General features: G+C 48.1%; 87 protein-coding genes (1 of these 87 cut by a window edge). 52 read left to right on the top strand and 35 right to left on the bottom strand.

The features are described 5' to 3' along the window. Window positions 1-55 precede the first annotated feature (55 nt). Entirely contained in the window at window positions 56-1,474 is a 1,419-nt protein-coding gene (locus tag GmarT_RS17050; RefSeq protein ID WP_002645193.1) for a tetratricopeptide repeat protein, read from the top strand. A 276-nt stretch (window positions 1,475-1,750) separates the two neighbouring features. Beyond that, the gene (rpsT, locus tag GmarT_RS17045; protein WP_002645194.1) at window positions 1,751-2,023 is read left to right on the top strand and encodes a 30S ribosomal protein S20; all 273 of its coding nucleotides are present in this window, start codon (window positions 1,751-1,753) and stop codon (window positions 2,021-2,023) included. 79 nt (window positions 2,024-2,102) lie between these two features. On the opposite strand, the gene GmarT_RS17040 is transcribed toward rpsT, so the two are convergent. Then, window positions 2,103-2,912 carry an SDR family NAD(P)-dependent oxidoreductase gene (locus GmarT_RS17040; protein ID WP_002645195.1) on the bottom strand — a complete coding sequence of 270 codons (810 nt, stop codon included), beginning with the start codon at window positions 2,910-2,912 and terminating at the stop codon, window positions 2,103-2,105. A gap of 142 nt (window positions 2,913-3,054) precedes the next feature. Between GmarT_RS17040 and GmarT_RS17035 the strand changes: the two genes are divergently transcribed. The 9 genes from GmarT_RS17035 to GmarT_RS16995 all read left to right on the top strand — a co-directional run bounded on the left by GmarT_RS17035 (window position 3,055) and on the right by GmarT_RS16995 (window position 12,569). Then, window positions 3,055-3,876 carry a sugar phosphate isomerase/epimerase family protein gene (locus tag GmarT_RS17035; protein WP_002645196.1) on the top strand — a complete coding sequence of 274 codons (822 nt, stop codon included), beginning with the start codon at window positions 3,055-3,057 and terminating at the stop codon, window positions 3,874-3,876. 163 nt (window positions 3,877-4,039) lie between these two features. Further along, the gene (locus GmarT_RS17030; RefSeq protein ID WP_002645197.1) at window positions 4,040-5,299 is read left to right on the top strand and encodes a sulfate adenylyltransferase; all 1,260 of its coding nucleotides are present in this window, start codon (window positions 4,040-4,042) and stop codon (window positions 5,297-5,299) included. A gap of 322 nt (window positions 5,300-5,621) precedes the next feature. After that, complete coding sequence (locus tag GmarT_RS17025) at window positions 5,622-6,158, top strand: sigma-70 family RNA polymerase sigma factor (RefSeq protein WP_044236931.1); 537 nt, start codon at window positions 5,622-5,624, stop codon at window positions 6,156-6,158. Continuing rightward, the gene (locus GmarT_RS17020; RefSeq protein WP_002645199.1) at window positions 6,155-7,498 is read left to right on the top strand and encodes a FecR domain-containing protein; all 1,344 of its coding nucleotides are present in this window, start codon (window positions 6,155-6,157) and stop codon (window positions 7,496-7,498) included. Before GmarT_RS17025 ends, GmarT_RS17020 begins: the two co-directional genes overlap by 4 nt. A gap of 102 nt (window positions 7,499-7,600) precedes the next feature. Continuing rightward, window positions 7,601-8,557 carry a DUF1559 domain-containing protein gene (locus GmarT_RS17015; protein WP_002645200.1) on the top strand — a complete coding sequence of 319 codons (957 nt, stop codon included), beginning with the start codon at window positions 7,601-7,603 and terminating at the stop codon, window positions 8,555-8,557. Window positions 8,558-9,075: 518 nt separating this feature from the next. Further along, a complete protein-coding gene (locus tag GmarT_RS17010; RefSeq protein ID WP_149303003.1) occupies window positions 9,076-9,360 on the top strand; it encodes a hypothetical protein in 285 nt (94 codons plus the stop codon). Between the two features lie 170 nt (window positions 9,361-9,530). After that, window positions 9,531-9,848: a hypothetical protein gene (locus tag GmarT_RS17005; RefSeq protein WP_044236933.1), complete on the top strand. Its 318-nt coding sequence runs from the start codon at window positions 9,531-9,533 to the stop codon at window positions 9,846-9,848. A gap of 54 nt (window positions 9,849-9,902) precedes the next feature. Then, window positions 9,903-11,225: a Gfo/Idh/MocA family protein gene (locus GmarT_RS17000; RefSeq protein ID WP_002645203.1), complete on the top strand. Its 1,323-nt coding sequence runs from the start codon at window positions 9,903-9,905 to the stop codon at window positions 11,223-11,225. A 93-nt stretch (window positions 11,226-11,318) separates the two neighbouring features. After that, window positions 11,319-12,569, top strand: a complete 1,251-nt coding sequence (locus tag GmarT_RS16995) for a DUF6807 domain-containing protein (RefSeq protein ID WP_002645204.1) — start codon at window positions 11,319-11,321, stop codon at window positions 12,567-12,569. A 60-nt stretch (window positions 12,570-12,629) separates the two neighbouring features. On the opposite strand, the gene GmarT_RS16990 is transcribed toward GmarT_RS16995, so the two are convergent. Next, entirely contained in the window at window positions 12,630-13,382 is a 753-nt protein-coding gene (locus GmarT_RS16990; protein WP_044236936.1) for a hypothetical protein, read from the bottom strand. Between the two features lie 169 nt (window positions 13,383-13,551). Then, window positions 13,552-14,856, bottom strand: coding sequence for a hypothetical protein (locus GmarT_RS16985; protein WP_002645205.1), 1,305 nt, complete (start codon window positions 14,854-14,856; stop codon window positions 13,552-13,554). A 659-nt stretch (window positions 14,857-15,515) separates the two neighbouring features. On the opposite strand from GmarT_RS16985, the gene GmarT_RS16980 reads away from it, so the two are divergent. The 3 genes from GmarT_RS16980 to GmarT_RS16970 all read left to right on the top strand — a co-directional run bounded on the left by GmarT_RS16980 (window position 15,516) and on the right by GmarT_RS16970 (window position 18,550). Continuing rightward, entirely contained in the window at window positions 15,516-17,099 is a 1,584-nt protein-coding gene (locus GmarT_RS16980) for a hypothetical protein (protein ID WP_149303001.1), read from the top strand. A 354-nt stretch (window positions 17,100-17,453) separates the two neighbouring features. Next, window positions 17,454-17,738 (top strand): hypothetical protein, encoded by a 285-nt coding sequence (locus GmarT_RS16975; RefSeq protein ID WP_044236938.1) that lies wholly within the window; start codon window positions 17,454-17,456, stop codon window positions 17,736-17,738. A gap of 260 nt (window positions 17,739-17,998) precedes the next feature. Beyond that, the gene (locus tag GmarT_RS16970) at window positions 17,999-18,550 is read left to right on the top strand and encodes an RNA polymerase sigma factor (protein WP_002645207.1); all 552 of its coding nucleotides are present in this window, start codon (window positions 17,999-18,001) and stop codon (window positions 18,548-18,550) included. Window positions 18,551-18,640: 90 nt separating this feature from the next. Here the strand turns inward: GmarT_RS16970 and GmarT_RS16965 are convergent, their stop codons facing one another. The 4 genes from GmarT_RS16965 to kdsB form a co-directional block, all read right to left on the bottom strand. Beyond that, window positions 18,641-19,216, bottom strand: coding sequence for a Maf family protein (locus tag GmarT_RS16965; protein ID WP_002645208.1), 576 nt, complete (start codon window positions 19,214-19,216; stop codon window positions 18,641-18,643). 50 nt (window positions 19,217-19,266) lie between these two features. Beyond that, window positions 19,267-20,199 (bottom strand): tRNA pseudouridine(55) synthase TruB, encoded by a 933-nt coding sequence (gene truB / locus GmarT_RS16960; protein ID WP_002645209.1) that lies wholly within the window; start codon window positions 20,197-20,199, stop codon window positions 19,267-19,269. 58 nt (window positions 20,200-20,257) lie between these two features. Next, window positions 20,258-21,880 (bottom strand): CTP synthase, encoded by a 1,623-nt coding sequence (gene pyrG, locus GmarT_RS16955; protein ID WP_044236983.1) that lies wholly within the window; start codon window positions 21,878-21,880, stop codon window positions 20,258-20,260. 222 nt (window positions 21,881-22,102) lie between these two features. Further along, window positions 22,103-22,855 (bottom strand): 3-deoxy-manno-octulosonate cytidylyltransferase, encoded by a 753-nt coding sequence (gene kdsB / locus GmarT_RS16950; RefSeq protein ID WP_002645211.1) that lies wholly within the window; start codon window positions 22,853-22,855, stop codon window positions 22,103-22,105. Window positions 22,856-23,089: 234 nt separating this feature from the next. On the opposite strand from kdsB, the gene GmarT_RS16945 reads away from it, so the two are divergent. Beyond that, entirely contained in the window at window positions 23,090-23,584 is a 495-nt protein-coding gene (locus GmarT_RS16945) for a DUF420 domain-containing protein (protein ID WP_002645212.1), read from the top strand. Window positions 23,585-23,599: 15 nt separating this feature from the next. On the opposite strand, the gene GmarT_RS16940 is transcribed toward GmarT_RS16945, so the two are convergent. The 3 genes from GmarT_RS16940 to GmarT_RS16930 all read right to left on the bottom strand — a co-directional run bounded on the left by GmarT_RS16940 (window position 23,600) and on the right by GmarT_RS16930 (window position 26,150). Next, window positions 23,600-24,028, bottom strand: a complete 429-nt coding sequence (locus GmarT_RS16940; protein WP_002645213.1) for a response regulator transcription factor — start codon at window positions 24,026-24,028, stop codon at window positions 23,600-23,602. Window positions 24,029-24,210: 182 nt separating this feature from the next. Then, complete coding sequence (locus tag GmarT_RS16935) at window positions 24,211-24,894, bottom strand: phosphoribosylanthranilate isomerase (protein WP_002645214.1); 684 nt, start codon at window positions 24,892-24,894, stop codon at window positions 24,211-24,213. Window positions 24,895-24,968: 74 nt separating this feature from the next. After that, a complete protein-coding gene (locus GmarT_RS16930; protein WP_002645215.1) occupies window positions 24,969-26,150 on the bottom strand; it encodes a lactonase family protein in 1,182 nt (393 codons plus the stop codon). A 178-nt stretch (window positions 26,151-26,328) separates the two neighbouring features. Between GmarT_RS16930 and GmarT_RS16925 the strand changes: the two genes are divergently transcribed. The 6 genes from GmarT_RS16925 to GmarT_RS16900 all read left to right on the top strand — a co-directional run bounded on the left by GmarT_RS16925 (window position 26,329) and on the right by GmarT_RS16900 (window position 31,857). Then, window positions 26,329-27,693 (top strand): AAA family ATPase, encoded by a 1,365-nt coding sequence (locus tag GmarT_RS16925; RefSeq protein WP_002645216.1) that lies wholly within the window; start codon window positions 26,329-26,331, stop codon window positions 27,691-27,693. Continuing rightward, entirely contained in the window at window positions 27,683-28,630 is a 948-nt protein-coding gene (locus GmarT_RS16920; protein ID WP_002645217.1) for a metallophosphoesterase family protein, read from the top strand. Before GmarT_RS16925 ends, GmarT_RS16920 begins: the two co-directional genes overlap by 11 nt. Further along, a complete protein-coding gene (locus GmarT_RS16915; RefSeq protein WP_002645218.1) occupies window positions 28,620-28,925 on the top strand; it encodes a hypothetical protein in 306 nt (101 codons plus the stop codon). The genes GmarT_RS16920 and GmarT_RS16915 overlap by 11 nt, the downstream gene beginning before the upstream one ends. A 29-nt stretch (window positions 28,926-28,954) precedes the next feature. Beyond that, window positions 28,955-29,668, top strand: coding sequence for a P-loop NTPase family protein (locus GmarT_RS16910; RefSeq protein WP_002645219.1), 714 nt, complete (start codon window positions 28,955-28,957; stop codon window positions 29,666-29,668). A gap of 26 nt (window positions 29,669-29,694) precedes the next feature. Further along, window positions 29,695-31,095, top strand: a complete 1,401-nt coding sequence (locus GmarT_RS16905) for a POT family MFS transporter (RefSeq protein WP_002645220.1) — start codon at window positions 29,695-29,697, stop codon at window positions 31,093-31,095. A gap of 132 nt (window positions 31,096-31,227) precedes the next feature. Beyond that, window positions 31,228-31,857, top strand: a complete 630-nt coding sequence (locus tag GmarT_RS16900) for a hypothetical protein (RefSeq protein ID WP_002645221.1) — start codon at window positions 31,228-31,230, stop codon at window positions 31,855-31,857. Window positions 31,858-31,951: 94 nt separating this feature from the next. On the opposite strand, the gene GmarT_RS16895 is transcribed toward GmarT_RS16900, so the two are convergent. Next, window positions 31,952-33,979: an RND family efflux transporter gene (locus GmarT_RS16895; RefSeq protein ID WP_002645222.1), complete on the bottom strand. Its 2,028-nt coding sequence runs from the start codon at window positions 33,977-33,979 to the stop codon at window positions 31,952-31,954. A 674-nt stretch (window positions 33,980-34,653) separates the two neighbouring features. Between GmarT_RS16895 and GmarT_RS16890 the strand changes: the two genes are divergently transcribed. From GmarT_RS16890 to GmarT_RS16880, 3 genes are all read left to right on the top strand, one after another. After that, window positions 34,654-35,601 (top strand): efflux RND transporter periplasmic adaptor subunit, encoded by a 948-nt coding sequence (locus GmarT_RS16890; RefSeq protein WP_081459421.1) that lies wholly within the window; start codon window positions 34,654-34,656, stop codon window positions 35,599-35,601. A gap of 64 nt (window positions 35,602-35,665) precedes the next feature. Beyond that, window positions 35,666-37,888 (top strand): biotin/lipoyl-binding protein, encoded by a 2,223-nt coding sequence (locus GmarT_RS16885; protein ID WP_002645224.1) that lies wholly within the window; start codon window positions 35,666-35,668, stop codon window positions 37,886-37,888. 54 nt (window positions 37,889-37,942) lie between these two features. Next, window positions 37,943-39,298: a sulfotransferase family protein gene (locus GmarT_RS16880; protein WP_002645225.1), complete on the top strand. Its 1,356-nt coding sequence runs from the start codon at window positions 37,943-37,945 to the stop codon at window positions 39,296-39,298. A 17-nt stretch (window positions 39,299-39,315) separates the two neighbouring features. On the opposite strand, the gene GmarT_RS16875 is transcribed toward GmarT_RS16880, so the two are convergent. After that, on the bottom strand, window positions 39,316-40,632 hold the full coding sequence (locus GmarT_RS16875; RefSeq protein WP_002645226.1) for a HEAT repeat domain-containing protein: 1,317 nt from the start codon (window positions 40,630-40,632) through the stop codon (window positions 39,316-39,318). A gap of 599 nt (window positions 40,633-41,231) precedes the next feature. Here GmarT_RS16875 and GmarT_RS16870 point away from each other — a divergent pair. Together GmarT_RS16870 and purH are read left to right on the top strand one after the other, a co-directional pair. Then, complete coding sequence (locus tag GmarT_RS16870) at window positions 41,232-42,440, top strand: outer membrane protein assembly factor BamB family protein (RefSeq protein ID WP_187782299.1); 1,209 nt, start codon at window positions 41,232-41,234, stop codon at window positions 42,438-42,440. A gap of 204 nt (window positions 42,441-42,644) precedes the next feature. Further along, window positions 42,645-44,228 (top strand): bifunctional phosphoribosylaminoimidazolecarboxamide formyltransferase/IMP cyclohydrolase, encoded by a 1,584-nt coding sequence (purH, locus tag GmarT_RS16865; RefSeq protein WP_002645229.1) that lies wholly within the window; start codon window positions 42,645-42,647, stop codon window positions 44,226-44,228. Between the two features lie 83 nt (window positions 44,229-44,311). Here the strand turns inward: purH and GmarT_RS16860 are convergent, their stop codons facing one another. The 4 genes from GmarT_RS16860 to rhaB form a co-directional block, all read right to left on the bottom strand. Beyond that, a complete protein-coding gene (locus GmarT_RS16860; RefSeq protein WP_002645230.1) occupies window positions 44,312-45,895 on the bottom strand; it encodes an arylsulfatase in 1,584 nt (527 codons plus the stop codon). 310 nt (window positions 45,896-46,205) lie between these two features. Beyond that, complete coding sequence (locus tag GmarT_RS16855) at window positions 46,206-47,648, bottom strand: porin (protein ID WP_002645232.1); 1,443 nt, start codon at window positions 47,646-47,648, stop codon at window positions 46,206-46,208. A gap of 409 nt (window positions 47,649-48,057) precedes the next feature. Next, the gene (ftsY, locus tag GmarT_RS16850; protein WP_002645233.1) at window positions 48,058-49,005 is read right to left on the bottom strand and encodes a signal recognition particle-docking protein FtsY; all 948 of its coding nucleotides are present in this window, start codon (window positions 49,003-49,005) and stop codon (window positions 48,058-48,060) included. 119 nt (window positions 49,006-49,124) lie between these two features. Further along, a complete protein-coding gene (rhaB, locus tag GmarT_RS16845) occupies window positions 49,125-50,648 on the bottom strand; it encodes a rhamnulokinase (protein ID WP_230682479.1) in 1,524 nt (507 codons plus the stop codon). Between the two features lie 305 nt (window positions 50,649-50,953). Here rhaB and GmarT_RS16840 point away from each other — a divergent pair, with 305 nt between their 5' ends. The 3 genes from GmarT_RS16840 (at window position 50,954) to GmarT_RS16830 (ending at window position 54,196) form a co-directional block, all read left to right on the top strand. Next, window positions 50,954-51,901: a nucleoside hydrolase gene (locus GmarT_RS16840; protein WP_157158919.1), complete on the top strand. Its 948-nt coding sequence runs from the start codon at window positions 50,954-50,956 to the stop codon at window positions 51,899-51,901. A 39-nt stretch (window positions 51,902-51,940) separates the two neighbouring features. Beyond that, complete coding sequence (locus GmarT_RS16835; protein ID WP_002645236.1) at window positions 51,941-52,498, top strand: TMEM43 family protein; 558 nt, start codon at window positions 51,941-51,943, stop codon at window positions 52,496-52,498. Window positions 52,499-52,843: 345 nt separating this feature from the next. Continuing rightward, the gene (locus tag GmarT_RS16830; RefSeq protein ID WP_157158920.1) at window positions 52,844-54,196 is read left to right on the top strand and encodes a BBP7 family outer membrane beta-barrel protein; all 1,353 of its coding nucleotides are present in this window, start codon (window positions 52,844-52,846) and stop codon (window positions 54,194-54,196) included. 117 nt (window positions 54,197-54,313) lie between these two features. Here the strand turns inward: GmarT_RS16830 and GmarT_RS16825 are convergent, their stop codons facing one another. The 4 genes from GmarT_RS16825 to GmarT_RS16810 form a co-directional block, all read right to left on the bottom strand. Further along, window positions 54,314-55,792 (bottom strand): DUF1501 domain-containing protein, encoded by a 1,479-nt coding sequence (locus GmarT_RS16825; protein ID WP_002645238.1) that lies wholly within the window; start codon window positions 55,790-55,792, stop codon window positions 54,314-54,316. Window positions 55,793-55,853: 61 nt separating this feature from the next. Then, complete coding sequence (locus tag GmarT_RS16820; RefSeq protein WP_002645239.1) at window positions 55,854-58,964, bottom strand: PSD1 and planctomycete cytochrome C domain-containing protein; 3,111 nt, start codon at window positions 58,962-58,964, stop codon at window positions 55,854-55,856. Window positions 58,965-59,237: 273 nt separating this feature from the next. Then, complete coding sequence (locus GmarT_RS16815) at window positions 59,238-60,176, bottom strand: PIG-L deacetylase family protein (protein WP_002645240.1); 939 nt, start codon at window positions 60,174-60,176, stop codon at window positions 59,238-59,240. Between the two features lie 153 nt (window positions 60,177-60,329). Continuing rightward, window positions 60,330-61,211 carry a hypothetical protein gene (locus GmarT_RS16810; RefSeq protein ID WP_052301231.1) on the bottom strand — a complete coding sequence of 294 codons (882 nt, stop codon included), beginning with the start codon at window positions 61,209-61,211 and terminating at the stop codon, window positions 60,330-60,332. 396 nt (window positions 61,212-61,607) lie between these two features. Between GmarT_RS16810 and GmarT_RS16805 the strand changes: the two genes are divergently transcribed. Both GmarT_RS16805 and eno read left to right on the top strand, forming a co-directional pair. Beyond that, window positions 61,608-62,654, top strand: a complete 1,047-nt coding sequence (locus GmarT_RS16805; protein ID WP_002645242.1) for a phosphotransferase family protein — start codon at window positions 61,608-61,610, stop codon at window positions 62,652-62,654. Window positions 62,655-62,764: 110 nt separating this feature from the next. Next, a complete protein-coding gene (gene eno, locus GmarT_RS16800; RefSeq protein ID WP_002645244.1) occupies window positions 62,765-64,135 on the top strand; it encodes a phosphopyruvate hydratase in 1,371 nt (456 codons plus the stop codon). Between the two features lie 80 nt (window positions 64,136-64,215). On the opposite strand, the gene GmarT_RS16795 is transcribed toward eno, so the two are convergent. Together GmarT_RS16795 and GmarT_RS16790 are read right to left on the bottom strand one after the other, a co-directional pair. Next, window positions 64,216-65,151 (bottom strand): hypothetical protein, encoded by a 936-nt coding sequence (locus tag GmarT_RS16795; RefSeq protein ID WP_149302997.1) that lies wholly within the window; start codon window positions 65,149-65,151, stop codon window positions 64,216-64,218. A gap of 180 nt (window positions 65,152-65,331) precedes the next feature. Next, window positions 65,332-67,524 (bottom strand): serine/threonine-protein kinase, encoded by a 2,193-nt coding sequence (locus GmarT_RS16790; RefSeq protein ID WP_002645245.1) that lies wholly within the window; start codon window positions 67,522-67,524, stop codon window positions 65,332-65,334. A gap of 242 nt (window positions 67,525-67,766) precedes the next feature. On the opposite strand from GmarT_RS16790, the gene GmarT_RS16785 reads away from it, so the two are divergent. Beyond that, entirely contained in the window at window positions 67,767-68,390 is a 624-nt protein-coding gene (locus GmarT_RS16785; protein ID WP_002645246.1) for an RNA polymerase sigma factor, read from the top strand. Between the two features lie 26 nt (window positions 68,391-68,416). Here the strand turns inward: GmarT_RS16785 and GmarT_RS16780 are convergent, their stop codons facing one another. From GmarT_RS16780 to GmarT_RS16770, 3 genes are all read right to left on the bottom strand, one after another. Beyond that, a complete protein-coding gene (locus tag GmarT_RS16780; RefSeq protein WP_002645247.1) occupies window positions 68,417-69,487 on the bottom strand; it encodes an LOG family protein in 1,071 nt (356 codons plus the stop codon). A 58-nt stretch (window positions 69,488-69,545) separates the two neighbouring features. After that, on the bottom strand, window positions 69,546-69,911 hold the full coding sequence (locus tag GmarT_RS16775) for an STAS domain-containing protein (RefSeq protein ID WP_002645248.1): 366 nt from the start codon (window positions 69,909-69,911) through the stop codon (window positions 69,546-69,548). Window positions 69,912-70,032: 121 nt separating this feature from the next. Beyond that, on the bottom strand, window positions 70,033-72,744 hold the full coding sequence (locus tag GmarT_RS16770; protein WP_002645249.1) for a HEAT repeat domain-containing protein: 2,712 nt from the start codon (window positions 72,742-72,744) through the stop codon (window positions 70,033-70,035). A gap of 447 nt (window positions 72,745-73,191) precedes the next feature. On the opposite strand from GmarT_RS16770, the gene GmarT_RS16765 reads away from it, so the two are divergent. Continuing rightward, window positions 73,192-73,998, top strand: coding sequence for a carboxylesterase family protein (locus GmarT_RS16765; RefSeq protein ID WP_002645251.1), 807 nt, complete (start codon window positions 73,192-73,194; stop codon window positions 73,996-73,998). 14 nt (window positions 73,999-74,012) lie between these two features. On the opposite strand, the gene GmarT_RS16760 is transcribed toward GmarT_RS16765, so the two are convergent. From GmarT_RS16760 to GmarT_RS16750, 3 genes are all read right to left on the bottom strand, one after another. Next, complete coding sequence (locus GmarT_RS16760; RefSeq protein ID WP_002645252.1) at window positions 74,013-74,939, bottom strand: ABC transporter ATP-binding protein; 927 nt, start codon at window positions 74,937-74,939, stop codon at window positions 74,013-74,015. Then, window positions 74,936-77,245 carry a DUF4350 domain-containing protein gene (locus GmarT_RS16755; RefSeq protein ID WP_002645253.1) on the bottom strand — a complete coding sequence of 770 codons (2,310 nt, stop codon included), beginning with the start codon at window positions 77,243-77,245 and terminating at the stop codon, window positions 74,936-74,938. The genes GmarT_RS16760 and GmarT_RS16755 overlap by 4 nt, the downstream gene beginning before the upstream one ends. A gap of 204 nt (window positions 77,246-77,449) precedes the next feature. Further along, window positions 77,450-78,190 carry an alpha/beta hydrolase gene (locus tag GmarT_RS16750; RefSeq protein WP_002645254.1) on the bottom strand — a complete coding sequence of 247 codons (741 nt, stop codon included), beginning with the start codon at window positions 78,188-78,190 and terminating at the stop codon, window positions 77,450-77,452. A gap of 365 nt (window positions 78,191-78,555) precedes the next feature. Here GmarT_RS16750 and GmarT_RS16745 point away from each other — a divergent pair, with 365 nt between their 5' ends. Together GmarT_RS16745 and GmarT_RS16740 are read left to right on the top strand one after the other, a co-directional pair. Continuing rightward, a complete protein-coding gene (locus GmarT_RS16745) occupies window positions 78,556-79,332 on the top strand; it encodes a hypothetical protein (RefSeq protein ID WP_002645255.1) in 777 nt (258 codons plus the stop codon). Window positions 79,333-79,449: 117 nt separating this feature from the next. Further along, window positions 79,450-79,899, top strand: coding sequence for a YiiD C-terminal domain-containing protein (locus tag GmarT_RS16740; RefSeq protein WP_044236998.1), 450 nt, complete (start codon window positions 79,450-79,452; stop codon window positions 79,897-79,899). Window positions 79,900-79,917: 18 nt separating this feature from the next. On the opposite strand, the gene GmarT_RS16735 is transcribed toward GmarT_RS16740, so the two are convergent. Then, on the bottom strand, window positions 79,918-83,430 hold the full coding sequence (locus tag GmarT_RS16735; RefSeq protein ID WP_149302991.1) for a mechanosensitive ion channel domain-containing protein: 3,513 nt from the start codon (window positions 83,428-83,430) through the stop codon (window positions 79,918-79,920). A gap of 416 nt (window positions 83,431-83,846) precedes the next feature. On the opposite strand from GmarT_RS16735, the gene GmarT_RS16730 reads away from it, so the two are divergent. From GmarT_RS16730 to GmarT_RS16720, 3 genes are all read left to right on the top strand, one after another. Then, window positions 83,847-84,347, top strand: coding sequence for a hypothetical protein (locus GmarT_RS16730; protein ID WP_149302990.1), 501 nt, complete (start codon window positions 83,847-83,849; stop codon window positions 84,345-84,347). Between the two features lie 123 nt (window positions 84,348-84,470). Next, window positions 84,471-85,928 (top strand): efflux RND transporter periplasmic adaptor subunit, encoded by a 1,458-nt coding sequence (locus GmarT_RS16725; protein ID WP_002645259.1) that lies wholly within the window; start codon window positions 84,471-84,473, stop codon window positions 85,926-85,928. A gap of 54 nt (window positions 85,929-85,982) precedes the next feature. Next, window positions 85,983-89,096 carry an efflux RND transporter permease subunit gene (locus GmarT_RS16720; RefSeq protein WP_002645260.1) on the top strand — a complete coding sequence of 1,038 codons (3,114 nt, stop codon included), beginning with the start codon at window positions 85,983-85,985 and terminating at the stop codon, window positions 89,094-89,096. 118 nt (window positions 89,097-89,214) lie between these two features. Here GmarT_RS16720 and GmarT_RS16715 read toward each other — a convergent pair whose 3' ends face one another. The 3 genes from GmarT_RS16715 to GmarT_RS16705 all read right to left on the bottom strand — a co-directional run bounded on the left by GmarT_RS16715 (window position 89,215) and on the right by GmarT_RS16705 (window position 91,172). Continuing rightward, window positions 89,215-89,910, bottom strand: coding sequence for a response regulator transcription factor (locus tag GmarT_RS16715; protein WP_002645261.1), 696 nt, complete (start codon window positions 89,908-89,910; stop codon window positions 89,215-89,217). 700 nt (window positions 89,911-90,610) lie between these two features. Beyond that, on the bottom strand, window positions 90,611-90,901 hold the full coding sequence (locus tag GmarT_RS16710; RefSeq protein WP_002645264.1) for a hypothetical protein: 291 nt from the start codon (window positions 90,899-90,901) through the stop codon (window positions 90,611-90,613). Between the two features lie 88 nt (window positions 90,902-90,989). Then, on the bottom strand, window positions 90,990-91,172 hold the full coding sequence (locus GmarT_RS16705) for a hypothetical protein (RefSeq protein ID WP_002645265.1): 183 nt from the start codon (window positions 91,170-91,172) through the stop codon (window positions 90,990-90,992). 367 nt (window positions 91,173-91,539) lie between these two features. On the opposite strand from GmarT_RS16705, the gene GmarT_RS16700 reads away from it, so the two are divergent. From GmarT_RS16700 to GmarT_RS16680, 5 genes are all read left to right on the top strand, one after another. Further along, a complete protein-coding gene (locus GmarT_RS16700) occupies window positions 91,540-92,304 on the top strand; it encodes an IclR family transcriptional regulator (protein WP_002645266.1) in 765 nt (254 codons plus the stop codon). Next, window positions 92,301-95,261, top strand: coding sequence for a PSD1 and planctomycete cytochrome C domain-containing protein (locus GmarT_RS16695; protein ID WP_002645267.1), 2,961 nt, complete (start codon window positions 92,301-92,303; stop codon window positions 95,259-95,261). Before GmarT_RS16700 ends, GmarT_RS16695 begins: the two co-directional genes overlap by 4 nt. Window positions 95,262-95,276: 15 nt before the next feature. Then, window positions 95,277-96,692, top strand: coding sequence for a DUF1501 domain-containing protein (locus tag GmarT_RS16690; protein WP_002645268.1), 1,416 nt, complete (start codon window positions 95,277-95,279; stop codon window positions 96,690-96,692). 149 nt (window positions 96,693-96,841) lie between these two features. Beyond that, window positions 96,842-99,118, top strand: a complete 2,277-nt coding sequence (eutB, locus tag GmarT_RS16685) for an ethanolamine ammonia-lyase subunit EutB (protein WP_002645269.1) — start codon at window positions 96,842-96,844, stop codon at window positions 99,116-99,118. Between the two features lie 196 nt (window positions 99,119-99,314). Continuing rightward, window positions 99,315-100,046, top strand: a complete 732-nt coding sequence (locus GmarT_RS16680; RefSeq protein WP_002645270.1) for a class I SAM-dependent methyltransferase — start codon at window positions 99,315-99,317, stop codon at window positions 100,044-100,046. A 7-nt stretch (window positions 100,047-100,053) separates the two neighbouring features. Here GmarT_RS16680 and GmarT_RS16675 read toward each other — a convergent pair whose 3' ends face one another. Continuing rightward, window positions 100,054-100,866 carry a pentapeptide repeat-containing protein gene (locus GmarT_RS16675; protein WP_002645271.1) on the bottom strand — a complete coding sequence of 271 codons (813 nt, stop codon included), beginning with the start codon at window positions 100,864-100,866 and terminating at the stop codon, window positions 100,054-100,056. 231 nt (window positions 100,867-101,097) lie between these two features. After that, entirely contained in the window at window positions 101,098-102,090 is a 993-nt protein-coding gene (locus tag GmarT_RS16670) for a S1/P1 nuclease (RefSeq protein ID WP_002645272.1), read from the bottom strand. Between the two features lie 1,201 nt (window positions 102,091-103,291). Between GmarT_RS16670 and GmarT_RS16665 the strand changes: the two genes are divergently transcribed. Further along, window positions 103,292-104,362, top strand: coding sequence for a DUF4419 domain-containing protein (locus GmarT_RS16665; protein ID WP_157158921.1), 1,071 nt, complete (start codon window positions 103,292-103,294; stop codon window positions 104,360-104,362). Between the two features lie 220 nt (window positions 104,363-104,582). Next, complete coding sequence (locus GmarT_RS16660) at window positions 104,583-105,107, top strand: hypothetical protein (RefSeq protein WP_002645275.1); 525 nt, start codon at window positions 104,583-104,585, stop codon at window positions 105,105-105,107. Window positions 105,108-105,608: 501 nt separating this feature from the next. Here the strand turns inward: GmarT_RS16660 and GmarT_RS16655 are convergent. Further along, on the bottom strand, window positions 105,609-107,573 hold the full coding sequence (locus GmarT_RS16655) for an ATP-binding protein (RefSeq protein ID WP_002645276.1): 1,965 nt from the start codon (window positions 107,571-107,573) through the stop codon (window positions 105,609-105,611). Window positions 107,574-107,975: 402 nt separating this feature from the next. Between GmarT_RS16655 and GmarT_RS16650 the strand changes: the two genes are divergently transcribed. From GmarT_RS16650 to GmarT_RS16620, 7 genes are all read left to right on the top strand, one after another. Next, window positions 107,976-108,479: a response regulator gene (locus GmarT_RS16650; protein ID WP_002645277.1), complete on the top strand. Its 504-nt coding sequence runs from the start codon at window positions 107,976-107,978 to the stop codon at window positions 108,477-108,479. Continuing rightward, the gene (locus GmarT_RS16645; RefSeq protein WP_002645278.1) at window positions 108,472-110,061 is read left to right on the top strand and encodes an ATP-binding response regulator; all 1,590 of its coding nucleotides are present in this window, start codon (window positions 108,472-108,474) and stop codon (window positions 110,059-110,061) included. Before GmarT_RS16650 ends, GmarT_RS16645 begins: the two co-directional genes overlap by 8 nt. Window positions 110,062-110,177: 116 nt before the next feature. After that, the gene (locus GmarT_RS16640; protein ID WP_002645279.1) at window positions 110,178-110,615 is read left to right on the top strand and encodes a response regulator; all 438 of its coding nucleotides are present in this window, start codon (window positions 110,178-110,180) and stop codon (window positions 110,613-110,615) included. Next, entirely contained in the window at window positions 110,608-111,624 is a 1,017-nt protein-coding gene (locus GmarT_RS16635; protein WP_002645280.1) for a response regulator, read from the top strand. The genes GmarT_RS16640 and GmarT_RS16635 overlap by 8 nt, the downstream gene beginning before the upstream one ends. Window positions 111,625-111,738: 114 nt before the next feature. After that, window positions 111,739-113,037 (top strand): ABC transporter substrate-binding protein, encoded by a 1,299-nt coding sequence (locus GmarT_RS16630; RefSeq protein ID WP_002645281.1) that lies wholly within the window; start codon window positions 111,739-111,741, stop codon window positions 113,035-113,037. Between the two features lie 63 nt (window positions 113,038-113,100). Next, window positions 113,101-114,963 (top strand): ATP-binding protein, encoded by a 1,863-nt coding sequence (locus GmarT_RS16625; RefSeq protein ID WP_081459426.1) that lies wholly within the window; start codon window positions 113,101-113,103, stop codon window positions 114,961-114,963. Between the two features lie 48 nt (window positions 114,964-115,011). After that, window positions 115,012-115,343, top strand: the 5' portion of a protein-coding gene (locus GmarT_RS16620; protein ID WP_002645283.1) for a response regulator. 106 nt of this gene lie beyond the right edge of the window; 332 of the gene's 438 nt are visible here — the first part of the coding sequence; it begins with the start codon at window positions 115,012-115,014; the stop codon falls past the right edge of the window.

Below are 115,343 nucleotides of genomic sequence, written 5' to 3'. Positions count from 1 at the left end.
GTGTCATTGCACTCATTATTTTGATTTGAGAATCTGGTTAACAGCGGAAGAGCAAATGACATCGGACAGAAATAAAAAGATCGCTGCAGACTGCTGGAGACGGGGCAACGAGGCCCTCTCGAAAGAGAACTGGGATTATTCCATCGAGATGTTCACGACCGCCGTGAAGCTGGAGCCGGAAGCACTCTTGTATCGACAGACGAAGCGGGGGGCCGAGCGTAAAAAGTATGGTGATAATCAGTCCGGCTCAAAAATGGGGATGTTGAAACTGGCTGGTCTGAAAACGAAAATCAAAAATTCCCGACGCAAGAAAGACTGGGCAGCCGTGGATCAACTGGCGGAAGAAGGTTTGTCGCTGAATCCCTGGGACCCGGGATTGAATGCCGATATGGCGGAAGCCTGTGCTAACCTGGGTTACGAAGATGCTGCCATCTTTGGATACAAGAATGCGCTTGAAAATGATAAGGCCAATAAAGGGTATTATACCGAACTGGGGGAACTGCTCGAAGAAAAAGGGGAGTTCAAGTCGGCCCGGGAATGCTGGGAAATGGCGTTCAAACTGGATCCGATGGATGGCGTTGCCCGGTCTAAAGTGACCTCGCTGATGGCGACCGAGACCCGGGTTCGAGGCGGCTATGAAGGCGCAGAGAAATCGAGTGGGGTCAAGAAACAATCTGCCTACGACGAAGGCCGCGCCACCCGCGAGCAACGACAGCAGGCCCAAAAAGGGAATGCGGCAGATGGGCCCGGACAGTCCCAGGAAGCGGACCTGCAACGCGCCATCCGCAAAGAGCCCGAAAATAAAGACCATTATCTCCGGCTGGCCGATTTCTATCGTCGGGAGGGGAAGCTGCTTGAATCCAAAACGCATTACGAGAAGGCATACGAGCTATCCGGGAAAGATTCTAACATCGGCGAACAGATCGAAGATATTCAACTGGAACTGTTACGCGATAAACTCACGGCTGCGAAAGATGTCTTTAATCGTGATCGTGAAGATGCAGAGGCAAAGAAACAGGTCACTTTGATCAGCAAGGCACTGATCAAAAGGGAAATCGAAATCTTTACCAGGCGCGTTGAACGTTATCCTGCGGACATGAGAATCAAGTATGAGCTGGCACAGCGATTTATTCGATTGAAGAAATGGTCGCCCGCGATCTCATTACTGCAACAGTCGGTGAAAGATTCCCGCATCAGTTCCGATGCGCTCGTCGCATTAGGGAAGTGTTTCTACGCCGATGGCAAAAAAGAACTTGCCAAGCGGCAGTTTGAAAAAGCACTTCCGAAACTCTCCGTCGATGAAAAACCCGAGATTTTCAAGGAAGCGCACTACCTCCTGGGACGGCTGTATCAGGAATCCGGTCAAAAAGTACAGGCGGACGATCATTACAGTGAAATTCTTGCCGTGGATTATGAGTATAAAGACGCACGTCAGCGGTTAGAAGATGATGGCACAGGGGAAAGTGATGGATGATCGGGCGGGGGTGTCCCCGTCTGAACCAGATCAGGAGCCCGGGCTGGATGTTCAGGTTGATCGCAGGGTTTCTGGATGAGTGATTCTCGTTCGTATCGCTGGTATTCTCGAAATTCCTGACAAAAGCTGGTATTAGCAGCTCAAAATAGCTGGAATATCGATCGGGAGGTTGTTAAACTCCTCAATCTGCCTGAGATCTTCATGTGGCGACTGTCTTCATAGACGTGAGCCAGTTTGTATCGTAAACAGTTACTCAGAAAATACTTAAGTCGAAACATGCCAAACACAAAAAGTGCCAAAAGAGCGTTACGAAAAAGTGATGTCCGTCGTCTTCGTAACCGTTCCACCCGTTCGGAATTACGATCCGCTGTCAAAAATGCCCGTGCCGCAATCTCAGGTGATGACGCACAGGCTGCTGCCCAGGCTCTGCAGGCTGCTGCCAAGCAGATCGATCAGGCTGCTGCGAAAGGTATCATTCACAAGAATGCTGCTGCCCGTACCAAGTCACGCCTGGCAAAATCAGCTAATCAGAACAAATCTGCTGAGTAGTCAGCAGATTTAGAATCTGGCCCTTCGTATGCTGGTTCGTTTATTGCGAATCGATTTGCGAGGGGCTTTATTTTTTGGATCACCAGTGCATGACAAACCCACCATCTACATTAATGGTTTGGCCTGTTACCTGGGCTGCCCGATCGGAACTGAGAAAGACGATCATGTCAGCAATGTCTTCTGGTGTCTGCCAGCGTTGAAGTGGTACGAGTTGTCTGATCTTTTCTCCTGCCCAGTCCGCATATGATTTCTGATTTTCGGGAGCCTGACGATCATTCCAGGCTTGCCAGACCGATTGATTGAGTGGCGTCTGCACCATGCCGGGGCAGACCGAGTTCACGCGAATCCCCAGCGGTGCCAGATCTTTTGCGAGACATTGCGCAAAATTGATGTTGGCTGCTTTGGAAGCACTGTAGGGGGGATCTGTCTGGGAGCCAATCTGTCCGGCGATGGAACTGATAAATATCATACTCCCCGCTCCAGCTTTCTGCATGACGGGAGCCACGGCGTGTGCGACGTGAACCATACCCTGCATATTGACTTCAAAAACACGTGGCCAGTCTGCGGGTGTCAGGTTCGTGAAGGGAAACCCAAACTTACCGGAACCGATGGCAGCGGCATGTACCAGGTGCGTTAGCTTGCAGGCATGGTTTAATGTCTGCTCTGTGATTTTCTGAACTGCCGAAAAATCAGTGATATCAACCTGAAAGCCAGTCACGCTCTCTCCCGTTTCTTCGCTCAGTTGTCGTGCGATTTCAGAAACCTGGTCAGACTGATCCCAGAGAATGATTTGCGCGCCTTCCGCTGCGAATGCGCGGGCCGTCGCCAGACCGATGCCGCTGGCCCCGCCGGTAATGACGACAGAGGCTCCCGTTAAATTCAGATCCATGAGTAATCAGCCTGTTCAGAATTGGGGTTCAAGCGAAGAGTTGAATGCTCATTCTGATCAATGACTTTTCCCTCTGCAAGCGGGCTGTTATCTTAATATGACATGAAATCGATTAAGATTGAAACGGAATGAGAGGCAGACTATGAAACTGGGGATGATTAATTCCGCCTGGGCGCAGGCAGGTCGCGATACCGCCTGGGGGCTTCAGAAAACAAAAGAGATCGGTTTTGATTGCGTCGATATCTTTATCGACCCGTTAGATGCGGAAATTCGAGAACGAAAACTGGTCAAAGATACCTGTGACCGCCTCGAACTGCCGATTGTCTCTGTCTGCTGTGTCGCCGTGGGATTGATCGACTTTAATCCGAGCGTCCAGCGTTTTCATCTGCAGCGCGTCAAAGCGTATCTGGATCTGTGCTATGAATACGAAGCGCAGAATCTGTTGCTGGTACTTGGTGAGTACATCTGGAACCGCGAAGTCATACCTCCTGAAGAGCAGTGGCAGCTTGGTGTCAATCAATGTCGGGAACTGGCGGACTACGGTGACGCACTGGGGCTGCAAATCGCTCTGGAACTGGAGCCCTTTCCCCTTTCGCTTTTGAATAGCGTGGATACGATGGTACGTTTTGTAGATGAAGTCGATCATCCAGCTTTGAAAGCCAATATCGACGTTTCGCACCTCCTGTTAGTGAATGTGGAGCCAGTGGAGCTCCGGGAACTGCAGAATAAGGCGATTCATGTCCATATTTCGGACTGCGACGGCAAAGTCCACGGCGATCTGCCTCCTGGCCGGGGAGTGGTCCCGTTTGAACCTTACCTGAATGAGATACGGGATTTACACATTCCCGGAGCCATCTCGCTGGAACTGGAATATTCTCCCGAACCAGACAAAATTGAGGAATGGGTGCGAGAAGCTTACACGGCGACTGATTTATTGATGAAGCAGGCTGGTTTAAGAGGTTGAATACAGCGAGAATCCTGCTGAAACAAGAGAGTTTTTTGAATTCGGTGAATCCGCGTGTCTGTTGCTTGAAGTTTTCTCTGCGTTTCCCTAATTTCGCAACTGGAAACGCCCAACGGTTGGCGTTGCTTCTGGAACCTTTTTGTAAATATTGAGAATTCAAACAATGGCCGATCTTATTGCCCCTCATGGAGGTTTGAGCGAACCTGTCTGTTGTACAGTGCCTGCTGGCGAAATTGACAGCTTCAAAGCTGAAGCAGCAGGACTTCCCCAGGTCCCTGTTTCTGCGGCTGATTTGTCAACCGTATATCGTCTGGGCGATGGTACGCTCAGCCCTCTGACCGGGCCGATGAATGGAGACGTTTTTAATCGCGTTCTGGATGAAGCCTGCATCGAAGTCAACGGCAAGCAGTACGCCTGGACCATTCCACTTTCCCTGCCCGTGACGTCAGAACTCGCAGCCACACTGTCAAGCGGACAGAAAGTTGCTTTGACCAATCCAGAGGGAGAGATTGTCGCCACCCTGGATATTACGGATGTATTCGAATGGGATAAGCCCAAGTACATCAAGAGTGTGTATCAGACTGAGCGTACCGATCATCCCGGTGCTGCCATGGTTCTGGAAGGGGACGCTGATAAGACCCACCTGATTGGTGGAGAAATTCGTGTTCTGCCTCAGCCCAAAAACAGCTCTTTCGGAAAATACGTTCTCACTCCTCGTGAAGTCCGTGCCCTGATTGCTGAAAAAGGGTGGGATGCCGTCGTCGCATTTCAGACACGTAACCCACTGCATCGTGCCCACGAATATGCACTCGTTTACGGCCTGGAATCATTGTTGAAAGCGGGCAAAAATGCCGGCGCTGTGCTGAATCCGCTGATCGGTGAAACCAAGAGCGATGACGTCAGTGCTGAAATCCGCATGGAAACTTATGAAAAGCTGATCGAAAATCGCGAACTCGGCGAAGGCGACAGTGATCCTGAACTCTGGGGACCTCGCGACGATACGCCTCCCGATCGTGTTTTACTGCTCGGCCTGGATATCAAAATGTTTTATGGCGGACCCAAAGAAGCGGTCATGCACGGCATTTACCGTCAGAACATGGGCTACACCAACATTGTCATCGGTCGTAAGCACGCTGATGCACCCTACGCAGATGGTACAGCCATCTGGGGTGACTTCGACGCCCAGGAAATCTTCAACAACCTGGCTGGTGAACTGCTGATTGAACCGGTCAATGTTGGGTTTGCTGCCTATTATGAATCACTGGGCCGCGTTGACCTGATGGAAAACCATTCTGAAGAAAAACCGGTTTTCATCTCTGGTAAACAGGTTCGTGCAACTCTGCAGGAAGGCGAAATGGTCGATCCTCGCATCATGCGGGAAAGTACTTCCAAGATTCTGGCTGAAGCGATGAAAGCTTCCTGATTCGCTGCCAGGTGAATGAAATAATTTGTGAAAGGCAGACAGGTATATGACCTGTCTGCCTTTTTTCATTAACGGTCAGATAGACTGTGTCCAGTTTTACTGTAGCGTCTCCAGGGCTGTTTGGCCCGGGTATATCAGATTGGGTGACGCTCTACCAAAATGTGATGCGCTTTAGAAACCGTGATTCACAGGACGCCCTGCTTCTCTTCTGGTAAAACATCTTATTTTGTTGATTTTTTAATAATCTTCAAAATAGTGCGTAAAAAAATGTGGATTTGATTCCTCTATAAATCAGGAAGCTTAACTTCATCGAAAGCGACTTATGTCTACTGATATGGATATTCAATCAGATGCTGCTCAGCTGCTGTTGCAATATAAGGCACCATTATATGCCTATATTCATGCCAGTGTGCGCAACCGTTCTGACGCTGATGACATTTTTCAGGAAGTGTCAGTTGCGGTGGTCGAATCATTTTCCAAGCTGGAGGCAGAATCCGGTTTTTTTCCCTGGGCGCGTGAAATCGCGTTTCGTCGCGTTCTCGCGTATTACCGAAATTATGAGCGGGAAAAACCTGTGAACCCGCAGTTGATTGCTGTTCTTGCGGAAGCAGCAGAGCGGGTGGAGCAGAAGCAACCTGTTTCAACCAGGCGAGAGAAGTTATTGGAATGTCTGGATCGTCTGCCCGAGGTGAGCCGAACACTGATTGCACGGTGTTATGACAATTCGGGTGAAAGCCTGGGAGCGATTGCTGCCCAGTCTGGTCTCAAGGTGACTGCTTTCTATGCCAGGGTTCATCGCATTCGCGCCATCCTGAGAGACTGCATTGCGCAACGACTCCTGGAGGAATCTGTCGAATGATTCAGCTAAACGATGACCGGCTGTTACAGGAGTATCTCGACAGGTCGCTGTCGCCGGAGGAGCTCCAGGTTTTCGAGGAACGGCTCTGTAATGAACCTGAACTGGCGGAACGTTTAATCAAATTTGCCAGCGATGATCTGGTTCTGGCTGAGTGGGGAGCTGCCTTGGAACGAGCGCAGACGGACCCCGATCAGCATACTGCACTTTCAGGATCGGAACCGGTCTTTATCAAAAGTAAGAGCATGGTCACCGCTGCTGTCGTCTCTTCCGTTTGCAGCTTATTTCTTTTGCTGGGAGGGTATTTTCTTTACCAGTCTTTCTCGAATATTCCCCTGGTTACGACTTCCAAAGGGGTTGTTTTCAGTTCTGGTGAACCGGTGGAAAATCATATCAAACAGACTCTCAATGAGGGATCTGCCGAGTTGCATTTTCCCACGGGCGCGAAGGTTCTTATTTCTGCACCGGCTTCGTATGAAGTGACGGGTAATAATTCGATGCATTTACAGCAGGGGAGTTTTATTGCTAACGTTCCCCAGTCCGGAATCGGATTTCAGGTGGACACGCCTCATGGTCGAGTGATTGACCTGGGAACTTTGTTTTCAGTGCAGACCGTCGAAAAACTTGACACGCGGATTCAGGTTTACCGGGGGAAAGTGATTGCCTCTTTGATGAATCGAGCGGGAGGGATTCAGTCGAGTAAACAGGTCTCAGAACATCATTCTGCTACGATCGACTCTGTTAAAAATGAAATCGCGGAAGCGCCTGATACTCTCTCTCTCGCTGAAAAGTGTGGCATACTTCATTATTCTGATTCAGTGGTTTTGCAGGAGAAGATGCCTGATGCACTGGCCACGGGGAAATATCAGGTCTTCGAACATGATGGCCTCGCTTTTGTATTTCCGGAACGGATGCAGGTCTCATTGAAAAGTGGATTGAGCCTCGTGACGAATCCATCTGAAACCAAACCGGTGCAAAGATCTGGCATTATATCCGCGGGGACGAAGGTGGACTGCTACCGGGTCTATTATGATCCTGCTGAAAAGGAAGGAACCTTTATTCCGGTGCAGGGAGAAATACACTTTGATCGGCCCATACTGGGCGTCATCCTGGATAAAACATATCTCACCCAGACCGATCGTTTGTTTCATCCGCTCTGTCTGGAAGATTCAAATCGTGTATTCGTTCACCAGGGAACTGAAACTGACACAGGGGGTAAAGACCCTAAAGCCCGGTATGACGAAGTCATGATCTTGCCCGATCGGCGAACACTTTCCTTCATGTTGCTCTCAGGCGAACGTTTCGTTGATGAATTTCGCGTGATCGTTCAATCCTCCAACTAAGCCCCACAGACTGAACTCCCCTGGTCGATGAGACAAATCGCTCTATTGACTTCCTACTGTTTTTAATTCCCGTGTTCAAAATTCTATATGAAGAGAGAAATTATGGTATTTCAACAGCGAGTACGAAAGGGTTTTACATTAATTGAGTTGCTGGTCGTCATTGCCATTATTGCAATCCTGATTGCGTTATTATTGCCCGCGGTCCAGCAGGCCCGAGAAGCTGCCCGACGAAGTACCTGCAAGAATAATTTGAAACAGCTGGGAATTGCATTGCATAATTATCACGATTCACATCGAGTTTTTCCTTTTGCGACCGTTTGCGGCGTTAATACCGCTGCCCACACAGGACAGAATCATGCGCGTCAGTCCTGGTTTCATATGGTCTTGCCTTATGTCGACCAGGCACCATTGTACGATAAATTGAAAGACGGTTTTCAAACAGGTACTGTCAGTGACTTTGCATCTCATCCGCAACGCTCAGTCAAAGTACCGGTTTTTATGTGTCCTTCCGATCCCAACAGTGGCAAAATCGGTAGCCAGCAGAGTACGTTTTATTCAAATTATTTACTCTGCTCCGGATCGACGACACAGGGGGCAGATGGAACGTTTCCGAAATTAAACGGGATGTTCTTTTATGTGTCAAGCATCAGGATGAGGGATGTGACCGATGGCACTTCCAATACAATCGCCGCGGGCGAAATCAATCTGGTTCCCGATGTCGCAGGAGGCAGTTCCGTTGCAGACTGTCTGACGATTGGTGACCTCCGCGGCAGGATCTGGGGGACAAAATATGTGGGAGGCGGGACGTTTACTACGTTGCAGGGCCCGAATTCTTCGGTGCCTGATACCGTGACCTATGGTTACCACAGAGATTACGCACCCATCAGTACCACCTGCTCCAGTGGTGACAATGCCGTTTATGCACGCAGCCGACATACTGGTGGCGCACATTTTCTCCTGGCAGACGGTGCGGTGCGGTTCATTTCCGACAATGTCGATACAGCTACGTTTCGTCATCTGGGGACTCGAGCAGGGGGAGAAGTTCTGGGAGAATTTTAGACCTGGTTTTACCTGTTCAGTGATTCGGTATTTCTATCTGCATCGGATCAGGTCACTTTTTTTATAATTCTTTATCAAACGTGTCATGAGACATTAGCACCAGCACTGTCGGGCAAGCCGACAGTGGCACACACACATACACATACACACACGTCTGATTTAGCAGGACACATTGCAATCAATATAAAGGTTTCCGTGTGCCACGGACCGGCTTGTCCGGCCGTGTCGAATGAGTATGGTGAGTCCGGTTCCAGATTGTCCGTGGCAACTGCAACCTCCTGCTCGCTGCGCTCGGCCCGAATTGTATTTGGGCTTACCCTGGCTTCAGGGGGGCTGCTTCTTTGGGCACCGTTGGACAAGCCAACTTTGCCACCCGGGGCGTGTGAGGACATTGAGCTTTTGTCGATTTTGAAGGACCTACTTATGTTTGATGCGTTGTTTGATTTCTGTATTCCGTCGCATGAGGGAGTATTTTCGGAAAGGGCATATGGGGGTCAAGAGGAGATGAATCAGAAACTGTGGCGATACAGGTTGATACCGGCGCGATGCCGGGCGTTACCGGGGCGTTACCGGGACGAAGTGTTGCGAAGTGTGGCGACCCGCAGGCATACATCACGAACGGGTGTCGTTTCAGGCAGTGCAAATCTGGAAAAAACAGGCTCATTTGCGGTGAAGATTTTGAACAACTGGCCGGTGTTTCAGTGCACTGTAAACTGGTCACGCGCGCGACACAGTTAAACGCTTATCTTGTTTCGATGCAGGATGAAGTCAAGTCGAATTTAATCAGTTACCGTATTCACTGATTCTGAGATTTTATTATTTGTGAAGAAGTGTTTGGGCCAAATTTTCATTACTGATCGAGGTGTCAGCCATTTTTAACTCTAGAATCAATGCATGTTGTTATCTGTTATTGTTACTTCTGAATCTGTCGGTTATCACAGGCTGTGGATCGCAGGGGAACAGTGGACCGGAAATGGTTGAAGTGAAAGGGACTGTTTCACTGGACGGGAATAGCATTCCGGTCGGCGATATTATTTTTGAGCCCGCCGATGGGGCAGGGCCGGCAGCAGCCGGACAGATCCGGGAGGGGAAATTTGATGTGCAGTGTCCTGTCGGTACAAAAAAAGTAATCATCTCCGCGGCTAGAAAGACCGGTAAAAAAGGGAAAGAGTTCGGTGAGGATATTATGGAATCCTACATACCTGCGAAATACAACACGGAGAGCGAACTACAGGAAAATGTCAGCCAGGATTCTGAAAACGAATTTCATTTTGTCCTGAAATCGATGTAGAATAGAAGATCAACCCGATCCTCAGATCTGAATATAATGAGAGGCCTTAAATCAATGTCATTTGATTCCAAAATCACGCGTCGAAAAATGTTACGAGATTCGGTACTGGGAAGTGCCGGGCTCTGGCTCGGGGGGAGTTCCCTGGCGGCAGAAAGTAAATCAGCCAATGAGAAACTCAACATTGCCTGTATTGGTCTGGGGAACCAGGGGAATGCGAATCTGGGTCTGGTTTCCAGTCAGAACATTGTCGGCCTGTGTGATGTCGATTCAGCGCGCACGGCGAAATATGCAGCAAAATATCCCAAAGCAAAAACCTATGCCGATTTTCGTGTCATGCTGGATCAGCTTGATAAAGAGATTGATGCGGTGGTCGTGACCACCCCTAATCATTCGCATGCGACCATTGCCATTGATGCGATGCGTCGTGGCAAACACTGCTATTGTGAAAAACCCCTGGCTCATTCCATCCATGAAGTCCGTGAGATGCAACGCGTGGCGAAAGAACAAAAAGTCGTCACGCAGATGGGAACTCAGAATCACGCAGGAGATAATTACCGCCGGACTGTCGAACTGATCCAGTCAGGCGCGATTGGCGATGTCAAACAGGTGCATGTCTGGTTTGGAAAACCTGGTGGCTGGCGACGATACCAGCGTGTCGTTGATCGTCCCACGAGTCCACAGCCGATTCCTGAAACTTTGAACTGGGATTTATGGGTCGGTCCGGCTCCCATGCAGAATTTTCACCCCTGTTATCATCCACACGACTGGCACTACTGGTGGGATTTCGGCAACGGAACCCTGGGTAATATGGGTTGCCACTATATGGATCTGATCTTCTGGTCTCTCAACCTGCAGTATCCCACAACAGTGGAAACAAAAGGACCAGAGTTGCATCCCGATTCCACTCCCTTCTGGCTTGACTGTCACTGGCAGTTCCCTGCACGAGGCTCGATGCCTCCGGTAGAAGTGATCTGGTCTCATGGCCGTAATACTCCCCAGGCTGTTCTCGACCTGGGGGGCCCTGATTGGGCAGCCGGGATTCTGTTTGTCGGCGAATCGGGGATGCTTGCTGCGGATTACAATAAGCGGATCTTAATGCCTGAGGAAAAATATGTCGGCTTCAAGCCACCCGAAAAAACGATTCCAGATGCGATTGGCAATCATCGCATGGAATGGTATGAAGCCTGTAAAGGGAACGGCAAGACATTGTGCCATTTTGATTATGCCGCCCCTCTGACCGAAACGATTCTACTGGGAAATCTGGCCTTTCGAGTTGGCAAAAAAGTGGAATGGGATGCAGAAGCCATGCAGGTCGTGAATGCTCCCGAAGCAGCCAAATATCTACAACGCGAATACCGCTCAGGGTGGACTCTCTAGAACGCATCACATTTAACCATAGCGTTTGTAAATCTAATATACTCGGTCCAAATGGGCCTGGAGACGCTACAGAAAAACTGGATACAGACTAATATGAAAATTCGAACAATCAATCAGGCATTGGTTTTTAACCTGACAACCCTGGTGGCGATTTTAATGGGAGGGCTCGCCGTTTCAGAAGCGGGCCCCGGCGTATATCTGGAAGTGGCTGCAGGTAATCAGGCACGTCAAAACTGTGTGGTCAGCATGCCTGTACCTGACATGTTTAAGAATCAGAAACATCTGACACTGTTTCGTCTGGATAAGAAGCAGGAAATCCCTGTTCAGATCGGACAGGCAGGAGAGCAGAAAGAACTGGTCTGGATTATGCGGGACTTACTACCCGCGGGCGCGACCAGAAAATACCAGCTCCTGACTGGCGGGACTGGCAGTCAGCAGAAAGAGCAGGTCACCGTAATTGATGATGGCGAACATTTGAATGTCAAAGTCGCTGAGAAACCGGTGCTGACCTACAACCATGCGATTGTGAAAGCACCCAAACGGGATGAATCCTACTACGACAAAAGCGGTTACATTCATCCCCTCTATACGCCTTCGGGAAAAGTGATCTCTGATGATTTCAATCCCGATCATCCGCATCAGCATGGCATCATGTTGTCGTGGCGTAAAATCCTGTTTGAAGGTCGCGAGAATAATGGCTGGGATCAAAAATCGCAGCTGGGAAAAGTGGAGCACAATCAGGTCAATTCCTTTTCCGGAGGTCCGGTTTTTGGATCCTTTACGACAACGATCGATCATATTGATCTGACAAAAAAATCTGGTCCCGTGACGATGCTCAAAGAGGTCTGGCAGGTGCGGGTGTATGCGCTGGATGAGCAGTTTCTGTTCGATATCAGGTCAAACCAGAAATGTGCGACTGACCAGCCGGTCACGATCGATAAGATCCATTATGGAGGCATGACAGTCCGTGGTCATGCAGACTGGCATGGAGCGGATGCTTACAACTATCTGACCAGCGAAGGAAAGGATAAGCTGACAGGCAATCAGTCGCGGCCGTCGTGGGTCGAGATGTATGGCCGGTTGGGAGACGAGACAGCGGGGATCGCCATTCTGAATCATCCGGGAAATTTCCGGTTTCCACAGCCTGTCAGGCTGCATCCGACGATGCCTTACTTCTGTTTTGCTGTTGCCTCTCTGGATCCATTTATCATTGAACCGGGGAAATCGTTTGTTTCACGCTATCGCTATTACGTGCACGATGGCAAGCCAAATGCGGAACAGGATCAACGTTTATGGGAAGACTACGCTCATCCTCCCCAGGTCAAAATTATCTCGGCACCGTGACTCTGAAACAGAAACGACTCGATCCAATTGATCGAGTCGTGGTATTGAAGTCTGTTCTGCTTATTCTGAGTCTGTCGCAGGCTGCTTTTCCGGTTCCGGTTTCGTTTCACCTGGAGGCGCCTGTTCCGTAGCAGGTTCTTTCTCGGCTGCGGGCGCCATTGCCGGGATTTTGATGGATTCAATTATGCTGACAATTTCTTCTTCATTGTAGTTTTCACTGGAGATCTGTATTAACAGGAAGGCCGCTCCCTGGTTACCAGGGAAGACTCCTGTAACCTGATGGAATTCTTTCCCGCTTTTGTCAGTCCCTACCGCAAAGTTGAATTTAATTTTCTCGCCATCGATATCGAATTCGCGAACTTCATCTTTGGTAATATCGAGCTTTCGCTGATTCTGATTTGACCGCTGCATGCTGTCACGAAATTCTTTATCCATATCAATCATGCCATCATCGGGAATTCCCATACTTATGAGATAAAGCTCTCCAGGCTGGGGGTGATACACGTAAATGGCCATACGCATGTTGATGAATTTCAGGGACATGGCTGCCTGCGGTACAAAGGAATCGGGAATCGAGATGTCAGTGATCTCGTCCTGAATCTTTTTGATTTCCCCTTTATTCTGAGTCCACTCAATCCCTGCGTTCCGGGCAGCCCAATAAACACCACCACAGCAAAGCAGCATGCACAGACCACCAATGCCTAACAGAATTAACAGGACCTTTACGCCCGTACTCATCCCCTGCTTTGGCTGAGCAGAAGACTCTGGGAGAAAGTCATCATTTTCTTCTGAATAAAAATTGTCATCAGACATGGCAGTAATGCCTCTTTCGAAGTATCAGGTCGATTTGATTGGTGTTTGCAGAATCCAGTTGTCTGGCGTTCGGGAGACGAAATCCGCTGCAGTATTTACAGGGAAAGTCTATACGGAATGCGGTAGAGAAACGAGCGTAATCTAAAACCGGATCATAAAAATATGAGAATTATGACCAGTCCGAATCCTCTCCCGCGGCATTCTGGCGTTCTGCTTCACGCCATTGTTTCTGCAGTTTTCGGCGTTCCCGTTTGCTCAAGCCTTTGAGCTGTTCCGGGTCGTGAGACTGATCGACACGAATATTCTTTTGTGCCGGCTTGTTTTTTTTCCGAGAAACCGTTTTAGCAGCAGGGGGCTGCGACTTTGTTTCAGCAGGTTCAGGGGCCTTAGGCTTTTCAGGAACCGAAGCCACCTCCTTCGGAGCTGGGGCTGATTCAATTTCTTTCGACTTTGCAGGAGCTTTTACCGAACTCTGTTTTTCTTCGGACTCTGTTTCAAGTCGAGTCTGTTCTGCTGCTTCCTGTTCTAATCTGGCTGTTTCCTGCTGTTTTTTACGAAGGAGCGCTTTCGCCACTCGTTTAGCTTTTCGTCTGATGCGGCGACGACGCAGGTACTCGCCTCCGAATTTTGTGAGCCGTGAAGGAACCTTTTCCGGTAAGTCAACGGACTGGTACAGCAGGTGGTGTGTATGCAGCAGCAGGCTCGTGAAGAAACACCAGTGTGCGAATAACAGCAAACCGGAGCCAATCAAATGGTGATAGGCGGCTCCCGGAATCAGGTTATCGGTGAATTGAAATGTTAAACAGGCAACGTATGAAGCGACTGAGATGATTGTCATGTTCAACCCTGCCCGATCGCCACGTAATTCGAGATACGTCATTAAGGCAACGCTGAAACCCAGAATGAGTGTTGGTACCATCCAGGCTAACAGCTGGGTATGAGGTCCCCAGTCAAACAACTTTAATTCGATGACGGTATCGACCCAGACCTGATGGAGATTGGTCGTGGTGCATAAAGCAAACAGAAACAATCCACTGGCAACCCATTTCCAGAGACGGTATCTGCCTGAAAAGTCATGCAGGCTCAGAGTCCGCAAGGCTGCAATCAATAATGCCAGTTGTCCTGAAACCAAAAGAAGTGCGCCACTTAGAACATGTGATAGTGGACTGGTTTTCAATGACAGGTAACCGGCCAGGGCGGACTCGGGTCTGGTCAATTCCGGTCGATAAAGATCAGCCGCAATTAACGAGGCAAAACAGAAGAGCACTGGAAGATAATAGACAGACAATTTCCAGCGTCGGGGGAAAATGATTGTCCGTAAAGGAAACTGTCCAGCCGCGAAACGATGGGTTCGGGCGATATTCTGAGAGACAGTATCCTCGTTTGAATCTTCTAGAGACTCGGAAGATTCCGACGCCAGTCTGCGACGTCGGCGTTCATCCATGGAACGAGAGCCGGCAAATCCAGTAGACATTGATTCTCTTTGTGATCCTTCAACGAGATCTTTGTCGTTTATATGAGATTACTGTAGAGAAGTTGGGAAATTCAAGCTTGAGTGGGCCACGATCCTCGGGCGAACACTCACTGATTTCATCAACCTGAAAAAAGAAAGACACTTCTTTCATCGGAAGAAAACAATCTCAGACAAGAGAGTCGGTTTTGAATTGGATTCTGATTTAAAGGTTCAGTTTGCTGTATGGGATTTATATTTTTTAATTGATACGGTTTGTCTGACGATCAATCTTCACTTAGGCCACCCATGGCTCCCAAATTAAATCGGCCACATTTTATGTGATCTCTTTTGTGTATAAACAATGATGCCAGAAAAGTAGTTAACTGCTGTTTTTTAAATGGTTTAAGAATAGTTGTGGTTTATCGGCCCGGTTTAGTGCGCACGCCGATTTACAAAGTATATAATAGGCCATCACAGTGCCATCCGATGCAATTATTAATAAATGGAGTTTTACTATTATGTTCGTTAACTGGAAGAACCTGCTGATTCTCAGTTTGCTTCTTTTTTCTTGTAGAGGTGTTTCCGGGGCTGAGTTTTCACAAACAGCGATATCGTCAAATGCGGGGATTGTCATACGCCTCAAGCAACCTGGAGAAACACAGCAGAAGCTGACATCTATCATGAATCAGGTAGACGAATCTCTGAGTACGATTTTGGGAGCAAATCTACGGACGTTTCTGGGGCGTTCTATTTCCAACCCCACTCTGGCAGGTGTCGACAATACACGTGACATGTGTGTGGGAGTTTTTCTCAGTCAGACGAAACGGCCCGGGTTGCTCTATGTAATTCCTGTTTCTGATGAAGCAGCTTTCAAAGCTGGCCTCGGTGAAAACTATAAGAGTGTGGTTCAGGAGAAATGGATCATCTATAGCGAAGATCAGATGCTTATTGATCAGGCACTGGAAGTCATTAAAGATTCAAATCAGAATTTCCAGGCTCTGATGAGCGCGGAAGCGAAAGAGATGTTTGCGACAGGAGATTTCTCCGTGTATGTCAATTCGGAGAAACTGGTCACGATCTATCAGCCTCAACTGAAGTTGGCCGGTCAGCAGTTCCAGCAGGCTCTGACTCAGCTTTCGGAATCAGTAAAGACATCACCTGGTGTGAATACAGCACCGATTTTATCCATGTATTCAGCGCTAGGCAAAGGAGCGCTGCAGGCGGTTCAGGACTCCCACAGTTACACAACTGCACTTACGGTTGAACAGGGAGGGCTCAGACTGGACAGCCTGTTTGAAGTCAAACCAGACTCACAGACAGATCAGTTATTTCAAAAAAATCCACCTAAACAATTTGATCTGCTGGGTAAATTTCCTGCCGATCAACTGGCTTATTTTGCAGGTGCCGGGAATACGGATGCCCTGATTACCTGGGGAATGAATTTTACGGCGCAGATGTTTGATGAAACCACTGAGAATCAGGAGGCTCGTCAGAAGTTTGACTCGATTGTGAAAGCGATTCGCAGTTTGAAATTTGGGAGTTATTATTTCTCATTCGAATTAGGCAGACTGTCGGAAGGTGTGTTGAATGCCTACACGGTTTCAGAAGTATCTCCGTCTGGTGAAATGCGAAAATATACCCGTCAGATGATGGCCATGCTGAAAAATATGTCACTCCCCGGCGTCAAACAGGAAATCAAGTATACTCCTGACGCTGAAAAAATCGGCGATGAAACAGTAGACTTGACTGTCATCAAACAGGAGGTTGATCCTGAGTCTGATCCGCTGCGGATTCAGAAACGAATGCTGGAAATTCTGTACGGAGCAGAGGGAATTACGAATCGTATGGCTTACCCAGAAGGAAAAGTACTGCAGGCAATGGGGGGAACGGCTTCGATGGGAAAATTACTGATGGCTCTGAATGCCCCATCCGATTCGAGACAGATTGCACAAAATCAACCTGCTTTCAAATCGGCTCTAAGTAAAGGTTTGGAGCGGTCCAATCTGCTGGCCTTGATCGATGTGCCAATGATCCTGACAAAAATCATTGACATATTGGCCGATCTTCAACATCAGAAAGCACTTTTTCCAACAGATCTGAAGGAAAAACAGGGGATTGAAGTATCTTACCTGACTTTCAGCCTGGCGACAGGTCAGCAGTTTCTCAGGACCAAAACCTATGTTCCGGTTCAGAATTTGAAAAGCGGCTTCAAACTATTTACTGTTTACTCAGCCAGAAGAGAGAAAATCCAACCTGCGAACTGAAAAAAGCGTGAAAACAGTTATGAGAAAATAACCAGCATCTTAGTAGTGATAAGTTGTTGATATCAAAAGGGATGTGCGAAGATGCGATGGTCAGGATTCACTAACGAATGGTGGAGAAATGAACATTTTTGCAAATCTTCTCTTGAAAGATTCGACATTTTACCGAAAACTGTCAAAAATACGCGAACCATAATCAGACAGACTCTGTCTAATTGGCGTAGGAGAATTCCTGATTTATGAGTTGGGGATAATCTGTAATTTATTTGTGAACGGAATTGTTCCGTTTTTCCTTTCGAGGTAGTAACCTCGCTTTTTTAGTCTCTTTCTCTGCGGTTTAACGCAGGAGGTGCACTGATGATTTTCAATAAACAGAATCGTCGTTTCGTCGTCAAAGCAATTAACAACAGCGCGTTTGTCAAAGCAGCTGTCGTGAAAGCCATCGATGTCGTCTGTGCCGCCCTCCGTCTGGATTCGTTAAACCCTCTAAGTGGAGAACGATTGTCGGAATCCGGTGGTATGCCGGGGACCCCCCCGATGGGTTGGCATTGTTGTCAACATCAACCATCAATGCATTCGCTATATCAAAGATATACGCGGATAACGGGTACCCAAACCACTGTGACCGGAACTGCTTCGTAGGCAGTCTCCCATTCCCTGCTTTTCAGCAGAAAATCGTTTTCTCAAAGTGGTTGGTTTAACTCAAGCCGAGTTGAACTGACTGTGCCATTTCGATGGCGAGAGCAACTCACCGGGTGTCTGTCCTGCTGGTTAAAAGAACGCATTCTTTTTCCTGCAATCGACTGACCCTGATGCTGTTCTATTCTCGCTGCGAATCTGCATTCCACTTTGATACGCCTTGGATAAAAGTCCTTTTTCAGGGACAGAGAAGAGATAGTACAATGGAAGATCAGAACTTAGTTGAATTAGTTACTGCTGCTCAGAACGGGGATCGTGAAGCTTTTGGTTCACTGGTGGTTCAGTTTGAATCAACTGTATTTGCGATCGTCATGAAGCGATTACGGAACCATGCAGAAGCCAGCGAAGTGACCCAGGATGTATTCATCCAGGCAATGCGAAAACTGTCTCAGCTGAATGCACCGGAACGTTTCGGTGGATGGTTGCGGCAGATTGCCGTCCGGATGTCAATCAATCGAGCTGTGCGTCGGCCTAACGAATGCATTCAGAGCCCGGATACAATCATCGTCCTGGACGATGAACCAGAAAGTCCCTTGGATAAACTTCTGGAAAGTGAACGGGCAACCGAATTGCGAGGCGGACTGGAACAGCTGGGTGAAGTTGACCGGCAGACATTGATCTCATTCTACTTCAAAGGTCAGTCCCTGAAGGAGATGAGTCACGAATTTGATCGACCTATCGGTACGATCAAGCGGCGACTGCACACCGCGCGTAATCGTCTGCGGGAAGCATTGCTGGACCTGCAGTCCGTTTAATGCGAATTAATAGTAACAAGAAAAACGTCTGTAGAGGGAAACTTCTGCAGGCGTTTTATTTTATATCGAACTATAAAATACCAGACACAGTCAGGGAATCGTGATGCCGGCTGTGATCAACAACGAGGTCAAAGCAATCAATGGGATTCCAGTAATCGCGGAATGATCCGTCGACTGAATCTCTTCGAACAATGTGATTCCCTGGCTCTCAAGTTTATATGCTCCCGCACAATTAAGGGGTTGATCGAAGCGGACATAACGTTCAACGGCAGGTCGACTGAGATCTCTCATTTTGAGAGTGGTCTGATTAATGTGCGTCTCTAAAAAATCGGGCCCGATCACCGCAATCGCAGTGATCAGCAGGTGTGTTCGTCCCTGCATGGACAGCAATTGCTCTATCGCAAGTTCCTCTGAACCAGGTTTTCCCAGAATCCGATTTTCAAACGAAACCAACTGGTCACCACCAATGACCACCGCCTGAGGGTGTTGTTGCGCCACCGTTTTTGCTTTTTCCAAAGCCAGTACTTCAGCCAGTGTATCAGGAGTGAATCCGGCCTGTTTAAACAGGTCTTCATCCACGTTGGGATCACACGTCTCAAAATCTAATCCGATACGTTTCAGTTGTTGAGCACGATACGGTGAAGTGCTGGCCAGAATGAGTTTCATGTTGGTTTCTCTCAGCGGGAATCTACTCAGGCGTTCTTGCTGGATAGAAACTAATTATTAGGTGCGGGGTGGAAAACCTGCCGTGGGGACAACTGATGCGCTTCCGGCTCCCAGTCGGCAATTGCTACCAGTTCGGTCTGAGGGCTGATCACAGCCACTTCAATGATCTCGTGTGTTGCTGGAAAATATTCTGGTTTACATTTCAACTTTTGTCCCTGGCTGAGTGAGAGGAGTTCCCGTTCATTGCAGTGGTAGTGTGGCAGTTGTTCCACAGCGAGTATCGCCGGTTGTATATTGTCAGCAATCGTGCCGAGAGAAAGTTCTTCATCCAGTTCCATTGCTGAATCCAGTGTGAAGGGGCCAATACGGGTACGCGTCAGTGCCGACATCGTGGCACCCACCCCTAATTGTTCGCCCAGGTCGCGACCAATGGAACGAATATAGGTTCCCGAGCCACACACGATGCGCAATTGAAACCGGGGAAATGAAAAGTCCAGTAATTCGATTTCGTAAACATCAACTTCACGGGGTTGAATTTCAAACGATTTACCACGTCGTGCCAGATCGTAAGCCCGGCGACCGTTAATATGAACGGCGGAATACTGGGGCGGAATCTGTTGAATCCTTCCCTCGAATGCAGGCAGACAGGTTTCCAACTCCGGCAGAGTTACCTGTCGACAGTCAGCTGTCTCGCTGATTTCACCAGTGATGTCATCAGTATCACTGCGTTTTCCCAGAAGAAATTCACCGATATATTCTTTCGGTTGCTGCTGGACAAGGCGAATCAACCGCGTGTTCGAACCAGTACACAGAACCAGTACCCCCGTCGCGAGTGGATCCAGGGTTCCCGCATGACCCACTCGGGCTGGTTTAATCAGCTTCTGGACCTGATCGACAACCTGCCGCGAAGTGATGTCCTGTGGTTTATTGATATTCAGCAGACCCGATATTTTCAAATCTGCGCCAGATTTTTTGGAACTCATCGGAGAATGTGCCCATTGATTCTGGTGGTGACAGCAAAATAGATGCTCTGCCTTTAATTCAGACCGAGACCCGAACTTTCTGTTGATGATAATTCAAAGCGGCACCAACAAAACCTGCAAACAGAGGATGCGGGCTGACTGGTTTCGATTTGAATTCCGGATGGAACTGCACGGCCAGATACCAGGGATGGTCCGGAATTTCAACAATTTCTACCAGATTGCCATTGGGGCTGGTTCCGGTTGGAATCATCCCGGCGTCAATCATTTGTTTGCGATATTCAGGATTGAATTCATAGCGATGGCGATGCCGCTCGCTGATGGAGTCAGCTCCGTAGCAGGTATGAGCATGCGAGTCTCTGGAGATGATGCAGTCCTGGGCTCCCAGCCGCATTGTGCCTCCCTTTTCTGTAATCTCTTTCTGCTCTTCCAGCAGACAGATGACAGGGGCACTTGATTCACTGTTAAATTCTGTACTATGTGCGTCGGGCAGTCCCAGAACATTTCGGGCAAACTCAATGACGGCACATTGCATTCCCAGGCAGATACCAAAGTAGGGTATTTTGTTTTCGCGGGCAAACTTAACAGAGGCAATCTTTCCTTCGATGCCACGTTTGCCAAAGCCTCCCGGGACCAGAATTCCGTCAACATTAGACAGTAACGCTTCAGTACCCTGGCGTTCAACTTCCTCCGCTTCAATCCGCTTGAGCAGGATGCGTGTGGAATGATGGAAGCCGGCATGAAACAGGGATTCATAGATCGATTTGTAAGCATCTTTATGATCGATGTATTTACCGACTACTGCAATCGTGACTTCATGTTCCGGATTCTTGACGCGGTTCAACAGGGTACGCCAGTTGGACAGGTCGAGTGGTTCCGCATCGATCTGGAGTTTTTTAACGATCAGTTTGTCGAGTCCATCGTCGGCTAGTCCCTGTGGGACTTCGTAAATCGAATACTCCGTATCGACTTCTTCAATCACGGCCCCTTTTTCGACGTTACAGAACAACGCGATTTTGTCAGCATGGTCTTTATCCATTGGACGCTCTGTGCGGACAATCAGTACATCGGGTTGGATACCAATTTGACGAAGCAGGCCGACACTATGCTGTGTCGGTTTCGTTTTCATTTCCCCGGCGGCTTTGATGTAGGGGACCAGAGTCAGGTGGATAAACAGGCAGTTTTCCTTGCCGATATCCAGAGGGATCTGGCGAATTGCTTCCAGGAAGGGGAGACCTTCAATATCCCCGACCGTTCCTCCCAGTTCTGTAATCACGACATCGACATCAGAACTGGCCAGGTTATAAACTGACTCTTTGATTTCGTCCGTGATATGAGGGATAACCTGTACGGTCGCTCCCAGGTATTCGCCACGACGTTCTTTTTCAATCACACGCTGATAAATCTGACCGGTTGTGTAATTCGATTTCCGTGAGAGTGGGCTGTTTGTGAATCGCTCGTAATGTCCCAGGTCGAGGTCTGTCTCTGAGCCATCATCGAGAACATAAACCTCGCCATGTTCGTAGGGGTTCATTGTTCCCGGGTCAATGTTGATATAAGGGTCGAGCTTCTGCATGCGGACTTTTAAGCCGCGCTGTTCCAGCAAAAGTCCAATAGACGCCGAAGTCAGGCCTTTACCCAGGGAACTGACTACTCCGCCTGTAACAAAAATGTGTTTAGTGATGTGTTTGGTCATTTCGCAATCTGTTTCTCGAGACGTCGTTGAATAATGTTGCATGATAGGCAATTCTTCGCGAAATTGCACGCTTCAAAATCAGGAAAACCACGACCAGATTTCAGGAAGCGTATCTGACAGTTCATCAGAGTCGGATCTGGCGTGTTCGATTAAGGTAAATTGTATCAGCCACTTATGATGACAGATGCATTCTGCTTACGGTGCGGATACTCATGTGATCTGCTGATAGCGTTTGACAAATTGCGCATAATCTTCCGGGGTGTCGATTCCCACTGAGGGATGGGTGACTTGAGCGACTTGAATGGTGGCACCTGATTCCAGAGCACGTAACTGTTCCAGCTTTTCCAGTTGTTCCAGAGGAGTTGGTGGTATCTGAGTCAGATTCAGCAGGAAAGGTCGGCGGTATGCATAGATTCCCAGATGTAGCAACCAGGGACTCTGGTCAGGCAGCAGGAATTCTGGACTCTGATCACGTGTGTATGGAATGGGCAAGCGACTAAAGTACATGGCAGAACCGTCAGTCCGGCAGACAACTTTAGTACATGAAGGGTCCTGCAGTTGCTCCAGTTCACGAATGGGAGTCGCCAGTGTGGCCATATCAGCAGTCGGGGACTGAATCAATACATCGACCAGCTGATCGATAAACACTGGCGAAATCTCAGGCTCATCTCCCTGGATATTAACCAGAATATCAGCATCAAAAAGTTCCTGTTTTGCCACTTCTGCAATACGGTCAGTGCCGTTGGGATGCTCACCTGTCAGGCAGGCTTTACCGCCAAATCCATGTACGCATTCCAAGATTTCCAGACTGTCTGTAGCGACGATTAACCGGTCCAGTCTTTCGGAACCGGCTGCAGCTTCCCAGGTGTGCTGAATTAACGATTTACCGGTTTCGTTCAGCAGTAGTTTTCCGGGGAGTCGGGTTGAATGCAGTCTGGCAGGAATTACGCCGCACACTAGCATGGGAACACCTCCTGTGTTTTTTTGATTGACGGCTCTTACAGGAACCGTTTCCTGTCCGGTTAATTTATCAACCGATTATGTGAGACATCAAGTGGGAGACTGGTAAAACCAGCTCTTTAATGACAGGAAGTCTGGGAGTATTGCCGACAGGCTGCTATTGGATGAGATCTGATGTTCTGATATGGTGTGCGACGATAAGTTTGGTCTCTACCTATTCCCAGACAGGATTTTCAAATGGAGCATGGATTTTTAGGCTATCGCTCAACATTCATGTTGGATTTTGTTGTTTCGGCACTCATCCTGATTGTGCCTTTATTGTTATTCAGTCTGTTCACGGTCAAAATCAGACATAATTTTTCCTTACACAAAAAACTGCAGATATTACTGGGGGCAGTCCTGCTCGTTGCAGTAACTGCGTTTGAAGTGGACGTGCAGCTCATGCACGGCGGTTGGCAGAATATCGTCAATCAACGCGAGACCCCGTTGACTCCCGAACAGTTCCAATACGTTCGAAATGTGTTGTATGTCCACCTGATTTTCGCTGTCAGCACACCGCTGTTCTGGGGCGCAACACTGTTTCTGGCACTGAAACGGATTCCTGATCCACCTGCACCCTGTGCCCATAGCAGTCTTCATAAGAAGCTGGGCTGGATCTCGACAATTGATATTACACTGACATCGGTAACAGGTTTGTACTGGTACTATGTCGCATTTGTCGTCAGCGGTTGAAAGCTTCTTGACAGATCAGGATTTTTTCCGAGAACGCGTGACCGGTCCCTTATCTGGTTTCTCATCGTCACTGCTGTCTTTGGCAAGGACGCGGGCAATGGCATCCAGAAAGATATCCATTGCAAATGGCTTTCGCAGATAATCATCCACTCCCAGCATTTCAGCGTAAGCTTTATGTCGACCCCCTTCATTAGCGGTAATCATAATCACTTTGGGGGGGGAGGGGAGTGATTTGAGAGACTCCAGTACTGGGAAACCACCCATTTTAGGCATCATCATATCGGTAATGACCAGGTCCGGGTTTTCAGATTGTGCCAGCTTTTGACCTTCCAGACCATTGGGGGCAACAATGATATTGTAACCTGCTGACTTGATAACACCGCTTAAAGTACTTGAAATTTCACGGTCATCTTCGATCAATAAAATCGTGTAATCGGTTGACATGGTTTTTTAAATTCCCTGGAGAAACCAGTTGTTTCTCGCGACTCCTGAATTAAAGTGACCCAGCGCCACATCCTCAAGACACACCTGTCCTGCGTATATGGTATGCCTCTATCAGCCGATACTCAAGGCAGTTATGGAAAACTGTCATGAATCTTGATCTTTCAGGTGAACATTGAGCCCCATTATAGCGGATTTAGCGATGGGTTTTCTTCACTTTTGGCTTGTTTTATGAATGCTTTAACCCGAGATGGGTTTTTAACTCCCGGTTGATCCTCAACTCCACTGGCTGTATCGACACCAAAAGGTTGAACGGCGCTGATTGCTTCTGCCACATTCTCCGGGGTCAGTCCTCCTGCTAATATCAGCGAAGGCCAGTCAAGATACTGGTATTCTTCTCGAATCATTTTCCAGGGAGCAAGATGACCCGTGCCTCCGTAGGCGATCGGTGAATAAGCGTCTAGCAATATGTGGTCGGGACGCTTTCCAACCTGGTCACAGGTTTCCAGATAAGATTTCAGAAATGCGAGATCTGGTTCACTGGTACGAATCGCCTTAATGATGACGAGTTTGGGGATCTGTTGAACCAGTTCTGCCAGAAACTCAGGTGTTTCTTCACCATGTAACTGAATCATGTTTAAGGATAGCTCGTGACAGGTCGTAATCACATCAGCCAGTGAGTGATTGACGAATAATCCAACCAGTGTGACTTCGCGTGAGCCAATTGCTGTCTGGATCTGTCTGGCAGCAGCAAGATCAATGGAGCGGGGAGAACGCTCATAGAAATTCAATCCCAGAGCCGTAGCACCCAGATCGGCGACCATACACGCTGTATCGGGGTCTCGTATGCCACAGATTTTAATCCACATCTCTTTTCACTTCGTTGAGGAGCCGGCTTCGTCTGAACGGTATTAACAGAAGTGAATTATAGTCCGTACGCGACTCAAGGGGTAGCAGTGATCGGGAGGAATTTGATGCAGACCGGTTTGGGAACCTGGATCTCATGATCGGTTGGTTGGAGCAATCCGGTTTTCTGATCGATCCGAAATACAACAATGTTGTTTGTATTCTGGTTTGCCGCGAGCAGAAACGTTCCCGATGGATCAATTTTGAAATTCCGTGGCATGGCGCCCCCCGTAGGCTGGAAACCGATGGAAGTCAGTTTGCCGGTCTGCTCATCAATGCGGTACATGACCAGCGTATTTGGACCCCGGTTCGAACCGTATAAAAACTTCCCTGAAGGATGCACTTGTACTTCCGCGGTGGAATTACCTTTGAAGTCTGTACCCGTTGGAACCGTAGGTATAGTCTGGATTTCCTCGAAGGTTCCTGTATTCGCATCGTAATTCATGGCAGTAACGGTCAGATTTAATTCATTGATGACATATCCCCATTTCCCTGAAGGGTGGAAGGTAAAGTGGCGGGGTCCCGCTCCAGGGGACAGTTTGAATCCGGGGACAGGATTAGGCGTGAGGGAACCATCTTCCGCATTAAACTGGTAGACCCGCAGTTGATCGATTCCCAGATCGGCCACAATCGCATGCTGATTATGGGGATCGAGATTAATTGAGTGTGCGTGTGGGGCTTTTTGACGAGCAGGATTGACGCTGGAACCGGTGTGTTGCACGAAGGACGTGCTTTCTTTCAATGCTCCATTTTTCAGCAGAGGTAACGAACAGATATTGCCTCCCCCGTAATTTGCTACAAGTACATACTTACCGGTAGCATCAACCACCAGGTGGCACGGATCACCTCCTCGGGAAGCCTGCTGGTTGAGAAACGTCAAATTCCCTGACTGAGGATCTATGGAAAAAGCGCTGACGGCTCCCGATTTTTGCCCCTTGAAATTACGAACTTCATTAACGGCATACAGGAATTTCTGATTGGGGTGAATTGCCAGGAACGAGGGATTATCCACATTCTCAGTGACGTTCACCAGAGATAATTTACCTGTCTGAGAGTCCATGCTCAGTTGATAAATTCCCTGGCTTTCACTGCCGCGGGTATAAGTGCCCACATACACCCTGTACTCTTCGGCAGCCGAGAGCAGTTGAGAATCAAACAGCGAACACAATATTGGAAGCAGTATCAGAACGCCTGTCAGAATCGAATACGATGAAAACATGGACGGCTGCCCTTACATCAAACAAGGTGGGGAGAGAAAACGAAGTAAAGTGCAGCAGACCTTATCAGATCCGGCATATCGCTACCATTTATTTGACACAAACCAGTCGGTAAACGCAATAGTCTGATTCTCTCAGGATCTGAAATACCGGGTGTGCCTGTCCTGTGAATTATTGAGAATGGAGATTATACTTTCTGACATGTTAAAACGGATTACATTACACAATTTTATGAGCCATTCACACACCGTGATTGATCTGTCGCCCGGCCTGACGGTGCTGACCGGACCCAACAATTGCGGCAAGTCTGCTTTTGTCTCTGCACTTCAGATCCTGGCAGAGAATACTACCGGCGATTTCATGGTCAGACATGGCGAAAAAGAGTGTCGCGTGATCGTCGAAACGGACGACGGACACACAATTGAGTGGAAACGTAAAAAGAAAACGGTCAGCTATAATATTGATGGTGTTGATTATCATCGCTTGAGGAACAGTGTTCCCGATCAGTTACATGAAATATTGAAACTTTCCAAAGTCAAAGCGGGGGACACTGACGAATTCGATGTCCATTTTGGCGAACAGAAATCTCCGATATTTTTACTGGGGGACCGTGGCAGTCGAGCAGCCCGATTCTTTGCTTCGTCTTCCGATGCATCGGTTTTAATCGAGATGCAGAAGCTGCATCGCAGTAAAGTGAAATCCGCGCAACAGGAGTATCAGCGACAGCAGAACGAGTTAAAGTCGACTGAAATTGTACTTGAATTACTGAAACCGGTTCCTGAACTGGAGACCCGCCTGGAGTCGCTCAATCTAAGCTATGAAGCATTGCTTAAGGAGCAGCAGCGAATCAGAGATCTGGAAGCATTCCTTCAGGATTATCAGCATGCAGACCAGCGTGTGTTACAGTTAACAGGTACCGTAGCAACGTTGAATAAATTACCTGGTTCGCTGGAACAGGAAAATGAGAAACCACTGGAAGTCTTGACTCAGCGATATGAAGCTTTTGAGAATAAGACGCGCGTCGCTCATTTTCAGGTGTCAACGCTCCAGCCACTGGCGAATCCGCCCCCATTGGAACAGACGGAGCGACTCGAGAAATTGATTCGGGAGATCAGAACTCAGGAACTGGAGTTAAGGTCTGCTTCCGCTACGGGGGATTGTCTCAATCTACTGAAAGAACCTCCCTCACTGGCTGAAACGGATCCTTTACAAAAATTGATTCAAAAAATTGCCGTGTCGGAAGAACGTAGACAGCTCGACAGACTGGAATCAGAAGTGCTGGAGGCCTGCGTGCCTCCTCCTGAGTTGACCGATCTGGAGAGAATAGAGCAACTCTGTCAGCAATGGGAGCAGGCGGCTGTCCAGTTCAACCATCAGCAGGTAATTCATGCGGAATGCGAGTCGGAATATGAGGCTGTCCGTGATCAATTACAGAACTGGGTCAAAGAGAATCCCAGTTGCCCGACCTGTGGTGCAGCATTAGAGCCCGACCAGTTTATCAGAACCGCAGAAACAGGATTAAAGGGGCACGCACATGGCGCATGAAAACTACTCCGGCGTGCTGTTGATTGGCGATCCCCATGTCGAAGGCCGCATCCCCGGATTTCGGAAAGATGACTACCCACTGGTCGTGCTGGAAAAACTGAGCTGGTGTATAGAGACTGCCCGCGAGCAGAACCTGCTGTCTGTGCTGCTGGGGGATTTGTTCCATGTGCCCCGCGACAATCAGAACTGGCTGTTATGTCAGCTGTTGAATTTATTTGAGACACCCGTTTACGGGATTTACGGAAATCATGATTGTCGGGAAAATCAACTGAATGAACACGACACTCTGAGTATTCTCATACAGGCCGGAAAATATCATCTGCTCTCAGACGAGACCCCCTGGCGAGGAAAAATGCAGGGGCGACCGGTGTTGATCGGTGGGACTTCCTGGGGAAAAAAGCTGCCAAAGTCACTTGAGATCGATCCGTGTGAAGAGACTCCCCTGGCCATCTGGGTTTCGCATCACGATCTGATCGTGCCCGGCTACGAGGAGCAGGGGCATTATAAGCCCTATGAGATCAAGGGGGTGGATTATGTGATTAACGGTCATATCCATCGTAGGCTGGAAGATGTCGTAAAAGGGCAGACCACCTGGGTGACTCCCGGTAACATCGTCCGCCGCTCCCGTAGTGATGCATCACGGGCACACGTGCCTTCGGTGTTGAAGCTGGAAGTCACGGGGGAGGGCTGGCAGAGGTCTGTCATCGAAGTACCCCATCGTCCATTCGACGAAATCTTTCACGCGGAAGTACAGGATGATTCCGAGCAGGGACTTCCTTCCGCTTTCATTTCAGGCCTGGCCGAATTACAGACACGTCGCACAGACAGTGGTGCAGGGCTGAAATTATTTCTGGAAAAAAATTTAACACAGTTTCAGGCCGCGGTCGCGGATGAAGTACGCAAATTAGCAAGTGAGGTTTCCCATCATGTCGACTGATCGATCAGGGGCAGTGCCCGAAATAGAAGCGTTAACGGAACAGTTTCAGAAACTGAATAAGCGCAAGATTGAATCAGAACGCGATCTGGTCAATGCAGAGCAAAATCTGAACGAACTGAAACAGCAGGCACGGGACGAATACGGCACCGATCAGCTGGATGCCTTAAAAGAAAAGTTAGAGCAGATGAAGGCTGAAAATACACGAAAGCGTGCGGAATATCATCAGAGTCTCGTTCAAATTGAAGCGGAACTGCAGAAGATTGAAACCGAGCATCACGCCACAGACGCGAACTGAATCCTGAGAGCAGTAGATAAAGATCACCAATGATGAATAAACCGCCTTCTCCCCATGAACCGGATTTTGCTACGGAAGAACTGCGCTCTCCACTTGCATTACAACGCAGATGCTGGGAACTGGCCGCGGTTCGGAAGCAGAAAATGAAAGAAAAAACCACGCTGTCCGAACAAATACGGTTAACCGAACAATACGTGGCAATTTCCGGACAGGTGACCGAAGCTCTGGAAACTCTCAGCGGTCAGCTGTTTGAGCAGGAACTGCAGCTGATTCAGGAAAAACTGACAATCGCTCTGCAGGAGGTTCTTGAACAGCCTTTGAAGCTCAAAGCCAACGCAGAGTGGAAGCACAATTCGGCCAGTGTGGAATTCCAGATTGAACGTGAGGGGAATATCGAAGACATCATGCGTGGTCAGGGAGGCTCGGTTGCCAATGTCCTTTCAGTCGGATTGCGGATGTTTGCCCTGATGACCCTTGATGAGAAGGAGCACCGCCGCGTACTTGTCCTGGATGAGCAGGATTGCTGGTTACGCCCCGACCTGGTGCCGCGACTTGTCAAAATCATTCATGAAGCAGGGGAAGCGCTCGGCTTTCAGATCATCATGATCAGCCATCATGATTCCAGCATGTTTGAACGCTATGCTGACTGTATTTACCAGTTTTCACCTTCGAAAGACGGCGTCCAGGTGCAACGGATCGAATCGGACTGGCAGGACAATAGAAACACACATCACGAGCGCTGAATTTTATCAAAGGACTTGATTCATTTATGGCACAGGCAAAATATAAAACGGCACCCGTTCCAACAGAGAAAATGCCTTCCGGGATTCCCTATATCGTGGGAAATGAAGCAGCGGAGCGCTTCAGCTTTTACGGAATGCGCGGAATTCTTGTTGTGTTCATGACACAATTCATGCTGAATGCCAGTGGCAAACCGGATCACATGCAGAATGAACAGGCGATTGCTTATTTCCACCAGTTTGTTGCAGCCGTCTACTTCTTTCCACTTCTCGGATCGATTCTCTCCGATGTGTTCTGGGGAAAGTATAAAACCATTCTCATTCTTTCGATTGTGTACTGCCTGGGACATCTGGCGCTTGCCATTGATGAAACACGCGTCGGATTGTTTATTGGCCTGAGTCTGATTGCCATCGGAGCAGGGGGAATTAAGCCTTGCGTCTCTGCACATGTGGGTGACCAGTTTGGGAATAAGAATCATCATCTGCTTAGCAAAGTATTTGGCTGGTTTTATCTCGCCATTAATCTCGGTGCTTTTGTTGCTTCGATTATGATTCCCAAGGTACTCGAATATTATGGTCCACATTATGCATTTGGGATTCCCGGGATACTGATGCTGCTGGCCACGATTCTATTCTGGTTGGGGCGTAACCAGTTTGTGCATATCCCTGCATCCGGCTGGAAAAAATTTCGTACAGAAACGTTTGGGAAAGAAGGCTTACAGGCGTTGTTGAATCTTTCCGTATTGTATTATGTCTTTCTTCCCATTTTCTGGTCTCTCTTTGATCAAACAGGTTCCTCCTGGGTACTACAGGGAGTCAATATGAATCAGGATCTGATGACTCCCTGGGGAAATATTAAACTGGGGGCTGCCGAAGTGCAGGCATTTAATCCTCTGTTTATCCTGATCCTGATTCCCACTTTTTCCTATGTGATTTACCCATTAATTGACAAAGTATTTCCCCTGACTCCCCTCCGAAAGATATCGATTGGTTTTTTTCTGGCAGCGGCTTCGTTTGCAATCACTGCATTGATACAGATCCGCATCGACTCTTCTGCAGGCAGCCCTCCCTCTATTCTCTGGCAGGCGCTTCCCTATTTTGTCTTGACCGCTGGAGAAGTGATGGTTTCCATTACCTGCCTGGAATTTTCTTATACACAGGCACCGAAATCAATGAAATCATTCATTATGTCTTTGTATTTTCTATCCATGACGGCCGGGAATCTGATGACTGCAGAAGTCAATAAATTTATTATGATTGATGAAAATACTTCCCGTCTGGAAGGCGCCTCTTATTTCTGGTTCTTTTCCGGTTTGATGTTTGTCGCTGCGGTTCTTTTTGTGTTTGTTGCCAGGTTCTATAAAGGAAAAACCTATATTCAGGATGATGATGCGGAAACGGCTCTGGCAGAGGAAGAAGGGATTCAATAAAGCGGCTTTAAAATCTAATCCCGGACTGCTTTTATTTACAAGTAATACTGTTATGATTCGTTCCGTCGGCGGTGGCAGATCGGCTGACGGAATTTTCCCAAATATTTTTACCAGATTGATAAGGAATCAGAAATGCGTTTCAATCAAACCATTCAAGTGGCATTATGCAGTTTTGGACTGGCACTCTTCACGGGGTGTTCCGCGCAGAGCGATACCCGTACTTTTGACGACAAAGATTCGGCTGCATCGGTGGAAGCAGAACATGCACACGGGCACGATCATGCCCATGGCCCCAATGGTGGGCATCTACTGGAAGTCGGTGAGGAACAGTATCATGTGGAAGTGGTCTTCGATGAAGCAGGCCGCACACTGACAGCCTATATTCTGGGGCCCGATGCCAAAACTGCATTCCCGATTGCCGGGAAGGAAATCGATTTTGATCTTGAGATCGGTGACAAAGAACATGAAATTCCCCTGGCTGCTAAACCTCTGGATGGGGAAGAAGAGGGAAAGTCCTCACGGTTTGTTGCTGAAGGAAAAGCGATTCCCGATTCGATCAAAAAGGAATCAGATCTGAACGGTCACTTCCATCTAGATATCGGCGAAAACCACTTTCATGTCGATCTGAGCCATGGTGAGCATGAAGGACACGACCATGCTGAGCACGACCATGATCATGATCATGAAAAACCTGAATCAAAAAAGCCAGAAGCTGAAAAGCCTGCTCCTGCGAAAGAAGAAGCAAAGTCTAAAACTGAATAGAAATCATTCAGTTGGAAGCGAACATTAAAAAACTCCCCTGTTGCGATCAGCAGGGGAGTTTTTATTTAATGGTAATTGTCAGATAGAAACAGATTTAAAACCAGAAGTAACGACGACAGGTTTCAACCACGTCTCCAAACAGTACATAGAACAGACTGCGTTCGCCACAATCAATCTTGGCACTGACTTCCGCCCCGATGCGGAGCAGGGGAAGTTTTTCCTTGTCAAACGTAGCATAGGTTTCCACAATACTGCCATTTTCTTCAGAAGAGTTAGTACGTGTGGAAAATTCCGTGACTTCACCTTCGTAAGATAGTTCATTCGATGTTGCCAGGATGAATTCAACTGGCAGCCCGATGTCACCCTTTCTCTCGGTGGCGCGCAGGATATGTCCCATACGCTTTTCTTCTACATCCAGTTCCAACTGCCAGGGACCATTAGGATCCATGATTTCCAGCAGAAGTTCCCCGCGCTGCACAGGACGATTGATCAACAATTGTTCGATCTGGAATGTGGTAACAACACCGTCAATCGGTGCTTTGACATTCAGTTTATCCAACCGGTCTCGTAGAATTTCCAGTTGTTTCAGTACACCGGAGATTTGAGTCTCTGTCTCGTTTAGTTGACCACGCAGTTTCGTGATTTCATCGACAGGACGTTTGTTATTATTTCCTGACTGCAGCTGTGCATTCAATGTTAAACGCATCAGCCGAAGTTCATTAAGCTTGTTTTCCGTTTCCAGTAGCTGTGCTTTGAGATCTTCATTACGAATTTCAACCAGGAGTTCTCCCTTTTTCACCCGTTGACCACTCTGGACGTGGATGGCGACGACTTCGCCTTCCCAGTTAGTAAATACTTCGCGTTGAACCATAGGCATCAGCCGCCCGTCGCAACTCACGCGATAATCATAAGGAACCAGGGCCAATGCGACACCAGCAGCGACGATTAAAGCAATCACTACCAGTGTTTTTACCAGGGTTTTGCCTCGCAATGCCGCGAAACAGCGACCGATAAACCTCCAGAGAGGCATCAGGAAGATACTTTCGTAATTGCGTGAGTTAGCAATTCCACTGGCGATGTGACCAGACAGAAGTTCCGCACGACTTTCCAGGTGGGGGCGGGGCTGGCTGTCAGTTATCTGTTCCACGATTAAACCACCAATCAGCTTCTTCGGTGTATCTTTCATACGACCGAGTGCTTCTTCATCTGATTTAATGACTTGGTCTGGTTCGAAGAGCGGCACAATCAGAATCATACGCGCTCCACTTTCCTGCAGATAGTCAGCCAGTGGTTCTTCTATCTGGGGTGGAATCGCATCATTCGATCCGGAATATATAAATGTTTCCCGCATGGCCAATGCTTTGTTTGCCAGTTTAGAAAGCAGGCGAACGGTGTTGGCACGTTTGTTGACTTTATCCTGACCATTAATGGCTTCAATAACGGTTTTTTTTCCGTATTGCATCGCCAGGCTGACTCGATCTGCATTTAACAGTTGCCGACCATCATTAACAACTGTCGCGCCAACTTCCGTCAGGTCCAGGCTGCGATGTATCTGTTGCACAAACTGGTCGACTTCTTCCCAGACTTCCAGTGATGCATCTGTCTGACTGGCTTTTTCCCGTTCTGCCAGATAATGAGAAGCGTAACCAGACATTTGCTCAACAAACTGCAGATAGCCAGGGTGGGCCTGTTTGGGAGCGTTGGATCGCTGAAAGATTTCAATAACACCGACAGGTTTTTTTCGGATGGTGAGCGCCGCGACTACTATCAGATTGTCTGTGGGCAGGTGAACGTCGTTTTCCGCATCCGCTGCAAAGATGCGCGCTTCCGCTGTTGATAAGACATCAGATAACAGTCGCTGGTTCTTGAGAATGGCTTCAGGTTCTTCATAGAATCCGGTGTCAGCCAGATTCAATTCACTTTTTACAGCCAGTCGACCGCTCTCATCAATCAGCCAGGCGGCTCCTGCAGTTGCTCCCAGGCCTGCAACAACACGTCTGAGGAATTCGCGAAAAAAAGTCTCCGCGGCGACATTGGAATGAGCGAACTCTTCGATCTCTCGTGCGATGCGAATGACACGTTCACGGGTCTGACCCGGTGTCGGTGATTGAGTGCTTGTCATGGAGATTGATTACCTGTTATGTCGTTCTAGTAATTCCGGTAACTGATTGTCAGAAGCTGAGTCACTTCCACAAATTATACGGTATGTTTGTGCTAAACACTGAAAATTACTGTAAGTACATTCCAGATTCATGATCTGGACAGTCTTACATTCTGATGATTTTATGGGAGCAGCAGGGCGATTGCAAAATTCCATTTTGCTGTAAATGTATTTTTTTACCCATGTTGCGTAAAAGAAACGGAAGATTTGCCTAACCCGTCCATTAGCAAATAATCCTATAAACGGCCTTCATAATAAAAGACGGTCAAATATACAAAGTATAACATACGTATTAGGCTTACTCGGTTTAATTTGAAATCTGGTATCGACTTACAAAAAAGGAGATTAACCGGGTATCCCGGTCGGTGGATACAAGTGTGTTAAAATGGGATGTCGGGGATGTGTGTGAGGATTGTATCGCTAAGTTGTTGTGATACAGCGCGTCGTTACGGTCCGTTCTATCCTGTAAAATTCAAGTGTGTCGTCAGAGAAAGCGCTTGTCAGGGGGGTGAGCGAGGCGTTAGATATTAGGCTCAGAAGTGTCTATATTTATATGTCTGAGTATTTTGTCTGACTGAGGCATTGCGAAATACAGTTTCTCTAAACAATCCGCGAATCTGATTTGGAACAAAGTCATGAATTTAACTTTGAAGAAAACGTTAACTTACTCGATGCTGATGACATTGGGTGCCTGTCTGATTCTGAGCGACCATCGCCTCTCTGCAGACGAAAAACCGGAACACAAAGCTTCAAATGCTAATCCGGAATCATCAATCACTGTCAATAATTGCCGAATTAAATTAATTGATCGTGTGATTCTGGGAAGCGATCGACCGGGGGTACTGGAATTCGTCGAACCCAATGAAGGTGAACTGGTCAAAAAAGGGCAGGTAATTGCCGCTTTAAAAAGTGATGCATTGCAGGCAGCAAAAGCAACCGCAAAGAAAAAAGCGACAAATGACATTGAAATACGCTACTCCCAAAAAGCCCGAGACACAGCCTATGTCGAACTCGAAATGAATCTGGATATTAATAAGCGGGTTCGCAATACCATCTCAAAACTGGATATCAAACGTCTGACATTGAATGCTGAGAAGAGTGATCTGCAGATCGAGCAGGCGCAACTGGAATTTGAAATGAACAAATTACAGCTGAATGAAATCGATGCCCAGATTGAAGAGACAAAAATAATTGCGCCCTTTGATGGCATTGTCACCAAAAAATTTCGCTCGACTGGTGAAGTGGTACGGCACGGAGACGAAGTTCTGGAACTGGTCAGTACAAAACGAGTCAAAGTCGAATCTTATGTGAATATTGAAGATACCTGGATGTTTCAGGTCGGTACTCCAGTACAGGTCCAGTTAGACATCCCCGGCGTCCGATTGCCAATTGAAGAGAAGACATATACAGGCAAGATCATCTTTATTGATGTGGAAGTAGAACCGATTCACGGGAAATCAATTCGGGTCTGGGCTGAAGTCGAAAATAGGGATAATGATCTGAAAGCAGGGTATATGGCAACCATGAAGATTTTGACTGATAAGTCTGACAGCAAAGTCGCGCAGAAAACCGAAGTCAAGTAGTTTCAACATTCGTGACAACAGTTGATATTTCTTACACATTCCTGATTGAATCCAGAACGGGCTTATGAGCACTTTAAGTGAATCCATGACATCTTCAACGGAACGACCCATTCCGTTGAGCGTGCGCGATGATTTAATCAGCAAGTGGATTCATTACAAAGGACTCGGGTACTGGGTCATTAAAGACCCTGTTTCTCTGAAATATACTCGACTCCATCCCGAACAGTATTACATTCTTAATCTGTTAAACGGGGCACGTTGTCCAGAAGAAATTAAGGATGAGGTACATCGACAATATCCCACGCTGCTGCTTTCAATCTCCGAAATTCAGCAATTGATCTCCGATCTGTACCGAAAAGGTCTATTGACCAGTGGACGACCCGGACAGGGGGTGACGCTGATCAAGCAGCGGCGAGAAGAGCATAAGAAGAAATTAACGACGACCTTCAAAAACATCCTCTATCTCAGGCTCCCGGGTTGGGATCCGGAAACCTCACTACAAAGGCTTTATCCCTATGTAAAATGGATGTGGCAGCCTTGGGCAACACTCATGTTCGCTTTGCTGATTATCTCTTCCTGGATATTGATCGGGGTTCAGTTTGAGGTCTTTCGCAGTCGACTACCAGAATTTCAGCAGTTCTTTGGCTGGCCGAACCTGATCTATATGTGGTTTGTGCTGGGTGCCGCTAAAGTTATCCACGAATTTGGCCATGGCCTGTCGTGTAAACATTATGGTGGCGAATGTCACGGCATGGGGATCATGTTTCTGGTGTTCAGTCCCTGTCTTTACTGTGACGTTTCTGACTCCTGGATGCTGAGAAATAAATGGCAGCGGATTATCATCGGCGGGGCCGGGATGTATATCGAGGTGATCATGTCAGCCATCGCAGTCTGGATCTGGTGGTTTACCAAACCTGGCCTGCTGAACCATCTGGCATTGAACCTGTTCTTCGTATCGACTGTGACGACAGTGATCTTCAATGCCAACCCGTTGATGCGATTCGACGGTTACTACATGATGAGCGATTTACTCGAAATACCTAATCTCAGGCAGAAAGCTGATAAACATCTGCGTGATACTTTTGCCTGGTATTGCCTGGGGATTGAATCTCAACGAGATCCCTTCATGCCGGAAACAGGAAAATTCTGGTTTATCTTCTACGCTCTTTCCGCAGCGATTTATCGCTGGTTTATTATGTTTGGGATCACACTGTTCCTGTATACCGTTTTGAAACCCTATGATTTGCAGAGTATCGGAATCACATTGGCCGTGGTATCCATCGCCTCTTTTTTAGGCGGAATCGTCTTTAACATTTACAAAATTATTGCTGCTCCGAGGACCGAACCCATGAATTACTTCAAAGTCTCAGCGACGCTGACAGTTGCCGCCGCCGTGATTCTTGGAATTCTTCTGATCCCCGTTCCCATGCATTTTGAAGCACCTTTCATTGTGGAAGGTTATGACGTAAGGCATGTTCATACCAGCGGCAGCGGTCGCCTGGAAAATGTCTACGTCGAACCGGGACAGCACGTTGTTAAAGGCCAGAAACTTGCGAACATTGTAAACATTGAAAAGCAGGATGAACTGCGCCAGTTAAGCACGGATCGTGATATCCAGATGGATGAGATAGCCAAATATCGTGCTCTGGATGATCTGGCAGGTCTCAGAGTATCAGAAGAGAAACTGTCGAATATTCAGGAACGTATTGCTGAACTGAAGGAACAAATCAAAAACCTGGAAGTGATCGCTCCAGTCAGTGGGGTTGTTGTAGCGCCCGCGAGTCAACCTGAACCAAAGTTGTCGGATTCCAAAAAGCAGCTTTCGCGCTGGTTTGGGACACCTCTTGATGCAAAAAATGAGAATTGCTATCTGGAAGAGCGAACTCACATGTTGAGTATTGCCCCTGAATCCCGTTATCAGGCAGTGCTGTTTATCGATCAGGAATATCGAAACGACTTCAGTGAGGGACAGATGGTTGAACTGAAGCTGGAGCACCTTCCCGACAAGATCTACGAATCCAAAATAGAACGTGTCGCACACGGGCATCTGGATTTTGTTCCTCCCACTCTCTCGAATAAAATGGGGGGAGAGCTACCTACTGTGACCGACAAGGATGGCCGAGAAAAACTGACCAGTACAGCGTATCAGGCAATCGTGCCGTTAGATGAAGACGTGATTCTGTTCCGGGCAAATATGCGGGGGAAGGCCCGGTTTCTGGTGAGTAAGTTAACGACAGGGCAATGGCTCTGGCGTTACTTCCGAAAAACGTTTCATTTTCGACTCTGACATTACGGTGGCAGCGACTTGTGGAAACGTTGAAATCCAGAACCGGGAATCTTTATGAGTAATGTCATAGCCGAAGCTGTTAAACTATTGCAGGCCAATCAGGCGATAAAGGCAGAAGCCCTGATGAGACCTTACTATCCGGCAAACGTCAATAATTCTCAGTTTCTCCATCTTTATGCTCTGGCGAATTCTCACTCTGGCGAACATTCGCTGGGAATCGATCTCCTGAATAAAGCGATTTCCCTCAAGCCGGATATCGCAGAGTATCATCATAATATTGCCGCAATATATCGACTGGTGGGAGAGTTCAATCTTTCGGAAGAACATTATTTGACCGCTCTGAAATTAAAGCCTGATTATGCAGAAGCGTATTTTAATTATTCAGCGACCAGGAAATTTGAAGCAGATGATCCGATTCTAGCAGAGCTTGAGCAACAGACGGCCAGAGCAGATTTGACTGATGAGGATCGCTGTTTCCTGGGATTTGCTGCCGGCAAAATCTTTAATGATGTGAAAGAATACGATAAAGCATTCTCATTCTATCAGATGGGAAATCGGTTCAAAGGTGCTTCATTTGATATTGATCGCTTCAGAAAAGATATTGACCGGATTATCTCTGTTTTTACATTCGAACGCATCAGGAAAATGGCTACTCTGGGACATCAGAGCAAGGTCCCTGTTTTTATAGTCGGTATGCCTCGAACAGGAACCACTCTGGTTGAACAGATACTGTCTAGCCATCCTGAAATCCACGGGGCTGGTGAGCTTCCAGATATTTCCAGTATTACGGGGACAATGCCCCAGCATGCATCACCTCAGACGAAATACCCGGAGTGTATAGCCTGTCTACCTGACAAAGCCTTTGCAGGTTTTGCTGATGCATATCTGCGGCGACTGCGAACCTTCGATCAGTCGGCTGCCCGGATTATTGACAAAATGCCGGGAAATTTTATGCACCTTGGTCTGCTGGCAATCATGTTTCCGCAGGCGAAAGTCATTCACTGTCGCAGGCATCCGCTTGATACCTGTCTCTCCTGTTATTTTCAGCGATTTCGTCGAGGTCACGAGTATTCGTTTAATTTGTCTCACCTGGGACTCTATTTTCGGGAGTATGAAAGGCTCATACAACACTGGCTGGAAGTACTGCCTACAACTCCTTTTGAGCTCAATTACTCTGGTCTGGTGAATGAACAGGAAGATGTCTCACGGAAACTGGTCAGTTGGACGGGTATGCCCTGGCACGATGTCTGTCTGTCGTTTCATGACAATTCCCGACCTGTTACAACAGCGAGTAACTGGCAGGTGCGTAGACCGATGAATAAATCTGGCCTGGATCGCTGGAAAAATTATGATCAGCATCTTGCCCCGCTACGCGAAGCTTTAGCAGGTACGGCCCAAAGTCTGAATTGAGTCGAATTAGACCACGCTTATTGAACGACAGGTATAATTCCTGCCTTGTTTTGAGTCGAAGACCACCAGAGTTGCCAGAGTCTTTGATTGTACCCAAAATTCTGCTGTGTGATCTCCTGCAGGGCAGACAGCACAGCTTCATTTTGATGATTATGTTTGACTGAGATCGTACGCATGGGAATCTTGGGTTGTTGTGAAGGCAATACAATCACTCCATTGGGATACCGACCTGCCAGCAGTCCCGCTTCAATATCCGGAGGCAGGACCACGCCTGTATTTCCAAACGTTCCGTTGGTGCCGAAACTGTATGTTGTTGTAGTGTCAGGTACCCTGACTCGATAGGTATGCGTTGTCACCAGAGCAGAGATCAGTTCCGGTACGACAGATTTATCTCCAATGACCTCCAGCCCCTTTCCAGCCCTCTGGACAATCAGGTTTGAACTATTTTTCAATGCTTCGATAAAGTAAACGATTGCTTGTGAGACATCGCGTCGGGAGAGTGCCTGCAGGGCAGACTCTCGAATCGCTTGAACAGGGTCCGATAAAGCGAGTTCCGCCAGTGGTCTGAGAGGCTTGTCGCCAGTAATCTGTGACAGTGTGGTGACGAGAAGTGATCGTATCAGATAGTTTTCGTGCTTACCCATCAGACGAGCCAGGGCGGACACTGCAAACGGGTCGTTTATTGACTGAATATTTTTCAAGCCCTCTTGTTGAAGCTGGGCATTATTACTATTCATCAATGACAGCCAGAGCTTGACTTTTTTAAACCACTTTCGTTCTTCAGCGAGGTCTGCTTCATTTTTTTCCAGTAATTCCAACTCCGCGGTCGAGACATAGCGTCCTTTATATTTGATGTAACCATTTTTTCTCATCAATTCATCACGGGTCATCCATTCCCCGTCTCGATTCGTATACCCCAGTGCTGCACGGGCTTTTGAATGATCCGGTTCCAGTAATAATACTTTTTCCAGTTCGGCATGTCTTTGAGAAATCAGGTGATTTTCAGAACACCAGTTTGCCAGTTCCAGATGCGCATCGACCGTATCAGCGATTGACTTGGAGCGAGATTCATATTCTTCGACAGATAAAGGACGATTCGTAATGAACTCAATCTGTTGAGCGTCAACAGTGATTTTGCCACCAGTCAGTGTTTCTATAATACGAGCCTCTCCTGATTCGGATGGCAGCTTCTGCAGTTTACCTCTAATCTCGCCGCCTGCTTTAAGCTTGATCAGATCACAATGTCCTGACGTCTGCTGACTCAGGATTAATGTAAATAGCAGGGGGACAGAAAGAGCGAGTCTTGAAGACGGAAGAAAATGCTCTGGAAACATTGTACCTGTTCTCACTCCTTTTGATGCTTTGAGTTATGGGGGGGCGAGCTACAAACTGAATCCAACGTAAGTTGTCGTTCGATTTTATCATAATCAATAAATGCAGGACAGGATCATTTTTCAGGCATCGTCAGTTTTTGGAATTCGTACCTGGCGAAGAGGCTAAGGTTAATTGCGAGATCTGAAAACAGAAATGGGCACATGGTTCCGCCAGCCGGTTTTGAGTTGATGCAGATCCCCGTGATTATAGTAGAGTGTACAGTATTTATGGTGGAAATTCTTCAAATGATTGCATAACAGTGCTGGATTCCCCTTTGGTGAAGTGGGTAGAATGGGATGTATGAGCCTGCGTGAAGCACTTGGAATTCTGCTTTGCAAACGCTTTTTGAAGACAGTTTTCGGTTAGAGTCAGTCCGTATTGTAAACTTGAGATGTGATACTTCAATTTGCATCAGGTGATCCTGACCAGACTGTTTGTTGATCTGCGAATACCAATCCTGTTAAATCATCTTGAAAAAGCTGGTGCTATGTCTCTGTGGAAAAAATTGACAATTAATTTTCTGATATTAATTCTGGCAGTCACCGGGAGTGATTGTCTGATGGCTCAACGTCTGAATGAGTCCTCGGTTGGTATCACCATTCCTACACAACAACAGTTAGGACTGTACGATCTCGAACGCGTCTGGTGGGGGCAGGCTACTGTTGATCCTCATCGCGATAAAATTGTGCATTTATCGATCGACGAAATCAATTTGTATGCATTATCTACGGCAGGCATCATAACGGCATTTAATAACGAAACCGGCAAAAAACTGTGGGCGACTCAACTGGGTAGGGGAAATAATATCGGCTATGCGCCGGTCTCCAATTCAAAATATGTTTACATCACTGTGGGGACTAAATTATACGCCATCGACAGGCTGAATGGTGAAATTGACTGGGAACTTCAATTACCAGGTTCTGCGTCTACAAGTCCCACGGTCGACGAAGATGCTATTTATGTAGGCACATTGAATGGCCGAATGTATGCATGGGACCTGAAAAAGCTGAATGAATTAAGTAATGAGGGAAAACTTCCGGCATGGCGTGAAAGTGCTATCCGTTGGACATATCAGACCGGCGATACCATCAACACCCCTGCGATCGTTACAAACCGTACTTTGCTGTTCGCCAGCCAGGATGGTTCACTTTATTCGGTGACACTCCAGGATCGTCAGCTTGCATTTCAGTTTGAAACTGATGCACCCATTTCAGCCAGTCTTGCTGAAGAAGGTAAGAGCCTTTTTCTTGCTTCTGAGGATCAGAATCTATACTGTCTGAATCTCTTGAACGGAATCGTGCGCTGGAGAATCCGATCCTCGTTTCCATTAGTCTATCCGGTTTCAGTTCTGGACAAAGACGTTTATCTTTCTTCAAAGAAAAATGGTCTGTTCCAACTGTCAGCTCAAACAGGCCAGGAACATTGGTGGCAACCACTGGGGTCTCGATTTATTTCGCTGTCACCCACTCGCGTGTATGCTACAGATGAGATTGGAAATTTACTGGTACTTTCCCGCACCGACGGTGCGGTTCTTTCTGCTGTGCCACTTCGTAAATACCAGGTGAAGCTGATGAACGAGCAGACGGATCGAATTTTCTGTTCGTCAGAATCGGGAATTATTCTGTGCCTGAAGCAGAAGGACCTTCCATTTCCGATCCGCTTTAAAAATCAGGATAAATATCCGATTCTTCCCGACATCGCTCCAGAACCCGCAGCAAAAGATGTTCAGTCAGACGCTGCAGCGAACGGAGACAATACCGATAATTAGGTCGGTTTTTCCCGCTTCTTTCATTCCTCGGCCCTTATTTGTTTTCTGATCACATACTGGCTAAACTGAGTCGGTGTTGTGCCTGGAAGGGCTTTGGTACACCCTGTTACTGGAATTCTGTTTATATCAGGCACGGGAAACTTCTTTACAACGACAGGTGGACCTTGTCCATTCTGTATTCTCAGGTGATTGACTAAGAAACAAATGAGTAATTCACATCCACGTCGCGCATTAGTAAGTGTCAGTGATAAAACGGGTCTTGATGGATTTGTAAAAGGTCTGGCCATGCTGGGCTTTGAATTTATTTCGACCGGTGGAACTCGTCGCTATCTGGAAGAGCAGGGCGTGAATGTCATCGATATATCAGAATACACGGGGTTCCCGGAGATAATGGACGGTCGTGTTAAAACACTGCATCCCAAAGTTCACGGTGCCATTCTGGGACGCCCTGATCTGGCCAGTGATGCTGCCTCGATTCAAGAATTTGAAATCGTTCCGTTTGAACTGGTGGTCTGCAATCTGTATCCCTTCGAAGCGACGATTAGCAAACCTGATGTAACGCTGGCTGAGGCGATTGAACAGATTGATATCGGCGGCCCGAGCATGGTTCGCTCTGCTGCCAAAAATCATGCTTATGTCGGCATTGTGACGAATCAAATACAATACGGTCGAGTGCTGGATGCATTGAAATCCGGTCCTCTGACTCCGGAATTTCGTCTGGAGCTATCTGCTGCCGCATTCGAGATGACAGCCCGCTACGACCGCGCGGTCGCGAATTACATGGCCTCTGTGCTGCCATCTGAGGCAGGCGTTCAGAGCCGCTTTGCCGAACAGGTCAGCATCAATCTGGTGAAACGGGATCAACTGCGTTACGGCGAAAATCCTCACCAGGGAGCCGCCTTCTATGTTGAGCAGAATCCTCCAGCAGCCAGCGTGGCTCAGGCAGAGCAGCTGAATGGCAAAGAGCTATCCTATAATAACTTTCTGGATCTGGATGCCGCTCTGCAGATTGCCAGTGATTTTGATAAGCCGGCCGCAGTGGTGATTAAGCACACTAACCCTTGTGGATGTGCAACTGCTGAAACGCTGGTGGAAGCCTTCGAGAAAGCTTATGCCGGGGATCCGGTCAGCGCCTTTGGTTCCATTTTGAGTTTCAATCGTCCTGTGGATCAGCCGACCGCTGAAAAACTCTGTGAACCGAATCGGTTCATTGAAGCGATTATTGCTCCCGACTATGAACCAGCAGCATTCGAACTTCTGACGACTAAGCCAAAATGGAAAAAGAACGTGCGGTTGATGAAATGTCCCATGATGCAACCGCCGACAGAACCAAGTCTTGACTATCGTCGGGTTTCAGGTGGGCTTCTCGTACAGGAGAAGGATGAACTGCGGGATGACAAGGCAGATTGGAAAGTCGTAACAGAGCGCGAACCAACGAGAGAAGAATTAAACAGTTTGAGTTTTGGCTGGGTCGTCTGTCGTCACGTGAAATCGAACGCGATCGTACTGGCCAAGGATGAAATGTTGCTGGGAGCCGGTGCCGGGCAGATGAGCCGTCTCGACTCATCCTATATTGCCGCCTATAAAGCGGGTGACCGCAGCCAGGGATCCGTTGTCGCCTCTGATGCCTTCTTCCCGTTCCGTGATGGCGTGGATGAAGCTGCGAAAGCAGGGGTGACCGCCATTATTCAACCTGGTGGTTCCGTGCGGGATGAGGAAGTCATTGCCGCGTGTAATGAGCATGACATTGCCATGATCTTCACTGGTCGTCGTCATTTTAAACATTAAAATTGACTACGTGGCCGCGAGTCCCACTTGAGGGTAATCTGATGACGCAGTCTGAGTGGCTCTGTAGGATTCACACTGTGATTTTAGTTCTGGTTGACCCGGTCGTACCAGACATCAAAACGGTGTGCCATACCTTTGACGAGTTCCGGATGCTGGTCAGCCACATCTGTTGTTTCGGTACCATCTCTCTCCAGATCATATAACTGCCAGCGATCTGGTTTCTGACGGAGCCGGATCGCTTTCCAGTTTCCTTCCCGGATGGCCTGATGGCGAGGCAGATCCCAGCAAAGTCTCGCAGGGGCAGTCCGTTGTTTTCCTCTGAAAACCGGAAGTAAACTTACACCTTCGACAGGCAGTGGGTGACGGCCCTTGAATTCACTGGGATACTCAGCCTGAGCGATATCCAGGAATGTGGCCATAAAGTCAATCACATGTCCCGGTTGTCTGGTGATGGCCCCTCCCTGTTGAATTACGCTGGGCCAGCGAACCACCAGTGGCGTACGGATACCTCCTTCATAACCCTCGAGTTTCGTTCCGCGAAAGGGGGTGTTGCTGGTGGTAGCCCACGCCAGTCCATATGCAGCAAAAGTATCCGATGGGCCGGGCAGATGATCGGGGCCGCTTCCCGGCTTGATGAGTACACCATCCCGTCTCCAGCCTGGATTGGGAGTATTCTTACTGAATCCAAATCCACTTTTGTTTGGATTTAACCCGCCATCAGGTGCTGCTCCATTATCAGAGAGAAAGATGACAAGTGTGTTTTCTTCCGCGTTCGCAGCCTTTAATGTCTGCAGCAGTTGTCCCAGACCACGGTCGATGGATTTTACCTGCGCCGCATAGACAGCCATTCGTTCTGCCTGCCAGCGTTTGTGCCGCTCCTTGTCCCAGTTACCAATACTGGCGGCGCGTGGTGCCAGTTGCCATTGTTCCGGGATCAATTCTGTATGACGCTGGCTTTGAAATCGCTTTGCACGGATCTGGTCCCAACCCTGTGTTTCATACCGCTTTCGGAAAGGGGCAATCTCCCCTTCGTGGGCGTGTAGTGGCCAGTGTGGGGCAATGTGAGCGACATAGAGTAAAAACGGTTGCCGGTTCTGCAGACTTTCTTTGAGAAACCGGTCCGCGTGTGCATTAAATGCGTCCGTCAGATAATAATCCTCAGGGAGTTCGATTCTCTGACGATCCAGATAAAACGGATTCTGAACGACTTCATGATAATAGCTGATTTTTGCCTGGCACATCGGGCCGTAAAAACGGTCGAAGCCGCGATCGAGGGCTGAGTCTCTCCCCTGCCACTTTCCGACCATCATGGTGTGGTATCCCGCCTGCTGGAGTACTTCACCAATAGTCATGCAGACGTCAAAATTCTTTGGTTCGTTCCAGCGGTCTCCCCGATGGCCGGTCTGCTGGCAGAACAGTCCCGTTAATAATGATGCTCGCGTGGGGCCGCAGATGGCATTGTTATAGAACTGAGTAAAGCGCATTCCGTCCCGGGCCAGTGAGTCGATGTGCGGCGTACCGATTTCACCCCCGTAGCAGCCGATATCCGACCAGCCCAGGTCATCCGCCATGATCAGGATGATATTGGGGCGGGGTTTTGTTTCCTGGGCTGATGCCAAGGAAACCGAGAATATGAAAAAAAAGGCCGCCAGGCTCCAGGGATTCATGTTGAATAGACTTTCTTCTGTAGAGTCTGAATTCTGTATTAGCTGACCTGCATCATAATGAACCTCAAAATGAAATTATAATCAACGGACTTCACTAAAGTCCATAAGGTCGGTCTCTGGCGTCGTTTGGAACAGGTAAGACTTGAAACTGAGAGATATGAATGTGAATTTCATATGAGAAGAGAAGCATCATGGGTCTGCTAAATATTAAAGGAGCCTTCTTCAGCGAAGAAGGCTCCTTTCGTTATGGCCCATTGATTCGAATTATTGATCCGAATGACAGCTGGTAATCAATTACCCGCTGGCTTTATTAGAAGACGAGAATAACGTCTGTACCAACAGTAAACTGACTGTCCTTGGTTGCACCACTTTTGGTTGTCCAGGGATCAGCTCCGTCGGCCCAGTCCCAGCGAACTTCAGGACGAACCTGGATACAGGAATTGATTTTGTGATTCAAACCTGCAGTGATTTCGTAGTAGTTCGTACCGGGGTTACCCAGCTGAGTACCATTATGATCACGCCACCATTCGACACGCATCCCTGCGCGAGTTGAGTCGCACACGTCATAGAAGAGGTATTGGTTAATACCATAAGCTTCTGCATCGTCTCCTGGATCAGCAGCATCGCCATTCATGAAGAACATATGGTCATGCTGAAATACGTAAGACAACTTGTCTGACAGTTTCTGTTGAGCTACGATACTGAAGATGGTCAGGTTGGAAGTACCACCGAATGCATCATTTTCACCACCAGAGCTGAGGGCAAAGGTCAGTGATGTATCTTCGCTGTCGCTGGTCCAGCCGATAGAACCCAGGAAGCTCCACTCATTGTTCTGATTTTCGAAGTCATCCCAACCAGTGGTGATACCACCGGACAAAGAAACATTGTCGCTCAGGTCAGTACTGGCCAGAACACCTGTGTGGGTGAAAGGCTCATCGTACTGCATGGTATAAGCATGAGAGTAGAAGAAGTTTCCAGTTGCAGGTACAACTTCATATCCAATCAGGGTATAGAAGTGACCAGCATTGATGGTCACACCGTTTCCGATGGGAGCATAGAATGAAGCATACAACTGAGGCATAGCCAGACCGATCTGGTTGGCAGTCGCGTTGTCGTTGTCTGACCACGTACCGTCGAAGTTCGGGGTATTGTTGGGGCCACCAAATACAGCAGTATCGGCAGCATCAGAACCAACTAACAGGTCGACGCGACCACCCCAGCCGAAGCAGTCTTCGTTGGCAGCAGCATCTTTTTCCAGAACGAAGTACAGCTGGTTCAACATAAACTGGCTGTCAGCCTGGTTGAATCCCACACCGGGTGTGTTTAAGTCGTTGGCAGGACGGTTACCGTTGAAGGTAATACCGAATTCCAGCCAGCCACTCAAAGACCAACCATTATCTTCGAGGAAGTTACCACAGCCATCGCAGTCGTCGAACAGACGAGTCAGGCGGCCGCTGCAGCAGTCTCCATCATCACTTGACTCTTCGCCACAGCAAGTGTCAGGATTGGTACAGGTAGGAGCACAAGTCTTCGGTGCACAGCATTCTGCTGTTAACCGTTCGAGTTCTGCAGCTAACTTTGTACCAGCTTCCTCATACACTTTCGTGCAGCAGGCATTGGGTTGATCTGGAGTGCACGAAGGCGCACAACCAGCATCACCACCAAATGCAGGTGATACAGCCATGAGACCCAGCCCACTTAAGAGGAGCCCAGTCAGTCTGGCTTTTCTTTTCAGTTCATTCAGTTTTCGCATATTTTAACTCCTGAGTACACGCTAAAGGTGCTTGGTCTCCATACCGTCAGAAGGGAGGCGTATATGCTTTCCAAAACTATGAATTGGTAGAAGCCATACTGACGGTCTAATCAAAATCCCATCGTTACAATCAGATGACCTGCGAGGTCCGATAAATTGAGCGCTAACATAACGATGGCTCTAACAGGGAATATCGGAATACTCCGTAGTACTTTTGATTAAAAGAGATAGGTCAAGAATATCCTGACTGATCAGGAAGGTCTGACTTGTTCGACCAGATTCCGGAAGCGTTAAACTTTAACAAATCATAAATTATGTTAAGCTTGCGCGAAGAATAAGCAGTGGTATATGCAGGATATGACTCAATCCAGAAAAGAGTCTTTAGAACAAGACATTCTCGGGAGAGTAATTATGAGGCACTTGAAAACAGGGCGTCGACGAATCCTTGAGAGTTAAACAGCTCAAGATCATCAATTTGCTCTCCGACACCGACGTATTTTACGGGGATTCCCATCTTCTGACGGATGGCAACAGTGACGCCTCCCCGTGCTGTACCATCTAATTTTGCTAAAATTAATCCAGAACATTCGATAGATTTCGAAAAATGTTCTGCCTGACTGATTCCATTCTGTCCAGTAGTAGCGTCCAGCACTAAGAGACTTTCGTGGGGTGCATTCGGGATTTTTTTGCTGACAACACGCTTGATTTTTTCCAGCTCTTCCATCAGGTTCGTGTGCGTCTGTAACCGCCCTGCGGTGTCAATAATCAGGTAATCAACGCCTGTTTCTAATGCCCGTTCACAGCCTGAATAGGCTACACTAGCAGGATCTGTGCCATCCGGCCTTGTGACAATCTCACATCCCAGTCGATCAGCCCACATCGTAAGCTGTTCGACGGCAGCGGCCCGGAATGTATCGCCAGCTGCTAATAATACTGTTTTGTTCTGTTTCAGGATCAGATTTGCGAGTTTTGCTATCGAAGTTGTTTTACCGACCCCATTTACTCCCGCCACCAGAATTACAGTCACTCCGTCCGGGTTCTTGTTTAAAGGTGACAAGGGGGCGGAAATATCCCATTTAGTGTCTCCTTCACCTTCAAGAAGCGTGCGGATTTTTTCTTTCACCGTCTCTTCGATTTCATCGAGAATCACAGTACGGCCACCATGCTTTTTGCGGATTTCTTCACAAATTGCGGAAGAGGCAACGACTCCCATGTCCGTTTTGATCAGACGGGCTTCAAATTGTTCAATTTTCTGGTCATCCAGGATTTCGCCCGCTTTAAATAAATCGCGAACATCTGTCCTCAATACTTCTTTAGTTTTTTCTAAACCACGTTTTAATCGGTCAAACAGACCCATTTTTCTTCTCTCTTACTGGATGCAGCTGATTGATATTTGTTCTGGATCACGAGGATGTCAGTCGGCGATAATATAGTGTCTGAGGTCAGACGGCAAGTATCTGCTTTTTCTGCATGAATCTATGATTTTACTTTATTATTATTGAGCAGACTGTCAAATCGTTGGATTGCCTGTTCCCAAACGGTTTTCTCTTGTGGTTCATATCGTTTGGTTTCTATGGAATTCAGCACAATATTCCGTATTTCAGATAGTGAACTGACTGCACCAGCGGCTCTTGCCTGAACTAATACATTTCCCAGTCCGGTGGCTTCGACCGGACCGGTGATGACAGGGATCTGGCAGGCATTTGCGGTAAATTGATTCAGCAGCTCGTTTTTGGTCCCTCCCCCGACGATATGAATGACTTCAATGGGAGTCCCCGTCAATTCTTCCAGCCAGCCTGATACCTTGCGATATTTCAATGCCAGGCTTTCCAGAGCACAGCGAATGTACTGACCGGGGGTTTCAGGTACCGGCTGATTGGATTCTTTACAGTACTGTGAAATCGCTTCAAGCATGTCAGATGGGCTTAAAAATCGAGGGTCATCCGGGTCAACCAGAGAACGAAACGGTTCTGCGGAGGCAGCAGCTTCCGCCAGTTCTGAATATTCCATCGTTTGTCCCTGGCGTTCGTAGGAACGCTTGCATTCCTGTACCAGCCAGAGTCCCATAATATTTTTCAGTAATCGATAAGTACCGTCTATGCCCCCTTCGTTCGTGAAATTCAATTCAAAGGCCCGTTTACCTAAAACGGCAGAATTGACTTCGACTCCCATCAGCGACCACGTACCAGAGCTGATGTAAGCCCAGTTTGGAGTTCCTGTCTGTGAGGTTGGGATGGCGGCAACCGCAGAGGCCGTATCGTGAGTGGCTGGAGTGATGACATCAATTTTACGGAGTCCGGTATATTGCATGACTTCTTCTCGCAACGTGCCCAGTTTCGTTCCCGGCGAGACCAGTTTGGGAAGCAGGGAAGTCGGGATCTCCAGTTTACGGAGTAAATCATAAGCCCAGTCACCTGTCAGGGGGTTCAGACATTGCGTGGTTGTAGCATTGGTGAATTCCACAACCTGACTGCCGGAGAGCAACCAGTGAAAGAAGTCGGGAATCATCAGGAATGTCCTGGCCTGCTGGAGCAGTTCAGGGTCTGTCTGCTGCATCGCCAATAACTGGTACAAAGTGTTGATCTCCATAAACTGGAGACCGGTTGCGTCAAATATTTCCTGTTGCGGGACTCGCGATGTCGCGAGATTCAGCATGCCTTCCGTGCGCGGATCTCGATAATGATAAGGCTGCCCCAGCATTTCCTGTTTTTCCGACAGCAGTACGTAGTCGACTCCCCATGTATCGACACCGACGGAAACAATCTGATCGCCATATTTTTGTGCGGCGAGTGTGAGACCTTTCAATATGGAAGACCAGAGGCCGGTTACATTCCAGCGTCGTGTCCCTGCGAGAGGCACCGGGCCATTACTGAAACGATAGATTTCTTCCAGCTGGATTTTATTTTCATGCAGTCTGCCTGCGAGAACACGACCGCTTTCTGCCCCCAGATCAACTCCTAAAAAACACTGCGCCTGCATTGATGATCCCTTTTGATTCACTAAAGACTTCTGGCTGATAGGAAGTAAAATATGTTAATCACAGTCCCGCATCATACAATAACTTCCTTGGAATTTCATTGGATACCGGCGGAGACACAGTAAAGATTTACAGATCATGGAATCTTAATTACCGGTTGATTGTGGTTTTTGAAAACAGACTCTATCCTGAAGAAAACAGAATGTCATTTTTTACGCATTATTAAGCAATTGAGTGAGATCCCATTTCCATGAAACCGATGATGTCAGTGCTCGCTGTTTTCCTGTGCTTGTCATTTTTTCAATCAGATTCTCTCGCTGCAAAGCCTGTGAAACTGATTTTCGATACTGATATGGGAAATGATATCGATGATGCATTGGCGCTGGCCGTCATACATGCTTTGCAGAGCAGGGGGGAATGCGAACTGCTGGCGGTTACCAGCAGTAAGGACAATCCCTGGTCGATTCTGTATTGTGATGTGGTAAATTCATTTTATGGTCGATCGGAAATTCCACTGGGAAGAGTCAGCCAGGGAGCTACTCACCTCGACGGGTCATATACACGTAAAGTTGTGGAAATGTCCGAGGATGGAAAACCGGTATTTGCGAGACGCTTTCAAAGTGCGGAAGACATTCCAGACGCGGTTTCAGTTTTAAGATCTACGCTGGCAGCACAGCCCGATCATTCTGTGGTGCTCGTTGTAGTCGGGTTTTCAACAAATATCGCCAGACTGCTCCAGTCGCCGGGAGACCAGATCAGTCCCCTGACGGGGCGGGAACTGGTATCCCGGAAAGTGAAACTACTCTCTCAGATGATTGGTCGATTTGACCGGGATAAGCCTGCGGAATTTCATGAATACAATGTCAAACTCGATATTCCAGCGGCGAAAACGGTTTTCGAATTATGGCCAGCAGAAATTCCCGTCATTGTCAGTGGCTGGGAAGTGGGGCGTTCGATTCAGAATCGTGCCGTCAGTATTCAAAATGATTATGGCTATGTGAAATATCATCCGATCAAGCTGGGTTACGAATATTGGCATAAAATGCCTTATGATCGACCTACCTATGATTTAACCAGTGTGCTGTATGCGATCAGGCCTGAACGAGATTATTTTGGAGTATCCAAGCCAGGCCAATTTAAGATCAACGAAGTCGGAAAACTGGAACACACTAAAAAAACAGATCGAAATCAGCAGTTTTTGACTTTGACGCCAGAGCAGATACTCAGAGTACAGGAGGTTCTGGAAAGCCTGTCCAGCCAACCGCCTGCGATGTAGTACCCAATCAACCATTCATTTTTATGGAGGAGGATTCCTGTGAATCAGAAAACGGAAGATCATGTTGAACCTTCCTTCGGCAAGCGTTTTCAGACCGCTTTGAAAAATCTCGGGATCGGGATCATTTTCCTGATGGCAGGATTGTTTCTGCTCTGGCACAATGAGTCTAAAATTCTCGAACGGGAAATCAGTATTTCGCAGGCAGAGTCAATTCTGTCAGAAAATCAGCAAGAGAGTTCTGAACAGCGAGAACTGGCGAATAACGAAAGTGGCGATTTGCAATCAACAACACTCTTCAACTGGGGGCTTCGGTTCGCCGGTTGGATCATAGTGTTTCTGGGATTAGCTACGCTCTTTAAACCTCTGGTTGTGCTCGTTGATAAAATCCCCTTTCTCTGGAATTTTGTCGGACGTGGCATCACAGTATTTGCCTTGCTGAGCTCTTTCAGTCTGACCTTGATTCTCCTGTCTGCTGTCTGGATGGTGGCTCGACCGGTTTTTGGAGCGATTTTACTACTTTCGGGGATCGTTCCGTTGTTTATTCTCTATCGCTCCGGAAGACGCGGGCGTCTGAAGCAGGCGTTACGGAACGCCTGATACCATCTGCACAGAATGGAATGGATGTAATAAGTACAAGCCGGTGATTCTTTTACCTGTTTTTCCAGACTACCTGTCTTGTTGTCTGTTGCTGAACTGGTTCCCAACTTTCTGCCTGAGATCTCAGGATTCCTACAAGTCGAATAACCCATATAACCGATACCTTTGATATATCTAATACCCTTCACGCGGAATTTCCTGCGCCGCAGGGTGGTTATTTGCTGGGTCTGTCTGAGTTTGAAGGCAGTTTCGTAGAGCCTCCGGCTTGTAGACTTCTTTAACATGAGATTGAAGTAGAACATGGTAAATCCGGCCTACCGTTTATTGCTTGGAATGATTGTACTCATGTCAGGAGTACAATCACTGTCCGCACAGGCTCCCAATGCATCTGTAGCAGGACAAGCAGGGAATAATTACTCACCGGCCTCATATCATCCAGGGGCGCCTCATAAGATGCAATACGCTCCCGTACAGCAGTATTATGAGCCGGGCCCCGAATACTATGGGAACGTAGACCAATATCAGTCTGAATATTCAGGAGATTCGGGTATGATCACTCGGGTTCTTCCGGTGGACCGGGGTTGGGCTTATGACCACCCGTGGGATGGACTTTTCAAGAATCTGGCCAATAACAGCTGGATGCGGGTGGAATATTTGTTGTGGAAAGCTCCCCCGGGAAACCAGTTGGTCGGGGCAGATTTACCTTCTGGAAATGACCCGCGTCTTCCATATGCGATTGAAGACCCAGATGGGACATTTAATCTCGAAGCAAAAGAAGCCGACCTCAGTTCCATAGGCAGAGTTGGTTCAAACGGGATTCGTGGTACATTTGGAATTGATTTTGAACGTGGCTCGATCGAGGCTATCTTTTTTGGGATGCAAACAGATGAGAGTTCTGTTTCCTATGGAAAACCTGATCTGGCACGTACAAACTTTACCGCTGATGATTTAATAAATACAAATTATGACCTGTCGAACAGTATTGCGATTCAAACACTGTTGGACGGTCAGGTATCAACCGCTGGCCGAAGATTTAACCAAAAGTTTTCGATTAACTATCAGACTCAGGCCTGGGGGGCAGAGAGTAACTATGTGATTAATACAGAACGCCTTTTCTTCAGAACCTACTATGGAGCAGGCGGACTTCAGATACGACCTTTGGTTGGTTTTCGGTATTTAAAAATAGGCGAAGAGATGTTGATTAAAGGTTCTTTTGAGGACCAGGCGGAAACGGCAACGACTCCGGTCGCCTTGTTCGAATCCACTATTGATACGTCGACTGACAATAAACTGTATGTGCCTCAAGCAGGGATTCGCATGGAATTTATACATCCCTGGTTTACAATCTCTGCAGAGCCGAAAGTCGGCTTTGGTGTGAATAACTATAGTGGGAGTGTATTGACGAATCAGTTCTTAAGTGCTGCTGATCCGACTCATATTACCAGCTTTTCAAGAACCAGATTTGCACCCACCTTTGAGTTTGGTGTCAATGCCCGAATCCATCTGAATCAAAACTTCACTTTCAACGTGGGATATAACTTCTTATGGGCCAATCAGGTTGCCAGAGCCGGTGATATTATCTATTACAATACTTCTTCTGCGAATCCAACTACTGGCGTTTCGTTGCAGGCTCAGGACAGTCTGGACAGTTATAAACTGCATGGTCTGGTGATCGGTGGGGAGTTCAGCTGGCCCTAAACTATATCCAGTTTTACAGTAGCGACTCCAGGACCATTTGGGCTGAGCATATTAGATCGGGAAACGCTCTGGTTAAATGTGCTGCGATCTAGTCGTCACTGCTTTTGTTGATTACTGTCAGGCAATCAGTTTTTCAACAATTTTTCCACCGACGTTTGTGAGTCGAATATCCAGACCACCAAAATTCTGTGCCAGCTTCAGGTGATTCATTCCGAACAGATGTAGCAACGTGGCATGAAAGTCATTGATGTGAACGGGATCTTCTTCCACTGACCAGCCCAATTCAGTCGTTTTGCCAATGACCTGGCCACCTTTGACACCTCCACCCGCCATCCATAGACTGAAGGCGCCTGGATGATGATCACGGCCTGTTACCGCTTTCGAACCCGTTCGGTTTTCTCCCAGTGGTGTCCGTCCGAATTCACCAGCCATAACAACCAGTGTGGAATCGAGAAGCCCTCGCTGCTTGAGGTCTTTCAGAAGCGCAGCCACGGGTTGGTCTACAATTCCTGCGTTCCGTTTTATCCCCGCATCCAGACCACTGTGGTGGTCCCAGGAAGCATGGTAAAGATTGACAAACCGCACTCCGCGTTCCACAAGTCGTCGTGCCAGCAGGCAGTTCCGTGCAAATGCACCCTCCGCATCGGCTCCCCCGCCTCTCTTACCGGTTTTAGAGTCTCCTTTTCGGTTGACCCCGTAGGCTTCCTGCGTCTCTTTGGTCTCGCTGGATAATTCAATCAGCTCCGGTGCCGAAGACTGCATTTGAAAAGCAAGTTCATAGCTGGCGATCCGGCTGGCAATTTCATCATCGCCTGTCTCTGTCAGCTGTTCGGTGTTCAGCCTCTTGATGGCTTCCAAACCGGATTTCTGCATGGCGGAACTGATTCCGGGAGGATTGTTCAAATTCAATACCGGCTCACCCTGATTTCGGAACAGTACTCCTGCATAAGTTGAAGGCAGAGATCCACTGGACCAGAGTGAAGCGCCGCCACTGGCCCCACGGCCTGCTGTCAGTACTACATACCCGGGCAGATTATTGGATTGACTGCCCAGTCCATAGGTCAGCCAGGAGCCAATACTCGGCCTTCCGAAGCGTCCTACCCCTGTATTCATCATCAACTGTGCCGGATGGTGGTTAAACTGTTCGGTATACATAGAGCGGATTAAAGCGATGTCGTCTGCACATGTTGCAATATTCGGGAGTACATCTGAGAACTCGGTACCGCATTCGCCTGATTTTGTAAACTTTCTGGGGCTGCCGCTCAGGGTAGCAGTCTCTTTGTTGATAAAGGCAAATCGAACCTTATCGGTCAGTTCTTTGGGGAGTGGCTGTCCGTTTAACTCCTGTAACTTTGGTTTGGGATCGTAGAGGTCAATCTGGCTGGGGCCACCTGCCAGAAAAATGAAAATACAGTTCTTAGCGGTACCGGGAAAATGGGCATCTTTGGGAGCCAGTGGATTTGTGAGGCTGTTTTCCGAAGCAACCAAACCTTCTTTTTCCAACATCGCAGCCAGCGCAAAACTGGCCACACTGCAGGATGAGTTCATCAGGAAGCGACGTCGTGCCAGATTCAAATTGAATGGTTCAGCGTTCATGTTTTCTTTGTTCCGTTATGGATATGGCACTCTGGTTACAGGATAGTCTTAAAAAATCTAATTATCCGCGGGTCACAAACTCATCCAGATTCATTAAAACCCGTCCAATCATGATCCAGGTGGCGACTTCCCGCGGGGTACTACCTTCAGGGATCTGGATTTGATTAGTCAATTCGCTGACTGCTGTCTGATCTGACTGCAGGAGTTTTGTCTGTTCCTGATAGAGTTGGCGGATAATTATAATTTCCTGTTCCGAAGGCTGTCGTGCCAGGCAGAGTTCAAATGCATGATGGATGCGGTCATCCAGAGAGGGTTTGTTGATCTGTGTTGACTCGACAATGCGTGTGCCCAACTTTTGTGAACACTCAAAAAAGACCGGGTCATTCCAGATTGTTAACGCTTGTAGTGGCGTATTGGAACGCTCTCTGCGGGTACAACTCAGATTAGAATCGGGTGAGTCAAATGTCATCAGCATGGGATAAGGGACTGTACGTTGAAAGAACGTATAGAGCCCGCGACGGTAACGGTCATCCCCATTGCTGGTCGTCCATTTCACCGAATTGGCATATCCCAGATTAGCGATTCCCTCGGGTTGAGGGGGATTCACACTCGGGCCGCCCACCTTGTGTTTTAGTAATCCGCTGACTGTCAAAGCCTGGTCGCGAATGATTTCCGCTTCCACCCGCAGGCGGTTCTGATGAGACAACCAGGTGTTATAAGGGTCTCGTTCCTCAAGTTCCGGTCGATTCGTGGAAGACTGGCGATACGTTGCGGAAGTGACAATCAGTTTATGGAGTTGTTTCAGGCTCCAGTCGTTTTTGCGAAATTGAGTGGCCAGCCAGTCAAGTAATTTCGGATGTGAGGGGGGCTCGCCCTGGGTACCAAAATCGTTGACCGTGAATACGATTCCCCGGCCAAAATAACGACTCCAGATACGATTGACAGTCACCCTGGCTGTTAAAGGCTGTCGGGGATCAAACAGCCAACGTGCCAGGTCAAGACGATCAGGGCTGGATGTGCCAATGGGAGGCAGGACCGCCGGTGTATTCGCTTTGACTTCATCGGCAGGATTCAGGAAATCACCTCTTACCAGCAAGTGTGTTTTGCGGGGTACTTTGAGATGATCGACTACCTGGGCCTTCGTGGTTTCTGCGGGATCGCGGGGGGCTTTTTTCCGATGTGCAAGTTCCTGCGCTTTCCGTTTTATTAACTGGGGATCAATGGTGCGAAAATAATCCAGCAGTTCCTGGCGTTGTTCTGCCGTTCTCTGTTCAACCGGTGTATTGAGTGTCTCGACTACCAGGTCGGTCATTCCAGTGAGAGGCAATGGTGCGTCTGCAGTTGAAAGTGAAATGCGAAAGCGTCCCAGGTTATGATATGTTTTTTTCGTGGTGGACTGCTGCAGTGAAACAGTGACCAGCGTACCTTTTTCAAAACCAAATGGTTTTTTTACTTCAAATGTGGCAATCTGTTTTTTCCCCTCCTGGGGAGCAATTGACCAGCCAGTATGAGGACTGTTATTGATGACACGATCAACTTTGTAGCCATCCATTTCAAAACTGGCCTGTGCTTTCTGTAACACAACCTTACTGGTCGACTCAGGTGATTCCAACGGAGCTGTATTGATCGTAAGCATCGTCAATTCGAAATCACCGGTGGCACTCCGTCCCGGTCCCTGTCTGGGCAGACTGGGATCGGTGAGTGCTTCGAGCCGAATCCCCTTTATGTTCTGTAGATCTGTTTTAAAAGTGATCGTATAGATTTCTGCGCGACCTGGGTTTTCACCTTCAGCCAGTATGCTGCGATCTGGCAGGATCTTCAAAGTGGTGTTCTGTTTGGCTTGTACGGTTTCCGGATTCAGAATTGTCCAGACCGGTTTTTTTTCCGGATTCTGTTTTTCCCATTGATTCAGAGCTGAAGCCAGCTGGTTTTGTTCATAATCCTGAATCGCCTGTACCAGAGGCTGATGAGCGATCTGATAAACCTGACTGGCTTTCTCAAAATTCGACTGCTCGGCGGGTAAAGGTGCACCGATATCAGGCTCTGTCAATGAATTGAAAAATGAATACAGGCGATAATATTCACGCTGGGTAATGGGGTCATATTTATGAGTGTGACATTGAGCACATTCGACTGTAAGTCCGAGCCAGATGGATCCCAGAGTATTTGTGCGGTCAACAGTACGTTTGACACGATCTTCTTCCGGGTCAGTTCCTCCCTCCGTGTTGATCAGCGTGTTACGATGGAATCCGGTAGCGACCAGTTCAGACAGAGAAGGCTCGGGCAGGAGGTCACCGGCAATCTGTTGCTGGGAAAACTGATCGAAGGGGAGGTCCTGATTCAAGGCATTGATCACCCAGGTCCGCCAGCGCCAGGCGTGTGGTCTTTTACGATCTTTTTCGTATCCATCGCTGTCAGCGTACCGGGCCAGATCGAGCCAGTGCCGGGCCCAGCGTTCTCCATAATGCGGAGAGGCCAAAAGATGGTCGACCAGTTTTTCATACCAGTCAGGGGTGGGATCGGAATTCCACTTCTGCCATTCTTCGACCGTGGGAGGAAGACCTGTCAAATCCAGATAGACGCGGCGGATAAGTGTGCTACGGTCCGCTTCTTCAGAGGGACTGACTTTTTCCTGTTCCAGTTTCTGTAGAATAAATGTATCGATGCCATTTATCACCCAGTCCTTTTGCTTTACCTCTGGTAAAGAGACTTTTTTGATGGGTTGGAATGACCAGTGATCAGAGCCAGACAGACCTGTTTTTGAATTGGCATCTTCGGGCCAGTCGACTCCCTGTTCGATCCAGCGTTTGACCAGAGCCAACTCATCTTTACTCAGCGGAGTTCCTTCACCTTCCGGGGGCATCTGGTCGCCATCCCCGGTGCCGGAAATGCGGTGAAAGAGTTCGCTTTTGTGGCTGTCACCGGGGGTGATGGCCTTGCCGCTGTCCCCACCTTCCAAAGCGCGGCTTTTCAGATCCAGGCGAAAGCCACCCTCCTGAACTTCCCGACCGTGACAGGAATAGCATTTGGCCTGAAACAGAGGTTTGATCTGTTTCAGGAAATCAATTTTGTCTTTCTCAGAAATCGCTTCTGCAGCAGACAGTAAAGCTGGATTGAGTATCAGAGAACTCAGGCTCAACAGCCAGAACATGGAATAGAAGAAGTGGTTCATTTGCTTGCCCTCATTATTATCAGGCAATTCAACGATCCGGGTGCGTCTCTGGAAGGCCAAAGCTGCTCCATTGCAGCATGGGAGAACAGGTAAGTCCCCTGGTTGATCGCTATTATTACATAATACTAAGTTATATCAGCGTATGTCAAATAATGGCTTTGAGATCCACTACTTAATCAGAAGATCACAGTATCCCTTATAATCTGGACTGGAATAGATAGAGAGGGATACTAAATGATCTGGTGTCTGTTAACTGAATGAACCGGATGTTTATTATTTTTCAGTAACCGGGATGGAAGCCTGAATGGGGAACAGCTTCAATAGCATCTTTTTGTTTGGTTTTGAACCATACTCGCAGAGTTCAAATGATTCCGCAAATTTGACCTGCTTCCCGACTTCTTCTCCATAGATGTTGATCAGTTCCGTGCGGTATTTATTCGCTTCTGATGATTGACGGCGAGACCAGGCAGGACGAAGAAATTCGATTCGCAGTTCTGGTGGATCAGCAGGGGGGACTTTGGCAGCACGTTCCGGACTGCCGCCAGCTCCTCCCTCCAGTGATTGAGATACAAGTTGTGCAACTGCTTTCAGTTTCTGATCGAATACATTATCAACGGCAACGACCACATCCGGTCGAAACGGATAGGGTTTCTGGAAACCGTCACTGGAGTACATGAAGACTGGATTTTTCTTGAGACGAGGGATATCAGGACAGAAGTAAGGCACGGTAACCATAAATGCGGCATCCTGGACAAGTACTCCGACGTACCGATGGTCTGGGTGATAATCCCAGGGGCGATGCGAGATGACGAGGTCTGCATTCCACTCCCGAATCAGTTTGACGATTTTCTTGCGGTTCTCCAGAGTCGGCAGTAATTCTCCATCGTGAATATCTAATACTTCCGATTCGACTCCCAAAATCTTTCCTGCCGCTTTGACCTCGGCAGCTCTGCGCTGGGCTAGTGTACCACCTGCCATCTCGAAGTGGCCAATGTCTCCGTTTGTCACTGAGACCAGTTTCACTTTATGACCCTGTTGCGCCCAGAGTGCTGCTGTTCCACCATTTTTGTATTCCGCATCATCAGGATGAGCACCAAAACAGATGATGCGTAACGGTGTCTCCTCGTCTGCCTGGAGTGATGGAATGTGGCATAAAAAAGAGAGCGTCAGGAAAAGTGTAGAGCAAATTGTATTTCTCAGGATCAGCGTCATGGTATTCAGCTCCGGTTATGGCAGGATGAATCAACGGACTTTTATTTAAAATACCTGAGAAGATGATTTGATGAAAGCGTCTCACAAAAAAAGGCTCGCAATTGCGAGCCTTAATTTAGCTGTTATTTCAAACCGGAGAGGTTTTGTTGTGAATTATTTTTCAAAGCTGCGGCCGGTCTCTGTTCGCGCTTTGGTTGTTGAGGCTGTCTCAGTAGAGTCGTTTCTGTCACGGGCACGTGCATGTGCCATGCCTACCAGTTGAGAAGCATACTGAAGTTCTGCCTGATTGAAGTAAGGAGATGGAGGAGCACCACCTAAGTGTTTGATTGACTTGGCGGCCAGTTCCTGCCAGCTCATTTTATCTGCCAGATGCCAGGCTGCAGCCTGTCCTGCCTGTTGATTTACACGACCGGTTGCTACGAAACGGAGCAGTTCCTGAAGAGCAGGGTCTTTTACCAGTTCTTCTGTTTTGACCATGCGGTATTCCATACGAGGCGCTGGTTCAACTTTACCATGTTCGAGGCAGACAGAAGTATAAGGGACGTAAGCTGTTTTTTCAGGAGGGATCGAGAAAAATCCTCCGCCAGCACCACCGGCTCCGCCACCCAGACCACCGCCACCTAGTCCACCACCCAGACCACCGCCGGCACCGCCGCCTGTTGTCTGTGCCTGACCACCACCTTGACCGCCACCCAGACCACCGCCACCAAGTCCACCACCAAGTCCGCCGCCCAGGGCACCCTGTTTCAGGACCTGAACCGCGAGAAAGGTTTCTGGCAGTTTCACATTGAGAGGTTTCTCACTATTGTTGGTGATTAGAACTTTACCACCCTTCGAGTTTTTGGCGATAATTTTGACGTCAACCACACCTGCTTCCATTGCTTCAAACAGATCGTCAGCTTTTTCTGCTGCTGGATCATACTTTTGAGGAGGGATTGGTTTTTGGCCTGCTTCCAGAGTAGTACTCAGACAGAGTGCCAGACAGGTCGCAGAAAAACACATCAATAAACGAGAAGCAGATTTTGTGGACAACATAGAAAACGTTCCTGTGGTTCACTGGAAGGATACCACGTTGAAGTGGTGTGAGATTAGTAATCACTCATCAAACTGAAATAGCTATTTACTACAACTATCCCAATATTATCATCTTACAGCATACAAATCGGGTCTGGCAACAAAAAGTTGTGCCGAAAGCAACTTTTTCACAACACAGACTGCCGGCTATTAAAGTCGAACCGGTCAGGTAAGCGTTGAGTCGTATCAGATTATGCCGATTAAAGGGGGCAAAACGGTGGCAGAACCTGACGGGGAGAGTCATAATTTTTTAAAAAGAGCCTGAAAACACGCTCACAGAAGTTAAACAACACTTCTGCTGAATTAAGTTTTCCGACTTATTAATGCGTTTGAAACAGCAACTTATGGGAATTCATCATGATACAGGAGATAACGGCTGCAAATGCCATCGATTACTTGAAAAAGAGGGGGCAGTTATCCACAGGGGAAGACGCTGTCGCTGAGGCACTTGCCTGGGGGGTTTCAAACATAGTCATACGTATAGACCGCCAGGCCGGCGATGATTTTGTCATCAAGCAGTCGCGGAAGCAACTGCGAACTCAAGCGGAGTGGTTCAGTCAGCTGGAACGGATCTGGCGCGAGTTAGAAGTGATGCAGGAACTTCAGAATCTACTACCGGCTGGCGTCGTTCCCCGTGTCCTGTTTGAGGATCGGGAGAACTATCTTTTTGCAATGGAAGCCATCGATAAGGATCATAAGGTCTGGAAAGCAGAATTACTGGATGGAATATTTGACCTCTCGATTGCTTCAAGATTGGGAAAGTACCTGGGGGCCATTCATCGATTGAGCTTTGACAACCAGTCATTACAAGAACGATGGGGAGACTGGATCATCTTTGATCAACTTCGCATTGATCCGTTTTATCGGTTCATTGTCAAAGCTCATCCGGAAATAAAAGACTGGGTGAATGATCTGATCGCCGAAATGGAAAGCAATCGTATCTGCCTTGTTCTGGCTGATTTCAGTCCCAAAAATATTCTGATTTCTGGAAACCAGGTTCATCTCGTCGATTTTGAAACGGCTCATTATGGAGATCCTGCATTTGATCTGGGCTTCTTTCTGAGTCATCTGATGTTGAAAGCTGTCTACTTTGGCGAGAGGGGTACAGATTGTATTCAACTCGTGGAATGCTTCTGGGATCAGTATCTGTCTGAAATAGCTCCTTTGTCAGAATCCAGAAATAAGGAAGCTGAAAAAATGCAGCAGCAGGAACTGGAGCGTCGTACGATCCGCCATCTGGCAGCATGTATGTTGTCTCGCGTTGATGGCAAAAGCACGGTCGACTACCTCGGTGAACCAGGTTTGCAGGATCGGGTTCGCTCGTTTTCGCTCTCGTTGATCCTTGATCCACCGTCTACGATTCATCAAGCCACGTTAAGATTAAGTGAGCTGCAGAAATCCTGAATGGATTCGGGTGAAGATAATGTTCCATTCTGATATCCTCATAGATAGAATCAGGGCTTGGCAGTTTATAATGATGAAGCTGGAAATCGAAGTTGGGAGTGTGATCTGAAATGACGCAAATTGAGTACGTCCACGCACGCGAATTATTTGACAGTCGTGGTAATCCGACAGTGGAGGTTGAGATCTGTTGTGCCGGTTCTCGTTGCGGACGTGCCATTGTTCCCAGCGGTGCCAGTACCGGAAAATTTGAAGCCGTTGAGTTACGCGATCAGGATGCGGATCGATTTGATGGTTTAGGTGTCAGTCAGGCAGTCGAAAATGTCAGGCGGGAAATCGCTGCTGCATTGATCGGACAGGATGCTTCGAACCAGAGTGGCATTGATGCAATTCTCTGTGAACTGGATGGGACAGAGAATAAATCCCGCTTAGGCGCGAATGCGATTCTGGGGGCTTCACTGGCAACCGCTTACGCCGCTGCGGAGTCCCAGGGGCAGACTCCAGTCGAGCGATTTGCTGAAATCTGGTCTGATTATATCAGTTCCGGCTTTGCAGAAGAATCGGAGCAGACCCAGCGGACGAATCTTCTGGCCCGGTCCATGTCTCTTCCTCTACCGATGGTCAATATGATTTCCGGGGGGCTGCACGCCGGTCGCAATCTGGATTTTCAGGACTTTCTGATTCTGCCTGTCGGCGCAACTTCCTATCGGCAGGCCTTTGAGTGGATTGTGACAATCTATCGCCGACTGGGACAGATTCTTAATAAGACCGGGCATGAAGGATCCCTCGTCGGTGACGAAGGCGGTTATGGTCCGAAATTAAGTTGCAACAGCGAGGCAGTGAAATATGTTGTTGCTGCCATTGAGGCTTCAGGACTGAACCCCGGTGAAGATGTAGCGATTGGACTCGATGTGGCCAGTACCCACTTCTATGATGCTGAGACCGACACCTACCATCTGAATGCGACGGGAGATGAAGCATTATCATCTGATGACGTAATTGATATGCTGGAACGCTGGGTCGACACGTATCCAATCATCAGTATTGAAGACGGTCTGGCAGAAGATGACTGGTCTGGCTGGAAGAAACTGACCGATAGACTGGGGCATCGCGTTCAACTGATTGGTGATGATCTGTTTGTGACCAACCCGAAACGACTGCAGCAGGGAATTGAAAGCCAGACAGCAAACAGTGTTCTGATTAAGCTGAATCAGATTGGAACACTGACCGAAACTCTGGAAACATTGAAGATGGCCATTAATTATGGTTACTGGCCTGTGGTTTCTGCCAGAAGCGGTGAAACAGAAGATACGACTATTGCCGATCTAGTTGTCGCTACGGGAGCAGGGCAACTCAAGGTTGGTTCGGTAGGACGCAGTGAGCGGCTGGCAAAGTATAATCAACTGTTGCGGCTGGAAGAGTCTCTCTCTGACAGGGCTCCGTATCATGGCGGAGGAATTTTTTCCAGTTTGCGATCCCGATAGAATGACATCGATTTACATATACAATAAAAAGCGTCTTCGATCAGTTCGAAGACGCTTTTTTTAATCAGATTAGATTCAGTTCAGTTGGAAGCGACTGTATTCGTTACCTGTTCTGTTGCGGGTAACAGGTTAATGTCCAGTGTTGCCAGTAATTGACCTTTGCTGTTCATAACATGCATTTTGGCTTCTGTTACTTTGGACAATCCGATCTGAGGCGTCTGGAAAGCCAGGACGCCGTCTTCCCATGTTTCGATTATTGCTGGCAGACCCATTTCATTGATCTCCAGGATAACCATACCCTGCTCGTCTCCCAGACCTTCTGCTGACAGTTGAAACCGTTTTCCGGAAACCAGTTCCAGGCGTTCCTGTTTAACCGGTTCCGTACTGGTTTCGGTTTCAGTAAATTCTGCTGTTACGGTTTCTTCAGAAACTTCAGCGACTGCTTCCCCCGTTTTGTTGGAATAGATGGGAGAACATGCTGTGATTACACAGGGCGTTATAATTGGATCGACACAGGTAACTGGATACCAGGGACGACAGACGGGAGGACACAGGGGGCGAGTATTGACATGAACCCAGGGACGATTCCGGTGATGATGTCCATGATGATTGTTGTGATGGCCATGAAATTTGTTGTGATTGATCGTTTTATGCTCAGTTTTGAAAGGACGCTGAGTTGCTTTGTGTTGTGGGTTGAACTGTTTGGGAGTTGATTTGAAATGATGGTTGTTTGTTTTTGTGTTGAACGATGTTTTGTAGTTGTTCTGTCTGGAAGAAGATTTGTTGTATCGAGAAAAACGCTGGTTCGATGAACGATGATTGTACTGTGAATGACCGGAACGATTATTGAAGTTCTTAGTTCGAGAATGATGGTTCCCCTGATGACTGAAGGAACGACTGCTAGAACTCTTGCTCGATTTACCGGAAAAACGATTGTTTCCAGCTGTTGCATTTCCGGAAACCAAAATCAGGGATACTGTAAAGCATGTGAACAGGGTGGCGGTCGTTTTCATCATTTCGTTCCTTAGTGTTTTGATTAAGTGTTGTGCTGTGTGTCTTACACTTAACCAAGCGGGAACGGATCAATTCTGTTACAGCAATTTTCAATAAAAAACGATAAATGGAAATGTGTACCTCTTCTGGAAGGTTTCTGGCTGAAACGAGCGGGTTTTCCGAGCTGGGAAACTGGCTGGAAATTATTTCAGAGAGGAGTGGACACGCCTGGAGAGTTCCTCAAGTGCATCCAGATCTGCCTGCAGGGTCTGAAATATACGAAAGATACTGACCGCTCCCAGGGTACCGGCTACAGTGAGAATGCCGATCGCGATTTTATCATTCAGGTTGATCATTGCCAGCGAAGCGATACTGAGTGTTGGCACCAGGAATGCCATGATCAGGTAAACCCAGCTCAAACGTTTGAGTTGCTGATAGGAATCCGGTGCTAACTGAGTGAAGTCCGAGTTCTGAATCAAGCGAGGGTAGATGGTATGCAGACTGAAATAGGTGACGCCAAAGAAAGGATAGCTGGCAGCGATCAGGCCGCACAGGATTAGTGAGCCCAGGAAATGAATATACGCGGTAGCGGGCAGTGAACCAATCGCATAATGCATACTGATCGGATATGCGATTCCGGCAATGATCCACTCCGCCGTACAGATTAAGGCTGCATAATGTCCCAGTCGCAGGCAGCGTTTCTGCATGACGATGCTTTTTTGCAGATCTGACTGAGGATCTGTTTCACTATCAGCGGCAAACCGCAATAGGAGCCAGGTTAGCCAGCCAATCAAGCCAAGTCCTGTCGGATAGGCGATCATATTGATTGCAGATTGAATTTTCCAGAAGGCATCCTGTGAATTTTTTAGGTGTTCGACAATATGTTTCTGGTTGTGAAAGAAGTTGAAGATGCCCGCCAGAATATTTGGGATTGCCACAATGAGGACGACGAGCGGAACTTCCCAGCCTTTGAGTATTGTAAACCAGCTTTTCGACGCGGGGAACAGGATCTGCTGTGCCCGGGGATTCAGGCAGAGTTCCAGTTGGCTGGCAAGTTCCGCGCCTGAACGCCAGCGGTGAGCCGGATCGGGAGCCAGGCATTTTTGCAGAACTGAAACCAGATGCTCCGGGCAGTCGGAAGGCAGGTGTTGAGGGTAGGCAGCTAATGAGATTCCCGTTTTACGCTGCTGGATCATCTGTTTCAGCAGATCGGACCAGCTGGATTGGATTGAGGGATCGTGGAAAGGACGGGTTCCCGTTAAGAGTTCTGACAGCATGAGTCCCAGCGAATACAGATCGCTGCGTTCGTCCAGGCTTTCAGGGAGTCTTGCATCCGTGGGGTCGTAGGCTTCGAGTTGTTCCGGAGACATGTACGCCAGGCTGCCTCCAAAATAAGCGGCTGGAGTTGTACCACTGACATGGGAACTGAAACTGATATTGAAGTCGGCAAGTTTTGGAATGCCTTCGGCGGTCAGCAGAACATTGGCAGGTTTGATATCCCTGTGTAAGACTCCCTTTTGATGTGCATAGTGCAAAGCCTGAGCCAGTCGGATGCCCAGCCAGCAGATCGATTCCGACCAGGATAATGTTTGAAATTTCTGATAAGTTAACGATTCAGCAGGTCTTGACTCTCCTCTTAGATCCAGAGACTGATCGAGTGCATTTACCAGAATTCTTCCCGAGCGTTCATCAGGAGCCGTATTGCGAACAATCTCGACGACTGACTGCAAAGTGCCTCCAGGCAGGTACTGCATATAGAGCAGTCGGATTTTCTGATCAGTCAGCAATCGCTGGTCGAAGACGCGTACGATGTTGTCATGATCCAGTTGGGCAAGTGTTTGTGGTTCATCACTGGAATCTTCGGATATTTTCAGCGCCACAATCCGCTGCATGGAATTTTGTCTTGCCTGAAAAACTTTAGCGAAGGCACCTTTGCCTAGAAGTGTTAACAGCTCAAAGTCATCAACGCAATCCCCCGGTTGAAACTGTTTGAATACCTGCAGCGGGGGATGATTTAGCATTTTTGTCGTGCTGTAAGCATGGTCGAGCTCAAACAGTTGTCCAAGCTGTGAGTTGGCCGTGGAAATTAAGCCAATATATTCAGCAGGGTCGACTTCGAAACCATTTTGACGGCGGAGGTGGAATTCCTCATACAGCAAATCGACAGGGACCTCTGGTTCTTCCAGAATGGGAAAATCGTCGAGGTATTCCAGAATTCTTTTGGGAAAATTAAACTGTTGCCAGCGAAATTCCAGATCAATTTTTATCAGCTCGATCAGTAGAAATCGGTGTTGAGGATCAACGACAGACACATAGTCCTCCAAATTGGGTGGGGACTGGCGGGATTCCCAATCACTGACAAACCGTTCCATGGCCTGAGTCAGTGCATCAATCACAACTTGACTTTCTGAAAGCTTCTGGTTTGGCTCTGAAGCAGACAACTTTAAGCTCCCAAATTACTGAATGAAGATCCGACTTGGATTAACGCGAAACTTTCAGTGGATGAACGGCTGTGTTGATGATATAACGATGTCAGGTATACATGTCAGACAGGCATGATAACCAATTATGAACGGGTGGGAAAGCTGAACGTATCACCGAATCGTTGGACCTGACTTAGCAGGAATTGATGTGGATTATGACGACTGATATCGAGATTCTGGTTCAGGAGATCAAGTCGGGGAGTGAGCCGGCTTTGCTGACTTTTCTGGAACGGCATCGGGCTCCTTTACTGGCATTCATTAATAAAAATATGAGTGATGCCCTCAAATCTAAAGTGGAAGCGGCTGACATCCTGCAGGAAGTCTCATTGAATGCCGTCGATTCATTTAAGAGCATGGACTTCGAACAGAAACCTCCATTCAACTGGTTATGCCACCTCGCAGAACGCCGGATTATTGACAACCATCGGAAATACTTTCAGGTTCAGAAACGTGCAGCCGGACGCGAGGCCAGGCAACCGGTCTCTGCTGAAGGTGCAGGGCAGGGGTTTATGGATTTGCTGGTTGCCAGTATCACCAGTCCCAGCCAGGCATTTTCCCGTGGGGCCCGGGAAATGAAGCTGCTGCTCGCTTTAGAGAGACTGCCTGAAGAAGCCAGGGAAGCAATTCGCCTGAAATATGTAGAGGGGATTCCGACAAAAGAGATTGCAGAGCAACTGGATAAATCTGAAGTTGCCGTCCGTGTGATGATCAGCCGGTCGATGGTCAAGCTTCAGGAACTGCTGAAGCACGAAGATGAATTCAAAAGTCTGCTTGGATAAAGCTGATTCAGCGATAAGGTGAAACGCTACTCTTCCTCTTCCGCTTCTTCAGAACTCTGCGGACCCAGTTCGGTGTTGATGCGATCAATCAACTGTCGCAATCGGCCGAGATTCTTGCGATTGAATATTAGGGAAATGCGCGGCAGATCGGCGAGGTGCTCATCGTCCTTTTCCAGCTCGTGTGCTTTGACTTTTGTGATAATCCCGGAATCAAGAATATCCTTGAATTCATCATTCAGTTTCTCAATGAATTCATTACTGGGTTCGACATGCAGGCGAAGTACGAGCCGCCCTTTGACATATCGCATACTGTTATAAACGCTGTAAAAACCGATCACTTCATCAACGGCGTCTTCCAAGTCGTCTGTGACATGAAAAAGAGACAGGTCTTCTTTGGAGATTAATTCCTGTTTTAAGAGATTGTTTTTAAGGAATTCTTCCCAGTCTTTCCAGTAAGATCCTCCCGGAGCATCCAGCAGTACGATCGGCATAGGATCGCGTTTTCCCGTCTGAACGAGTGTCAGAGTCTCAAATGCTTCGTCGAGGGTCCCAAATCCGCCTGCACAGCAGACAATCGCATGGACTTCTTTGACGAACAGGAGTTTTCGAGTGAAGAAGTAGTTTAAGTTGACCAGTTTTTCGTCTTTATGGATTACGTAGTTGGGCTCCTGCTCGAAGGGCAGCATGATATTGACGCCCATCGACATGTCGGTTCCCGCGCCGACATGGGCAGCTTCCATGATTCCGGGGCCGGCACCTGTAACAATCATCCATTTTTCTTCCGCCATTCTCCGTCCAAACTGCAACGCCTGCTGATAGGAAGGATCGTCGGGGTTTGTGCGGGCAGAACCAAAGACGGTGACTTTGCGCTGTTTTCGATAGGGAGTGAAAACCTTGAAAGCATACCGTAATTCCTTCAGGGCCCGGTCCAGGATTTTCAGGTCGCCGCGGGTGGCCTGGTCCTGTTTGAGTTTATCGGCCGTCTCTTTGATGCTGGCAACGATAGACTGATGCGGATAAAGTTCCGAACTGTGTTCAGTTGGTAATACATCAGATTCTGAGACGCCGGGGCGTGTTTTACGATATTTCCTCGACATGATCCATTAATCCTTTAACATAGCGAGTCGAGACGAATGTGAGAACCAGACTCTCCGGTCAGCCCATCAGGGCATCCAGTGCTTCATCTCTGGTCTCGTAAATAGCCCAGAGTGTGTCCAGTGCAGTGATACGCAAGAGTTCGTTGGCCATCTTACTGGCACCACATAATACTAACTCTCCTCCTCGGCTGCGAACATGTTTGTGACAGCGCAGCAGCAGTGCCAGAAACACGGAGCCGAAATAACTGACATCACTCAGGTCGAAGACGACCATCGGGATTTCGACTTCCTGCAGCGGTGCCATGACAATATCAGCGGCCTGTTCAATCAGATCCCAGCTCATTGACTCGACATTGCTCGCAGGAATGATTACGACCGTATTTCCATGCCATTCCAGTTGAAAGTCGTCGTGGTAGTTAGCCATGTAGTGGTTCCGCACTGATGAAAACATTCTTTGGAGAGAAATTATATTATTTAGTACCCATGATACTGATATCCCGGAGAGGAGAACAACCATCAAGTACATCAAAAACAAGAATTCATACTTAACGCCCTGTAAACAGTCGCGAACCTTGTCCAGAGTGTTGTGTTTGCCACCAGTTCATCCAGATTTTAGCCTGATCTGACCGGTCCTGTTGCGGGTTCAGATCAGCTGGCTGCTCCGAGTCTGGTACCAGTTTATCAAGGCTGTTCAAGATTTCTTTGAGCGTAGAGTTGTTTCGCTCGGTCCAGGCCATCTGGATCAGAGGTTCTACAAAACGTGTCTGTCCGGAATTACCCATTTCCTGTACGGCTTCATTTTTCATCGCAACCTGAGTGTCATTTGAGATTCGCAGCAGTTCCTGCATACCGGCAAAATCACCCAGCCGACTGAGCGCTACCACCGTTTCGAAGCGTACACGTCGATTTGAGTGAGTCAGTAGAGAACGAAGTGAAGGCGAGGGATTCTGGCTTTCGCCTGGTTTCTGTATTCCAGAGATCGCAATCGGGTTGTGGCACTTGCCGATCGCCCTGATGGCAGCCAGCTGAACCGTGTGGTTCTTATCATCCAGCAATGGGAGCAGCCAGTTTGCATACTGGGGTAATCCATGAGAACCAAAATACTCACAACCCAGGATTCGGATGTCAGGCCAGTTATGATTGATTGCCAGCAATGCCAGTTGCGCAGCTTCATCGTAGTTGTCTTTTTCAACAGCTGACATCACAATTCGCCAGACCAGCCGATCCTGTTCGTGTGACATCAGCTTTCGCAGGCGAGATACAACCACCGGGTTCAATGATATGTTCTGTGAACTGACAAATAACTGTTGTGCGGCTTCGCGTCGATCTGTGATGTGGGGACTGGTCAGTTGATTCAATGCAGCATATTCAGGAGCCAGGTTAACCAGTAAATCAGTATAAATTTCACCGGGGATTTCGATTGAAGTTTCTCTGATCAGTTTCTCCAGCACTTTAACTTCGGCAGGACTGATGTTAGCAAGTTCCTGGTAGGCCTGTTGATATTCAGATGATTCGCGAGGTTGGTTGATCAGGTTTTGAAAATAGGACTGAATTTCGGCAGCGCGGCCCTGATTGATTTCCTGCCCGGACTTAAGTCCCTGTTGCATGAGCTGTCCCCAGAAACTTCCCGTGAGCTGGCCACTCTGAACCAGGTCATTGACAGCAGCAACGCGTTCTTTTTGCGGGGCTTCGATGGAGATTGATCCGCCCAGGCCTGTCCGGTCAACGAGTTGTATAATGCTTTGGCGACGTGTTTTATAGACTCCTTCCTGGATCCCATCCAGCAGTAATGGTACGGCAAGATCATCTGGCCAGCCTGAAATGGCTTGAATAACAGTATGCTGTACCTGAGAACTGCGATCATTGATCAATGATCGCAGATGAAGCGCGGATTCAGCAGTTGGAGTTTTTCCCAGGCCTGTGGCGACTTCAAGTCTGACAGCGGAGGATGTATCGTCTTTGAGAGGGATAAGATGCATCGGCCCCCAGGAACTGAGACCTTTTACTGCAGCAACACGAATATTCTCTGCAGGACTTTGCGCATACTCTTTGAGAATTTGCAGTGCTGTTTCCGATCCCATCATTCCCAGGTGTTCGATGGCTTTAGTCTGAACTACCAGATCTGCATCTCTCAGTTGAGAGGTGAGAATTGTTTCAGCATCAGGATGGCGAATTAATGCGGCCCAGTAACCAAAGTTCCAACGCATATTTGCATCGGAGTCCCAGCGAACCTGCATGATATTGGCAGGCCATTCGTCGGGGTTGAAACTACGAGGTTCATCAGGATGGGCCGCCAGCTTTTGTTCAGTATGAAACCAGAAACCATGTAGAATACAGGCTTGCATTGCTGCTCGTCTCAATGATTTCGGTGCAGTTGCATTTTGCTCACTGATTTCCAGCGACTGTTCCAGAGAGGGGATTCCAGCAGGATGCGTGAATCGGGCCAGGGCAAGATAGAGTTCGCTTCTCAGTTCAAGGGAAAGGTCAGGACGCTGAAGTCGCTGGGTTAATCGATTCCGTGTCTCGAGTGGAATCGCATCGGCTTGAGACAGTACCAGAGAGATCGCATTCAAGGCAGCATGTTGCATTGCCTCTGATACTGTAGGCTGCTCTGATTTACCGGAATTATCTTTAGTATTATTCTGTGGTCGCAGTGGGAGTTCCAGAGCCACTTTCTCGAGGGTTGGCAGTGCCTCAATGGCCGTTGCAGGCGATAAGGTAGCCCAGAGAATCGCCGCGTTCCAGCCGGCCAGATTATCCCACGTTGATAATTCCTGCAATGCTTCAAATTTGTCGAGTCCGTGATTCTCTGATCGTTTTGAACTATGGTTTTTATGATCGAAGAAATAATCCTGAAACGCGTTAAATGACCAGCTTTCCGGTTTCTGCTGTTTTGTTGGATTATTCGAGTCAGATTGTGCTGTCTGATCGGGTACTGATGGTTTGGATTTGGGCTCAGGTTCTGAAGTCGTCTGTTCAGGGGGAGTCAATGGTTGCTGATTACTGATTTCACTTAACAGAGAGTTCTGGTCAACCGATCCAAATACCCAGCGTTGTACCTCAATCGGTGCGAGATGATACTCTGCGCTGTCCTCCTGAAAGGTCTTCCATTCCAGTTCCGGAGACCAGTGATGATTTTTGACCCACTGATCACGAGAAAGATAAACCTGTAAGCCTTCCAGGTGTTTTGGTACTTTTCGTGTCACTTTCTCTTTCAGGGATGCAGCTAACGGAGTTTCTCGCACGTTTTGCAGCATGCTTTTCTGGCAGCCGGATAGTGAGGCGCAGCATAACACGATTCCGACCCAGAACGGTTTCCAGGAAACTCGTTTGAATTCAGAAAATGATTGTGAAATAAGATTTCCGCAAAGAGAAGCAGAATTCATGTGCGCGAGGGGTGCTGAGTTAAGATGACAGGAAGGGAGAGAAGTAGAGAGTTGAAACAGTAATTTATCAAAAAAACGCTTATCGTAGAAGACCATTCTGGACTTATCTCATGCGCTCAGAGGGGGATGCGGTCGAGAAATCAGGCTTTCTTATACAGCTTATTCTTCCTGCTTTCCCTGTTTTAGATCGACAGGCATCCATTCTAGCGGTATTCGGGAACTCATTTAGCTTGAAGTCTTTAGAGCTCTCTGTCATGCTCGTTTCCTGAGTCGCTTATTTTACCAGGGGTGACATTTTCAATCAGGAGAGAAAACCATATGTTAAAAAAAATAATAGTGGTCTGTTTCATCTTTGCTGTGTCTTCGATGTATGTTTCCAGTGAAGCAGCAGAGAAACCGGAAACCGGAAACCAGTCTGCCGCCGAGCTGAACACCACGATTCCCGTGAAGATGAAATATCTGCTCTATCTTCCAGAGAACTATGATGAAAAAGAAAAATGGCCTCTAGTTCTGTTTCTCCATGGGGCAGGAGAACGGGGAGACGATCTGGATCTGGTGACGGTCCATGGCCCACCGAAGCTGGTTAAAAACGGCAAACAATTTCCGTTCATCGTTGTTTCTCCGCAATGTCCTGAAGACCAACTCTGGCAACCGGTCGAACTGACTGCGCTGTTGAATGACATCGAGAAGAAATATAAGGTCGATAAAGACCGCATCTATGTGACTGGTCTAAGTATGGGAGGCTTTGGTACCTGGTCACTGGCGGCTTATACTCCCTATCGATTTGCTGCCCTGGTGCCTATTTGTGGGGGCGGGGAAAAGTTCTGGGTCAAGAAAATCAAGCACGTTCCGATCTGGGTGTTTCATGGGGGTAAAGACACTGCAGTCCCTCTGGAACGGTCCCAGACTCTGGTGGATGTCCTGAAGAAAGAAAAGTCCGACGTGAAATTCACCATTTATCCAGAAGCAGGCCATGATTCCTGGACAGAAACTTATAATAATCCGGACATCTATGAATGGTTATTGCAGCAGGTGCGCAAGCCGGAAGCAGAGGTGAAAGCGGCTGAAGAAAAAGAGGCAGCTGCCCGTAAAGCAAAGCGGGCTGCTGCCAGAAAGAAAAAATAGAGTGCCTGTCAGATTTACTGAACCAGTCCTTTGGTGAGTTCCATGAATGCCGTTTCCAGGTTGATTTCCTCTTCACGGAACAGGCTGAGTTTGAACCCCTCGCTGATCAGCAGCGAGGGGATGAAGGTATAATCTTTCACATCACTTTTTAACGTCACCAGCATGACGTTTTTCTGGACTTCGAGTTTGGAAACCAGCTCGTGCGCTTGCAGCAGTGCAGCCGCTTTATCGGTATTCTCGCCTACACCAACGTGCAGAATGATTTGTTGTCGCGCCTTTTTCATCACTTCGTCGACATTGTCATCAACGATGAGATTTCCTTTTTCGATCATGCCGACACGCGTGCAGACGTCAGCGAGTTCGGGAAGAATATGACTGGAAACAATCACCGTCTTTTTCAGTTCTCCCAGTCGTTTCAGCAGATTACGAATTTCAATTCTCGCACGGGGGTCTAATCCACTGGCTGGTTCGTCGAGTAGAAGTACCTGGGGTTCATGCAACAGTACGCGTGCCAGGCCGATTCGCTGTGTCTGGCCGCGGGAGAGCTGGTTGACCATTGCATCCCGCTTGAACGTCATATCGACCAGCTCCAGCTTTTCCTCGCAGATTTTACGACGCTGGGGACCTTTAATCCGGTAAGCAGAGGCAAAGAATTCGAGATATTCAATCACTGTCATATCATCATAGACGCCGAAAAAGTCTGGCATGAACCCGACCAGGCGTCTGATTTCTTCCGGATGGGTATAGATAGACTTTCCACACACATAGGCTTCACCATAATCCGGGCTGAGCAAGGTGGCGATCATCCGCATGGTTGTCGTTTTACCAGAGCCGTTCGGACCGATAAAACCAAAAACATCCCCCTCACCCAGGCTCAGGTTAATGTTGTTAACAGCGATCAGATCGCCATAGCGTTTCGTTAAATTCCGTGTTTCAATCACTCGTTATCGCTCCCGGATGGTGTGTCCTGCTGATCTTTGGTCTCTTTGTCTTCTTTATCTAATGACGGCAATTCATATTGAATATCGACTGAAATGCTTACGGGGATCACGACTCGAATATAAGTATCCTGATGTTCCTGCTCGAGTTGGTTCTGATCCAGTTCTGCTACACTGAGTGGTGTGTCCAGACGAGCGAACAGGACCGCTCTCCCCAAGCGGAGTTGTTCTGTCAGATCCAGTTGTTCGCCTGAGATATTCGAAAGCCCGGTATAGCCATAACCTCCTGACATCTCATGAAACGTCAGGATTTTGAGGATTTCATAAGCATTTTTGGCAAACGGATTATAATCTGTCTGTACTGTTACAATTGTCGCGTTGTTCTGCCCTTTTTGTTCGATACGACGAGAAACAGAGCGGGTCAGGTATCCTTTTATGTTTCTCGATTCGATCCGGGGACCATTGATTGACCAAACCTGGTTGGCCGGGATGTAAGATTGATCGAGCTGTTCTGGATTATTGACCGGCAGATAAACACGATTTCCATAGGCGAGTACCCAGTCTTTCAGCGAACTGGAAAATTGATGTGTAAGCGTTCCCGAAAGTTGTCCCAGGTTATTACCTGTCAGATTGGAAGTCACCAGATCTGATTGCTGTTGATTCCACTCTGCCAGCAGACTTTTGGTTCCCCACTTCAGTACGGGCAGGTTTTCAATTCCCGTAGATTGTTCAGAGAACTGGTATGCTGGACCGGTAATAGTGCCTTCCGCAGATCGATACATTCCTGCAAACGTTGATTCCGGTAGTCCGTTCCAGTTGAGATAAGTGGGAAAGTGGGGCCGATCTTTCGATTGAGAAGGAACGGATGATTTGACGCTGACCTGATATCGACGCGTTTCCGGGCTGTATAAATTCAGATAAAATCGTCCGCGCATCTGTCCCGCCGAAACATCGTAGTCAACGACGTTTAATTGAGTCGAGAGCAAGGCGTTGCCATTATCTTTGAAGGCTGTGAAGCCACCCCACGCGATGGCAATGAAAACCATTGCCGGGAAAGTGAACCAGGTGATATGAGGTTTTTTCAAGACCCTGTGAACCAGGAAATAATCGAGGGGACCGATCACCAGCAGATAAATCAGGATCAATGCCATGACCCACCAGTGAGATGGTCGTTCGATACCCGGGAAGGTCTGCTGGGAATGGAAGAGCTGTGTTTCCAGTTCTGATATCCCGGTCTGGGAAATTCTCTTTCCCAGAACCGCGTTTTGTTGACTGGAAGCGATGGGCTGTTTGGCTCGCGTTGCCAGTTTGCGGCTCAGATTATTTAATCCGTCCCAGTTTATCAGCGGGCTGGTGTTGAGGTCTAGCGCCAGGAATGTGACGATTCCCAGTCCGTATGGAACCCGGACTAACAGTGGGCCATCGAGTCCTGTGGCCAGAATTTCGCCAGTTGAGATTTCAATACGACTGGCAGTAGCCACCCCGCGAATTCGGGATCGAACAGCAGCATAAAGCTCTAGACTGCTTAAATCGCGGACACTGGTAGTACCGAGAGTTTTTACGGGAACCCAACTGGCATATTGACTATGTTGATAAGCTTCAATATCAGCTCCGACGCATAAGACCAGATGGCCGCCATTAGCAACCCACTTGCGAATGGCTTCATTTTGTCGAGGTTCCTGAGAAAAATCGGCATCCACAACCAGCGTGTCGAGAGTATCGTATCCATAGGGGGACTCGGGAAGAGATGACTGGTCTTCAATCAATGCAGCGTACTCGTCGCGATTCCGGTCTAGGTCTGACAGGGAGTCGGGGGAGACCGGCTCCAGTCCAGCAACAGAGCCAATCATGGCCCATAGTTCGACTGATTGTTTTAAACCAATTCCGGTAAATTGATTTTGGTTCGAACGAGGTGTGAAAGAAAACTCTTTCAGAATTGATTGAGTCTGTGCATCCCGCAGGCGAACTTTAAGTGGACTGTCCAGCAAGCCAGTTTTAAATTTAGAAAACAGTCGGTGGGTTCCCGGTGTCTTGAGTGAATATACCTGGGAAGGTACTTCAGTGGGATTTCCATCAGGCGAGCGCGCAATCACAGATAATTGCACGTCGCGGGGACTGTCTGTCGTTAATTCCAGATAGACTGGAACCCAGCGTCCTACTTTATACAGACCATCAAAGCCAACTTGCAGATTTGTGATTTCCAGGCTGCCTGATTTCTGCTCTGCTGCACAGGCAGGCGAACTGTTTAGCAGGGTACTCAACAGCAGGACCAGCAGAGACGAGAATCGAAAAAAGGAAGATGATTTCATGTGGTTATATTCTGGTTTCGATTAAGCGATGTCTCGCCTGGAGACCAGTTTCGGTAATGACGGTGTACGAAAATATCGAAGGACGTTCTAGTCGCGATAGGGGTTGTTTACAGGAACCAAATGATATTATGGCTTGGATTTGCACCAGTCTCAATGCATTGCCTTTGCAAATAAAGGGTTTCCGCAGATTAACCTGTTATTCATTTAAAGACTGCCCGTCAGATCACTAAGCAACTTACGGAATTTATCAATTGCCACCTCGGGAATCGTGTGTGGGCCGACAAATTCGGAAAAGTCCACAGTAAAATCATGCTGTTCCAGCATCTCTTTTAGCCAGATGGCACCAGCATAAGGCAGGATGGGGTCCTGTGTTCCGTGGCTCTGCTGAACAGGAAAACGGGGTGACTGATCAGCCAGGCTTCCCCAGCGCTGTTCACAAAGCAGTGTGCCGGACCAGATCACCAGTGCAGCCGGTGGTTGTGGCAGTTGAAAGGCGATTTCGGTCGAGACCATTGATCCTTGTGAAAAACCAGCCAGTACGATCCGGGAAAATGGCAATCCCGATTCCTGTTGAACAGCGAGAACAAATTCCTGCAGTTGTTGACCGGCTTCAATTAAACCGTCTGGAGTTTTATCCCGCTGGTCGCGGATTGTTCCGGAAGCAATGGCGGCATTCAGCTCTGCGACATCCAGCATCCACCACGCACGACCGCCGGGCATTCCCATCTCCAGTAAGGAAAGTGGCGCAGCGGGAAATATGAACTGTACACGTTCTGATATTTGTGGCTGATTTCTAAGGATCTCAGGTCCCAGGGGAACAAGATCATCTCCTGGTGCACCAAATCCATGACTGACGATTGCGATGATATCGGGGGACTGATCGGCGGGTAAATTATCATAGATCTGACAATTGAGCGGACCAAACTTACGAGTTGTGAAGGGCATGGTATATAAATCTTCCGAAGTATTTGAACAGTCTAAGTTTAAGATGGAATTGTGATTATATGCTGAAGGGGACATGGGAGGAAAGGGCAGGCAATCTGCTTTCGCCTGTATTGGGATCAATTTGAATCAACTGTTATCGAAACTACAGCAGATCCGGAGAAATCCTAAATGCATTCGCAGAGGTAGAAGAGAAGTGGCAGGTTTTAAGTATCGGGACCTCAATAGTTTAGCTCCAGTGAAGATATTACGATGCTATTAAGGAACGCGTTTTGCCCCTGATCATTCCAGTTGTTCTCATATCCTGGCAGGCAACAACTCTTATCTGACAGCAATGGATGGTTTACCTCGTGCAGGAGGAAAGCAAGATGTATCGGACCACTATGATTCAATTTAATATCGCAGTCGTTTTACTTTGCACGTTACCTGCGAATTCCCTGTGGGCGCAACAGACGGATGTCGCGACTTTGGGGAGGAGGCTTAATCAGGACTCATTTACGATCTGCAGGGAGATTCGCACGAATTTTCGCGGAATCAGAGGTCAACGCCTGTTATTTGATAAGGCATATGAAATACATGAACTCGCAGATAATATCCATCGGATGATGATCTTGCAGGCACCAGTGCAGGGCATGCAGCAGGCGTTATCAGATCTGGAACGCCTGGTTGATGATCTGGATCATTCTCTGGCCATGATGCAGTTACCCGTTCTCAGGGAACCAGTGATTCGACCAACGGGACCCAATGGCTATATTTTCGAGGGAGGCAACGGATACCCACAGCCACGGTTTCAATATCATGGATATCCTTACCGGATGATTCCAGAGCGAGAAATGAACCATTTGAGTCAGACGCTGGAGGGGATGCAGACTGCTATCAGCCAACTGCAGTCGCAGTTCAATCCACAGCCTGTCCGTCCCCCTGTTCGTGAAGTCTTTCCGACCCCTGTTCCTGAACAGGAATTTAAACAAAATCGTTCACAGCCAAAAGCAGGACCGATCGGGCCATCGATACCGGATCAGGAGAATAGATGGCAACCTGCTCGAAAATCACTTCCTCAGTTTCCTTCGGCACAGCCGCCCAAACCGAAGTCGCCTGCGAGTGGTGGTCCAGAATTTTTACCGCCACTTCCTTCTGCAGACTGAGGCTGAAGTCAATAGTACACTGGATCCTCTAACGCTTGTGTTTTCTTCGATGATAGATCACTATTGATTCAGAAACGATTTCTGAATGTGATGTGTGTCTGTCTGGAAGGAACAGTGATGGAATTCGATGTTGAGGAAGTGACTGCTTACTTGCATCAGCATATTCCGGTAACACGTGCCATGCAGTTCAGCGTATTGCCTGTAACAGATGGTTCACTGAAACTGAGTGCGAAACTGGTTCCCAATCTGAACCACCAGGAAACCGCCTTTGGGGGCAGCATTGCGAGCCTGGGAATTCTGGCAGGCTGGACTTTGATTCATCTAAAACTCAGAGTTGATCAACCGAATTACAAAATCGTTATCCAGAAAAGTGAAATCGAGTTTTTAAAGCCGATTGAAGCCGATTTCATTGCAGAGTGTCCGCTGCCTGGCGAAGGTGTATGGACGCCATTTCATGCCAGTCTTCAGCGAAAACGTCGCGGACGAATTACGTTGGAATCAACCGTCAAAGTGAACGGTCAGATCGCGGCAGTCATTAAGGGAATCTTTGTTGCAAAACTGTTGTGAAGAATGGCTGAGTGCCAGCTATTTTTGATGATCCGGATTAGGGGATTCTGGTTCAGCCGAATCCAGATTCGGTGGCGGCACCAGACTCGACTGGTTTTCGTAGTATAAGTGAATGTCCCGTTGAGGAAAGGCAATTTCGATTCCTGCCTTGGCGTATTGTTCATGGATGGATGTATGGATTTGATGAATCACAACCAGACGTTTTTCCAGATCCGGCAGATAGGCCCGCAGTATCAGGTTTAAGGTACTGTCCCCGAAGGATTCAAACGTAATACTTGGTGGCGGGTCTTCCAGAATCAGCGGATGATCCATGAGAATTTTTAAAGCGATATCAGAGGCATGATTTGTGTCTGAACCATACGCCACACCCACGGTGATGGTGATACGGTTTACAGAATCGGTTAAAGTCCAGTTGAGGAGTTTACCGGTAATGAAATCACGGTTCGGGACAATATATTCCTTGCGGTCCCAGTTGGTGATTGTGGTGGCACGCATGCGAATTCTGGAAACGATCCCGGTGATCTCGTCGACGGTGATGATATCACCAACACGGATCGGACGTTCAATCAGCAGAATCAGGCCAGAAACAAAATTCGCAAAGATTTCCTGAAGCCCGAAACCGAGGCCGAAGGTTAATGCGGTCGCCAGCCATTGCAGTTTTGTCCAGCCAATCCCCATGGTCGAGAAGACCACGAAGATTCCTATTAGCGAGACAAAGTAGCGGGCGAGTGTGGTGATCGCGTATTTGACCGAAGCGTCGAGTGGTAATCGCTGCAGGACCAGAAACTCCAGCAGACCGGGTGCATTGTTCGTCGCCACTATGGCAAACACAGCAAGGATGATTGCGATTCCAAAGTCGAGGTAAGTGACCGGTTCCAATCGTTCTATAATTTTGCCATCATCGCCGACCACCTCTACTGTGGTGGTCCAGACTTTGTAGTCGCCACTATCCAGCCAGTTGAAGGCGGGCAGGGTATCCCCCCAGATCCAGAATGCCCCCACCAGCAGAATAACCACCATACTGGCATTTACCAGTTTTTTGATTTGCGCGGAGATCTTGGTAAGGTCTGCGGGGTTCTCTTCTTCAGTAGTAATACCAGCTATATTTGTCTCTGAACTGGACTCAAGCGATTCCTTGCGGATGGCATCCATTCGTTCCTGATTCTGCTGGTAACTGAGTTTACGGTGGTGAATCAGGATCCAGCGTAATAAAATTGCCCGGAACAGAACGACAACCAGAAACAGCCAGAGCGTCAGAAAGATCAGGTGAAACAGGCTCATGGCGGTGAAGTAGAAACCAATCAGAGCCAGGAAGATCAGTAAGCAGGGGACAAATAAGGTAAGAAAATAGACTACATACTTCAGTCGGTCGTACCAGACTTCATGGTTGTAATTCATGATGGACTGAAACAGCCCGGAACGCGGGTGGAAAACACGTCTGGCAAAAATTGTATAGACAACCAGCAGCGCGGTAAAAAATAAACGTTCCAGCAGGTCCTGTGTACGGTCTACTTCTTTTCCCTGCAGCAGTAGCGTAATGAACAACAGGGGAATGGAAAAAGGGATGACCCAGCGGATGTTTTTACGAACATAGAGTACCGTCTGTTTATACCAGCCAAAATGGGATTCACCCAGACCGAGGGGACGACAGATCTGTCTGATGAGTTCCCAGAAGAAAAGCAGCCAGCCTACCTGGCGCAGGCTGTTATCCACGGCTTTGACAAAAGGAGGAACATCAGGATGGCTGCCCACGCGCCAGGCGATGAACCAGATAAAGCCAGGCCAGACAATCGCAATGAACAGGGTAAGAAATGCAACGCGCGCGGTAATACCAAATTTACGAAAACTGCTGCGGATGATTTCTTTGTTAATAATCCGTAGCTGCTGGCGCACATTGTAAGCCAGATACAACAGGCTGAGAAAACAGAAAACTGCTGTGAAGTAAATGACAGGATTGCTGACGACATCCTGTTGGACAGCGATGAAGAGCTGTTTCCAGTGCGTCGGTGAGAAAAGCCACCTGAGTGTGCTGGAGGTCTGTTTGATTTCAGAAAATGAGATCGGAGGCGAGCTTTTGATCCAGAAAATTCGTTCCTGGATGTAATCTGAATATTTTTCCGTCTCTTTAACCAGTTGTTGTTCGGTCGTATAGATGTCGAGCAGTTTGGAGAAGTAGCTTTTATTGCTGCGAATGAGTGTGTCTAAGTATTCTTTTTGCGTGCTGAGCGTTTCCTCAATAACATTTTTGAGATTAAGTTCCTCTTCTTCTGTCAGTTCATGCTGACTGTTATCACGGATTTCATCAAATACCTCATCGACGGAAGGGAAATCATCCCAGGCTTCGTCGAGCTCAAACCCTTTCAAATTGACTTGATCTATCGTTTTGCTGTATTTTTCGATGTCCTGTATTCGGTTTTCAATATCGGGCAGATTCGCCTGCTGATTGCGGAGCATTAAGCCAATCGGCCCGGTGAGACCAATCAACTCTTCTTTTGCCTTGGTCTGGTCAAACTGCTTTTTAAGATCTTCGAGAATCTTTGTCGTTTGCGAGTATTTTTTATCGGTTGACTCGATTTTTTTATTGAGGGCAACGATTTCTTCGGCGTAGTTCTGATTTTTCTCTGCGAGTGGCTGCAGCAGAGGATTTGTTTTGAAAACCTGTCGTTTTGCTTCTTTCACCCGCATGGCTGCTTCACGATTACGCAGCTGCTTGATCTGAGACTTTAACGCGTCAACTAACTCAGTCTGTTTTTTGACTTCGAGTTTTAAGAAATCCTGATTGGTGCGTGGGAATCCGATATTTTCTTCTGCCTCGTAGGCAGTCAGTTCGTTCCTTAACGCGGGTTTTTCCGCTTTTCGCATATTTAAACGGGTGAAGAGTTCCATTCGTCTGGCATCAGTGACAGCGGCAGGTTCGTCTGCGGGAACAGGCAGCTTCAGCTGTTTTTCCAGTTCACTGATTCTGTCATCCAGTTCGGTCGCCCGGGTTAACACTTCTTTCTGGCGATTTGACCGGCGTGCAATTTCTTCATCCCAACTGGAAGCAGCGGTTTTGTCCTGTTCCAACTCTGCTTCTTCCTGAACCAGTAACTGCTCCAACTGGGGGAGAGTCTGGTTCTCAGTGAATGTGGGAGCCGGTTTTTTATTCAGGTTCTCAATTTCAGCCTTTTTTTCTTCCAGACGCTGCATCGCATTCTGGGCAAGCGTTGAATACTTGGTGGCGTCAGCCTGAAAGTCGGCTGTTTTTTTGAGGTTGTTCAGAGACTGATTATAAAAATCGAGTGCTTTCTTCTGGTTTTCTTCAGAAAGATCTTTGACCTCTTTGAGCTGTTCAATCCGCTTTTGAACGGTATCGCTGGTGACCGTTGGTGTTTGCGCTGTTGTTGCAGGAGCGGGCGTTGATGGGGGTGGGGTAGGTACAGAGGAACTGTCCGGCGTCTGTCCTTCAACCCGGACGCTCAAATACAGTATGAGCGACAGACAGATGAAAGGTATTGAAAGTGATTTCAGCAAATCAGAACGTGCAGACATACGATATTAAGTTTCTCAAATAGATTAAGCTGGTTTGGCAGACTTTTAATAATACAGTGCAGCCCAGTTTAGTAGTTTCCTGTGGAATAGAGCAAGGCGGGATCAGAAGGCCCGGCTGATTCGCTCATTCCCTCAGGGGGATTCACTCTCCTTGAACCAAAAATGAGTTCCCCAGACTGCTCTACAGCGGCTACGATCAGAATGGGGTGGGGAGCTGATAATCTGTTCTATGCAGCAGAGATTCTGTCTCGACGGGCTGATGAGATTCAATCTCTTGTCGAATAAGTTTTAGTCGATGGCAGAGAATTTACTTGACAAAATTACCCACTTGTACGAATAATTTAGTATCTGTGCCTGAGTCGCAGATATCCTGCCTGATGTTCTCCTGTTAAATTCCCTTAACTGATCCTCTCACCGTGCAAATTAATTCCATTATAAATTACGAATTGCAGTTACACTGGACGACGCGATTATTGATTCGCGCCTGTCTTCTGCTTTCGTTGTGGAATCTGCCTTTTCCCTGGATCCATAATCATGATCTGGCTCTGGGAGCAGATCAGGGAAGCTGGTTACCTTCCCATCTCCAGGAGTTTCACGGAATTCCTGATTCAAGCGAGCAGGGCTGGCATCTGCATTTTATCTATTTTGGAACGGACAATTGCAATAATCCCCTGGAGCAGAAGTTTCCCGCACAGCATCATTTTATCGTGGGTGAATCTGCTCATTCACTTCCTGCCTGTGCAAACCTCGCTGCAGATCAGTTGCTGTCGTTAACAACTCTGGCTGCAATGACTGAACACGAAGTTCAAAAGAATCAAGCTCTCCCGGTTCGCGGGGACAAGGCGACTAGCCTGCATTTCATGCAGGCGTTCCAGCAGCGATCCCTTCATGATCTGATCAGTATTTCTCTTTGCTGATTCTGTTTCTCTCTGAGTAAACGACGTCTCGTTTTAACAGCGGGATTATGCGCAGAATTCTTTTATGACATTCTAAGCTCAGCATAATTCCTCTCTCATTTCCGTCGATTCGGGAGAAGAAACATGAAAATTCAGAATCAATTAATCCTGGCAACTGTCATTCTGGTTGCTGGTACTGGAATACTCTGGAAAGTATGGCCACAGGCTGCAGATCGCTTCATCAAAACTGAAGTACCAGCAGAAGAGAGTACTATTGAGGAATTCGAAACTGCAGAGGTCTCGCTTTCCAGTGAGAAGATGAAAGCGATTCATTTAACTGTGTCTCCAGTAAAACGGCAGAAATTGAATCAGACCCGGGTCGTACCCGGACGCCTGCAATACGATGACCGTAAGCATGTTGCTGTTAAGGCACCGACCGAGGGGATCCTGGTAGAAGTTCGGGTCAAACCGGGAGACATCGTTCAGTCAGGGCAGGTACTGGCAGTTTTGAACAGCAGGGAAATCGGGACCGCACGGGCTGATCTGTTACAGAGGATCGCAGATTACCAACTGGTAAGGAAACAGTATGACTGGAAATCAGCGATCCAGAATAATGTTCAGAAACTGGTCGACGCCCTGTTAAGCCATCAGGCAATGGATGACGTTGAAGCTCAATTCACTGACAAAAAACTGGGGAGTTATCGATCCCAGTTATTACCGGCCTATACGCGTTATTTACTGGCAGAAACGATCAATAAAAAAACGGCTCCCCTGGCCAAATCAGGAGCAATTTCACAACAGACAATCCAGATGCGCGAAGCTGATGTCCAGGAAACCAGGGCCGCTTTAAAAGCGTTATGTGAACAGTCAATCTATGATGTCAAACTGGAAAGGGACCAGGGGTTAGCTGACCTGAATGACGCGGATAATCGTATGACGATCAGTCGCCAGCATCTGGAATCACTGGTGGGCTGTGCGGTAGATCTTAATAATGCCGAATTAAAAGCAGCAGAAAAGTTATCGCGGCTGGAAATTATCGCTCCGTTTACCGGAACGATTGAAGAGAGAACCTTCAGTCAGTCCGAACGGTTAAATCGTGCTGATTCCCTGTTTACGCTCGCACAGACTGATACCCTCTGGGTGGCTGCCGATATCAGGGAATCAGACTGGAACTCGATCGAATTAAACACAGGGCAGAATCTGACCGTAACCGTCAATGCTGTTCCAGGTCGAACCTTTTCCGCACGATTGCACTATCTGGGACGACAGGTATCAGCCAGCACTAATTCAGTCCCTTTAATCGCAGAACTCAAAAATCCAGACGGAATTCTCAGACCAGGCATGTATGCTCAGGTACGCATTTCCGGCAAACAGCAGGCAGATGTGATTGCAGTACCTGCGCGATCAGTACTGGATGATGCGGCTCAGGAATTTGTATTTGTCAAAGAGTCGGAGAGATCATTCCGGCGCATCGATATTCAGTCAGGACTCAAAACAGAGGATTGGGTTGAAGTTCAGAAGGGGCTCAAGGGGGGAGAGCAGGTCGTAGAAGACGGCGCTTTCACCTTGAAGTCCGAACTGCTACTGGAAAGAGAAGAGTAGTTTTCCAGCGGTCCCATTCTTTCTGTTTTTCTGTGTTCTGATGGAGTAAAACTGATGCTCTCGCGTTTGATTGAATTTTCTCTGGCCAACCGTTTTATTATTCTGGTTCTGACATTTCTGATGGCAGCAGGCGGGATTTATTCCGCGATTCACCTTCCCATCGATGCGGTGCCAGACATGACCAATGTCCAGGTGCAGGTCGTAACCGATGCCGGTTTTCTTTCGCCTGTGGAAGTGGAGCGATATGTCACCTACCCCGTGGAAACGGTTATGGGGGGACTGCCTGCTGTTGAAGAAGTTCGCAGCGTGTCCAAGTTTGGTATCTCAGTTGTAACGATTGTCTTCGAAGAAGGGACCGACATTTACTGGGCGCGTCAACTGGTCACCGAGCGTATTACCATGGTTTCTGCTGACATACCTCCGGGGTACGGAACTCCGCAACTGGGACCGCTGACAACTGCACTGGGTGAGATTCTGCAGTTCGAAGTCCGTGGCAAAAATTACACTCCGATGCAGTTGCGAACGATGCTCGAATGGGAAATTGCGCCCAAAATGCGTGAAGTGCAGGGCGTCACCGAAATAAACACGCATGGTGGTTTTTATAAAACGTTTGAGGTTCGGCCCAATCCAGATCGACTTAACAGCTACGGGATTTCACTGGGTGAACTGTTTCAGCGGATACAGGATAACAACTCAATCGCCGGGGGAGGCTATGTTGTTCATAATCAGGAACAGCGATTTATTCGTGGGCAGGCATTGTTAAAAGATCAGCATGATATCGAAAATATCTTTGTACGCAACGATAAGAACAGTACGCCAATTCTGGTTCGGGATGTGGCAGAAGTCAAAGTCGCTCCAATGACCAGGCAAGGGGCAGTGACACGCGATGGACGTGGCGAAGCCGTCACGGGGTTGGTGATGATGTTAATCGGAGAAAATTCACGCGAGGTTGTGGCTGCCTCCAAGGCCCGCCTGGAAGAAATTGAGAAGACACTGCCCCCGGGAGTGATGCTGGAAGTTACCTACGACCGTTCTTCACTGATCAGTCGTACTTTGCGGACTGTGCTCACCAATCTGGTCGAAGGAGGGGTCCTGGTGATTATTGTCCTGCTGGTGATGCTGGGTAGTTTTCGAGCAGGACTGATCGTGGCATTGGCCATTCCTCTCTCCATGTTGTTTGCTACAAACCTGATGGCGGCGACTGGAATTACCGCCAGTCTCATGAGCCTGGGAGCGATTGACTTTGGCCTGATTGTAGACAGTTCGGTGATCATGGTTGAAAACTGTATTCGCCGTCTGTCCATGAATCAGTCTGGGAAATCGTATCTGGCCGTGATTCGCGATGCCGCAATCGAAGTTCGAAAACCAACGATGTTTGGCGAACTGATTATTTCCGTCGTCTATTTACCTATTCTGGCGTTGCAGGGCACCGAGGGAAAACTGTTTCGTCCGATGGCATTAACGGTCTTGTTTGCCCTAGCGGGATCACTGGTACTGTCTTTAACATTGATGCCGGCCCTTGCTTCGCTGGCGCTCCCTAAGAAAATGTCCGAGAAAGAAATCTTTTTGATCCGCTGGGTAAAGTGGATTTACCGGCCTCTGGTCAGCTGGACGATCCGTCGGCCCCGGCTGACAGTCGGGATCGCATTGCTGGTCTTTTTGATCAGCCTGCCAGTCGGCTGGAACTTGGGCGCAGAGTTCATGCCGCGCCTGGAAGAAGGAGATTTACTGATAGAGGCGGTCAGGCTCCCCAGCGCAACCATTGAAGGTTCGGTAGAAATGTCGACCCAGATTGAAAAAGTGTTGATCAGGTATCCTGAAGTCAAAACAGTCTTCTCAAAGACCGGGCGTCCTGAAATTGCGAACGATGTCATGGGAGTACATCAAACCGATGTCTGGGTGATTCTGAAACCTCAAGCAGAATGGCCTCAGCCTAAGACACGTGATGAACTCATTGAGAAAATGTCAACAGAATTAAATCAGAGTATTCCCGGTGTCGCTTTTGGTTTTACTCAGCCGATTGAAATGCGTGTGGATGAACTGGTGGCAGGCGTGAAAGCCGATGTCGCCGTGTTGCTGTATGGTGATGACCTGGAAATATTGAGTACTAAAGGGAAAGAGATCGAACGGGTACTGAAAAAAGTTCCCGGCGCTGTAGATGTCAAAGCAGATATTCAATCCAGCCTGCCGACAATTCGTATCGAACCGAAATGGGATGTACTCGCACGGAATGGAATGGATGCCAAAAACGTGATGGATGTCGTGTCGTCATTAGGCGGGCATCAGGTCGGGCTGATCTTTGAAGGGCGTGCAAGATTTCCGGTCATTGTCAGGATTCCACAAAGCTGGCGTGAGAAAATCAGTCTGCTTGAACAGTTGCCGGTTTCCAGTTCCAACGGTGCTCCGGTTCCTTTGAAGGAACTGGCTGAGATCACGTTTGAGGAGACTCCTCCCGCGGTACAGCATGAGTCGAATCGACGACGGACATTTATTCAGGCCAATGTCAGAGGGCGAGACGTCGCCAGTTTTGTGGCCGATGCCAAGCAGGCAGTGCAGGACCACATTCAGTTACCTGATGGCTATGAAATTCGCTGGGGGGGAGATTTTGAAAATTTGCAGTCTGCCAGCAGACGACTGGTGATCATCACCCCGATTGTACTGTTGTTGATCTTTCTGTTGCTGCACACTACGTTTCGATCGGTACGCCTGGCATTACTGATATTTCTGGCAGTCCCGATGGCAGCTTCTGGTGGTGTGTTCGCACTGGCGTTGCGTGATATGCCATTCAGTATTTCTGCAGGTGTGGGTTTCATTGCCTTGTTTGGGGTAGCGGTACTGAATGGCCTGGTCTGGGTCAGTGCTGCTGAGAACCTGCGCACGAAAGATAGAGTTCCCGTGTCTGATGCAACCTTTCAGGCAGCCATGGCGAGATTACGACCTGTATTGATGACCGCGATGGTAGCCAGCCTCGGATTTCTGCCGATGGCACTCTCACAAAGTGACGGTGCAGAAATGCAGCGACCACTGGCCAGCGTGGTGATCGGGGGATTGATTACTTCCACTCTGCTGACTTCTCTGGTAGTGCCGGCGATTTATCCCTGGTTTGCTCCCAGGCTGAGAGAGGAAGAACTGAAGCATCTCGACACGCAGCCAGAAGATGAGTCCTAGATCGCATCACTTTTTAACCGTAACGTTTCTCAATCTATTACACCAGGTTCAAATAGCCCTGAAGACGCTACGGTAAATCTGGACACGGTCTGGTGCAAGTGGGCTGGCAATGCCGCGATCAGGAGTCCTGTTGGAAAGAATCTGTATCAACCATACTTGGCCAGGGGAGTAATTGCTTCTGGATGATTTGCGCTTTTGTAATCAGTTTTGTCAGGTCAATCAGATTTTCAACTTCGAATTTCTGTAATATTGATTTGCGTCTCATGACAATCGTTCTCTGTGACAGTTCCAGTAAATGGCTGATACTTTTATTGGAGCATCCTTTTAAAAGAAGTTTCAAGACTTCTGACTCAGCAGGAGTTAAACGTTTCTCTTTTTTTTGAAACTCCCAAAGCCAGCTGCGCCCCTGACGTTGTTCTGAATTCAGTAAAATCGCAGTAATGATGCAGTCCCACAATTCCTGTTCTGGATAGGGTTTCTCCAGTACCGTTAATGCGCCCTCTGACATTGCAGCGACAGTGTTAGTAACATCAACATAAGCAGAAAGGATGATGAATGGTATCTCGTATCCCTTTGATTTCATTAGTTTCAACAGTTCGATGCCATTGCAGCCCAACATGCGTAAGTCGGACAGAACACAACCACAAATCTGGCGGTCTGTCTTCGAGATAAAATCCTCGGCGGAAGCGAATCCAATGGCTTGAAAACCCATGGAACTGATCAATTCGATGATCGAAGAACGCACCGCTTCGTCGTCATCAACAATATAGACCTGAGGGAAGTAATCGGCGGGAAGCTTAAGTTGATTGATCATAAGATTAGTCACCATCTTAAGTTAGAAACAAAATGGGTAATCCTGTTTCAGTCTCGTGAATGATTTTCATAACGTATCTGTTGTTCGTTTCTCAGGTAGAAATAAATAACAGCTGACAGCTCGAAAATAACATGTCACTGAACTTGAGATAGATATATTTCTGGTGACTGTAATGTGTTGCAATCTGTTGCCGAGAATTCAACACAGCACCCGGGACGGTTAGCTCAGTATCGAAAGGAACACGATGAGACATATCTGTTCGGAAAACCCCTTCCAACTCACACACTGTGATATTGAAAGAACGATGGTCCTGCAGGACAGTTTCAAAGCATTCTGTAAATATGACACAACTGAATTTTATCACATTACATCAAAGTATCTGTCCAATCCCACATCAGATCGTATGTGAACTTAGTATTCAGAAGGACCGAGTTCCTCTTTTAACGAATATAGCATTTTTATATTCTAATATATGTTAATGGCTTGATATTTTCGGGAGGTGTTTCCTGCAGCCAAACAAGGGATTTAGGTAAAACTGCCTATAAAACGGTTTAATTGACCTGAGATATTATGAGGTCTAACAAATTGTCGGGTAAAGGGGCTGAAGAACCAGGTTCCAGGCAGATAATTGGTGATAGAACTATTCATTCTACGAACCAGGAGATCAAACAGGCTTCAGCTGAAATCAGTTTCATGTCAATTACCATTCACGTTCTTCCAGTTGTGCAATTGCCCGGTCTCGTTCTTCCCGTGTAATATCCAGGTCAAACAGCAGTAATTTCGCATCGAGGCGCATCTGGGAGAGGGAATCGGTCAACATGTTCAGAATTTCGATTCTCCGCTGGGAGTATTTCACAATTTTCTGATAACAGGCAGACAGTTGTTTCTGTTCGGGATAAGCGAAAGTAGAAATGATATCACCCAGTGCAGCTATTTCCGCTGGTATGATATCAGGATCAGGTTGATTAAAACGAATCGCTTTTTGATTCATAATGGCTATTCCTTACTCAGGTAATTCTAGAGCAGAGAAAATTATTCTGCTGAACTGCCGATTGACATCGAATAATGCTTCGCGTTGATTACCACATTCCTGAGAGCGAAGCAGATTGTGATGCATGTTCCTTTTCAGGATCTTGGACCCAGTCACAACATTGTTTAAGGGTACCAGTGAATTTCGGTTTGTCTTCAATATAGACGCTCCATATTTCATCACGGACGATCGGGATTCTTTCGGATAGTTTTTCAATGACAAATTTCTGCATGACAAACTCCTTGAATTAATTGAGGTAGTTAATCTCTGAAGTCAATATTTCTGATCAACAGGTCCATTCCAAAAAAAGTCTAGGTTTTGGTTACAGTCTCCTGGCAGTAATGAAGCGCAAAATGTTCTGTCTGAGTTGTATGAGAGCAGTTTCAAAAATTGATAGCCGGAAAAATATCTGCAATATTATGCGCCGGTGCGCAAAACAGGTTAAACAGTGTGAAACAGCTGCTTTCGATAATGCAGTGCGTCAACCGGGGGGAAGACGAAACCAGGCCTGAAGGATTTGGTTTGACTGCGAACGGTGCTGTTGTTATTCTGGTGTGACGCGTTACGCATATGGGACGCACTCTGGTTTCGGAGGTAGAATGAAAACAGCGACAACAAGTGTGCCTGCTCTGGAGCGGGGGTTGGATGTTCTGGAAGTGCTGAATCAGGCTCCCGATGGGTTGGGGATCAGCGAACTGGCGACACGACTCGCCCTCAATAAGAATGCCGTCTTTCGGATTACGCATACACTGATGGATCGCCAGTATCTGGAACGCGACCCGTTGAGTAAACGTTTTCGGTTGTCGACGAAATTCCTGACACTTGGATTACCACAGGTCGGAGACGTCAGTCTGGTCGAAGAAGCCTTACCCGTAATGAGGGCCTTACGAGATGAGACCCGGGAAACAGTTCAGCTCGGACTCCGCGTCGGCGATGAAGGAGTTATCATCGAGCAGGTGAGCGGCCTGCATCCCTTGCGAATTGCCGTCGATATTGGATTGCGCTTTCCTCTGCATAATAATGCTCCTGGTAAAATTCTATTGGCCTGGCAGAATGCATCCGAGTTGCAAGAAACTCTGGAACGAATTCCTTTAACGCAGGATACTCCACGAACCATCACTGAACCGAAAGCATTGCAGCAGGAATGTGATCAGGTTCGCCAGCGAGGTTATGCCACAGATTATGCAGAAGCGGACGAGGGGATCCACTGCATTTCTGCACCCATCCTGGGACAAGATCAACAGCTGCTTGCCGTCCTCTGGGTATCGGCGCCTTCAAAACGACTGCCGAAAGGAATGTTCGCGAGCGTCGGTAAACAGGTTATGTTGAGCGCCGATGAAATATCCGGGAGGCTCATCAAATGAAAGACATCCTCGTCTCATGTTTCTTACTCAGTCTGCTGACGTCGGTTTCCAGCAGCTTTGCAGACGACAATGCATTCTTTCGAGAATCGGTTGAACCCATTCTGAACGAGCATTGTTATGAATGCCATTCTCATTCTGCTGGTCTGATGGAAGGCGGGCTCACTCTGGACTGGCAGAGTGGCTGGAAAAAAGGAGGAACACAAGGCCCGGCGATCATGCCCGGTCAGCCAGAGCAGAGCCTCCTGATCAAAGCGGTTCAACACACCGATCCCGAATTACAGATGCCTGATACGAAATTATCTGAGCAGGAGATTGCAATCCTGGTGCGTTGGGTGAAAGAGGGAGCCGTTGATCCGCGGAATACAAAGCCAACCAGTGAAACTGCCAATGCCACCGACTGGTGGTCTTTGAAACCGCTGCAGCGTCCGGAAGTTCCGGGGGTTCAAACGGGAAATCCGATCGATGCATTTATCCAGGCACCCCTGAAAGAAAAAGGGATATCTGCATCGCCAGCAGCGGACCGCCGTACTTTGATTCGGCGGTTGACCTTTGATTTACATGGTCTGCTGCCTGACATTGCCGAGGTGGAAGCGTTTGAGAATGACACGGCTCCTGATGCCTATGCCCGGCTGGTAGATCGCTTGCTGGAATCTCCACACTACGGTGAACGCTGGACGCGCCATTGGCTTGATACCGTTCACTTTGCTGACTCGCATGGGTTCGAACATGATGTATTCCGACCGCATGCCTGGAGATACCGTGATTATGTCATCAATCGTTTGAATGCAGATGTTCCATGGTCACAATTTATCCGAGAGCAACTCGCCGTCGATTATTTCTTTCCCGAGAGATCAGAATTAATGCCGGCACTAGGGTTTCTGGGAGCAGGTCCTTATGATCAAAGTGCCGCCGCGACCGCTCCGAAATCATTTGAATACCTGGATCGCGATGACCTGGTGACACAGACCATGGGCGCTTTTGTCAGCACCACTGCAAACTGCGCGCGATGCCATACCCATAAATTCGATCCCATCACACAGGCAGATTATTTTGCTCTCCAGGCTGTTTTTGCAGGGGTCGGGAAGGGGGATGTCTCGTTCGATGCGGATCCACAGGTGGCAGCGAAGCGTGAGCACTGGAAAGCATTGAAGACTGCAGCGCTGACACAGAATTCTGAAGTATTGTTCTTACCCGAAAATCAAAAACTCGTCACGGAGTGGGAGCAGACTCGCCGTCCTCAACCGCGTTGGGAAACGTTACAGCCGGATGTGTTCGTCTCAACACATGGTGCAAAGTTAAAACGCCTGCCAGATGGTTCCATCCTGTCAGAAGGGAAGCCCACTGATCAGGAAACGGTTGTCGTAACTGGAAATACAAATCTTTCAACTGTCAACGCCATCCGCCTGGATGTGTTGACGGATGATTCACTTCCACACAAGGGGCCCGGCAGAGCCCATAACGGCAATCTGCATCTGAGCGAATTCGAACTGCAGTTGTTTCCGCCAAATGCGTCAGCCGGAACTGTGATTCCCATTCGGCGGGCGACTGCTGATTTCAATCAGGATGGTTGGACGATCGAACATGCCATCGACGGCAACCTGAAAACTGCATGGGGAATTTATCCTAAAGTCAGCGTTGGTCATTTTGCCATTTTCGAACCGGAATTGGCATTAAAAGTAGATCCCGATACCAGAATCGTCGTGACTCTAAAACAGTTGCATGGCGGTGCACATACAATCGGTCGATTTAAACTATCCGTAACCGACTCAGCGAACCTGGATGTGCTTGCACTCCCCGCCGAAGCAGAAACAGTACTTAGTCTTCCTGAATCGCAGAGAACATCGGCGCAACAGTTATCGCTATCTTCCCTCGTTTTGAAGTATCGTGCAGAGCAGGAAATAAAGCAGCTTCCCCCTCAGGACAAAGTCTACGCTGCTGCAGCGGAGGCTGTGAATGAACGTGGAATGGTAAGATATTCGCAGCCTCGCGAAATCCATCTGCTGGCGCGAGGCGATCTTGAAAAGCCACGAGAAATTGTTCCTCCGGGGGCTTTAACTGCATTGTCGCCATTGCCCGGTCGGTTCGATTTACCACAATCCCATCCCGAAGCGGCGCGTCGAGCTGCCCTGGCCGACTGGCTGGCTGACTCAAGAAATCCTTTGACCTGGCGGAGCATTGCGAATCGCGTGTGGCATTATCATTTTGGAAAAGGGCTTTGTGATACACCTAACGATTTCGGTCGTATGGGGGGAACGCCTACGCATCCGGAACTGCTGGACTGGCTGGCTTGTGAATTTCGCGATCACAATGGATCTCTAAAGCACCTGCATCGTCTGATTTGTAACAGCAGCACGTATCGTCAGTCCTCAGCATCCCGTTCCGAGCTGGTGAAACATGATCCGGAAAATCGCCTGTTAGCCCGCATGTCAATACGAAGGCTTGATGCAGACAGCTATCGAGATGCCGTATTACTTGTCAGCGGAGAACTTGATCTGAAGCAGGGAGGCCCTGGAGATTCCCATTTTACAACTACCCCTGGCCCTCAGGTCACTCCCGTGCTCCACTATGATCAGTTCGATTTGAATCGCCCCGATGCGCACAGGCGAAGTATCTATCGTGTCGTCTGGCGGGGAATTCCCGATCCTTTGATGGATGCGCTGGATTTTCCGGACCTGGGGCTGCTGTCTCCGACTCGCGGTTTTTCTGCGTCGCCCCTGCAATCGCTGGTATTGTTAAACAGCCGATTTGTTTTACATTTCGCTCAGAAGATGGCCGAAAGGGCAGCAAAGTCGGAATCAAATTTATCGGATCAAATCAGACAAGTGATCCGCTGGACCTGGCTTCGTGATCCAACACCTGATGAATTGAATCAAATGACGGTACTCGCACAGCAGCATGGTCTGGAATCGGTCTGTCGTCTCGTTCTCAACAGCAATGAATTTCTGTTTGTCGAATAGGAAAGGGCACCGCAGATGTACAATCGACTCACCAGGCGAGAACTGCTCTCATGTTCGGGAAACAGTTTCGGCACTGCCGTTCTGGCTTGCTGGCTGGGAAGTGAATCATCAAACGCTGCTGAACCGGATTTGAACGGCGGACTGCATCATCGGGCGAAAGTGAAGCGGGTGATTCAACTGTTTATGAACGGTGGTGCCAGCCCGATGGATACCTTCGATTATAAACCTGAACTGAAACGGCTGCACGGACAGAATCTGGGACCGAAGGAAAAACCGGAAGGGTTCACGGGAGCCGTCGGTTCGGTGATGAAGAGTCCGTTCGAATTTAAACAGCATGGGGAAACCGGTCGCTGGGTCAGTTCTGTCTTTCCGCATCAGGCACAGATTGTGGATGAGTTAGCATTCCTGATGGCGATGACAACAAAAACGAACGTGCATGGACCGGCCAGTTACATGATGAATACCGGATTCATGCTGCCAGGTTTCCCCTGCCTGGGGGCCTGGGTCTCGTATGCTCTGGGAAATCTTGCCGACAACCTGCCCACGTTTGTGGTACTCCCCGACAGCCGCGGACTCCCTTACAATCAGAAAGCCAATTTCAGCTGTGGATTTCTGCCCGCGAAGCATCAGGGAACTCTGGTGAATGCCGCCAGCCAGACACCGATTCCAGATCTGTTTGCCGACGCGCAGTACAAATTCGCCCGCGGTTCTGCAGACCAGCAGACGGTCGCATTACTGCAGCAGTTGAATCGACAGCACGCCGCATCCCATCCTGATGACTCCCGGCTGGAAGCACGAATTGCAGCGGGAGAACTCGCAGCGAAAATGCAGTTGAGCGCGCCGGAAGCCTTCGATCTGTCTCGCGAAACCAAAGAGACTCACGTCGCCTACGGACTAGATCAAAAGGAGACCGAAGACTTTGGCAGACGCTGTCTGCTGGGAAGACGTCTGCTCGAGCGGGGGACCCGTTTTGTGCAGGTCTGGAGTGGTCCGCAAGGGGCGGTCAACAACTGGGACAACCACGGTAACATTCAGACAGAACTCCCCCCCATCGCGAAAAGTGTCGATCAGCCAATTGCAGCCCTGTTTCGGGATTTGAAATCACGGGGAATGCTGGAGGATACGCTGGTGATCTGGACGACTGAATTCGGTCGCACTCCCTTTGCGCAGGGAAGTCTGGGACGCGATCATAATCGAGGAACTTTCGTGACCTGGCTGGTGGGAGCAGGTGTGAAAGCGGGAGCCAGTCATGGAAAAAGTGATGATCTGGGATACCAGACTGCAGAAGGGAAAACGTATTGTTATGACCTGCATGCCACGATCCTGCATCTGCTGGGGATCGATCACAAACAACTTACATTCCGCACCGCCGGGATCGACCGCCGCCTGACAGATGTGCACGGACACGTGGTGCAGGAGATTCTGAGTTAATCTCAGTCATTTCTTGCCCTCACGTTTTCCAGCATGGTATCATAAATAGCTCCTGTCAGTTCGCGCTAACCCTGCTTGCTTGAGTTCTAATTCAATTTTTAAAAGGAATCTGAATCGTGCCGTTGAACAGACGTGACTTCGTACAGGCGATGCTGGGAAGCTCGATGGCTCTGACACTTTCCTTCACGCAGTCCAGGAAAACTTCCGCTGAAACGGAAAGTGTCGGCGATGTTTCAATTCCTGAAATTATCGCTGGAGAAGATCTGTTCTTCTATATCAATCGCATGCGTGGCACCTTCGATCCAGTCCTGTATTGCCAGCTTCTCGGCGCCGCGAATGAATTTAAAGAGGGAGATCAGATGATTGGCGTGGCAGCCGCGGATCAAGCCTCTCGACGGCATGCCAGATCGCTGCTGGCGAATACCCGGATCAAAGAGATCAACGCGCATCCGGTCTATCAGGATAAGTTGACTGAATACATTATACCGGCGAAAGCCATCTCAACCGCTTCCCATACTGTTGAAACCGTAGGCGATCTGAAACAGTTTCTTCTGACCGAAAATGAAGCAGCGATCAAACAGCTTTCGCAGAGTCTTTCCAGCGACGTGATTGGCTGCGTCGTCAAACTGATGAGCCAGCAGGAACTGATAACAGTTGGCTCCAAAATCTTCAATCCATTGCCGGGCAGCCAGATTGGTGCGAAAGGTTATCTCGGTGCCCGCATTCAACCGAATTCTCCCACTGACAATCCGGATGATATCTTCTGGCAGGTCCTGGATGGCTGGTCGTATGCAGTAGGCGATGTCGTGCTGGGGACGAATCCGGTTTCCAGTGAACCTGAATCGGTAGCTGCGATTGAACTGGTCCTCCGCGATTTGCTGGTGACTTTTGGAATCGACCACGTTCTGCCACACTGTGTACTCTCACATATCGATGTCCAGGCCGAAGTCGAACGCCGCAGCCCCGGCAGTACCGCCCTCTGGTTCCAGAGTATCGCCGGTAGTGATGCCGCCAATCAGACCTTTGACATCGATCTGAAGAAAATTCGCGACTACGCCCACTCGCGCACCGGGCAGTACGCTTTATACTTTGAAACCGGGCAGGGGGCCGACTTCACTAACGGACACAGCCATGGTTTTGATATGGTGTTACACGAGTCCCGCAAGTATGGTTTCGCTCGATCGCTGACGCGGGAAGTCGCGACCGCACAGCAGGAGAGCGGCCGGGAATCTGCTCCCTGGGTACACCTGAATGATGTCGCCGGCTTTATAGGCCCCGAGGTCTTCCGCACGCGCGAACAACTGGTACGCTGTTGCCTGGAAGACATCGTCATGGGCAAGCTGCATGGCCTGACCATTGGTCTGGATGTCTGCTCAACCCTGCATATGGATGTCTCTCTCGACGATCTTGACTGGTGTCTGGATCAGATCATGCCCGCCAACCCGGCCTACCTGATGGCTCTGCCGACCAAGATTGATCCCATGCTCGGTTACCTCACTACAGGGTTTCAGGATCATGTCAGAATTCGCGAGAAGTTCGGCTACCGCGTCAACGATGCCATGTGGTCGTTCTTTCAGAAACTGCAGGTCATCGACGAGCAGGGCAAACCGACCGGTAACTTTGGCAATCCGCTGCACGTTTATTTGCAGTATCGACGGAAAAAAGGTGATACCCGCGGCGAAGAAGTGATCCTGAATGAAGGTCGCAGACAGATGAATGAAGTCCGCAGTCGTGGACTGTTTCTGGCGGAAGGCTTCGGGAAAACTCAGGGAGAACTGGCGCCGGCGTTGAAGATCCAGATCGATCAGATTTACGACGATGCCAAACAGAGCATTTGGGCTGAGCTGACTCCGGCGTTTGTCGCCAGTGTCCCCGAAGTGCTTCCCGTGGAAACGAATTCCAGCGATCGGATGGAGTACATTCTCCACCCCACCACTGGAGAACAGCTTTCAAAATCATCCGTCAAATCGATTCGGAACCTGCGTGAATCCTATCTCGATCAATATAACGTGCAGATTGTAATCTCCGATGGACTCAATGCCCTGTCCATCATGCAGGAAGAACATCTCGACCCCTTCCTCAGTCAGCTCAGACAGGAGTTAAAGTCTGCAGGGTTCTCAACAGCCGACCGGAATATTATCGTGAGATCAGGCCGCGTCCGCGCGGGTTACCAGGTAGGCGAGCTCCTGTTCGGGGGATTGCCCGGCAATCGAGCCATCCTGCATATCATCGGTGAACGACCGGGAACCGGGCACCGGACCTTTTCCGTTTATATGACCTCCCCCAACGGATCACTCTGGGGAAAAGCAGGTCAGGTCGATCATAATATCACCCGCGTCGTTTCGGGAATCGCTGCCACGGCACTCAAGCCGGAAACTGCCGCCCGCGATACCGTTCGCATCCTGCATCAGATGAATGCCGGTTGAAGAAGCATCGCATTACTTACAGCTGAAACGTCTTGAATGCAGCGGGTTTGCGACGGTTGAAAATACGAATTGCATGAAATGATGATTTTTCTTACAGTTCGGTGTCATCAGGTGCATTCACAGCCTCTTTAACTCGATGTCCTCACACAGTTTCTGCCCGGCGGAGCATGGACGATCACGAAGGCGGTAGCGGAACATGTCTTACTCAGACTATACATTTCAGGATAAGAATCCAGTGAAACGCTGGCTGCAGCAGCGGCGCATGGTCTCCGCCACCAGGCTCGGACAGCAGACTCGGCAACCCGCTGTCATCTGTGATTATGGCGCCGGAAATGGCGAACTCTGTAAACAGCTTTCTGAGCAGATACCTGATGCAAAATTTATCTGCTATGAGCCATCTCCCGTCTTTTTCGAAGAAGCAAAAGAAAATCTGAAAACGGTTCCCCACACGGAATTTTATCAGAACATTGATCAGGTTCCCCGGGGATCCGTTGATCTGCTCTTTTGTCTGGAAGTGTTCGAGCATCTTCCGGAAAAAGAAACGCACGACGCCCTGCAGACGATTTCCGGTTTATTGAAGCCGGGCGGTGAATTGGTCATCGGGGTTCCTGTCGAAGTCGGAATTCCCGCGCTCTATAAAGGCATCTTTCGTATGACCCGCCGCTTCGGTGCCTATGATGCGAATCCGAAAAACGTCTTTCTGTCTTTTATTGGCAGTCCTCCTCAGGATCGTCCTCACGGAGAAATTGAGCCCGGTTTCGGATATCACTTTCCCCACACCGGTTTCGATTATCGCGAATTTTCTAAAACTCTGGCTGGTTATTTCGATCTGAAAAAAGTTTCCACCAGCCCGTTCCACGCTCCCGGAACACTCTTCATGCCGGAAGTCTACTTTTCATTAGAGAAGCCGAATAATGCAGCGGCCTGATACTCTGTCAGGTACTGACTCTCCTGCGCGTCCGTTTTTTCGTCTGGTCCGGCAGCAGTGTCACGATAAGCAAGCCTATTAAAAAGAACGACATTCCCAGAATAAAGCCCACAATTCCTTCGTGTCCTTTATCAGTCGTGATAATGGTACAACCCACAATCATCCCAATGTATAAAATCGCAAAGGCTGTTAAGCAGACGACCCCCATAATGGAATCCAGCGTGGGGTTGGTTTTATCCAGATTCGGTTCCAGAAAAAGGCCGGGTGAAATCATTACCATAAATGTCAGAAAACTGAACAGAATGATTTTGTGGCCGCGACTCAGTTTTTTGACCGGTTCCGTCTTCCAGTTATTTTCCAGTTGTTTTTGTGAAAGTGGAGAACCTTTGGTGTTGTTCAGCTCGACTCTCTCTACTACAGCATTACTGAAATCCGCATCACTTAAATCAGCACCATCTAATTCGGTTTCAATCAGGCTCGCTCCGCTCAAATCTGCCTCGACAAGATTCGCTCTACTCAATTTGGTCCATTTCAAGTTGGCTAAAAATAATTTTGCCTGACAGAGATTCGAATCGACCATGATCGCTTCAGACAGGTTGGCTTCACTCAGATCGGCGTTGCTGAGATTGGCGCCTTTGAGATTTGCTTTGCTTAAATCACTCCATCTGAGATCAGCATGACTCAGATCCAAACCAATCAGAATGTCCTTGCTCAAATCTGCCCAGGTCAGATCCAGTTGCAACCCGGGATTCTCCTGACGCCATTGCTCCACTGCCTGGGCACCTTTTTTGACTAGCAGAAAATGTTCGCCGTTTCCCATTGGTGTTTTCTCCCGATTTCACTCTGCGTCAGCGATTGGAACTGATCTCTGCCTGTTGACTGGGGCAGATCTATAATCACGCGGATAACTGATGTTTTGTGTATCTGTATGTCCCTTTATGATGAAATCGGTTCAGATGTGCAACGAAAATAGAAGACACGTGACAGGTTTCTACCAGAAAACCCAATCACTCCCAATCCGTCGAGAGCGAACAATGCCGGCAGCTCAGTATTACTGAAAGCCGTTAATCACCGCTGCCAGTCGCCAGCCGGACTGAGCCGCCCGTTTCACGGCAATCGCACCCGCTGTTCGATAATACGCGGCGGGCAGGTCTTTCAATTTGAGAAACTCATTCTGTGGGGAATCGTTCTGCTTTGCTGCAGCTAAGATTAGTTGAGTGTAACCGGCACTTTTTGCCAGCGCGTGACTTTCATCAATCCAGTCAGCGTAATTCAAATTCTTTGTCGCCTGTTCGCCCAGCTGCTTTAACGCCGGGTCGCGGGCCAGTCCGACCGCCTGACTCACAATTTCCGAATCCTTGAAACTGTTCCCCAGCAAACCATCCCACTGCGCATGCAGATTTGATTTACCAATCCGAATACTGTTCCCCCCGCGGTCTCCTTCGGGAAAAGAGCCTTTGCTGAACAAAGCAGATGAATGCAGAGGCTGATGGCTGTCTCCCGTCAGATGCATGATCCAGCAGAGCGCCAGCGCTTTGTCCGCCTCGCTGACAGCGGGGTCTTTCATTTGCGCGACGTTATATTCCAGCGCCTGCAGAATATTGAACTGCAGCGGATCATCTCCCTGTCTGATCGACTTGGCGGTGTTCACAGGCAGTTTAGAACTCAGAGACAGTTCGGAAGCCGTGTCCAGATAGATCGGCTGATTGATGTAATGCCACGTGCCATGATGATACTTCTCGCGATCCGCTTCTTTAAAACTGCGGGCAATATCCGGCCAGGTCGCGGCTCGCATGAACAGCCAGCGATCCTGAACTGCAGGGCTCGCCTTCAGGATTACCTCAGGCATCCGTGACTGGAAATCCTGTTCAAATCGGGGATGCTGTTTCAGCAATGCAATCATCGCCGCCTGTGTTTCCGGCGTCAGCTGATCCCAGGCAATCGAAGCAATCACCCGATGCCCGGCGTAATTCCAGGCCTGTGTTGACTCTGGTGTCAGCAAAAACAACGCGAGGAAAACAAGCAGGAGAATAAAACGTTTCACAGTCAGACCTCAATTCAGCAGGATGTATGCAACAGTCAAAGATCAGAACCAATTGTGTTCAAGTGCGCGGCTGACACAAGTAGACAGGCAGACTGTTTATCGAAAATTCATATTCAGCCCCGTGCACATCGCGAACCGCTACTGAAGAGATTCGACTTGACTCCGCCGCGACGATATCGATAAACGTTGTTTTGAGTCGCGCGCGTGCCCAGTTTACAGTGCACTGAAACACGCGATACTTGTTCGTTGTGTGCACCGCATTTAACCCCCTTTTTTCCGGATATTCAGTTTGCATAATCACACCAGTTCCCAATGTATGCCTGCGGGTCGCCGCACATCGGAATGCTTCACACCGAAACCGCCTCGAGATCGCCTTATATCGGCCCTGTGTCAACCCATATCGCCAACTGGAATTGTTCATCTCCCCTTGACTCTCCCACGCACTTCCACAAAATAATCCACCATGCAAAATAGAAAAGTAACAGGACAACTGAAAAACTCCTATATCTTTAAAATCAGCGACCAGGGCACAGTTGGCTCGCCCAACAACGATCGAGAGAATAATAAAACACCAATCGAAAAGGGTAGGCCCGGATGCACATCCGGGCCGAGCGCAGCGAGCAGGAAACTGTCAGAGGAAACGCACAATAATGTTTCTACTGACCGACCTGCCCAGCCGCAGAGGATGCCCCCTGTGTCATTCCGCAATTCGACTCAATAGACAGATCCTACCAGATCTTACCCGAAACCCGGCAGATGAATATGTGGCACGTAATTCATTTGGTCGCGAGGATGCTTCGTATTACTGATTAACTTGTCGAATGTTGACTTCTTGAATTCTTTGCTACTTCATATTCAGGAATTACGAACCAGTACGGCACTCCCAGCATCTTTACAGTTGACGACGATTTCTTCGTTTAAAGCGAGATTTTGTGTCCCATGATGATCTAAACAGTTAAAATGTTATCTCCTGACTCACTTTTGATCGTTTCCCGGAACCGTGATTGAGAAGAAGCAGAGCACATGCAAGTCCGAACCATAGTTACTTTGATCTAAATATCCTAATCAACAGTAAGCGCGGTGTGGTTCATAATGCAGGTATGTGAAGCACCATGTATAGGAGCAGTTTATTATGACACACACGAAATTCCCTGTCTCACCGGATGTGATTCCCAAAACGCCTCCAGAGAAAGTGGACTACGTGGGTAAATTAAGAGTTGCCTTTCGGCGTCCAATCGAAGCAACGTGGTTTCCTCGTAAGCCGCTTGTTGCCTGTGATGATGACCATGCCTTGATAACGGCGATGAAAATGTCTTTTTACGATCATTTCCCGCTTCGACTCTCACCGGATGTGATCTGGATTACGCTGGTGCGCGGCTTTGCACTTCATGTAAATGAAAACGCTGAGTCTCTGCGGCATCATTTTGTTTCGCATTCGGGCAAGAAGGAACTAATTGTTAGCCGAACGGATTTTTCACCAGGTGAAGAAAATCCATGGCCAGAAGTGTTTTCTGATTTCAATCAGCAGATTGCGGATCACACCGGAGGATTATCTGAACTGGTCCAGGCTGATTTCAGCACAACCGGACCGGTGGAACGAGCCGTCTCTAGTCTGATGGCAATGGAGACATTCAAGTCATACTTCGAGTACATTTTATATGCAGGATGCGGGATACCTTCGATTACGCTTACCGGAACAATTGAAGACTGGGAGAAACTGCGGCACTGTGTTCGACGATTTGCGGACTATGGACTAAACGAGTGGATCAGTGCGATCGACCCGATTCTTGGAGAGTTTGTTAATGCTAAGAAAGGGCAGGTGAATACAGAATTCTGGAAGTCCTTGTTTCGTTATAACAGCGGATCAGGGCCTGCGGTGATGACAGGGTGGGCCAATGTGCTGTTTCCCTATTTCAAGGATAACAATTCCGAAAAGCTCTACCCGAATCCCTATCTGAGTGACTGGAACGAGCGATTGAGCATTGATGACCAGCAGAATTGGAAGGAACGGTGGGATAATCCACAAGGCGTCGGATTGTCAGCGATCCCGTCCTGCTTCACGTCCGTTCCACTCACAGTATTTTGGGGTGAACGAGAAACGAAGATGCGACTGGTTGGTGGCCTGCTTGGGGTTTCCCAGGATGATGAGACACTGGAAGTCGAACCCGAGTGTGGATGGGCCATTGTTTACGAAGAACCCGTCGATCCCCTTTCCACTGACTACCAAAGATTGGAAAACTTGCAACGCAACCGAGAATCAGACAAAAATTAATCAGCCACACTAAGGGAGAGCGACTACTGGCATGCTGGATCGTCCTCCGTAAAATCTGATACGAGACAGGTCAATAAACTGCGCCCAGACAATCAGTTCCTTATCGATAGAAAAGACGAGCCAGACAAACCGGCAGATGAACATCGCGCAGGTCTTTTATAAAATTCAGATCACGAACAGATTTCGGGAACTCTGACAGTCCCCGACAACTCTAACAGGCATGAAACACATCATTCTCCCCAGTCTGATTATTCTCGTAGCCTGCACCGAGACACATATAACGGATCATACGGTAGAGGTGATCTCATCTGAGGGGCGGACTACCTCTGAACCACCATCTCCGGAAATCGAAGGGCTGAGTTTTGGTGGAATCCCCTCCAATGAAGAGCGTGACGGTGAAGCACACACCGAAGAAATAAAATGGGACACAGGCATCGCTGACTTGGTTTCCGGCTATTCGAGGAGAGAAGTAATGGCACGCAATCATGTCAACAGGATTGAAAAGGGGAAGTCGAAAGATAACTGGCGGGACGCAAACGATTTCCTTCAGGACGACGGATCTGATTACTATCAGGTCTTTCAGTCTCTTCAGACACAGTTGGACACGGAACAACTCAGAATCAGATGCACGGGACCGACGGGGACGAAACTCAGGTACGAAGCAGAATGTCAGGGCAAACTCTATGAGGTCGAATACGATCTCAAATCCGTGCAGATCATTAAAGTAAACAATATAAATCAATGACCCTGCGGCACCCTGAAGAACAGTAACAGGTTACCAGCCAGGCGGTTCGTGTTATTTCGTGTTGTCCGTGGTAGCAAAAAATCTGAATGTTTAAAACGAAACAGCCCCGCGGGATCCTTCCTGTGGGGCTGTTTCTTGCACCATGCTCGTACTTTCACGCAGGGATAATAATCCACGCAATCGAGTTGTCAATCCCTGCTTGAAATCATGTGGCAGTCATCCGCTTACATTTTTACGTAATGATTGACTACCACGAAAATTACGAAAACTCACGAAATAATATGACCGGAAATCAATCAGGTCAAAACCCGTCATCACCATCATTAAAACCATCCTCGAACAGGGCGATTATTTGACATGGAACCGACTCAAACAGCATCGGCAAAAAAACAACAAATTATAGACAGATCAACTGAGTTGGTTTCGAAAGTTCACTACCAGCGCCCGACCTGCTTTCGTGTCATTTCGCGTTTTTCGGAGTAGAAAATATCGGAGCTGGAATCAGGTCTCCTGATCATGTACCTCAGTGATGGGCCGGGGTTTGTTGACCCGATCTTCTGCCGGCAATGTAAAGTAGAAGGTCGTGCCTTTTCCGACTTGTGATTCAAGCCATATTTTACCGCCAGACTTGTCTACGACTTTTTTACAGATCGCGAGGCCAATACCAGTCCCGGAGTATTCATTCTTAAGATGTAATCGTTGAAAGATCTGAAAAATACGCTCGTGAAATTCGGGCGCAATGCCGATGCCATTATCCTTGATATAAAACTTCCACTGGGAACCATCCGGTTCTGCACCGATTTCAATGACCGTCAGTTCTTCACGACAGTACTTGATGCCGTTACCGATCAGATTCTGAAACAGCTGTATCAGACGCTGTTTATCTGCCAGGACAACAGGGAGCGGCCGACAGATAATCTGAGCTTTATTCTGCTCAATCGAATCCGAAAGATTGTATAGCGCTTCCTGGCATGCCTGGTGGGCATCAGTTGGCTGGGGATCGTATCCGAGAGTACCGATTCGAGAAAATTCAAGCAGGTCATTCACCAGTTGGCGCATCCGGACTGCACCCTCAATCGCATAGCCAATCCACATACGACCGTCATCATCCAATTTGTCTTCGTAATCATCTTTCAGCATCTGGCAGCATGAAGCGACCTTGCGGAGGGGTTCCTGCAGATCATGTGAAGCGATGTAAGCAAATTGCTCCAGTTCGGAATTGATGCTTTCCAGGGCAAGGTTCGACCTTTTCAGTTCTTCAGATTGTCGTCGATTTTCTGCTTCAGCATTTTTCCACTTTGAAATATCCACGACCGAACAGATCACGGCAGGTCCAGATCGAGTGGTTTGAACATAATTGATAAAGATTTCGACAGGGAATTCGTGTCCGTCTCCATGCAGGCCGATGAGATCGCGTCCTACATCGAGATGACGGGATTTACCATCTTTGAAAAATGAAGCAACCTGTTGTGGATGTTGTGGACGATATCTTTGGGGGAGTAGTTTTTCGATTTTCTCTCCCAGTAATTCCTCTTTTGTATAGCCAAAAAAGTTGGACGTAGCCGGGTTGGCGATGATGATCTCTCGTTCCTGATTAATCATAATCATGGCCACCGGCGACTCCTCGATTAACAGCTCAAACTGTTCATGCACGAGTTGGATATCGGATTGCATTTTTGAAGAGAGGTTGTGGATGCCGACCAGTAGTCCGATGAGGAGGCACGAATAAGAAGCAATCTTCATGATGTGTGCCAGGTCAAACATCGAATCGAAAAGGGTGAATGAACGTGACATGACCACTACCTGACAAATTGTTCCAATCAGTAATGACATTACGATCCAGTATTCAAATGCGTCGTGCTGCCAGTCCCCCTTCCGGTAATAGCCAATGAGTGCCAATAGAAAAAACACTCCGGCAACGAGTTCTTCAGGTCGACCCAAAAAGAATTCCGGATAATACGCACGGGGTAGTGGAACAAAGATGAAGAACAAAAAACTGAATAGAGTCAGGATCGCGGTTACGGCTAATACGCTACGGTCACTGATTTGTCCCGCTTTTCCCAATTTCTGTTCCCGCTTCCATGCCCAGAAACTGAGATACATAAAACCTGCCAGGTAGACTCGCGAGGCATTCCAGCTCCAGGGGATCAACGACCTGGGGGGAGAAGGGAAATGATCCTGAAAGAAGGAACTGGTGACGAGGCAATGATAGCTGTCGAGCAGCGCCACGCCGAGGAAACCCATACTCACAAACAGGTACAGGTTATTTTTTTTTGAATAAAAACGAACGAGGGATAAGGCCGCAACAAAAAACGCGAGCATGGTTGCCACCACTTCCATGGTGGTGTGCAAGTGTTGTGAGCCTCGATAGACCGAGTGTTGGAGCAGAACGCCGATTCCAAGGCAGAAGCTTGCAGCGATGGTGTATACCCAGGTCTTCAGGTGTTGTTTTTGCTCAAACGTCATGTTCGATACCTTCTTACGTGAATCTCTTCCAGATATGTATCATCGAGCAGTGTGATGTGAATCAGCCGGTCTCAATCAAAGTTCCGCATCAGGTACATTCAGCTTATAGTCTCAGATCCCTTTTGGTGATAGACGGTCTTTGTCTGGCAATTGATGGTGAAATGGAATACCTCATGGTAACCAAGGTTAAACCCTCGACCAGCGAATTTGGGTTAAAACCCTCATTACATTGTTCTCAAGTGTAATACATGCTGCTTAATGAACTTAAAGAGACACGCGCTGTAAAGGCAATCAGCGAATACAGAAATGAATAGAATAATTATCTGGTTCTGGTGTACGTGTCATATGCTTTTTCAGGGCCTGGGTGATTAAGCAATCAAAATAAGCATCAGGAGAAAGATCATGAAAGAGCAAATCCAAGCAGCGAGTACAGACCTGTTGGAACCCACTTCCCGTACGACCATTCTTTGCGTTGACGACGATCCTGATATCACACGCGCGATTCAAAAGATATTATCCAATTACGACGTGAACGTGATCAGTGATTGCTGCGGACGTCTTGGTACGTGGGACGTTTATAAGAAGAAACCGGATTTGATCATCACTGATCTGCGAATGCCGGATGGCGACGGACAGCATTTACTGGCAGAAGTAAAAGTCAATGCGCAAACGTCACACATTCCGGTCATTGTGCTGACGGGACAGCGGGATGCCCATCTTCCAGGTCAGTTGAGACATCTTGGTGCTGCCAGTTTTCTGCAAAAACCGGTGCATTACACCAGTCTCCTGGCAGAAATCAGACGTTTTGTTTCGTTGACATCTCTTGACTGGGCAACGGCAAATAAAAATGGATTAGTCTATAAGCAGACAGAAAGTCAGACTTTTGTGGAGTATGAAGATGAATAAAGCGATCCTTCGAGTATTGTTGATCGAAGACGACCCGGTTGATCATCAGTTGATCAAACTCAGTCTGTCAAAATCGGCATCAGCTTTTGAACTGGTCTGGGCACAAACCCTCGAATCTGGTTTGTTGAAATTTGGGGAGAACACATTTGATGTCGTTCTGACAGACTTATCTTTACCCGATAGTTTCGGCCTGGAAACGGTAAAGAAAATCCGTGATTACAATCGAGATGTGCCTATTGTCGTACTCACGACACTCAACGACAACGATGTTCGATTAATAGCGCTCTCCGTTGGTGCTCAGGACTATTTTCTCAAAGACGAAGCTTCACCGCATATGCTGGAACGGGCCATCCGCCACGCAATTCAAAGGCAGGAAAGCGTTGTGGAAAATCAGCGTCTCTTGACGGAAGTCGAAACGAGCCGGGAACTGCTTCTGAAACAAAAAGTGCTGCTTAAAAAGAAAAATCGACGTCTGCGCAAACTCAATCAAACAGCACATCGTTTTGTCGACAACGTATCGCACGAATTTCGCACTCCTCTGACCGTGATCAAGGATTATGTGTCTTTAGTCCGCGAAGGACTGGTGGGGGAAATTAACAAGGAACAAGGTCAGATGCTGGATATTGCGAGTATCCGTACTGACGAACTTAACAATATGGTCGATGACATGCTCGATGTCAGTAAACTGGAGGCGGGCCTGCTGGGTGCATGGCGACGTCCCTGTCAGTTGCCGGATATTATTGAATGTGTCTGTTCTCCTCTGACAAAAAAGGCGGCTGTAAAGGGAATCCATTTCGAAGCGGATGCTGATCCAGGACTACCGGCGATTTACTGCGATTCGGAGAAGGTCGGCCGCGTGATTGTCAATCTGGTTACGAATGCCATGAAATTCTGTGGCAATCCGGGAAGCGTACGGTTGTGGACTGAAGAGCGGGCGGAACAGGGAGAAATTATTATTGGCGTTTCCGATAATGGACCGGGCATCGATGAAGAAGGGCTGGCGGAAATCTTCCAGCGCTTCAAACAACTCAAAACCCAGCTTGACAGCAGTACCAAAGGGTTTGGTCTGGGGTTGAATATCGCCAAGGAATTAGTCGATTTGAATTTTGGTGAAATGTCAGTGGAAAGCCAGGTGGGAACTGGAACCACCTTTTCGTTTAGCGTCCCTCTGAATAATCCCTCAAGCGTGATGACAAGCTATCTGGATCGTACGCAAAGGTTAACCAGCAGCGAATCTGTGGTGGCCCTGGTCTTTGCTCGAATTGATGAAGAAACAGCCGACACGGATAAAGAAGACATGGACGCTTTCTTCAACTTCTTACTACGGACAAATGATCTTTTATTCCGGACAGGCAGTTGTGAATGGCTGTTTGTACTTTCCATTCCCTGCCTGGAACTTTCTGAATTTGTCACCAGGCTTGAGAATGAGTGGGAGAAGACGAATCGGAATCGACCCTTTGGACCCTTACCCGATTACCAGTTAAACATCGAGGGCAAATGGAAAATAAATGCAGATTCAGAAGAGATCCACAGGCACTTTTGCAGAATCACACAGCAGCCGACCGTCTCTACATCACACTGACTTGACGATCGAGTTAACGATGGATGTCATTATCTGGCGAATTCTCACTCGCAGGATGGGCTTCCCTTCGTTGGCCTGAAAAGGTCCGAAATCCAATTATTTAAGGGAGCAGGCACATGGAGCGTCGAAAGAGAATATTACTGGTCGATGATGATTCAGATATACTTCGCGCCACCAGTCTCAGGCTGACAGTAGCCGGTTTTGAAACGTCTACCGCGCTCAATGGAATGCAAGCAGTCGCGAATGCAACCGGAGATCAACCGACGGCTATTGTTATGGATGTGAGGATGCCGCAAAAGGATGGCCTGACCGCACTGGATGAACTGAAACAAAAATCAGATACACGCCAGATACCGGTAGTGATGCTCTCAGCGAGCCTCGTGGACAGGGAAAAAGCTCTGGACGCCGGCGCAAGCTATTTTTTAAGTAAACCATATGAAGGCCATGAACTGATCAAAGCTGTGAACGCGGCGATTGATCAGGCAGAAGAAGATGAACTGCCGGGTTCAACTTATGCCACTCCCAATATGAAAGTGAAGTACAGTTATGACTGATAAAGTGGTACTGATTGCAGATGATGACCATGAGTTATCACAAGCTCTGGCTATTCGCCTGAGAGGCTTAGGCTATACCGTGATGCGATCTCCCGATGCCTCTCACGCACTCATTGGTGCGATGAGAATCAAGCCAAACCTGATCATACTGGACGTGGACATGCCCAGCGGAAATGGCCTGGCGGTGTGTGAAATGTTGAACGGTGATGAAAGCTGCCATGGAATTCCAGTGATTATACATACGGGCCACACAGATACCGAGACAATTCAACGTTGCAAACAACTCGGGGCGGTGTATATTCAGAAATGCCCCGGTTCTCCAGCAACGATTACTGAGATCGCCAGGGAATTTCTGCAGCTTGATATCCAGCCAGTTGTTGAACCGGTAGAGGAAGCTCAAAAGACTCCTGAAACACGAGATCTCAGCCTGTCCTACATCAAGTCTATCGGCAAAGCTGAGTATGAATTGTCAGAAGCAGATGGGACGCCGATTGACACTGCTTCAGAAGAGAATGTCACAGATCAAACCCAGGATGCAGACTCGGTCTCCCCGGATTCCCGTGAGAAGCGACCTCCGATTGTACTGTCAATTGATGATGATCGTGATATTTCGAAAGCGCTGCAAATGAAACTCAAACCTCACGGCGTAGAGTGTCTGTCTGCTTTCACTGGTGATCAAGGTTATGAAATGGCTGTGGAACATATGCCAGATGTGATTATTACAGACCTGGTGTTACCAGAGGCGGAGGGCATTTATATTATGCGCCGCATCAGGTCGAATCCATTACTCAGTGAAATACCAATAATTGTTCTGACGGGGCAAAGCTATCCGGCAATTAAACATCAGATATTGAGTCTGGGAGTGGAAGCATTTCTGACGAAACCCGTTTCGATCAATGAACTGATCAAAGAATTACAGAGTGTGATCCCAATCAAATATACGCTTACACAGGATACGGCAACAATCTCGTTTAACAAAAATGACAACAAAATAGCGTCGATGGCATGAGATGAAACCTGATCTGAAATAGTCATCTACTGTATTCAGTCTGGGAATGGTAAGATCCAGCGCACAGCGTTTTATTTAGACCTCTATAAAAATTATCCCTCATGAGAGTTAAAAATGAGCACTGCCGATTCGACTGACAATATAAAACAGACCAGGACAACGCGACGGACTTTTCTTAAAAAGACTCTGGCTTTGTCGAGTGGGGTGGGGGCATTTACGAATGCTCCTTATGTGTTTGCGCGTCATCGTACGAAGTTACGGGTTCTGGGTACGCATGTGACGCTGCAGGAGGAACTGCGTAAAAAAGCGCAACAGGATCTGGGGATCGATATTGAATTTCAGCCCGGTGGCAGTGCGGCCGTTCTGCATCAGGCTTCTACTCGTCCGGCATCGTTTGACCTGTACGAGCAGTGGTCGAATAGTCTGAAAGTCTTATGGCAGGCCAATGCAATACAGGCGATTGACATCGAGCGACTCAAATACTGGGATGAAATCAACAATCTCACCAAAACCGGTCGCATCACGACAGGAGCCAAACTCGGTGCGGGTGATGCACCTTCAAAACTGTTGTATGTTCAAAAAGATCGGTCACTGAGTTCTGTTCCCAGTCAACAGGTCAGCTTTCTGCCTTACGTCCACAATGTGGATTCCTTTGGCTACAATGCTGGTGTGATTCCGCGTGGCATACCCTATAAAACAGAAAGCTGGAGTTGGCTGCTGGACGAACGCTATGCAGGCAAGGTGGCACTGGTCAATGCTCCATCAATTGGATTATTTGACGCCGTACTCGCGGTCCAGGCGAAAGGGTTAATGAAATTTAAAGATATAGGAAATCTTTCCAGAAACGAAATCGATGAGCTGTTTGCGATATTAATCGAACTCAGACATCAAGGTCACTTCCGTGGTGTCTGGAGTTCCGGGCCCCAGTCGGTGCGACTGATGCAGCGTAAGGAAGTCGTAATTGAAAGCATGTTTTCGCCTGCGGTATTCGATCTCAAAGGACAAGGAATCGATTGTGTCTATGCTGCCCCTAAAGAAGGCTATCGTGCCTGGCATGGTGTGATGTGCCTTTCTTCTCAAACACAGGGCGCAGTGAAGGATGCGGCTTATGATTATATGAACTGGTGGCTGTCAGGCTGGCCTGGTGCCTTTATCGCGAAACAGGGGTATTACATTTCCAACCCGGAGCGTTCACGTTCGCTGCTTACAGATAATGAATGGAACTACTGGTATGAAGGAAAACCTGCCCTCACTAATCTTGCCGGAACTGATGGTCGAGTCGTAGTGAAACAAGGTGAAATCCGTAACGGAGGCTCCTATCTTGAACGTTTCAGTAACGTGGCTGTCTGGAATACAGTGATGGATACTTATGAATATTCTCTTCTGAAATGGAACGAATTTCTCTCAACTTGAAGGATTGTGGAATTGCGTATTAAGCCTGGCGCAGGCTGAATGATGCCCGAAGTAGACTGAATCATGATAGACAAGATTAAACCAAAACGAATGACGAGCCTGCAGTGGAAAATCTACATCGGTTTTGGCGGGATGATTCTGCTTCTGATTTCGAATGGTATTTTAGGTATTTACGGTCTTGGCAATGCGATGCAGAGCTTTGATCAATACCGCGATGTGGAAAAAACCTATAACGAATCTCTGTCCATTGATCGCAATGTGCAAGAACTGAAACGCCGTGTGAATCAGTATATTAATACCGGCCATTCTTCGAACCGCGATGCCGTGCAGGTGACCTTTGAAAAACTGCAGAAGCAGGTCAGCGGTCTCCTGTCTGACGTGAATGACAAAGAGATCAGTGAGTCATTGATCATTATGAACTCACATCTGGAGGCATATTTCAAGAATTTCACACTGGCAACGGAAGAACGCCAGTTGCGGACGTCCCTGGTTCAGACATCTCTTCCAGAACAGGGGCAAAGAGTACAGGTGAATCTGGAAAATCTGGAAGCACAGGTACATGGCAGTCCCAAAGAGCTGAGTCGGCATTATCTGGCTGCGTTATCCGCTCAGCGTTTTTTCGCGCTCGCCGAAAAAAATGCATTACGATATTTTGCCGAACCCAGTACTCCTTTTGTCGATAAGACTTTGAGCTCGCTTCAGGACGCCCGCTCGATTATTGAATCCATTCAAGCCGAGGCGCTCAATTCTGAAAAAGTACTCGTAAATGACCTGCTGTCACAATTGGATGAGTACGAAAAAATATGCCTGAGAGCATTTCAGGCAACGCGAAGTTATCTCTATCTGGTAAATGTCGTGATGTCTGGTGAAGCCTCGGAATTTGCATATTATTCGATGCAGATTAAAAATATCGCCGAGAGCAAGCGAACAGAGATCAATCAGGCCACCATCGTGCATACGCAGGATATTAAAAATATCACAACGATCGCGATTATTGGAGCCTTGCTCATCGGATTATATTATGCCTGGCGACTGGCGTATTCTGTTGTGCAGCCGATTACAGCAATGACAGAAACATTCAGAAGACTGGGAGCCGGTGAAACACTTATTACGATTCCGGCTACAGATCGTAATGACGAAATCGGGGAGATGGCAACTGCTGCAGATATTTTTAATAAGCAGAACTTTGTGACCAAAAACCTTTTGCAGCAATCGCAGACATTAAGCCAGGAACTGATACAAAAAACCCGGGAGCTTGAAATGATCAACTCCGAACTCGACAACTTTGCATATATTGCTTCCCACGACCTTAAGTCTCCTCTCCGAGGCATCGATCAGCTGGCTAAATGGATTCAGGAAGACTCTGCCGAAGAACTTTCTGAAGAATCGTGTGTCAATCTGAATAAGCTGCAGGGGCGAATCAGAACCATGGAGACACTACTGAACGACTTACTGGAGTACTCCCGCATTGGTCGAATCACAGGAGAATGTGAACGAACTGATACGGGAGCCATGCTTAAAGAAATCAGTGAACTGATTGATAATCCAGAGAAAATTCAAATAACCATTGCCCCTGATATGCCAGTTCTGAATACCTTTCGCACACCACTGCGGCATGTATTTCTCAATTTGATCACTAATGCCGTCAAGCACCATGATCATCCCGAAACGGGGAAAATTAATATTGATTATCGGGAACTTCCCGATTTTTATGAGTTCAGCGTCAAAGATAACGGGCCTGGGATTGATCCCAAGCATCACGATAGAATATTTCAAATGTATCAGCGCGTAGGTAATACTACTGCCGAGGGGAGTGGAATGGGCCTGGCCATCATAAAAAAACAGATCGAAACTTTGGGTGGTACAATTTCTGTTGAATCGGCGGAGAAGCAGAATACGATATTTCACTTCACATGGTCCAAATAATAACCTATGATATTAAGAGGAGTTTTTAAGTACATAAGGATTAAAAAAATGCTGCAAAACCGGTTTTCAATTCTTTTAGTTGAAGATGATGACGTCGATCGTGAAGTGGTCAATCGGGCCATTAAGCGTCAGGAGTTGGATTGTAGCTTGTATACCGCCTGTGATGGGGCGGAAGCCTTATCCATACTGCGAGGGGAATCATCAGAGAAGCTGAATGAAGATTTTGTCGTTCTGCTTGACCTCAACATGCCCGGGATGAATGGCCTGCAGTTTCTGGATGAACTTCGGGAAGACCCTGAACTTAGCCATACCATCGTATTTGTACTTTCCACTTCAGAGCATCCACTCGATATTGCCAAAGCCTACAAAAAAAATGTGGC

It is taken from the genome of Gimesia maris, assembly GCF_008298035.1.
Lineage (GTDB): Bacteria > Planctomycetota > Planctomycetia > Planctomycetales > Planctomycetaceae > Gimesia > Gimesia maris.
Note: the sequence above shows the minus strand (reverse complement) of the source record. Positions and strands in the feature narration are given on the sequence as shown.

Coding starts and splice junctions, on each gene's coding strand:
- GmarT_RS17050 (WP_002645193.1), top strand. CDS start 56: ATGACATCGGACAGAAATAAAAAGATCGCTGCAGACTGCTGGAGACGG.
- rpsT (WP_002645194.1), top strand. CDS start 1,751: ATGCCAAACACAAAAAGTGCCAAAAGAGCGTTACGAAAAAGTGATGTC.
- GmarT_RS17040 (WP_002645195.1), bottom strand. CDS start 2,912: ATGGATCTGAATTTAACGGGAGCCTCTGTCGTCATTACCGGCGGGGCC.
- GmarT_RS17035 (WP_002645196.1), top strand. CDS start 3,055: ATGAAACTGGGGATGATTAATTCCGCCTGGGCGCAGGCAGGTCGCGAT.
- GmarT_RS17030 (WP_002645197.1), top strand. CDS start 4,040: ATGGCCGATCTTATTGCCCCTCATGGAGGTTTGAGCGAACCTGTCTGT.
- GmarT_RS17025 (WP_044236931.1), top strand. CDS start 5,622: ATGTCTACTGATATGGATATTCAATCAGATGCTGCTCAGCTGCTGTTG.
- GmarT_RS17020 (WP_002645199.1), top strand. CDS start 6,155: ATGATTCAGCTAAACGATGACCGGCTGTTACAGGAGTATCTCGACAGG.
- GmarT_RS17015 (WP_002645200.1), top strand. CDS start 7,601: ATGGTATTTCAACAGCGAGTACGAAAGGGTTTTACATTAATTGAGTTG.
- GmarT_RS17005 (WP_044236933.1), top strand. CDS start 9,531: ATGGTTGAAGTGAAAGGGACTGTTTCACTGGACGGGAATAGCATTCCG.
- GmarT_RS17000 (WP_002645203.1), top strand. CDS start 9,903: ATGTCATTTGATTCCAAAATCACGCGTCGAAAAATGTTACGAGATTCG.
- GmarT_RS16995 (WP_002645204.1), top strand. CDS start 11,319: ATGAAAATTCGAACAATCAATCAGGCATTGGTTTTTAACCTGACAACC.
- GmarT_RS16990 (WP_044236936.1), bottom strand. CDS start 13,382: ATGTCTGATGACAATTTTTATTCAGAAGAAAATGATGACTTTCTCCCA.
- GmarT_RS16985 (WP_002645205.1), bottom strand. CDS start 14,856: ATGTCTACTGGATTTGCCGGCTCTCGTTCCATGGATGAACGCCGACGT.
- GmarT_RS16980 (WP_149303001.1), top strand. CDS start 15,516: ATGAATCAGGTAGACGAATCTCTGAGTACGATTTTGGGAGCAAATCTA.
- GmarT_RS16975 (WP_044236938.1), top strand. CDS start 17,454: ATGATTTTCAATAAACAGAATCGTCGTTTCGTCGTCAAAGCAATTAAC.
- GmarT_RS16970 (WP_002645207.1), top strand. CDS start 17,999: ATGGAAGATCAGAACTTAGTTGAATTAGTTACTGCTGCTCAGAACGGG.
- GmarT_RS16965 (WP_002645208.1), bottom strand. CDS start 19,216: ATGAAACTCATTCTGGCCAGCACTTCACCGTATCGTGCTCAACAACTG.
- truB (WP_002645209.1), bottom strand. CDS start 20,199: ATGAGTTCCAAAAAATCTGGCGCAGATTTGAAAATATCGGGTCTGCTG.
- kdsB (WP_002645211.1), bottom strand. CDS start 22,855: ATGCTAGTGTGCGGCGTAATTCCTGCCAGACTGCATTCAACCCGACTC.
- GmarT_RS16945 (WP_002645212.1), top strand. CDS start 23,090: ATGGAGCATGGATTTTTAGGCTATCGCTCAACATTCATGTTGGATTTT.
- GmarT_RS16940 (WP_002645213.1), bottom strand. CDS start 24,028: ATGTCAACCGATTACACGATTTTATTGATCGAAGATGACCGTGAAATT.
- GmarT_RS16935 (WP_002645214.1), bottom strand. CDS start 24,894: ATGTGGATTAAAATCTGTGGCATACGAGACCCCGATACAGCGTGTATG.
- GmarT_RS16930 (WP_002645215.1), bottom strand. CDS start 26,150: ATGTTTTCATCGTATTCGATTCTGACAGGCGTTCTGATACTGCTTCCA.
- GmarT_RS16925 (WP_002645216.1), top strand. CDS start 26,329: ATGGAGATTATACTTTCTGACATGTTAAAACGGATTACATTACACAAT.
- GmarT_RS16920 (WP_002645217.1), top strand. CDS start 27,683: ATGGCGCATGAAAACTACTCCGGCGTGCTGTTGATTGGCGATCCCCAT.
- GmarT_RS16915 (WP_002645218.1), top strand. CDS start 28,620: ATGTCGACTGATCGATCAGGGGCAGTGCCCGAAATAGAAGCGTTAACG.
- GmarT_RS16910 (WP_002645219.1), top strand. CDS start 28,955: ATGATGAATAAACCGCCTTCTCCCCATGAACCGGATTTTGCTACGGAA.
- GmarT_RS16905 (WP_002645220.1), top strand. CDS start 29,695: ATGGCACAGGCAAAATATAAAACGGCACCCGTTCCAACAGAGAAAATG.
- GmarT_RS16900 (WP_002645221.1), top strand. CDS start 31,228: ATGCGTTTCAATCAAACCATTCAAGTGGCATTATGCAGTTTTGGACTG.
- GmarT_RS16895 (WP_002645222.1), bottom strand. CDS start 33,979: ATGACAAGCACTCAATCACCGACACCGGGTCAGACCCGTGAACGTGTC.
- GmarT_RS16890 (WP_081459421.1), top strand. CDS start 34,654: ATGAATTTAACTTTGAAGAAAACGTTAACTTACTCGATGCTGATGACA.
- GmarT_RS16885 (WP_002645224.1), top strand. CDS start 35,666: ATGAGCACTTTAAGTGAATCCATGACATCTTCAACGGAACGACCCATT.
- GmarT_RS16880 (WP_002645225.1), top strand. CDS start 37,943: ATGAGTAATGTCATAGCCGAAGCTGTTAAACTATTGCAGGCCAATCAG.
- GmarT_RS16875 (WP_002645226.1), bottom strand. CDS start 40,632: ATGTTTCCAGAGCATTTTCTTCCGTCTTCAAGACTCGCTCTTTCTGTC.
- GmarT_RS16870 (WP_187782299.1), top strand. CDS start 41,232: ATGGCTCAACGTCTGAATGAGTCCTCGGTTGGTATCACCATTCCTACA.
- purH (WP_002645229.1), top strand. CDS start 42,645: ATGAGTAATTCACATCCACGTCGCGCATTAGTAAGTGTCAGTGATAAA.
- GmarT_RS16860 (WP_002645230.1), bottom strand. CDS start 45,895: ATGAATCCCTGGAGCCTGGCGGCCTTTTTTTTCATATTCTCGGTTTCC.
- GmarT_RS16855 (WP_002645232.1), bottom strand. CDS start 47,648: ATGCGAAAACTGAATGAACTGAAAAGAAAAGCCAGACTGACTGGGCTC.
- ftsY (WP_002645233.1), bottom strand. CDS start 49,005: ATGGGTCTGTTTGACCGATTAAAACGTGGTTTAGAAAAAACTAAAGAA.
- GmarT_RS16830 (WP_157158920.1), top strand. CDS start 52,844: ATGTCAGGAGTACAATCACTGTCCGCACAGGCTCCCAATGCATCTGTA.
- GmarT_RS16825 (WP_002645238.1), bottom strand. CDS start 55,792: ATGAACGCTGAACCATTCAATTTGAATCTGGCACGACGTCGCTTCCTG.
- GmarT_RS16820 (WP_002645239.1), bottom strand. CDS start 58,964: ATGAACCACTTCTTCTATTCCATGTTCTGGCTGTTGAGCCTGAGTTCT.
- GmarT_RS16815 (WP_002645240.1), bottom strand. CDS start 60,176: ATGACGCTGATCCTGAGAAATACAATTTGCTCTACACTTTTCCTGACG.
- GmarT_RS16810 (WP_052301231.1), bottom strand. CDS start 61,211: ATGTTGTCCACAAAATCTGCTTCTCGTTTATTGATGTGTTTTTCTGCG.
- GmarT_RS16805 (WP_002645242.1), top strand. CDS start 61,608: ATGATACAGGAGATAACGGCTGCAAATGCCATCGATTACTTGAAAAAG.
- eno (WP_002645244.1), top strand. CDS start 62,765: ATGACGCAAATTGAGTACGTCCACGCACGCGAATTATTTGACAGTCGT.
- GmarT_RS16795 (WP_149302997.1), bottom strand. CDS start 65,151: ATGATGAAAACGACCGCCACCCTGTTCACATGCTTTACAGTATCCCTG.
- GmarT_RS16785 (WP_002645246.1), top strand. CDS start 67,767: ATGACGACTGATATCGAGATTCTGGTTCAGGAGATCAAGTCGGGGAGT.
- GmarT_RS16780 (WP_002645247.1), bottom strand. CDS start 69,487: ATGTCGAGGAAATATCGTAAAACACGCCCCGGCGTCTCAGAATCTGAT.
- GmarT_RS16775 (WP_002645248.1), bottom strand. CDS start 69,911: ATGGCTAACTACCACGACGACTTTCAACTGGAATGGCATGGAAATACG.
- GmarT_RS16770 (WP_002645249.1), bottom strand. CDS start 72,744: ATGCTGCAAAACGTGCGAGAAACTCCGTTAGCTGCATCCCTGAAAGAG.
- GmarT_RS16765 (WP_002645251.1), top strand. CDS start 73,192: ATGTTAAAAAAAATAATAGTGGTCTGTTTCATCTTTGCTGTGTCTTCG.
- GmarT_RS16755 (WP_002645253.1), bottom strand. CDS start 77,245: ATGAAATCATCTTCCTTTTTTCGATTCTCGTCTCTGCTGGTCCTGCTG.
- GmarT_RS16750 (WP_002645254.1), bottom strand. CDS start 78,190: ATGCCCTTCACAACTCGTAAGTTTGGTCCGCTCAATTGTCAGATCTAT.
- GmarT_RS16745 (WP_002645255.1), top strand. CDS start 78,556: ATGTATCGGACCACTATGATTCAATTTAATATCGCAGTCGTTTTACTT.
- GmarT_RS16740 (WP_044236998.1), top strand. CDS start 79,450: ATGGAATTCGATGTTGAGGAAGTGACTGCTTACTTGCATCAGCATATT.
- GmarT_RS16735 (WP_149302991.1), bottom strand. CDS start 83,430: ATGTCTGCACGTTCTGATTTGCTGAAATCACTTTCAATACCTTTCATC.
- GmarT_RS16725 (WP_002645259.1), top strand. CDS start 84,471: ATGAAAATTCAGAATCAATTAATCCTGGCAACTGTCATTCTGGTTGCT.
- GmarT_RS16720 (WP_002645260.1), top strand. CDS start 85,983: ATGCTCTCGCGTTTGATTGAATTTTCTCTGGCCAACCGTTTTATTATT.
- GmarT_RS16715 (WP_002645261.1), bottom strand. CDS start 89,910: ATGATCAATCAACTTAAGCTTCCCGCCGATTACTTCCCTCAGGTCTAT.
- GmarT_RS16710 (WP_002645264.1), bottom strand. CDS start 90,901: ATGAATCAAAAAGCGATTCGTTTTAATCAACCTGATCCTGATATCATA.
- GmarT_RS16705 (WP_002645265.1), bottom strand. CDS start 91,172: ATGCAGAAATTTGTCATTGAAAAACTATCCGAAAGAATCCCGATCGTC.
- GmarT_RS16700 (WP_002645266.1), top strand. CDS start 91,540: ATGAAAACAGCGACAACAAGTGTGCCTGCTCTGGAGCGGGGGTTGGAT.
- GmarT_RS16695 (WP_002645267.1), top strand. CDS start 92,301: ATGAAAGACATCCTCGTCTCATGTTTCTTACTCAGTCTGCTGACGTCG.
- GmarT_RS16690 (WP_002645268.1), top strand. CDS start 95,277: ATGTACAATCGACTCACCAGGCGAGAACTGCTCTCATGTTCGGGAAAC.
- eutB (WP_002645269.1), top strand. CDS start 96,842: ATGCTGGGAAGCTCGATGGCTCTGACACTTTCCTTCACGCAGTCCAGG.
- GmarT_RS16680 (WP_002645270.1), top strand. CDS start 99,315: ATGTCTTACTCAGACTATACATTTCAGGATAAGAATCCAGTGAAACGC.
- GmarT_RS16675 (WP_002645271.1), bottom strand. CDS start 100,866: ATGGGAAACGGCGAACATTTTCTGCTAGTCAAAAAAGGTGCCCAGGCA.
- GmarT_RS16660 (WP_002645275.1), top strand. CDS start 104,583: ATGAAACACATCATTCTCCCCAGTCTGATTATTCTCGTAGCCTGCACC.
- GmarT_RS16655 (WP_002645276.1), bottom strand. CDS start 107,573: ATGACGTTTGAGCAAAAACAACACCTGAAGACCTGGGTATACACCATC.
- GmarT_RS16650 (WP_002645277.1), top strand. CDS start 107,976: ATGAAAGAGCAAATCCAAGCAGCGAGTACAGACCTGTTGGAACCCACT.
- GmarT_RS16645 (WP_002645278.1), top strand. CDS start 108,472: ATGAATAAAGCGATCCTTCGAGTATTGTTGATCGAAGACGACCCGGTT.
- GmarT_RS16640 (WP_002645279.1), top strand. CDS start 110,178: ATGGAGCGTCGAAAGAGAATATTACTGGTCGATGATGATTCAGATATA.
- GmarT_RS16635 (WP_002645280.1), top strand. CDS start 110,608: ATGACTGATAAAGTGGTACTGATTGCAGATGATGACCATGAGTTATCA.
- GmarT_RS16630 (WP_002645281.1), top strand. CDS start 111,739: ATGAGCACTGCCGATTCGACTGACAATATAAAACAGACCAGGACAACG.
- GmarT_RS16625 (WP_081459426.1), top strand. CDS start 113,101: ATGATAGACAAGATTAAACCAAAACGAATGACGAGCCTGCAGTGGAAA.